At 50.3% G+C, this 115,343-nt stretch carries 94 protein-coding genes and 4 tRNA genes (2 of these 98 running past the window's edge); 67 read left to right on the top strand and 31 right to left on the bottom strand.

The window, feature by feature from the left end; all coding sequences use genetic code 11:
• The 3 genes from ACJJIF_RS05415 to ACJJIF_RS05405 all read left to right on the top strand — a co-directional run.
• Nucleotides 1-1,240, top strand: the 3' portion of a protein-coding gene (locus ACJJIF_RS05415; protein WP_444931224.1) for an efflux RND transporter periplasmic adaptor subunit. The gene continues 122 nt to the left of window position 1, outside the view; the window shows 1,240 of its 1,362 coding nt (coding positions 123-1,362); its start codon lies off the left edge, out of view; its stop codon occupies nt 1,238-1,240.
• On the top strand, nt 1,237-4,362 hold the full coding sequence (locus ACJJIF_RS05410; RefSeq protein WP_444931223.1) for an efflux RND transporter permease subunit: 3,126 nt from the start codon (nt 1,237-1,239) through the stop codon (nt 4,360-4,362). The genes ACJJIF_RS05415 and ACJJIF_RS05410 overlap by 4 nt, the downstream gene beginning before the upstream one ends.
• A gap of 374 nt (nt 4,363-4,736) precedes the next feature.
• The gene (locus ACJJIF_RS05405) at nt 4,737-5,135 is read left to right on the top strand and encodes a DUF3224 domain-containing protein (protein ID WP_444931222.1); all 399 of its coding nucleotides are present in this window, start codon (nt 4,737-4,739) and stop codon (nt 5,133-5,135) included.
• Nucleotides 5,136-5,297: 162 nt separating this feature from the next.
• On the opposite strand, the gene ACJJIF_RS05400 is transcribed toward ACJJIF_RS05405, so the two are convergent.
• Complete coding sequence (locus tag ACJJIF_RS05400) at nt 5,298-5,939, bottom strand: hypothetical protein (protein ID WP_444931221.1); 642 nt, start codon at nt 5,937-5,939, stop codon at nt 5,298-5,300.
• Nucleotides 5,940-6,989: 1,050 nt separating this feature from the next.
• Here ACJJIF_RS05400 and ACJJIF_RS05395 point away from each other — a divergent pair.
• From ACJJIF_RS05395 to ACJJIF_RS05380, 4 genes are all read left to right on the top strand, one after another.
• Entirely contained in the window at nt 6,990-7,994 is a 1,005-nt protein-coding gene (locus tag ACJJIF_RS05395; protein WP_444931220.1) for a hypothetical protein, read from the top strand.
• 653 nt (nt 7,995-8,647) lie between these two features.
• Nucleotides 8,648-8,785, top strand: coding sequence for a hypothetical protein (locus ACJJIF_RS05390; protein ID WP_444931219.1), 138 nt, complete (start codon nt 8,648-8,650; stop codon nt 8,783-8,785).
• Between the two features lie 7 nt (nt 8,786-8,792).
• Entirely contained in the window at nt 8,793-9,044 is a 252-nt protein-coding gene (locus tag ACJJIF_RS05385; protein WP_444931218.1) for a hypothetical protein, read from the top strand.
• 529 nt (nt 9,045-9,573) lie between these two features.
• Complete coding sequence (locus ACJJIF_RS05380) at nt 9,574-10,344, top strand: hypothetical protein (protein WP_444931217.1); 771 nt, start codon at nt 9,574-9,576, stop codon at nt 10,342-10,344.
• Between the two features lie 191 nt (nt 10,345-10,535).
• On the opposite strand, the gene ACJJIF_RS05375 is transcribed toward ACJJIF_RS05380, so the two are convergent.
• Nucleotides 10,536-11,480: an alpha/beta fold hydrolase gene (locus ACJJIF_RS05375; RefSeq protein ID WP_444931216.1), complete on the bottom strand. Its 945-nt coding sequence runs from the start codon at nt 11,478-11,480 to the stop codon at nt 10,536-10,538.
• Between the two features lie 169 nt (nt 11,481-11,649).
• On the opposite strand from ACJJIF_RS05375, the gene ACJJIF_RS05370 reads away from it, so the two are divergent.
• Complete coding sequence (locus ACJJIF_RS05370; protein WP_444931215.1) at nt 11,650-12,441, top strand: nucleotidyltransferase domain-containing protein; 792 nt, start codon at nt 11,650-11,652, stop codon at nt 12,439-12,441.
• Nucleotides 12,442-12,802: 361 nt separating this feature from the next.
• Here the strand turns inward: ACJJIF_RS05370 and ACJJIF_RS05365 are convergent, their stop codons facing one another.
• Nucleotides 12,803-13,012: a helix-turn-helix domain-containing protein gene (locus ACJJIF_RS05365; protein ID WP_444931214.1), complete on the bottom strand. Its 210-nt coding sequence runs from the start codon at nt 13,010-13,012 to the stop codon at nt 12,803-12,805.
• Between the two features lies 1 nt (nt 13,013).
• Nucleotides 13,014-13,523 carry a hypothetical protein gene (locus tag ACJJIF_RS05360; protein WP_444931213.1) on the bottom strand — a complete coding sequence of 170 codons (510 nt, stop codon included), beginning with the start codon at nt 13,521-13,523 and terminating at the stop codon, nt 13,014-13,016.
• Between the two features lie 1,708 nt (nt 13,524-15,231).
• On the opposite strand from ACJJIF_RS05360, the gene ACJJIF_RS05355 reads away from it, so the two are divergent.
• The 6 genes from ACJJIF_RS05355 (at nt 15,232) to ACJJIF_RS05330 (ending at nt 23,696) form a co-directional block, all read left to right on the top strand.
• The gene (locus ACJJIF_RS05355) at nt 15,232-16,683 is read left to right on the top strand and encodes a flavin monoamine oxidase family protein (protein WP_444931212.1); all 1,452 of its coding nucleotides are present in this window, start codon (nt 15,232-15,234) and stop codon (nt 16,681-16,683) included.
• Between the two features lie 344 nt (nt 16,684-17,027).
• Nucleotides 17,028-20,063, top strand: a complete 3,036-nt coding sequence (gene vioB, locus ACJJIF_RS05350; protein WP_444931211.1) for an iminophenyl-pyruvate dimer synthase VioB — start codon at nt 17,028-17,030, stop codon at nt 20,061-20,063.
• Between the two features lie 2 nt (nt 20,064-20,065).
• A complete protein-coding gene (gene vioC / locus ACJJIF_RS05345) occupies nt 20,066-21,355 on the top strand; it encodes an NADP-dependent violacein biosynthesis oxygenase VioC (RefSeq protein WP_444931210.1) in 1,290 nt (429 codons plus the stop codon).
• Complete coding sequence (locus ACJJIF_RS05340) at nt 21,355-22,491, top strand: FAD-dependent monooxygenase (protein WP_444931209.1); 1,137 nt, start codon at nt 21,355-21,357, stop codon at nt 22,489-22,491. Before vioC ends, ACJJIF_RS05340 begins: the two co-directional genes overlap by 1 nt.
• The gene (vioE, locus tag ACJJIF_RS05335; protein WP_444931208.1) at nt 22,491-23,081 is read left to right on the top strand and encodes a violacein biosynthesis enzyme VioE; all 591 of its coding nucleotides are present in this window, start codon (nt 22,491-22,493) and stop codon (nt 23,079-23,081) included. Before ACJJIF_RS05340 ends, vioE begins: the two co-directional genes overlap by 1 nt.
• 420 nt (nt 23,082-23,501) lie before the next feature.
• Nucleotides 23,502-23,696, top strand: a complete 195-nt coding sequence (locus ACJJIF_RS05330) for a hypothetical protein (protein ID WP_444931207.1) — start codon at nt 23,502-23,504, stop codon at nt 23,694-23,696.
• Between the two features lie 130 nt (nt 23,697-23,826).
• Here the strand turns inward: ACJJIF_RS05330 and ACJJIF_RS05325 are convergent, their stop codons facing one another.
• Nucleotides 23,827-24,315: an Lrp/AsnC family transcriptional regulator gene (locus ACJJIF_RS05325; RefSeq protein WP_108732808.1), complete on the bottom strand. Its 489-nt coding sequence runs from the start codon at nt 24,313-24,315 to the stop codon at nt 23,827-23,829.
• Nucleotides 24,316-24,943: 628 nt separating this feature from the next.
• Between ACJJIF_RS05325 and ACJJIF_RS05320 the strand changes: the two genes are divergently transcribed.
• Nucleotides 24,944-28,456 (top strand): indolepyruvate ferredoxin oxidoreductase family protein, encoded by a 3,513-nt coding sequence (locus tag ACJJIF_RS05320; RefSeq protein ID WP_444931206.1) that lies wholly within the window; start codon nt 24,944-24,946, stop codon nt 28,454-28,456.
• 25 nt (nt 28,457-28,481) lie between these two features.
• Here the strand turns inward: ACJJIF_RS05320 and ACJJIF_RS05315 are convergent, their stop codons facing one another.
• Together ACJJIF_RS05315 and ACJJIF_RS05310 are read right to left on the bottom strand one after the other, a co-directional pair.
• The gene (locus tag ACJJIF_RS05315; protein ID WP_444931205.1) at nt 28,482-29,159 is read right to left on the bottom strand and encodes a ChrR family anti-sigma-E factor; all 678 of its coding nucleotides are present in this window, start codon (nt 29,157-29,159) and stop codon (nt 28,482-28,484) included.
• Nucleotides 29,160-29,166: 7 nt separating this feature from the next.
• The gene (locus tag ACJJIF_RS05310; protein WP_444931204.1) at nt 29,167-29,742 is read right to left on the bottom strand and encodes a sigma-70 family RNA polymerase sigma factor; all 576 of its coding nucleotides are present in this window, start codon (nt 29,740-29,742) and stop codon (nt 29,167-29,169) included.
• A 242-nt stretch (nt 29,743-29,984) separates the two neighbouring features.
• On the opposite strand from ACJJIF_RS05310, the gene ACJJIF_RS05305 reads away from it, so the two are divergent.
• From ACJJIF_RS05305 to ACJJIF_RS05265, 9 genes are all read left to right on the top strand, one after another.
• Nucleotides 29,985-30,446 carry a nuclear transport factor 2 family protein gene (locus ACJJIF_RS05305; protein WP_444931203.1) on the top strand — a complete coding sequence of 154 codons (462 nt, stop codon included), beginning with the start codon at nt 29,985-29,987 and terminating at the stop codon, nt 30,444-30,446.
• Complete coding sequence (locus tag ACJJIF_RS05300; protein ID WP_444931202.1) at nt 30,447-31,226, top strand: SDR family NAD(P)-dependent oxidoreductase; 780 nt, start codon at nt 30,447-30,449, stop codon at nt 31,224-31,226.
• Nucleotides 31,226-32,476, top strand: coding sequence for an NAD(P)/FAD-dependent oxidoreductase (locus tag ACJJIF_RS05295; RefSeq protein WP_444931201.1), 1,251 nt, complete (start codon nt 31,226-31,228; stop codon nt 32,474-32,476). Before ACJJIF_RS05300 ends, ACJJIF_RS05295 begins: the two co-directional genes overlap by 1 nt.
• Before the next feature lie 9 nt (nt 32,477-32,485).
• Nucleotides 32,486-33,268: a DUF1365 domain-containing protein gene (locus ACJJIF_RS05290; RefSeq protein WP_444931200.1), complete on the top strand. Its 783-nt coding sequence runs from the start codon at nt 32,486-32,488 to the stop codon at nt 33,266-33,268.
• A 2-nt stretch (nt 33,269-33,270) separates the two neighbouring features.
• On the top strand, nt 33,271-34,539 hold the full coding sequence (locus tag ACJJIF_RS05285; protein ID WP_444931199.1) for a class I SAM-dependent methyltransferase: 1,269 nt from the start codon (nt 33,271-33,273) through the stop codon (nt 34,537-34,539).
• Between the two features lie 13 nt (nt 34,540-34,552).
• Nucleotides 34,553-35,056: a DUF2878 domain-containing protein gene (locus tag ACJJIF_RS05280; protein WP_444931198.1), complete on the top strand. Its 504-nt coding sequence runs from the start codon at nt 34,553-34,555 to the stop codon at nt 35,054-35,056.
• A 452-nt stretch (nt 35,057-35,508) separates the two neighbouring features.
• Complete coding sequence (locus ACJJIF_RS05275) at nt 35,509-35,949, top strand: glycine zipper family protein (RefSeq protein ID WP_444931197.1); 441 nt, start codon at nt 35,509-35,511, stop codon at nt 35,947-35,949.
• 280 nt (nt 35,950-36,229) lie between these two features.
• Entirely contained in the window at nt 36,230-37,249 is a 1,020-nt protein-coding gene (gene ahr / locus ACJJIF_RS05270; RefSeq protein ID WP_444931196.1) for an NADPH-dependent aldehyde reductase Ahr, read from the top strand.
• A 198-nt stretch (nt 37,250-37,447) separates the two neighbouring features.
• Nucleotides 37,448-38,509: an FAD-dependent oxidoreductase gene (locus ACJJIF_RS05265; RefSeq protein ID WP_444931195.1), complete on the top strand. Its 1,062-nt coding sequence runs from the start codon at nt 37,448-37,450 to the stop codon at nt 38,507-38,509.
• 81 nt (nt 38,510-38,590) lie between these two features.
• On the opposite strand, the gene ACJJIF_RS05260 is transcribed toward ACJJIF_RS05265, so the two are convergent.
• From ACJJIF_RS05260 to trhP, 8 genes are all read right to left on the bottom strand, one after another.
• The gene (locus ACJJIF_RS05260) at nt 38,591-38,908 is read right to left on the bottom strand and encodes a heavy metal-binding domain-containing protein (RefSeq protein WP_444931194.1); all 318 of its coding nucleotides are present in this window, start codon (nt 38,906-38,908) and stop codon (nt 38,591-38,593) included.
• Nucleotides 38,909-39,216: 308 nt separating this feature from the next.
• Nucleotides 39,217-39,873, bottom strand: a complete 657-nt coding sequence (locus ACJJIF_RS05255) for a hypothetical protein (RefSeq protein WP_444931193.1) — start codon at nt 39,871-39,873, stop codon at nt 39,217-39,219.
• Between the two features lie 304 nt (nt 39,874-40,177).
• Nucleotides 40,178-40,660 (bottom strand): hypothetical protein, encoded by a 483-nt coding sequence (locus ACJJIF_RS05250; RefSeq protein ID WP_444931192.1) that lies wholly within the window; start codon nt 40,658-40,660, stop codon nt 40,178-40,180.
• Between the two features lie 184 nt (nt 40,661-40,844).
• Nucleotides 40,845-41,753 carry an alpha/beta fold hydrolase gene (locus ACJJIF_RS05245; protein WP_444931191.1) on the bottom strand — a complete coding sequence of 303 codons (909 nt, stop codon included), beginning with the start codon at nt 41,751-41,753 and terminating at the stop codon, nt 40,845-40,847.
• Nucleotides 41,754-41,842: 89 nt separating this feature from the next.
• Nucleotides 41,843-44,278, bottom strand: coding sequence for an ABC transporter permease (locus ACJJIF_RS05240; protein ID WP_444931190.1), 2,436 nt, complete (start codon nt 44,276-44,278; stop codon nt 41,843-41,845).
• The gene (locus tag ACJJIF_RS05235; RefSeq protein WP_444931189.1) at nt 44,275-44,991 is read right to left on the bottom strand and encodes an ABC transporter ATP-binding protein; all 717 of its coding nucleotides are present in this window, start codon (nt 44,989-44,991) and stop codon (nt 44,275-44,277) included. The genes ACJJIF_RS05240 and ACJJIF_RS05235 overlap by 4 nt, the downstream gene beginning before the upstream one ends.
• A gap of 29 nt (nt 44,992-45,020) precedes the next feature.
• The gene (locus ACJJIF_RS05230; protein WP_444931188.1) at nt 45,021-46,271 is read right to left on the bottom strand and encodes an efflux RND transporter periplasmic adaptor subunit; all 1,251 of its coding nucleotides are present in this window, start codon (nt 46,269-46,271) and stop codon (nt 45,021-45,023) included.
• Between the two features lie 489 nt (nt 46,272-46,760).
• Nucleotides 46,761-48,092, bottom strand: a complete 1,332-nt coding sequence (trhP, locus tag ACJJIF_RS05225) for a prephenate-dependent tRNA uridine(34) hydroxylase TrhP (protein ID WP_444931187.1) — start codon at nt 48,090-48,092, stop codon at nt 46,761-46,763.
• Between the two features lie 452 nt (nt 48,093-48,544).
• Here trhP and ACJJIF_RS05220 point away from each other — a divergent pair, with 452 nt between their 5' ends.
• Complete coding sequence (locus ACJJIF_RS05220) at nt 48,545-50,029, top strand: bifunctional 2-methylcitrate dehydratase/aconitate hydratase (protein ID WP_444931186.1); 1,485 nt, start codon at nt 48,545-48,547, stop codon at nt 50,027-50,029.
• A 108-nt stretch (nt 50,030-50,137) separates the two neighbouring features.
• Here the strand turns inward: ACJJIF_RS05220 and ACJJIF_RS05215 are convergent, their stop codons facing one another.
• On the bottom strand, nt 50,138-51,076 hold the full coding sequence (locus ACJJIF_RS05215) for a porin (RefSeq protein WP_444931185.1): 939 nt from the start codon (nt 51,074-51,076) through the stop codon (nt 50,138-50,140).
• A 279-nt stretch (nt 51,077-51,355) separates the two neighbouring features.
• Here ACJJIF_RS05215 and ACJJIF_RS05210 point away from each other — a divergent pair, with 279 nt between their 5' ends.
• The 10 genes from ACJJIF_RS05210 (at nt 51,356) to pgsA (ending at nt 63,584) form a co-directional block, all read left to right on the top strand.
• On the top strand, nt 51,356-53,953 hold the full coding sequence (locus tag ACJJIF_RS05210; RefSeq protein WP_444931184.1) for a DNA internalization-related competence protein ComEC/Rec2: 2,598 nt from the start codon (nt 51,356-51,358) through the stop codon (nt 53,951-53,953).
• A 74-nt stretch (nt 53,954-54,027) separates the two neighbouring features.
• Nucleotides 54,028-54,651, top strand: coding sequence for a MotA/TolQ/ExbB proton channel family protein (locus tag ACJJIF_RS05205; protein ID WP_444931183.1), 624 nt, complete (start codon nt 54,028-54,030; stop codon nt 54,649-54,651).
• 15 nt (nt 54,652-54,666) lie between these two features.
• On the top strand, nt 54,667-55,086 hold the full coding sequence (locus ACJJIF_RS05200; protein WP_444931182.1) for an ExbD/TolR family protein: 420 nt from the start codon (nt 54,667-54,669) through the stop codon (nt 55,084-55,086).
• Nucleotides 55,087-55,170: 84 nt separating this feature from the next.
• The gene (gene msbA / locus ACJJIF_RS05195) at nt 55,171-57,000 is read left to right on the top strand and encodes a lipid A export permease/ATP-binding protein MsbA (protein ID WP_444931181.1); all 1,830 of its coding nucleotides are present in this window, start codon (nt 55,171-55,173) and stop codon (nt 56,998-57,000) included.
• Between the two features lie 9 nt (nt 57,001-57,009).
• Nucleotides 57,010-58,044, top strand: coding sequence for a tetraacyldisaccharide 4'-kinase (lpxK, locus tag ACJJIF_RS05190; RefSeq protein ID WP_444931180.1), 1,035 nt, complete (start codon nt 57,010-57,012; stop codon nt 58,042-58,044).
• Nucleotides 58,034-58,801 carry a 3-deoxy-manno-octulosonate cytidylyltransferase gene (gene kdsB / locus ACJJIF_RS05185; RefSeq protein ID WP_444931179.1) on the top strand — a complete coding sequence of 256 codons (768 nt, stop codon included), beginning with the start codon at nt 58,034-58,036 and terminating at the stop codon, nt 58,799-58,801. Before lpxK ends, kdsB begins: the two co-directional genes overlap by 11 nt.
• 11 nt (nt 58,802-58,812) lie before the next feature.
• Nucleotides 58,813-59,829, top strand: coding sequence for a UDP-N-acetylmuramate dehydrogenase (gene murB, locus ACJJIF_RS05180; protein ID WP_444931178.1), 1,017 nt, complete (start codon nt 58,813-58,815; stop codon nt 59,827-59,829).
• 576 nt (nt 59,830-60,405) lie between these two features.
• A complete protein-coding gene (locus tag ACJJIF_RS05175; protein ID WP_444931177.1) occupies nt 60,406-61,059 on the top strand; it encodes a response regulator in 654 nt (217 codons plus the stop codon).
• 45 nt (nt 61,060-61,104) lie between these two features.
• A complete protein-coding gene (uvrC, locus tag ACJJIF_RS05170; protein WP_444931176.1) occupies nt 61,105-62,919 on the top strand; it encodes an excinuclease ABC subunit UvrC in 1,815 nt (604 codons plus the stop codon).
• Between the two features lie 101 nt (nt 62,920-63,020).
• Nucleotides 63,021-63,584: a CDP-diacylglycerol--glycerol-3-phosphate 3-phosphatidyltransferase gene (pgsA, locus tag ACJJIF_RS05165; protein ID WP_444931175.1), complete on the top strand. Its 564-nt coding sequence runs from the start codon at nt 63,021-63,023 to the stop codon at nt 63,582-63,584.
• Nucleotides 63,585-63,698: 114 nt separating this feature from the next.
• Here the strand turns inward: pgsA and ACJJIF_RS05160 are convergent, their stop codons facing one another.
• Nucleotides 63,699-64,184 (bottom strand): LEA/WHy family protein, encoded by a 486-nt coding sequence (locus ACJJIF_RS05160; RefSeq protein ID WP_444931174.1) that lies wholly within the window; start codon nt 64,182-64,184, stop codon nt 63,699-63,701.
• 890 nt (nt 64,185-65,074) lie between these two features.
• Between ACJJIF_RS05160 and ACJJIF_RS05155 the strand changes: the two genes are divergently transcribed.
• Both ACJJIF_RS05155 and ACJJIF_RS05150 read left to right on the top strand, forming a co-directional pair.
• On the top strand, nt 65,075-65,518 hold the full coding sequence (locus ACJJIF_RS05155) for a hypothetical protein (RefSeq protein ID WP_444931173.1): 444 nt from the start codon (nt 65,075-65,077) through the stop codon (nt 65,516-65,518).
• Between the two features lie 427 nt (nt 65,519-65,945).
• Nucleotides 65,946-66,101 carry a hypothetical protein gene (locus ACJJIF_RS05150; protein ID WP_444931172.1) on the top strand — a complete coding sequence of 52 codons (156 nt, stop codon included), beginning with the start codon at nt 65,946-65,948 and terminating at the stop codon, nt 66,099-66,101.
• Between the two features lie 460 nt (nt 66,102-66,561).
• On the opposite strand, the gene ACJJIF_RS05145 is transcribed toward ACJJIF_RS05150, so the two are convergent.
• The 8 genes from ACJJIF_RS05145 to ACJJIF_RS05110 form a co-directional block, all read right to left on the bottom strand.
• Complete coding sequence (locus ACJJIF_RS05145; protein WP_444931171.1) at nt 66,562-67,014, bottom strand: RidA family protein; 453 nt, start codon at nt 67,012-67,014, stop codon at nt 66,562-66,564.
• A gap of 286 nt (nt 67,015-67,300) precedes the next feature.
• Nucleotides 67,301-67,963, bottom strand: a complete 663-nt coding sequence (locus tag ACJJIF_RS05140) for a DNA-processing protein DprA (protein ID WP_444931170.1) — start codon at nt 67,961-67,963, stop codon at nt 67,301-67,303.
• A 500-nt stretch (nt 67,964-68,463) separates the two neighbouring features.
• Nucleotides 68,464-68,550 (bottom strand) — tRNA-Leu (locus ACJJIF_RS05135).
• A 91-nt stretch (nt 68,551-68,641) separates the two neighbouring features.
• Nucleotides 68,642-68,715, bottom strand: a tRNA-Cys gene (locus ACJJIF_RS05130).
• A gap of 480 nt (nt 68,716-69,195) precedes the next feature.
• Entirely contained in the window at nt 69,196-70,422 is a 1,227-nt protein-coding gene (locus ACJJIF_RS05125; protein ID WP_444931169.1) for a hypothetical protein, read from the bottom strand.
• A gap of 364 nt (nt 70,423-70,786) precedes the next feature.
• Entirely contained in the window at nt 70,787-72,664 is a 1,878-nt protein-coding gene (locus ACJJIF_RS05120) for a S8 family peptidase (protein ID WP_444931168.1), read from the bottom strand.
• Between the two features lie 84 nt (nt 72,665-72,748).
• Nucleotides 72,749-72,982, bottom strand: coding sequence for a hypothetical protein (locus tag ACJJIF_RS05115; RefSeq protein WP_444931167.1), 234 nt, complete (start codon nt 72,980-72,982; stop codon nt 72,749-72,751).
• An 82-nt stretch (nt 72,983-73,064) separates the two neighbouring features.
• On the bottom strand, nt 73,065-73,934 hold the full coding sequence (locus ACJJIF_RS05110; RefSeq protein ID WP_444931166.1) for a hypothetical protein: 870 nt from the start codon (nt 73,932-73,934) through the stop codon (nt 73,065-73,067).
• Nucleotides 73,935-74,664: 730 nt separating this feature from the next.
• Between ACJJIF_RS05110 and ACJJIF_RS05105 the strand changes: the two genes are divergently transcribed.
• A tRNA-Pro gene (locus ACJJIF_RS05105) sits at nt 74,665-74,741 on the top strand.
• A gap of 621 nt (nt 74,742-75,362) precedes the next feature.
• Here ACJJIF_RS05105 and ACJJIF_RS05100 read toward each other — a convergent pair.
• Both ACJJIF_RS05100 and ACJJIF_RS05095 read right to left on the bottom strand, forming a co-directional pair.
• Nucleotides 75,363-75,439, bottom strand: a tRNA-Pro gene (locus tag ACJJIF_RS05100).
• Between the two features lie 69 nt (nt 75,440-75,508).
• Nucleotides 75,509-76,357: an acyl-CoA thioesterase gene (locus tag ACJJIF_RS05095; RefSeq protein ID WP_444931165.1), complete on the bottom strand. Its 849-nt coding sequence runs from the start codon at nt 76,355-76,357 to the stop codon at nt 75,509-75,511.
• Between the two features lie 347 nt (nt 76,358-76,704).
• Between ACJJIF_RS05095 and ACJJIF_RS05090 the strand changes: the two genes are divergently transcribed.
• The 5 genes from ACJJIF_RS05090 (at nt 76,705) to ACJJIF_RS05070 (ending at nt 83,971) form a co-directional block, all read left to right on the top strand.
• On the top strand, nt 76,705-77,385 hold the full coding sequence (locus ACJJIF_RS05090; protein WP_444931164.1) for a hypothetical protein: 681 nt from the start codon (nt 76,705-76,707) through the stop codon (nt 77,383-77,385).
• Nucleotides 77,386-77,688: 303 nt separating this feature from the next.
• Nucleotides 77,689-78,375, top strand: coding sequence for a TetR/AcrR family transcriptional regulator (locus ACJJIF_RS05085; protein ID WP_444931163.1), 687 nt, complete (start codon nt 77,689-77,691; stop codon nt 78,373-78,375).
• On the top strand, nt 78,368-78,922 hold the full coding sequence (locus ACJJIF_RS05080; protein WP_444931162.1) for a DUF1285 domain-containing protein: 555 nt from the start codon (nt 78,368-78,370) through the stop codon (nt 78,920-78,922). Before ACJJIF_RS05085 ends, ACJJIF_RS05080 begins: the two co-directional genes overlap by 8 nt.
• 550 nt (nt 78,923-79,472) lie before the next feature.
• Nucleotides 79,473-81,128, top strand: a complete 1,656-nt coding sequence (locus tag ACJJIF_RS05075) for a beta-helix domain-containing protein (RefSeq protein ID WP_444931161.1) — start codon at nt 79,473-79,475, stop codon at nt 81,126-81,128.
• 119 nt (nt 81,129-81,247) lie between these two features.
• Entirely contained in the window at nt 81,248-83,971 is a 2,724-nt protein-coding gene (locus ACJJIF_RS05070; RefSeq protein ID WP_444931160.1) for a TonB-dependent receptor domain-containing protein, read from the top strand.
• Nucleotides 83,972-84,070: 99 nt separating this feature from the next.
• Here the strand turns inward: ACJJIF_RS05070 and ACJJIF_RS05065 are convergent, their stop codons facing one another.
• Nucleotides 84,071-85,708, bottom strand: coding sequence for an electron transfer flavoprotein-ubiquinone oxidoreductase (locus ACJJIF_RS05065; protein ID WP_444931159.1), 1,638 nt, complete (start codon nt 85,706-85,708; stop codon nt 84,071-84,073).
• Nucleotides 85,709-86,061: 353 nt separating this feature from the next.
• Here ACJJIF_RS05065 and ACJJIF_RS05060 point away from each other — a divergent pair, with 353 nt between their 5' ends.
• From ACJJIF_RS05060 to ACJJIF_RS04985, 16 genes are all read left to right on the top strand, one after another.
• Nucleotides 86,062-86,811: an electron transfer flavoprotein subunit beta/FixA family protein gene (locus tag ACJJIF_RS05060; protein ID WP_444931158.1), complete on the top strand. Its 750-nt coding sequence runs from the start codon at nt 86,062-86,064 to the stop codon at nt 86,809-86,811.
• Nucleotides 86,811-87,740, top strand: coding sequence for an electron transfer flavoprotein subunit alpha/FixB family protein (locus ACJJIF_RS05055; protein ID WP_444931157.1), 930 nt, complete (start codon nt 86,811-86,813; stop codon nt 87,738-87,740). Before ACJJIF_RS05060 ends, ACJJIF_RS05055 begins: the two co-directional genes overlap by 1 nt.
• A 219-nt stretch (nt 87,741-87,959) precedes the next feature.
• Nucleotides 87,960-88,655, top strand: a complete 696-nt coding sequence (locus ACJJIF_RS05050) for a type II secretion system protein N (protein ID WP_444931156.1) — start codon at nt 87,960-87,962, stop codon at nt 88,653-88,655.
• 56 nt (nt 88,656-88,711) lie between these two features.
• Nucleotides 88,712-90,709 carry a type II secretion system secretin GspD gene (gene gspD, locus ACJJIF_RS05045; protein WP_444931155.1) on the top strand — a complete coding sequence of 666 codons (1,998 nt, stop codon included), beginning with the start codon at nt 88,712-88,714 and terminating at the stop codon, nt 90,707-90,709.
• Nucleotides 90,706-92,202: a type II secretion system ATPase GspE gene (gspE, locus tag ACJJIF_RS05040; protein WP_444931154.1), complete on the top strand. Its 1,497-nt coding sequence runs from the start codon at nt 90,706-90,708 to the stop codon at nt 92,200-92,202. Before gspD ends, gspE begins: the two co-directional genes overlap by 4 nt.
• Before the next feature lie 2 nt (nt 92,203-92,204).
• Entirely contained in the window at nt 92,205-93,422 is a 1,218-nt protein-coding gene (gene gspF, locus ACJJIF_RS05035; protein WP_444931153.1) for a type II secretion system inner membrane protein GspF, read from the top strand.
• A gap of 266 nt (nt 93,423-93,688) precedes the next feature.
• Nucleotides 93,689-94,117, top strand: a complete 429-nt coding sequence (gene gspG, locus ACJJIF_RS05030; protein WP_444931152.1) for a type II secretion system major pseudopilin GspG — start codon at nt 93,689-93,691, stop codon at nt 94,115-94,117.
• A 19-nt stretch (nt 94,118-94,136) separates the two neighbouring features.
• The gene (gspH, locus tag ACJJIF_RS05025) at nt 94,137-94,703 is read left to right on the top strand and encodes a type II secretion system minor pseudopilin GspH (protein WP_444931151.1); all 567 of its coding nucleotides are present in this window, start codon (nt 94,137-94,139) and stop codon (nt 94,701-94,703) included.
• Nucleotides 94,693-95,064 carry a type II secretion system minor pseudopilin GspI gene (gspI, locus tag ACJJIF_RS05020; protein WP_444931150.1) on the top strand — a complete coding sequence of 124 codons (372 nt, stop codon included), beginning with the start codon at nt 94,693-94,695 and terminating at the stop codon, nt 95,062-95,064. Before gspH ends, gspI begins: the two co-directional genes overlap by 11 nt.
• Nucleotides 95,065-95,069: 5 nt before the next feature.
• On the top strand, nt 95,070-95,795 hold the full coding sequence (locus ACJJIF_RS05015) for a type II secretion system protein GspJ (protein WP_444931149.1): 726 nt from the start codon (nt 95,070-95,072) through the stop codon (nt 95,793-95,795).
• A gap of 18 nt (nt 95,796-95,813) precedes the next feature.
• On the top strand, nt 95,814-96,791 hold the full coding sequence (gene gspK, locus ACJJIF_RS05010) for a type II secretion system minor pseudopilin GspK (protein WP_444931148.1): 978 nt from the start codon (nt 95,814-95,816) through the stop codon (nt 96,789-96,791).
• A gap of 20 nt (nt 96,792-96,811) precedes the next feature.
• Nucleotides 96,812-98,152, top strand: coding sequence for a type II secretion system protein GspL (gene gspL / locus ACJJIF_RS05005; RefSeq protein ID WP_444931147.1), 1,341 nt, complete (start codon nt 96,812-96,814; stop codon nt 98,150-98,152).
• A gap of 57 nt (nt 98,153-98,209) precedes the next feature.
• Nucleotides 98,210-98,698 (top strand): type II secretion system protein M, encoded by a 489-nt coding sequence (locus tag ACJJIF_RS05000; protein ID WP_444931146.1) that lies wholly within the window; start codon nt 98,210-98,212, stop codon nt 98,696-98,698.
• 197 nt (nt 98,699-98,895) lie between these two features.
• Nucleotides 98,896-99,168: an acetyltransferase gene (locus ACJJIF_RS04995; RefSeq protein ID WP_444931145.1), complete on the top strand. Its 273-nt coding sequence runs from the start codon at nt 98,896-98,898 to the stop codon at nt 99,166-99,168.
• Nucleotides 99,169-99,277: 109 nt separating this feature from the next.
• On the top strand, nt 99,278-99,481 hold the full coding sequence (locus ACJJIF_RS04990; RefSeq protein WP_444931144.1) for a DUF2788 domain-containing protein: 204 nt from the start codon (nt 99,278-99,280) through the stop codon (nt 99,479-99,481).
• Between the two features lie 46 nt (nt 99,482-99,527).
• Nucleotides 99,528-101,741: a hybrid sensor histidine kinase/response regulator gene (locus tag ACJJIF_RS04985; protein ID WP_444931143.1), complete on the top strand. Its 2,214-nt coding sequence runs from the start codon at nt 99,528-99,530 to the stop codon at nt 101,739-101,741.
• Nucleotides 101,742-101,802: 61 nt separating this feature from the next.
• Here ACJJIF_RS04985 and ACJJIF_RS04980 read toward each other — a convergent pair whose 3' ends face one another.
• Nucleotides 101,803-104,940 (bottom strand): TonB-dependent receptor, encoded by a 3,138-nt coding sequence (locus tag ACJJIF_RS04980; protein WP_444931142.1) that lies wholly within the window; start codon nt 104,938-104,940, stop codon nt 101,803-101,805.
• A 377-nt stretch (nt 104,941-105,317) separates the two neighbouring features.
• Between ACJJIF_RS04980 and ACJJIF_RS04975 the strand changes: the two genes are divergently transcribed.
• Nucleotides 105,318-106,085 (top strand): S1/P1 nuclease, encoded by a 768-nt coding sequence (locus tag ACJJIF_RS04975; RefSeq protein ID WP_444931141.1) that lies wholly within the window; start codon nt 105,318-105,320, stop codon nt 106,083-106,085.
• Nucleotides 106,086-106,750: 665 nt separating this feature from the next.
• The gene (locus ACJJIF_RS04970) at nt 106,751-107,320 is read left to right on the top strand and encodes a hypothetical protein (protein ID WP_444931140.1); all 570 of its coding nucleotides are present in this window, start codon (nt 106,751-106,753) and stop codon (nt 107,318-107,320) included.
• 95 nt (nt 107,321-107,415) lie between these two features.
• Here ACJJIF_RS04970 and ACJJIF_RS04965 read toward each other — a convergent pair whose 3' ends face one another.
• Entirely contained in the window at nt 107,416-108,324 is a 909-nt protein-coding gene (locus tag ACJJIF_RS04965; RefSeq protein ID WP_444931139.1) for an aldo/keto reductase, read from the bottom strand.
• 498 nt (nt 108,325-108,822) lie between these two features.
• Between ACJJIF_RS04965 and ACJJIF_RS04960 the strand changes: the two genes are divergently transcribed.
• From ACJJIF_RS04960 to ACJJIF_RS04935, 6 genes are all read left to right on the top strand, one after another.
• Nucleotides 108,823-109,209, top strand: coding sequence for a c-type cytochrome (locus tag ACJJIF_RS04960; protein WP_444931138.1), 387 nt, complete (start codon nt 108,823-108,825; stop codon nt 109,207-109,209).
• A gap of 5 nt (nt 109,210-109,214) precedes the next feature.
• Nucleotides 109,215-110,609, top strand: coding sequence for an FAD-linked oxidoreductase, L-gulonolactone oxidase family (locus ACJJIF_RS04955; protein WP_444931137.1), 1,395 nt, complete (start codon nt 109,215-109,217; stop codon nt 110,607-110,609).
• Nucleotides 110,610-110,655: 46 nt separating this feature from the next.
• Complete coding sequence (locus ACJJIF_RS04950) at nt 110,656-111,945, top strand: DSD1 family PLP-dependent enzyme (RefSeq protein WP_444931136.1); 1,290 nt, start codon at nt 110,656-110,658, stop codon at nt 111,943-111,945.
• Nucleotides 111,946-112,032: 87 nt separating this feature from the next.
• Nucleotides 112,033-112,458: a hypothetical protein gene (locus ACJJIF_RS04945; RefSeq protein WP_444931135.1), complete on the top strand. Its 426-nt coding sequence runs from the start codon at nt 112,033-112,035 to the stop codon at nt 112,456-112,458.
• A 419-nt stretch (nt 112,459-112,877) separates the two neighbouring features.
• Nucleotides 112,878-113,438 (top strand): DUF2726 domain-containing protein, encoded by a 561-nt coding sequence (locus ACJJIF_RS04940; RefSeq protein WP_444931134.1) that lies wholly within the window; start codon nt 112,878-112,880, stop codon nt 113,436-113,438.
• Nucleotides 113,431-114,258 carry a DUF4437 domain-containing protein gene (locus tag ACJJIF_RS04935; RefSeq protein WP_444931133.1) on the top strand — a complete coding sequence of 276 codons (828 nt, stop codon included), beginning with the start codon at nt 113,431-113,433 and terminating at the stop codon, nt 114,256-114,258. Before ACJJIF_RS04940 ends, ACJJIF_RS04935 begins: the two co-directional genes overlap by 8 nt.
• Before the next feature lie 534 nt (nt 114,259-114,792).
• On the opposite strand, the gene ACJJIF_RS04930 is transcribed toward ACJJIF_RS04935, so the two are convergent.
• Nucleotides 114,793-115,343, bottom strand: partial view of a hypothetical protein gene (locus tag ACJJIF_RS04930; RefSeq protein ID WP_444931132.1) — the 3' portion only. 220 nt of this gene lie beyond the right edge of the window; 551 of the gene's 771 nt are visible here — the last part of the coding sequence; its start codon lies off the right edge, out of view — the gene reads right to left on this strand; its stop codon occupies nt 114,793-114,795.

The raw sequence follows: 115,343 nt of genomic DNA, 5'->3' as shown, positions 1-115,343 counted from the left end.
TGCTATCGCAGCCCCAATAACTGCGGTGAATACGATAGAAGTACAGGAGCTGCCATTGCGAGCCCAGGCCATTGCTTATGGGGAGGTAAAGCCCAGCACCTTTCTTGAGGCTAATGCAGAGGTCAGCGGTAGGGTGGTGTATATGGCACCCGAATTGGAGCGGGGCAATATCATCTCCGCCGGCACACGGGTCCTGAAAATTGATGACACCAGCTACCAGCTTGCCCTGGCTCAGGCGGAAAGTGATTTGGCGGTGAACCGTGCCAACCTGCAAGAGTTGGATGTGGAGGAGGCCAACAGCAAACGCTCTCTGGAAATTGCGGAGAGCACCCTTAAATTGGGTGAGAAAGAATTCGCTCGCAAGCAAAAGTTGGTCGTCAAGGGGACTGTTTCCCGCTCTACCGTAGATACCGAAGAGCAGAATATGCTGCGCTTGCGCCAGGAAGTGCAGAACCAGAGCAGTCAACTGTCCCTTTTCCCAACTCGCCGCAAAGTGATTGAGGCCCAGATTGCTCGCTCTGAGGCTCAGGTGCGGGACAGCAAATATAACCTGGAGCGCACCCGGGTAACCCTGCCATTTGATACTCGCATTGGCCAGGTCCATGTAGAGGAAAACCAATATGTTGCCGGTAATGCCCGCTTGTTTGATGCCAGTGGCCTCGCCCAAGTAGAAATTGCCGCAGAACTGCCCATGGTGCATGTGGCTCCACTATTGCGCAATCTCAGGCCGGGTATTGCTTCCACTCCAAGCCCCGATGACCTACCCAAAATGCTGCTGGGCCTGGAAGCTCGGATCACTCTGGTGGGCGGCCCGGGAGACAATAAGTGGCGGGGGCGGGTAGTGCGCCTAGGGGGGACCCTGGATAGTACCAGTCGAACGCTCTCCGTTGTTGTCGCGGTAGATGATCCCTATGGCGAAGTGCTGAGCGGGGAAAAACCACCGCTATTTCGCGGTATGTATGCCCGCGTAGAGTTGTTGGCTCCCGCCGCACCGGTGCTCGCCATTCCCCGCCGCGCTCTGCACGAAGGTAGAGTCTATCTGGTTGAAAATGGTCGATTGCGCGTACGCCCGGTAGACATCGATTACCACCAGGGGGATACCACGGTGATTCGTGGGGGGCTGAATCCCGGTGAGCAGGTGATTGTGACGGACGTTATACCGGCGATTGACGGCATGCCGGTCACCGTGGTCGCTGGTGAGCAAGCTGTTACAGCGAGTACTAGAGGTACCCAGCAGTGATTCGTTATTTTGCCGCTCACCCAACGGCGGCCAATTTATTGATGGTCGCGCTGATGCTAAGTGGACTTTTTGTTCTGCCGGGTATGAAGCGTGAAACTATGCCGGAAGTCGATAAGTTCGAGGTTCAGGTATCGGTCCCCTATGCCGGCGCTGCCGCAGCGGAAGTAGAGGACAGTATTTGCCTTCCCTTGGAAGAGGCCACCGATGGAATCAGCTTTATCGATGAGCGATTGTGCGAGGCGCAAGATAACCTGGGCCTGATGACCCTAAAAATGCAAGAAGCCGGTGATATGGACCAGTTTGTTGCCGATGTGGAGTCTGCGGTAGACAGCATCGACTCGCTGCCAGCCGAAAGTGAGCGCCCGGTGATCGAAGAGCTGGGCCGCACTCAGAGCGTGGTTAGTATCGCCATCAGTGCCGATCTGCCTTTGCCCCAGTTGAATCAGTTGGCCGAGCATTACCGCCGTGAATTGCTTCGCGACCCCGCTATCCCCATCGTGCGCATATCCGGTTTTTCTGACCACCAACTCCAAATTGAAATCTCCGATTACAACCTGCGTCAGTACGGGCTCAGCGTGATGGATCTGGCCAATATCATTGACCAGCAGGCGATCGATATGCCCGCCGGCAAGGTTTCCACCCCGGATCGGGAATACCAGGTGCGCTTCGCCGAAGAGCGCCGCACGGTGGCGGAGCTGGAAAATCTTGTCGTTATTAAAGGCGCTGATGGCGCCGAAGTTCGACTGGGAGATATCGCAAAAATTTATGATGATTTCGAGCTGGCTGAAGACAAGATTATTTTTGATGGACATCGCGCAGCGCTTCTCAATGTTGAGAAAAATAGCGTAGATGATAGCTTGCGTGTGCTCGAAGCTGTGCGCGTATTTGTCGAGCGTAAAAATGCAAACTTGCCTGAGGGCATGAAGCTGATTTTAACCCAGGACAGTGCCTCTATAGTTGCCGATCGCCTGCAAATGATCATCGCCAATGCCTGGCAGGGACTGGTTTTGGTCGCCCTGGCTCTCTACCTGTTTTTCAGCGGCCGCTATGTCTTTTGGGTGGTAATGGGCTTACCAGTTTCATTTCTGGGTTCATTCGCGCTGATCACAGCTATGGGGGTGTCGATTAATATGATCAGTCTGGTGGGCTTGCTGATTGCCATTGGCATCTTGATGGATGATGCCATTGTGCTGTCGGAAAGTATCGCCAGTGAACACCGCGCGGGCAGTTCGCCACTGGAAGCGGTGATTAATGGCACCAAGCGGGTGGCCCGTGGTGTGTTGTCCTCTTTCGCAACGACGGTAATGGTGTTCGGAGGGCTGATCTTTATTAAGGGGGACATGGGGCAGATTCTTAAGGTACTGCCAGTTGTTTTAATCTCGGTGTTGATTATTAGCCTGGTGGAGGCCTTTCTAATTCTGCCGGCACACTTGCGCCATGCCCTTGAGCACAAAAATCGCATACCTGCCTGGAAGCAGGCTTTTGCCAAGCGCTTTGAGGGCTGGCGAGAAAATATGGGGCGTACAGCAGATTGGGCGGTGAAATATCGCTATGCCTTTGTCGGCGGAGTATTTGGCCTATTTCTTGTCACTGTAAGTCTGATGACTGCGGGGATTGTCAAGTTTCAAGGGTTTCCCACCTTGGAGGGTGACTTATTACAAGCCCGGATCTTGATGCCCCAGGGAACCTCTCTGGGGGATATGGAAAAGTTAGTCGATGGGCAACTGGCAGCCCTAGACCGGGTGGCTTTAGCGCTTTCTGAAAATGAAAGCGCCCCCCTGGTGAATCACACCAGTGTTACTTTTGGCATCAATGGGGACGCTTTTGAAACGGGTCCTCATGTGGCAACCATCAATGTCGATCTGCTCGCAGCCGAAGGCCGCAATACCAGCATGGATAAATTTCGCCATGCCTGGCGCGAAGCCGCCGGCGATACCCCTGGGGCAATCGCCATTCTTTACAAAGAGCCGACTCTAGGCCCTGCTGGCCGTGCTATTCACCTGCGTCTTACCGGGATGGAGCTAAGCCAATTAAAGGCGGCGTCTATCCGCCTGCAGAATTGGTTGCGCGGATACGATGGTGTTGTGAATGTGGTGGACGACCTGCGTCCTGGCAAGCCGCAGCTTACTGTCAGAATGCGTGAAGGTGCCTATGCCTCCGGGTTGGATGCCCGCAGTGTCGCCAATCAGTTGCGAGCGGCTTACCAGGGTGTGGAGATAGATGAAATTCAATATCGGGGTGAAACCTATGAAATTCAGGTGCGCATGGATGCAGACTCCCGCAGTGCGCTCAGCCGTTTCGATGAGTTGGTTATTATCCACCCGAGCACCAAACAGCGCGTTCCGCTAATTGCTGTTGCGGATATCGCAATGAATCGAGAGTACGCCCGTATCCAGCGTATTGATGGCGAGCGGGTAGTCAGTGTGTATGCGGATGTTTTCACCGAGAAAGCGAACGCTGGCCAGGTGCTCGGTGACACCCAGGAAAAATTCCTGCCCGAACTGGCCGATGAATTCCCTGGCTTGCGTGTAGATATGCAAGGTGAGATGAAGAACAGTGAAGTTACTGGTAAATCCCTTGGGGGGGCTCTATCGATCGGGGCTATTGGTATCTACCTGCTTTTATCCCTGCAGTTTCGCAGCTATGTAGAGCCGCTGATTGTACTGGTGGCTATACCCCTGGCACTGATCGGCGTGATTTGGGGGCACTTGGTGATGGGGCAGAGCATGTCTATGCCCAGTATGATGGGCTTTGTCTCCCTCGCGGGAATTGTGGTGAATGACTCTATTTTACTGGTGGAGTTTGTGAAGCGGCGGGTACGTGAAGGGATGGATGTTCACAGTGCGGCAAGCCAAGCCAGCCGTGATCGCTTCCGCGCAATTTTTCTGACCTCGTTGACCACCGTTGCCGGTCTATTGCCCCTGCTATTTGAAAGCAGCCTACAGGCACAGGTGCTAGTACCACTAGTGACCAGTATTGTATTTGGCATCATCAGTTCAACCATACTGATTCTTCTGGTCTTGCCGGCACTCTACGGAATACTGGAGGACTTTGGCTTTAGCGAGCCCCAGGAGGAGGGTAAGACTGGGATGTCCCTGCAAAGGGTAGTTGTAGCAGGGTAGTTAGCCAGAATCGTTTCCGCGCCTGATTGAAAGAAAGCCGTATAAGACACTCTGCGGCTTTCTTGTTTGTAATTTCCCCGACAATATTATTCAGAGGCACCCTAGAGTTCTAGTAGTGATAAGAACTCTTCGGGTGGAAGTTATTTGACTTGATAGGATGAAAAATGAACTTTTCGACTGCCAATTGATCAGTTGGTGCCTGCACTTTGGGCAAGTGTCTGCCTACTTCTCAATTTCCTTCTCATACTGTTTCTATATACAGTGGAATCGGTTAATTTACACAAAGCGGTCACCAACCAAGGTATTGCTACCACTGGCAGCAATATGAGACCGCAAAATTGTCAATGCCTTAACCTTGTCTACACGGAGTTGGAATGAAAGTTTCAGGAAAGTTTGATGTTACTGTAAAGCCTATGGATACCTACGCTAAAGGAAGTGAGGGAACAAATTTAGGGCGGATGTCGATCAATAAAATTTTCCATGGCGATCTTTCAGCAGACAGCAAAGGTGAAATGCTAACCGTTATGACTCCAGTAAAAGGGTCTGCGGGATATGTGGCAATAGAGCAGGTAGTAGGTGCTTTGGACGGCAAGAGAGGCTCCTTTGTATTACAGCACTTTGGCACCATGGAAAAGGGAAAAGATCACCTTATGTTAGAAGTTGTGCCTGATTCTGCTACAGGCGAACTAACGGGGCTGTCTGGAAAAATGTCTATCCACCAAGAGGATGGGCTCCACTACTATGACTTTGATTACACGCTTGATGCAGAGTGACGAGCTTGTCTACTTGTGAAGCTTTTGCTTCACTGAGTCCTTCCCGCTGTTCAAAAAATATCCAATTTGGCAATAGACTCTATTGAAGGGATTCCCAAATCTAAAGGGAGGCAATGAAGTTGGTGAGAGGTTAACTTCATTGCCAGTCCAAATGCTAAAAGGTTAGGCCATAACCCCAAGCTTAGCGCCTTTATTTTTAATTTTGACCCACTTACTTAACAGGTTTACAGGAGAAGTATAGGCCTCGTAGATTATTGCTTGGCCCCAAGGGGTTACTGCGCCTTGCATGGGTTTGGAGTAAGAAAACGCATTCATTACCCAAGCACTTTTGGTAACACAGTCCCCAGAGGTGGGAAATTGTGATGTGCGAGTTGGCTTGTGGTTGTAAACGAGGTTCTTTGCTTTCAATAGCTGCTGTGCCCGATTAATCACCGTTGCTATTTCGGTATCGGAAGCTGGGTGAGCATAGATGGTAATATCGTTAGCCTTACTGGGGTAGAACATGACATCATTAATTTTTCCTAATGTCTGACCAGTAGCTGAATTTTTAGCCCAAGTTTGCCAGCTTTTATCACAGATCTCATCCCAGCTTTGCAAGCCTGCTGCATTAACGACAAAGGGAGAGACATGGCCTCCACCCATGGTTTTGTACATATTTTGGGGGTTGGTGAGGGTTTTCCCTGCTTGTATCATTACTCCGACACAGCGTAAATTGTCTGCGCTGGTGCTAAGGGCAGCACTTAAGTCTGCTATCATATCATTGCAGCTGGTTGCGGTGGTTCTTGCTCTCGATAAATTAGGCATAGTACTTTCCTCTCTTGCCTTTTATTAATATATTTTTATTTTTTTACTTTTAAATTGGCTAATCGCTTGGGCACGGGTGGGCCTGCCAAATAATATTTTGGATCTAAAGTGTTTGTTATTTTAGGTTCACGGGTACACAAAACAGCCTCTCTGCTGCTTGAAGTGTAATTGTTCAGTGAGTCTTAGTTATTCAACTGATATGGCATACTTATATACTCTGCATTCAACTCTGAAAGCACTAAATGGTAGAAATTATTCGTGTAGCGGCTGAGCTGTTCGAGCTTCCCCTGTTAGCCGTCAATTAGGGGGTAAGTTGATTTTTGACTTGGGAAGTGTGTGATTAGGTTGAACATATCTACCTCTATAAACTTCTATAAAAATCGAGCGACACTAAAGCTTGCCGGACCAAAAGGTCTCAAATGAATATACTGCAAGCCGTCAAGAAAACAGTTTTTTGTTTTTGTTGTCCGATAATAACTAGTAGGCGGCACGAAAATCAATAGGTACGTTAGTTTTATTTAATAATTGAATTTATTTGAAAAAGGTGGGTCAAAAGATGGCTTCCCCGGCTGTGTTGGTTAAATTTTAACGATTAATAGGTTGTTTGTTTTTGCTCCGAGTGGAGTAGGGTTTGTTGGTCCATATAAAGAGCCGCGACCAGTTACGTCTAACCTTTGTCGTCTTCACGGTCCGCAGAGATGTTGCGGAGTAAGCTTAAGGTTCCTTGGAGAGCCCCGCCGGGGGGAATAAGGCGGAGCTTGCCATAACTTATTTCCTGGGTTTCGTTGCGTGGCTGAGGAAGCTCGGTGGTATTTTTATTCTGCGCAATATTGTAGCTTTAAGAAACCTCCTTGTTTTGTCGCCAGTGCGGCTCTGGAGAAGGTAGAGGTCCATGATACTGAGATCCACATTTATTTATGGGGCAAATTTATCTTCAGTTAAATATATGCCTATTGGTGTTAAGACGTTGATTGTTACTGTGAAATAAAACTATATGGATAAATTCTTGGTGTGGGAAAATAGAATGGGTAGTTTGGGTAAGAGGTGGTGATGCAGTCACAAGATATGCAAGAAGTAATTCTATCGGCTGTTAGAGATTTTGCTAAATCTATAGCTGCAGGTGACAGAATCTATGCCGATATGTCATCGGTTATTGATGCTACATCCTCTTTGCCTTTAGCACACTTTGATCACTGGGAGCGATTAATTCGAGATGAATTTTCAAGGGCTTTAAATCGAACCGATCAGACGCAGAGATGGTTCTGGAAGGGGGCAGAAAATCCACTTTTATTAACTTGGTTAGACTTAATCAGCTGGGATGGTTATAAGCGAGAAAAAACCTTGCGATCTATCTCTGGTCCGGCCCCAAATGCATTCTTCTTCTCCTTAGCTATTCGTAGGCTGAATGATTGGGTTCCCAGGGTTAGAGAGGCTGCCAGGGAAGCATTGCCAAAAATTGCTGAAGCAACAGGCCCCACCTCTGTAGTTGAGTCTTTATGTGTTGCCCTATCGAACTGGAATTCCTGGGGACGTATTGAAGATGCTGACAGGCAGGTCATTTTAAAAATTATCTCTTTAGCGGGGGTTGCTAAAGCCTTTAAACAAAAATTAATAGCTTCTACCGCAGGCCCAATGTCATCGTTGCTCTCACAACTTGGTAGGACGCCAGCACTAGATGGATCGCTTGAGGAAATCGCAGAAAGTGCTATCCAGCCTTCAGTCAGAGCTAAGGCCTATCGCTGCCTATTTGAGGGGCGGATGGTTTGGCTGAAAGGTAGGGAGTGGGTTTGGACTGACATTCGCTATTGCGAGGGGCGTGTACAGGCGGTGGTTGCCGAAAGAAAACTGGATCTATCAGTGCCGAGCTTTGCTTTGATTAAAAAAACAGCTAAAGATCGCTCGCCTATTGTTAGGCGGGTATCAGCTGAATTCTTGATCCGAAACCTTGGCACGCTCGGTGAAGAAGCTCGAGAATTGGCCGAATACTTTGCTGCGGATAAATCGAGCTCTGTCGCGGAGAGGGGCGAGTTTGCACTAAGGCAGTTGGGTCAATGATCGGCTATAGCTCTTCTTGAAGCTATCAGATCAAATAGTGGAGTAGTCTTCAATCGAGCAAGGTAGACTCAGTGCTCTATTGGGAGTAGCTGATAGAGTATTTAGGCTATGGGTAATTTGACAATGAGAGTAAGTTAATTAGTGGATGGAATACTTTTTATTGGCTTGTAGGGCAGCGATAAAGCCAATTTTTCTCAAAAATTATAAAACGCCTATCCTGTAGTGGCGCACTTGGCCTGCTAAGTCAGTACTTTCTGGAGCTAACCTCAAGCTTGTAAGTCAAGCGGATGTCGAGGCGACAGTTGAGAATTTAAATAATAACTCGAAAAAAATACTGCTTTATAAAATTCCTAGATAGGTAGCGCGGGAAGATAGGGCTTCTGTAGCAGCCTAAAAGGTGGTGCACTTTAGAGTTGAATGTAGGAAAGAATACAGGTGCAATTTTTGGCATAAAAAAGTATACGGTTGTGACTGGGGTCACAGGGCGGGCTAAAGGTGCGTTATAAGAAACTTGTGGAAGGCTGTATAAGAGGTATCCAGCTGAAGTGAATACCGACTGGTCATAAGCCACTTTCTTTAAGGCGGTTTGCTGTACAAAATAAAGTCAGTCTTACAGCAGCGCAAAACGCCTATTATTTGCTCGAGGAGCTTGGTTGGATCAAGGTGCAGCCGAAGTCTGGGTTCTTTGCCACTATCTCGCCGAAAAGCAACCAGCCCCCGGTGATGCCAGTTTTTACTTGCAGAACAATAGAGCCGGAAAATCCTCGCTGTTGGCCATTGTTGCCGGATAGGGGCCCATTGGAAATCGCCTCTTTAGGCCAGCAGTTACTGCCACAGGAGGCTCTGGAAAGAAGTGCGCGACGGGCGATTTGGGATACTGGAGCTCATGCACACAGCTATCCAGCGCCCTTGGGCGAGTTGGCACTACGGAATGCCTTGAGTGCACATTTTTTCCGTTATGATTTTCACTTCTCTGCAAATGAGTTGGTAGTGACCAATGGCTGCGGTTCGCACCGCACTGGCGGTAACGACCAAGCCAGTAGTGATTAGCTCACCATGTTTTAAGGGCCCGCTCAATCTCCAAGGCACTGAGTGCAGGTTCGCGTCCACCAGGAAGATACCAAAAACAATACAAGTATTACCGTTTTATCGACAGTCTTGAGCTGAATATACCTACTCAATTAACCGTGGCCAATTTTATCGGCAGTAATCAGTACTTTCACCACTTACAGGGGCTCAGACAGAAATTAGTCCACCAGCTCGCAGCCTATCGAGCCCCGGATCAGTGACTCACAGGGGGAGGGCGATTTGGTTAAAGGTTCCAGGGATGAATAGTCGGCGACTCTCTTGCGCTGCGCATAAGGGAAATATAGATATCCTTGTTGGTGTGAGCGAGTTGCTGAGCTAACAGTGCTGTGTCGATAAATTTTGATTCATAGAGTACGTCGAGTGAATTAAATAGCTGCAAATTGGTAATATAGTACCAATACTTTCATGTTGTTACATTACTTTTAATCATTTTATTTCTTCTGCTAGAATCCGCGTCCCTTTTAGGATGATCGTTCACGGAGAACATATAATGAAAACTTTTGCTACTTTAACCGCAGCAATTGCGATTACTAGCATAATTCCAGCTCAAGCAGAGCAGACTTTTGAACTACCTAAGTTCAGTCAGTGTTCCGCAGCTGCTTCAGCAAGTAATACCAACGATCGCGAAGTTTATCGTATCTTCTCAGACTTCTACTATGAGATAGAAGATCCGAGAGAATATGCCATTACCGCAGTACAAAACTGGGCTACAAGCTATGCAGAAGACTGCATGGATGAGACGACTCAGATCAGCCTGGATATGGTTCAGTGCGACACTTTTATTCCCGGCGCGGCGATTTGCAGAGTAGAAAGTGATGAGGGTGATTATGTTATTGTGAAAGACTATGTTGATTCAACCAACGTAGTGCTCTCCCAGCATGATCAGCAGACCTGGCCAGAAGTATACGCCTCAAAAGATCAAGAGACCCTTTGGATGGCCAGACCTGAGTTGTGCTATAGCGAGCTACTGGAAGGCGGTGGTGATTCTCAGGCATACTATTTAGATGCGTATAATTATCGCTATTTTGGTGATTATCGCTATGTATTGGCCAAAAGCAGTCGCGACTTGGTGCAGACCCTAGAGAGTCAAAACAGTCAATGTGAATATGACACTTCGGGTATTGAAGCTTACAAAATGCAGTGTTCAGAGACCTCTCAGGGTACCCAAGTATGTGCTTCAGGGAGCACTGGCGCTGGTTACTTTGTATTCGTAAGCGATGATAACCACGGTATGCACGTTATTTTTAATCGTTGGGATTAAGCCCCCTGCAGGCTCCCCGGCTGCAACCATACCCTCATAAAGGGGGATTAGTAGTGAGAGTCTTTCCTTTTACCTTAAATGCAGCTTAGCTATTTATTGTAAACCGATTTGCTATCACTGGAATTTCCGGCGGAGAAAAAGCGGCAACTGTTACTTTCAGTTGCCGCTTTTTCCAGCTGATTAGTATGTATTCATTCAGAGTTGATACAGAATTTTTGATGTATGCTTTCTTTCACTAACTGACAAAAGCGTGCGGGCTCTTCTCTTGGTAACATATGGTTTGCTGAGTCTACTTCCAGCAAGTGAGAATTTGGAATCAGTGTGGCGGCTGAGTAAGCTACAATCTTAAACATTTGGTGAGTCTCACTACCACAGACCACGGAAGTGGGAATCAAAATTTTTGATAGTTTATTAGCGTTAATGGCTGGTTGTTCAGTTTGATTTAGCTGAGGGGAAAGCGTGTGTGCATTATCCAATTGCTGTATACGATATTTGAGTGATTGCTGAGAAAAGTAGTCGGCCCGTTTTCCTAAGCTATCGATCAATTTTTTTACTGCGATATCTAGCTGATTGTCAGCGACAGCTTTATAAACGTCAGTAAATATTACTTTAGCTTTGCTGTGATATTTTTCTCGAGCTTCGCTGTTTAAGTATCCTGGACCTTCCGGTTCATAGAGGTATAGACTTTTGAACAAGTGAGGAGCTTTTATCGCCGCACTTAAGCTCACATCGGCACCATAGGACCAGCCTACAAGATGGACAGGACCTATGGCCAGTCCTTCTATCAGTTCTACTAAATCATGTGCATGGGTATCAATCCTAAAAGGGTCTTTTGATAAATATCCCGGGTTGCCAAAATGTCTTTGAGTGAAAGCGGTGACTTTAAATTCCCTTGATAGTATTTTGCAGTGATCTTCCCACATGCGAGCGTCGGCCAGCGCGCCATGCACAAATAGAATGGGATCGCCCAGGCCTTCCTGGTAAAAGTGTATAGAGTGATCATTTATGGTAATTGAAGCTTTTTTATTTCCGCTCATATAATCGGCCTTATCTATGCCTTTTCCAGCTCTTATCATAGCGGACTGACGCTCTATATTTAATTGAGATTGCCGTCTATTAGGACCTTTGGCGGTCAAGTTCCCGAGTTGTTACCTGCTGGCCTTATTAACAATTAGGTGATTCCCTTTCCAGGAAAGAGGAGATAGCCTGTATCCAACGACTATTCCACTTGCAGGCATAATTTGAGTATTTAGAGGTTACTTGGGGTATAGTGGGGTTGTTGCGAAATTCTTCGGATAGATGTATATGGAATCACTGATAAAAGACCGCTTAAAGACACTTGCCGCTGAGCGAAAGATAGAAATTATCTATGCCTGTGAATCTGGTAGTCGCGCCTGGGGATTTGAATCTCCTGATAGTGATTGGGATGTCAGATTTATCTATAAGTGTAATATTCAGCGATACCTTACTATAGGTTCCCCCAGAGATGTAGTGGAAGTCCCGTTTGATAAAAAACTGGGGGATGAACTGGACTTAGTTGGTTGGGATATTAAAAAAACTTTAACCCTACTGAGAGCCAGCAACCCAACGTTAATTGAATGGTTGTTTTCGCCGAAAGTTTATTTTGTCAATGAGGAAGTTTTGACTTCATTGCAAAATTTGGCCTTAGAGTGTTGGCAGCCGCGAGCATTGGCTCATCACTATGTCAGTATGGGGTTTAATAATTATTCCAGGTTTATTCAGGAGGGTGATAGCGGCCATAAAGAGATCAAGGTTAAGAAGCTGCTTTACGTTCTGCGCTCACTTCTCAATGCGCTGTACATTAAGGAGTTTATGCAAATTCCCCCAGTGGACTTTAGCCGCATGTACAGTGAGTTATTGCCCGCCTCAGAGAATGAGTGGCTTCTGGAAGTCCTTTCTAATTTAATTGAGAAAAAGAAAAGCCTAGAGGAGGGGGATTTGATAGCTGTTGATGACAAGCTAGGTGACTGGATTCACTCAAATCTGGATAGAAAAAAGGCTAGCACGATAGAAGAGAGGCCTAAGTTGGACATTTCGAACTTTGACGGACTCTTCTGTAAACTACTGGGAGTATAGTTCTAAAAATCGGGGGGACAGGAAAAGCCTGGCCGTAGGTGAATGGGGAATCAGCACCTCCCCCCAGTTTTTAAAAAGGAAATAGCGGCTAAAGTGACTGTCTCTGCAGCCCTAAACAATATATATTGGCTGCCGGCTTGGTGTTTCTGGGGCAAGAATAAGAAGCTAGTGAGTTGAGCGCCCTAGGCCCTACTGATGAACCAAGTGTGATGAGAGGGTTAGCATTTTGTGATTTTCCGCTATGGGTTGACAAATCTGGAGTGTGAGTCTTAGAGCTGATGGCGCCAAATAGTACGAATTTTGGCCGCCCTATGCTTTGAACTGGCTGTAGATCAGAAGGGGTATTGACTCCGCGACAGACTTATTCCTCCTGCTTAAACTCTAGGATATCACCAGGTTGACACTCAAGTGCCTCACATATTGCTGATAGGGTGTCAAACCTGACTCCTTTTACCTTGCCGCGTTTTAGCAGTGACAAGTTGGCCTCAGTGATTCCTATTTGTGCCGCTAGCGATTTGGAGCTGACTTTACGCTTAGCCAGCATTACATCTAAAGTAACAATGATAGCCATGCTAAATAAACTCTTTATTTTCTTGCTCAATCTTTCTCGCAGTGCGCAAAATATAAAATATGCTCACCAATATAAAAAGAGTAAAGATTCTGCCTACGTCCAGCCCAATAAACAAGGTCAGCTCGTTACTTTGTAGGTAGGATACGTAGCTCACCCAGGCGGATTCCATCATGCGTAGTGGAATAAGCGCAGCATAAAGCCACATTAACCATAGATAGCAGCGGTCACTACCCTCGCCAAAGTAGTTTCCTTTTGCATACTCACCAAAAAGACGCCACAGCAAATAGGCAAATAACCCAAAAACGATAAAAATAGGCGCTTGCCCAAGAAGTAGCATGGATCTGTATTGGTCACCCTGACTCCATATCCCCATAAATAGGTGGTTGCTACTGCTAAAGAGGTTCTGATCAAAGAGAATAAAGTGGATCATTAAGCTGCTTATGGTGAATAAGCTAATTGCTAGGACGCCCCAGCGTAGGCGGGCACTCAACACTTGAATCTTTGGCTTCACGGGCCTGTTCCTATTAAATCTTTTGACATTATATAGTGATGCTTTATTAATGTAAAATAATGTTAAATTATTGCTTAGTGATAATTTTTTTATTTTGCAATGATTCCAGAGGCAATACTGACGCCCCTCAAGGTGGCAGCTGTATAAGGCTGCCAGCGAATTTCATCCCGGTGCTTCCCTCCTTTTATTCCCTACTGATTTGAGGTGATAGGAGAAGAATGCAGGCGTTTAAGCCGCGTTGATCAATTTAGTGTGCCACTAGAAGCCCGGAGCTTTTCCCTCTAATTGCAGATAGGGGAGGCTTAGTGAGCACACCAATCGGCTGGCGGTTTTTAGCTAAGATGGAAGTGAGTTTCTAAAATGTGACCTGTCTACTTTTATTTATGAATAACCGGTTATTGCTCAAGGTCATTGAAAATAATGATGTTATGTCTAAGTTTATCGTTAATTAGTATGAGGAGGAGTCATTTTTACTTCCGTTCGCTAACTTTAAATACCCCTCTGGTGTTTTGATTTTAGGTGTGGGAGTTAATTTAGGATGCTTTGCTCACCGCTCACCGCTCACCGCTCACCGCTCACCGCTCACCGCTCACCGCTCACCGCTCACCGCTCACCGCCCAATCCTTGATCGCTAAGTTCGCACCAGGCTAGTTTGTGAGATTTTGGTTTTTCCGTGCCTCTCTATATTTCTGGGTGGATAGTGGGGTTTTGCAATTAATAGCTATCGATCCAGGAAGCATTTTAGGTGGTTGAGCGGGTGCCATTGCAACCCCTCCAGAAGCAATATTAAGTATAGAAAACTTGTCTTTTTCAGTGTTTTATTTTTGATGTTGAGTGTGGGTGGGGGAGATTACGTGAAATTGTCACTCCACTCCTTCTAGGTGGTTGTGGTGATTTCTGCCCGGGCTTATTGATTGCACTTGGTACTTTTAGGCTTAGAGTTGACCCGAAATAGGGCGCGTAAAAAATTGAGTCAAAATCATCCTTTATCAAAAATCATGATTAAAAAGATTGCTGTTTGACAGGTAAAATTACTTGCTGGTGAGTAAGGCGCTTTAGGTTTGGCTGCGCAGCGGAGTGGGGGATATTGTTGTAATGCCAAGTAATGGGGCTGTTAGGAATTATCCGCCCGATGTTAGGTTTGCTGGTGGTGTTGGCAGTTTTCGTTGGGGTATACTTCGCCCCGTTGTCTTTTTCCAGTAGTGCAGGTAGATCGGAAAAATACTCGTAATTGAAGGGCGGAATTGGTGCGTTAAGTTTATTTGGTGCAAAGTGATTGTTTGGAGATGTGAGCCATGGATTGGTAGCTCGGATTTTTTAATACTAAATTACTATTAGTTGGATATTAAGGTTAGGGGTGTATTCCCTGATGTCTGACGCTTATGCTTCCTGCAGGCACTTTTTAATAAGTCTGGACCCTTGTGGCGGCTTTGTGTGCAGCTCCTGTATATCTTGAGATTTTTCTGGTTTTTAGTGATTGTGGGTATTTTATAAAAATAAATTTCGTAGCAGTCCTTATGATTTTATCGCTATGTCTTACAGCCGGTCAGCTTACATTTTAAGTTAAATGTAGGTGCTTGGGTTGGGTTGATTTAAGTCGGTGAGAGGTTGCAGGTACTCCCTATGCGGGGTATGGCTTTCAAGTTGTTTTTTGTTATTTTTGTGATAGGGCAGAAGAATATGCTTCTGTGCCGCAAGGTGTTTTATTGTGCGGCTTGCTCAGGAAAGGGGCATTTTTGGCTTAATAAAATTTAATTTATTTGGTCAAAAACAAAGATTTTTTTGTGTTTTGCTCAAGATTATCTTGATTGTTAATTGGTTAATTGGTATCAATAATTGTAATTACGCTAAGGAAAGGCAAAAAATGTTGGCTAGATATGAGAGTGTGAAAATTGTAGGGGCCGGTATATCTGGCATCGTTTGTGCTCTAACGCTTGCTAAGTCAAAAATAGGGAAAAATTTTTCAATTAAGGTGTTTGAAAATACGGATCGCCCGGGTGGCAGAGCGCATGCAGTTAAGGTTCAAAACTCATTTGTGGATCTTGGGGCTGGACGTTTTTCCTCTAATCTTCACCATAATGTCAAGAAAGAAATAATGAACTTTGGCTTATCCTACGAGCCTTTCCCATTTACAAAATTATGGCAGTCCCATGAATTTCACAAGAGCTTGAAAGGTGTTCTAAGGGAGCTTAAGCCACTCCTTGTTGAGCATGAGAATGATTCTTTTTTAGATTTTTTGACCTTTTATATTGGCGGCGAACGTGCAGAAAAAATGATTGATGCACTCGGCTATGATTCACTTTCACTGCCTAACATTACACCTCGGATAGCTTTCGACATAATTGAAAAGCACCCTGAAACCCAGGGTTTCTCGGACAATTCTGGCGATGCGTGGTATAACTTGGAAGAGGGCTTTTCGTCTCTAACTGAAGCACTTTATAAGCAGGCGATAGAATACGGGGTTGAATTCTATTTTAATCATAGACTGATGTCAGTTGACCTCGATTCAACAAGTCCATCATTTACCTTTCTAAAAGATGGTGAGAAGAAAGTGCGGGTTAGTGGGGATTACAATGTCTTGGCTTTGCCTCCTACAGTAATGAGTAGATTGGATTGTGGCTTCCCGCAAGACTGGAGTGATTGTACGTATGGGGCAATTCCTTTATTTAAAGGTTTTTTATTTTACGATTCACCATGGTGGGAAGAACTCGGTCTGACCGATCATGTAATGATTACAAGCAATCAGTTGCGAAAACTCTATTTTAAGGGTGATAAGTATATATTTTTCTATACTGATGGCGATTGTGCAAATTTCTGGAAAGATTCCTCAGAAAGAGGATCGGAGTATTATCTGAAAACGGTTAAAGAATTGATTTTAGATGCGCTCCCTTCACCTTTAAATGAGCTGCCAGATCCAGTGGATCATACTTGTAAATATTGGCAGCATGGCGTTGAATTTGCAAATGAGTATGGCCCTCAGCACCCACTTAGCCTGGTCTCTAAATGCTCCAGAATTATATCTACCTCTGATGCCTATACGCCTCACTGTGGCTGGATGGAGGGTGGAATAATGGCTGGAAGGAATGCAGCAGAAATCATTCTATCCAGGGTTGCCCTGAAGCAGCAAGAGAGTGACGAGAAAGTTGCATGTCAGGCTTAAAATCTGTATGAAAATATAAAATGTCGAAACTTTTGTGAGTTGGTGGTATAAATGAGGTCGACAAGATAGCATTCTTGTACCATATGCAGAAATAGGGAAGGCCAAGTATTCATTTTGATACTGGTGGCATTTATGGATGAAAGTCTGCGTTGGGGTTCCTCGGGTTAACACTTAAGTCGAGAAATTTCCGTTAGCTAACGCCTTATAATCCATTAGTTTAATTTTTTGCTTTACTGGCTCGGATGGTCTCAAGTATGCAGCAATTTATAAGTTAAAAATTTTAATGTTTGGGCATGGATAGTTTGGAAGGGTGTATGCAATTTCTTGTGAGTGGAGGTTTATAGGTGAGCGTTCTAGATTTTCCCAGAATCCATTTCAAGGGGATTGCGCGTGTAAACGTTCCAACAGCGAATCGCAATGTAAACAATACACTAGATATTGCCTCCAACACTGCATTTAAAGATGGCAGCCCTTTTGATTTGGATTTGCCGCCTAGTGTTTACCATGAGTATTTAAGGGGCTTAGAGCCCCGATTTAATACTGAGGGTGAGCGAGATCAAAATGGTATTTTCAATCTGGCTGCCGGTTATAACATGAGGGGGAATAACCATTTTAGCTGGGAAAACACTTTTATTACCGCTGTTCAAGATGGGCCGGGAAGATATATTACAGATGATTCTCTCATTGGTAAAAAGGTAGACCTTTGGGGGCATTATAATGAGTACCTAAGAACAACTTTTAATCGTGCCAGATGGGTTGATAACGATCCGACACGTCGTGATTCAGCAATGATTTATGCTGGCCAGCTAACTATTTCTGATCCAGTAGAGACAGCTAATACAGAACATATCTTATCAGCAGATATAAATTGCCCCCACGGGGTAAGATGGATGAATAGGGGCTATATAGATACCCCGCCCCAGCATTTCCTGAATTCAGAAATGAGTGAGGCGAGGCTGTTTCAGTTCTCAGTAAAAAAAGACAGCAGTGAGTTTGTTTTTAACCAATTTGGGCTGGATTCAGAGTTTTTAGAGCTGTTAAAGCAAAAGTTACAACTTCCAAATGTACTGGGACTGAGTATCCAGTATTGCGTGTCTAATTTGTCACCTCCAGCCCGACCAAATATCCCAGTATTTTGTGACTTGCATGGTACTATTGGTTTGTGGTATCGAGAGGATATGGCCACCTGTCCCACGGGTAGAGTGTTTTATCCTGATGATAAACATCGATTTTCTCCTATTGCCATAAGTTTCCGGCCCGGCTGGGTGAGCCTGAATACGGCGATTAGTTTTCCCCATGAAAGATACTTAGAGGGCTTGCCTGTAGCTGGTGGGATGCCACCCAAGTTGAGTGATAAAGTTGACTTGGGCGACCTCTACTTAAAATCTCTGAGTGGCCGGGTGATAGCTATCGTAAAATCGAGTATCTATCAAGCCAACACTAAAAATTCTGGATTGATAGATGTTCCTCTGTTAGAGAGTGAGAGTAAATACTTATCTGAACCACTTAGGCTTTGTACGCAAGATCATGACTGGTATGAAAATGACTGGTATGTTCAGGCTGAGCAGCATATCGCAGCGATAGAGTCCCCTCACCGGTACGCAGGTGATAGCAGTAGTAAATTAATTGATATACGAAGCTATTATAGAGGGGAGCCCAAGCAAATAGACTCTCTTGCTACTCATATTCAAACGCCAGATAAGCTTATATGTAAAGCCTATATTCAGACTGACGTAACTGGCTGGGGCGCACTAAAAGTTGAAAGTTTGGCACCGGGGAGTGGCAAGGTTTTTCTGGGTGAGCGCTATGGCTCAGTACAGGTAAGGGTTTTAGGTGATGATTGGGCGCTGCTTGATGTTCCTACAGAGGAAGTGGATTATGAGTTTTTATACAAAAATGTAATGGCTTACTATGAATTGTTTTATCCATTTATGGGTGAGGCCGTTTTTAGTATGGCGGATAAGTGCAAATGTGAAACCTATGCGCGCTTAATGTGGCAAATGTGTGATCCAAAGAATCGTGATAAAAGCTACTACATGCCTAGTACGCGAGAAATGTCAGAAGCACAGTCTCATCTATTTTTAAAGTATTTATGTAATGTTGAAAGGTTGGCATTACCAAATAGTTCCGAACCCGTAAAGGCTGAAAAGGAACCTGAGAATAAAATTAAAAATAAAGAACAGTTAATAGCAGCGCTTCGCGATGCTGTTGACCTTGAATTATCCATAATGCAGCAGTACTTATATAGCGCATATTCTTTGCCAAATTATGCTGTGGGAGATGAATATGTAAAGTTGGGCCGCTGGACAAATGAGCAGCTACATTTAACTAATGGTTCTAAGGATCGTCGCCATAATTCCGGTTGGCGAGGGTGTTTGCTGGAAGTGGCACATGAAGAAATGATCCATTATTTGGTAGTAAACAACCTGCTCATGTCACTTGGAGAGAAGTTTTATCCTGGGAAGGTCCTGGTTGGCGAGGAGGCAAAAGCCAAGTTTGGGCTGGAGGTTGACTTCTCTTTCGAGCCATTCTCAGAGCATGTCGTTGCCAAGTTTGTACGTTTTGAATGGCCGGCTTATCTGCCGGCGGTAGGGAAAACAATTGCTGGTTTTTATGCGGAAATCCGACAGGCGATTGAGGAATTGCCGGATCTTTTCCCCAGAGATAAGGTTAATCTTGGTGGTGAACATCACCTATTTTTAAATGAAATTATAAATCGCGCTTATCCCGCATACCAATTTGAAGTGTACGATCGTGAAACGGCATTATTTGCTATTAATTTTGTTACTGAGCAGGGAGAGGGGGTTAGTACTGAGTCACCTCATTTCGAGGTAAGTCATTTCAATAGACTAAGATCCATTTTGAAAGATATGGTGAATAGTGAAATGCCTTTTGAGCCATCTTACACTTCACTAAAAAATCCTGTGCTTGATCCACGTGAAGGTTGTAATTTGGTTTGTGATATTGAAGCGCGCTCGATAATGCAGTTTTATGAGGGCTGCTATGCATTGATGTTTCAGATGATTGCGCAACATTTTTCTATTACGCCGCTAGGAAGTCTACGCCGGTCCAGATTGATGAATGCCGCGATAGATATCATGACTGGAGTATTGCGACCACTTTCTGTTCAGCTGATGAGCCTGCCTTCAGGAATTCCTGGACGTACTGCAGGTCCACCTATTCCAAAGCCAGCTGTAACTGAAGCGTCCATTGACATTGCTGAGGGGTGTATCGCGATATCTGAAGAGTGTAAAAAACTGCATGAAATGGCCAGGGATATTACTACAGGGATTTCTCTGCAAACACAAATTGAATTATTGCAATTCTTTCAGGAGCAAATGCAACATATTGCTGAAGGGAAAGTTTCAAGGGAAGGTTGAAAGTGAAGAAGATAATAGTTGTTGGTGGTGGTCTAGCAGGTAGCTTATTGGCTATTTATCTGGCAAAGCAGGGGTATGATGTCCATATTATTGAGAAGCGGAGCAACCCACTATTAAGTACAGATGATTACATCGACCAGGTGAGTTCTAGAGCGATTGGAGTCAGTATGACAGTAAGGGGGATTAAAGCTGTCCTCTCAGCTGGGATACCCTTTGAAGAACTGAAGGCTTGCGGTGTTGAAATTTCCGGGATGACCTTTTATGTAAAAGGCAAGCCCAAGCTAAGAGACCTGTCTACTCAAGATAAACTTAAACCTTTGTCACTTAGCCGTAGTGCATTTCAAGTGTTGCTGAATAAATATGCGGAGCGTGCGGGGGTTACATACCACTACAACCAACAGTGTGTAGATGTCGATCTGGACAATTGCAGTTTAGTGGCTAAGGATGAGCAAGATCAATTTTCTCATCATAAAGGGGATCTTCTAATTGGTGCGGATGGCGCACGCTCATGTATTCGTGATGCAATGATGTCCCGTTCGCGACGATTTGAGTTTAACCAATCATTCTTTAGGCATGGATATAAAACACTTGTGATCCCTGATGGGAAAACAGTAGGTCTTGCCCCAGATATATTGTATTTCTTTGGCATGGATTCGGGTGGCGTGTTTGCGAGTCGCGCTGCGACTATTCCAGATGGCAGTATCAGTATCGCGGTCTGCCTCCCTTACTCGGGACAAATCAGTTTGCATAGTGATGATAAAGCGGCAATGAAAAGCTTCTTTGATCATTATTATCCTATGATACCTGCTAGTGTACGCGAGGATATGCTCGAACAGTTTATGGTAAAACCAAGTAATGACCTTATTAATGTACGCTCATCGACGTTCCACTATAAAGACAAGGCATTACTAATAGGCGATTCAGCCCATGCTACAGCGCCCTTTCTTGGTCAGGGAATGAATATGGCATTAGAGGATGTTTATATTCTTTCGTGCTTGCTTGAAGAGCATGGCAGTGATTTTGGTAAGGTTTTATCAATGTTTACTGATAAGCGTAAAGCTGAAGCTGATGCAATGCAGGACATGGCCATCACCAATTATGATGTATTAAGTTGCTCTAATCCGATATTTTTTATGCGCGCACGTTATACACGATATATGGGGCAAAAGTTTCCTTCAGTGTACCCGCCGGATATGGCGGAAAAGCTCTACTTCACTTCTATGTCTTATAGTGAGCTTAGAGATGTTCAGGAAAAACAAAATGTTTGGTACAAAATAGGGCGGGTCAATTAATGAAAATTTTGGTAATCGGTGCAGGTCCAGCGGGTCTGATGTTTGCAAGCCAGATTAAGAAGCTACACCCTGAGTGGGATTTACGTATAGTAGAAAAAAACCATGTGGATGATAATGTTGTAGGGTGGGGGGTAGTGCTTCCCGGGCATGCTCAAAAACATCCTGCAAACCCTTTAACATATACTCCAGCGGATAAAACCGTGGGGGAGCAGTATCTTAATGAATTTAAGCTCACTCATAATAATAAGAGTGTGCGTAAAGATACAAATGTGACTTTGTGTGGCGCTGAACGTAAGGCTTTAGTGCGAGAGTTGCGTCAATTATGTGCTGGTTTGGACATTCCAATTGAATATGAAAAGTCGATTGAGGAAGAGTCTGATCTGGATACAGCTGCCTATGACTTGGTTGTTATGTCTACAGGGATTAGTCATACCTCAGCCTACTATAGAGAGGCCTTGAAGCCCAAGGTAAAATACGGTAGTAACCGCTATATGTGGTATGGGACATCCCAAGTATTTGATGCTATGAATTTAATCTTTAAGAAGCACGATAAAGGTGTTTTCGTAGCTCATTCGTACAAGTATTCAAATGATATGAGTACTTTTGTCGTAGAGTGCAGCGAGGAAACTTATCAAAAGGTGGGGCTAGACAAGCTTTCAGAGGGGGAGGCAGAAGATTTTGTCGCGACTCTATTTAAAGAGGAGCTTGAAGGACATTCGGTGCAAACTCAGAGCGGATTGAAGTGGCGTAATTTCATGAAAATAAGCCATGAAAAATCCTATGATGGAAATATAGCTTTGGTCGGTGATGCGCTACAGTCGGGACACTTTTCTATTGGCCATGGTACGACGATGGCCGTGGTAGGCGCACAGATTTTGGTAAAAGCCGTACATGACCACAGTGAGGATGTTGCTCTGGCTATGGAGGAATTTAACAATAATGTGATGCCAGTCATGCAATTGTTTGATAAGCATGCCACTGCTAGTCAGGATTGGTTTGAGACTGTTGAAAACAAGATGGACTTATCTGTTGAAGAAATCGCACACAGTTTTTCTGAGCGTAGAGGCCATCTTCCCCCACTGCCAGCGGCATTGGCTCAAGTGCTAGGTCGCGCTCTTGATCGTGGTGTAAATTAATGACACTAAAGAAAGATCAGAAGAAGCCCCCAAAGCTGCCGGCACAGTGGAGTAGTAGTTACATTTCGTACTGGCAACCAATGCAGGCTACAGATCATATTACATCTGGATATTGCTGGTTTGACTACGAGCGCAATGTGTGCCGTATTGATGGGCTTTTTAATCCGTGGTCAGAAACTGAAACGGGACATAGGCTGTGGATGTCTGAGGTTATGCAGCCCAACAGTTGCGAGTCTTTTAAAGCTAAAATTGCCTATGCTCGTGAGCATATGGATAGGACAAGCCAATTCGAAGCAGTAGTACTGGATGACGAGGTTGATCCTTGTCATAACCTTATTTTAATGCAGGATGTCCTTGAAGAATGTGACGCCCGCTTTGTGGGTAGGCAGGAGGTGTTGGGGCAAGATGCTGAAGCATGGACCTTTGAGCGGCCAGAAGGTAAGGGGCCAGCAACGTACTATTTTGCTTCGGGCACCAATCAATTGTTGCGTATGGTTACTGGTGACCCTAACACTATGGCGTCTATAAGAGATTTTCCTAACTTCAATACTCGTAAAATTGATCCAGAAGTTTTTAAGTCGACAGAGTAGCGTGTAGAAGTCAGGCAGTTTAGCTTGATGGTTTTGGAGCTTTAGTAATTTTTCTGTTGTATCTAATGATTCAAGCTGGGTGCGTGCTTTTTTATCGGTGATTTATCCTGATCTGTCTAAAGTATTGATGGAAAGGTGTTCTGGATAAAATTGCTTTGCACTCGGCTGAATTCAACGGCTTACTTTTGCATGATGCAGGAAATATTATCAAAAGTAGATTGCTATGTGGTGCCCCAAACCCTCTCTCTGAGAAGTTTACTTCTTTTCACCGAATCTATTCCGTGACCATTGCAGGTGTTTCCCCACTGTCAGGTAGCAGAACTTTTACAGCAGCGGTATCTCTCTAGTTGCTCGGTCATTGTTTAAATGGTCTATTTGAGTCGGATCAGATTGCCCGAGCAATGTATCAAAAAGGGCTGGATGTTGAATATATCTTGGCTAAAGATGAGGGGGCATGGATTTTCAAAAAATATCAACAGAATGGCTTTTTTAATAAAAATGGAAGTTTTCTTCGCTGAGCATTTAGGCGGTGAAGTTGGTCCCGGGGTGTCGGAGAAGTTTGTCAAGCACTTGGAAGGGCTTGAAGTTGATATCTCAACACTATCCGAGAAATAATGTTTAATCGGTAAAAAGAGTGCGGGTTACTTAAACAGGGCCAACGGAAAGGCCGCAGTAGCCCGCACTTTTTGCAGTTATTGAAAGTCAAATAAGTATACGCCCGCATTAGCGCAGGCGTTAAAAGGAGCTAGCCTTGGCTCTCCAATAACTGATCCAGCGGCAATTCTGTACGGTAACGCACCTGCTTCAAAGAGAAGCTGCTTTTAATATGATCGATGCCGGGAAGTTCGGTCAGCTTCTTGTCCAGGAATTCCTGATAGGCCTGCAAATTAGGTACGACAACCCGCAGCAGATAGTCAAAATCACCGGTCATCAGGTAGCATTCCATCACCTCCGGCCATTGGCCGATCACCGACTCGAAATCCTGTAATTCCTTCTTTACCTGATGGTTCAGGGTAACCTGAATAAATACACTTACCGGCAAGCCAACTTTTTCCGGCTCCAACAGGGTGACGGCGCGTTTGATAAAGCCTTGTTCATTTAGGTTTTTAACCCGTCGTGAGCAGGGTGAGGGGGAGAGGCAGACTTTTTCTGCGAGCTCAATATTGGGAATGGTGGCATCCTGTTGCAGGATTTCCAGAATTTTTTTGTCGATGGCATCCAGTAAATAGGCCATAGTTATATTCCGTATCTCATCTCTCTGAACGTACGCCGGGATCACCGGCTGCTAAACATCAACTTGCCGGTGAAACTAAGCTTCCCAGCGTTTCCCGGTCAGTTGTGCGCATTGTGTACATGGTTTTTTTTGGTTTGTTATGGCAGCCATTTCCTATACTGCACATCTTTTGTGAGACCTTCTCAGTTTTTATTAACTTCCCGCTAGTGGGTACTTTGCCCAACCTGCTGATGCCGGCCAGAAACTGATATCCCCTGATCAATTTCTGGTCTTTCCTCTAAGTGACTGAACCCTTGGCGCAAATTTAGTCACACTGACAGCGAAGCCCAGGCGTTAGCACTATAAGAGGGCATGCCCTTTCTGTTGTATCCCCCAAAATACTTCATTTTGAGTGATTTGTTGCCAGTAGCAGGTCATCTTTAGCGAGTTATGGCGGCATTATGCCTGAGTCAGCCCAATTTTGGTATGACCTGCTCTGCTGGGCAGTGTTAATTTTAGCGCTACTAAACAACTCTGCTGTGTTTCGCTGTAACTAGGGAGATGCCGTGAAGCTTTTCGCGACATGTTACTGGCGAGGGAGCTTGAGTGATAAAAGCAATAAACTAATAAAGATAAATAGGTGGTACCCATGGCAATGGTCGAAGGCGATCAGGAATTGGGCTTTGATAGCGAGTATTCACTGAAAGCGGCTTTTACCCGTGAATCCGGTCGTGTATTCCTGACCGGAATTGATGCCCTGGTTCGTTTACCCATAATGCAAAAGCGCATGGATGAATTGGCGGGCCTCAATACAGCGGGTTTTATCTCCGGTTATCGCGGTTCCCCTCTGGGGGGATATGATCAAGCCCTGTGGCGGCACAAGAAGCTGTTGGCTGAGCGGGACATTCATTTCGAGCCGGGTATTAACGAGGACTTGGGGGCGACCAATATTTGGGGCACCCAGTTGCTGGATCACTACCGCCAGCAGGCGACTAAAGACGGTGTCTTTGCTATCTGGTACGGCAAGGGCCACGGTGTAGATCGCACCGCAGATGTATTCCGTCAAGCCAATATCCAGGGCACCGCAAAACTGGGTGGTGTTTTGGCACTGTGTGGCGACGACCACACCGCAGAGTCCTCCATGTTTTCCCACAATACCGACCAGATCTTTGAGTCGGTGATGATGCCGCTTATTTTCCCGGCCTCTATTGACGAGTACCTAACTCTGGGGCTCGCCGGCATCGCGTTGTCCCGCTTTTCCGGCCTTTGGGTTGGTTTCAAGGCGATTACCGAAACCGTAGAGGCCGGTGCCTCCCTGATTGTGCCGGAGCTGCCCCAATTTACGATTCCCGCTGATTTTCCAATTCCGCCCCACGGGTTGAACTACGATCCCCACCTGAACTGGCCTGCCGAGCGTCTTGAGTATGAGCGCCGTATGCTCGAGGAGCGCTTGCCCGCAGCCAGGGCATTCGCCTATGCCAATCGCCTGGATAAAACCACCCATAGTGCGGAGCAAAAACGCTTCGGTATTGTGACGGTCGGCAAGGCCCACGGTGATCTGCTGGAAGCCCTAAAGCTGCTCAATTTGTCGGAGGCGGATCTCAATTCGGCGGGTATCTCTATTTACAAAGTGGCGATGTCCTGGCCGCTGGAGCCCCGGGGCATCAGTGAGTTCGCTAAAGGTATGGAGCGTCTGCTGGTTGTAGAGGAAAAGCGGCCCCTGGTAGAGGATCAGTTGAAGAACCTGCTCTACGGCTGGGTGGACAGCTATCGGCCGAAGGTAGTGGGCAAGAAAGATCTGGATGGCAACGACTTGCTGCCGGCAATTTGGGGCTTTGGCCCGGATCAGGTGGCCAAAGCCATTGCCCGCTGGCTGGCGGATACTGAACTGGCGGCACAGCTGATCCCCTTGGCAGAAAAACTGGGGGGTAATGTTGCTGCAAAGGCTCAAGGCTTACTGGCTCGCGAACCAATTTTCTGTGCGGGCTGTCCCCACAATAGCTCTACCAAACTGCCTGAAGGCAGTTTGGGCAGTGCCGGTATCGGCTGCCATATTATGGCTCTGGGCAAGGGCCTGCGCACCGATACCTATTCCCATATGGGAGGCGAGGGCGCCCAGTGGGTGGGATTGCATCGCTTCTCCAGTGCAGAGCATATTTTCCAGAATATGGGTGATGGAACCTACAATCACTCGGGTCTGCTGGCCATTCGTCAAGCTGTGGCGAGCCAGGTCAATATCACTTACAAGATTCTTTTGAACGATGCGGTGGCCATGACCGGTGGTCAGCCCGCCGATGGTGAAGTCAATGCCCCCTCGCTGGCCGCACAATTATTGGCCGAGGGCGTTGGCACCGTCGTTCTTTTGACTGAAAACCCGGATCACTGGCGTGAACATCGCAACCAATTACCCGCTGCGATAGAAGTTTTACCTCGCTCTGAGCTGGACGCTGTACAGCGCCGTTTGCGGGAAACTGCCGGCGTTACTGCAATTATCTACGAGCAGGTCTGTGCAGCCGAAAAGCGCCGTCGCCGCAAGAAAAAGCAGATGGTCGATCCGTCTCAGCGGCTGCTGATTAATCACCGGGTCTGCGAAGGTTGTGGTGACTGTAGTGTGCAGTCCAGCTGTATTGCCGTAGAACCACTGGAAACGCCATTCGGGCGCAAGCGCCAAGTCAACCAGTCCAGCTGTAACAAAGATATGCGCTGTGCCGATGGCTTCTGTCCGAGCTTTGTGACTGTGGAGGGGGGAGAGCTGAAAAAACCGCCGGTACACTCTCTGGCAGATGCTCTGGATGTGGCGATTGCCGGCTTGCCCGCAGCGCCGCTAGCACCTCTGGCCGAGCCTCTCAGCATCTTGGTGGCAGGTATTGGTGGCAGTGGCGTACTTACTGTGGCGGCACTGCTGGGTATGGCGGCACACTTGGAGGAGAAGGGCAGTACCACTTTGTACTTTACCGGTCTCTCACAGAAAAATGGCGCCGTAGTTGCTCATGTGAAAGTGGGGGGAAACCCCGAGGCGATTACCACCGCGCGTATTCGCGATGGTGCGGCACAGTTGTTGCTGGGCTGCGATATGGTCACGGCTGCTAGCCAGCGGACCAAGTTTGCCAGCGGTGAAATGCGTGCCTTGGTAAATACCGCTGAAGTTCCGGTGGCGGCCTTTGTTCGCGATAACGAGCTGGCATTCCCCGCCGACGCAACCGAGCAGAGTATTGAGTCCCTGTGTGCAGAGTATTTTGCCTTTGATGCGAACAAATATGCCCAGGCACTGTTTGGCGATACCGTAGCCAGTAATTTGATGGTTATGGGATTCGCCTGCCAGAAAGGGCTGTTGCCCATTGGTGAAGCGGCTCTGGAGCGGGCTATCGAACTCAATGGCGTGGCGGTAGAAAACAACTTGCGCGCTTTCCGCGCGGGCCGTTTACTGGCGGAAAACCCTAAAGCGATCGAGCAACTGGCAGTGCCGGCCAAACCGGTGAAATTGGTGGAGCCCGAGGAATCGCTTGAGCAATTGATAGAGCGACTGGCGGCAGAGCTTCGCGATTATCAAAGCTCGGCCTATGCTGCGGAGTTTACCCGCCATATAGAGGCGCTGCGCACCGCAGAGGCCTCGCTGCCCGGCAGTCGCGGTGAACTCAGCCGAGTGGCCGCGCGCAGTCTTTATAAGGCGATGGCCTATAAAGATGAATATGAAGTGGCACGCCTCTATAGCGGTGAAGATTTCCAGCGGCAGCTGAGCGAAACATTCAGCGGTGACTACACCCTGAAATTCCATATGGCGCCGCCGCTCCTGGCTAGGCCCGATAGCAGTGGGCGAGTGCGCAAGATACAGTTTGGCCCCTGGATAGGTAAGCTGATGCCGCTGTTGGCCCGGGGTAAGGTATTGCGCGGTACCGCTCTGGATATTTTTGGCTACACCCAGGAGCGCCGTGCCGAGCGGCGCTGGGCCCAACAGGTAGCTAAGGCTATCGATGGGGTGGCCGCGCATCTGTCGGGTGAAAACCTGTCTGCGGCCCAAGAGCTACTCGAAATCCCCCTTCGGGTTCGCGGCTATGGCCATGTGCGCGAAGAGAAGTTTGCGGCGGTCAATGATCGTTGGGGCGAGTTGTCCGCACTATTTGTGGATGGGGAGCAGGAGCCGACTTCTCTGGCGGCGTCTTAGGCAGCGCAATTCTCTCTAATCGGTGTCAGCCCGGTTGAAACGGGATAAGGCGGTTTAGCAGCCAGCCGCTGACACCGGTGATTGCCACCGGTGCCTGCACCGCTGAGAAGCACAGGCATTCCTGATCCTCGGTGACTGTCGGGCGGTGTACGTCGCCGGGCTCTCGCAGCAAAAAGTCACCGCGACGATAGATACCATCGTTATCGGAGAAGCTGCCCTGCAAAACCAGGGTGAGTTCATAGCCTCGGTGATCGTGCTCTGCGACTTTTCCTCCGCAACTGAGGCGGTGAAAGCTCACCTCATATTGGTCCTGCCCGGTTTTAAGCCGGCACACTTTTAGCGCCGGGGTGATGCTCTTCCACTTGATCGGGGGGTTCTTTTCTATCAGTTTATTTACGATCGGCGGTACATCGGTCAGCAGGGGGTCTGTGGCTCTGGAACTTTCAAGGATCACTTCTTGTATGGGAGCTATTGCCGCTGTCTGATTGATACGCCCGATCAGCTGGTGAAAAACTTCATCGTTTACCGCTTGTGGTGCACAGGATTCTAGAATGGAGCCGCCGAGGGTGTTTAGGGCGCGATATTGAACGCGGCACTCGGCGCACATTTGTATATGGGCAGAAACGATTAGGCTGGCGCCTTTGGGCAGGTTACCGGCGGTGTACTCAAGGAGTAAATGCTTATCCGGGTGATGGTGAATCATACGAAACCTACTTGGCCAACTTCGCTTGTAATTTCTTGAGCGCTAAGCGTACGCGAGATTTTACTGTGCCCAGTGGCAAATTCAGTTCCCTGGATATCTCGCTGTGGAACTTTCCTTCCATGTACGCCTTTTCCAGAACGTGGCTCTGTTCTGCCGGCAGGCTGTGCAGGCATTCCGCGACCTCCTTTTCGTTGCGTCTTCTCTGTAAAAATATCATGGGCTGGTGTTCGGGGGTTTCATCCCAAATATCCATGGCTTCAATGATATCTGTATTCTGCTGACGTCCATTGCGACGCAACATATCGATGCGAGTGTTGCGCATAATGGTGAATATCCAGGTACTGGCAGAGGCCTTGCTGGCGTCAAAACTGGGTGCTTTACGCCAGACCTTGAACAGGGTTTCCTGTACCAGTTCATCGGCGGTTTCAGCATTAATTGCCTGGGTGGAATGATTGTTGTGGAACCCCTTAATCAGCGGTGCAAAATGGCGAAAGAGTTGCTCGAAGGCTTGGCGATCGCGCTGTTTGCCGACTCGTGTCAGCAGGGCGGTCCAATCCTGGTCCTCTTGCTGTGGCAATTTCACCGGGCCTATTTCGCTATTGGGTTAGGGGCTATGGTAGCGATCTTTCTGTCGCTGTCGATACTCAATCAATCATGCTATCGCTATAAAGCCTGTTGCGGCACATCCTTGTACCGCACCCTGCAACAGGCTGTTGGGCTGAGACTTCCCAGTTGTCTGTTAATTACTTACGCAGGCCGGACATAACTGGATCTCTCTGGCCTACCTTTGGTGGGCGGTGATCCACTCAATGGGCGGTGGCGTATATGTCTGCAATATTAATAAAAAGGGACCCGGAGATGAGCGCGTTGATCGATGAGCTTAAGGAATATTATAAAGACTTCCTAATGCAGGAAACGGGCAGCCTTGGCGCACTTTACCGCGAAAATATTATTTTTTGTGACCCCCTGCATCGGATAGAGGGACTGCCGGCTTTAAAAAGCTACTTTGCCTCTATGAATAAGGGGCTCACCCAGTGTCGTTTTCAATTTGACGATCAATCGGTCATAGGCGAGGGCAGTGCCTGCTTATCGTGGATTATGCACTACCGACACCAGTCACTCAAAGGCGGGCGCTCTTTACAACTCCGTGGCTGTAGCCTGTTGCGCTATACCGATAAGATCCATTATCACGAGGACTTTTACGACATGGGTGCCATGATTTACGAACAGGTGCCGCTACTGGGGTCCTGTATCGGGTTTATTAAATCGAGGATGGAGCGCAACTAAGTGACGCAGGGGATTCGCGACAAAACACTCTGGATTACTGGCGCCAGTTCAGGCATTGGGCGGGCACTGGTATTGCGCTTAGTACAGCAGAATAATTTTGTAATTGTCAGCGGTCGCAGACTGGATGCACTGGTAGAGTTACAAAAAATAGCTCCCCATCGCCTCAGAACCCTCAATTGTGACCTCAGTGATGATGCGGTAATGCCGGGGGTGGCTCGGCAATTAGCGAATTTCACCGATCACCTGGATATGGTCATCGCCTGTGCGGGTACTTGTGAGTATGACGATGAGCTTCAACTGGATGTGGCCATGTATCGGCGGGTTTTCGATGGCAACTTTTTTGCCTTGATCAACACCTTACATTGTGCGCTGCCGCTATTGGCTGAGAGTCGTTCACCCGTGTTTGCGGCTCTTGGCAGTCTCTCCGCTGTGGTACCTTTTCCCCGCGCTGAGGCCTATGGTAGTTCCAAAGCGGCGCTGGCTTATTTTTTGGAATCGGTGCGTGCAGATAGCAGCCTTACGCCACTGCGGGTTGTAAATATTCGCCCGGGATTTGTCGATACGCGCCTCACCCAGTGCAATGATTTTGCGATGCCTTTTTTGATGACCCCCGATCAGGCTGCCGAGTGTATTGAAAATGGACTCTGTGGATCAGGGCATACAATTGATTTTCCCAGGCGTCTCAGCTGGCCTCTGCGGTTTCTGGGGCTGTTTCGCTCTATCTGGTTCCGTTTCTGCGCCCCAAAAATGACAAGAGTCCGCTCGCTAAGGAAGGATTAATGCGAATCGCTATTGTGGGTAGCGGCATTGCCGGTCTTACCGCCGCTTATCTTTTAAACCGAAAATACGATATCACCCTATTTGAAGCACAGGCACGCCTGGGAGGGCATACGGCTACCGTTGATATCGAAAATGACGGGCGTCGATTAGCCGTGGATACCGGCTTTATTGTTTACAATGACTGGACCTATCCAAATTTTATTCGTTTGCTCAAGGAGCTTGGTGTTCAGTCTCAGCCCACCGCCATGGGTTTTAGCGTGCGCTGTGATAGGGAGGGGTTTGAGTACGCGGGCAATAACCTCAACAGTTTATTTGCGCAGCGCGCCAATATTGTCAGTACGGGGCACTGGCGTATGCTGTGGGATATCGTGCGCTTTAACCGCAATGCTCTTCGCGACTGGCGGGAGGGGCGCTTGAGTGAGACATTGACTCTTGGTGAATATTTACCCGCAAACGGCTATTCGGCAGAATTTGCCGATCGCTATTTGGTGCCTATGGGGTCTGCCATCTGGTCTGCCAGCGTGGCGCAAATGCTGGACTTTTCCGTGAGTTTTTTTGTCCGCTTCTTTTTTAATCACGGCCTGCTCAATCTTGTGCGCCGTCCACAGTGGCGAGTGATTAAAGGGGGATCTTGTGAATATATTGCCCCTTTAACGCGATCTTTTACCGACAAAATACGCCTGTCCACTCCGATTGACGCGGTGCGGCGTTGCCGGATGGGAGTGATAGTTCGCACCGCAACCGGGGAGGATTTGACGTTTGATGCTATCGTATTTGCCTGCCACTCAGACCAGGCCCTCCAGTGTTTGATAGATCCGAGCGATAGAGAACGGCAGCTGTTGGAAGCCATCCCCTATGCGACCAATTCGGTTGTGCTGCATACCGATACCGCTTTGCTACCTCGCTACCGTCGCAGTTGGTCGAGTTGGAATTATCAATTGTGCGGTGGGCGGGATGCATTACCTGTATTGACCTACAACATGAATATACTACAGGGGCTGGATACCGAGAAAACCTACTGTGTCACTTTGAACGCCGAAGAGCGTATCGACCCCAGGTTGGTGCTCGGCCGCTTTGAATACGCCCACCCACAGTTCTCTGTGGCGGGGACCTGTGCGCAGCAGCAGTGGGAGCGTATTAATGGGGTTAACCGCACCTGGTTTTGTGGTGCCTATTGGGCCAATGGCTTTCATGAAGACGGTGTAACGAGCGCGCTGCGGGTGGCTCAGGGACTGGGGGTTGATTGGTAGGAAGGCGTCATGGAAAGTGCGATCTATACCGGTTGGTTGGAGCACCGGCGCTTTGCGCCCAGGCCGCATCAGTTTCGCTATCAGGTTTTTATGATGTATGTCGACCTGGCCGAGGTGGAAGCCATTTGTCAGCTCTCGCCGGCTTGGTCTTGCCGGCGATGGGCGCTCGCACGATTTTGCCGCAGTGATTTTTTTGGTGATCAATCGCTCAGCCTCGATAGGGCGGTTCGCCAGCGGGTGGAGGCGGTGGCGGGTGAGCGGCCTGGGGGACCTATTCGTTTGCTGGCCAATTGGCGCTACTTTGGCTATAGCATGAACCCCATCAGTATTTACTACTGTTTTGATACTGAAGGCCAGGATGTGGAGTGGTTATTGCTGGATGTGCACAACACCCCCTGGAAAGAACGCCACGGCTATGTTTTGGACTGTCGCAGTAATTCCAAACTGCAAAAAGCAACTTTTGTGAAGACACTTCACGTCTCGCCCTTTATGCCGATGGCCCAAGGGTACCGCTGGCGAGGGACAAAACCCGGGGAAAAACTGACCGCTTATCTGCAAAATTTTGACTCGAATATGGTCGATAGTGGTGACATTCGTCCAATATTCGACGCAACTCTGAGCTTGCGGCGCAGTGAAATCAGCGGCCGATCGCTCAATACTATATTGATTCAATATCCGGTGATGACCGTAAAAGTGATCACTGCCATTTATTGGCAGGCGCTGAAATTATGGCTCAAGGGTATCCCGGTATTTGCACACCCGCGCGACAACACTGAGGCAGGAGATAAATAACTATGAAAGGAGTTCAGGGCGCTGGACAGGCTTCGTCGTCAAAATTTGAGGGATCGGCGCACTCCTGGCTCGTTCGCCTGGCCCGCAAGCTGGTCTTGGCAAAGCTCAAAGGGATTGAACGTGGCCATCTCCTAATAGAGGAGGGCGAGCAGTTGTTTCGTTTTGGCCAGCCAGTGGCGGAAGCTGAGATTTCTGCGCATATTTGTGTACATGATCCGTCGAGTTATTTACAGGTACTGGTAAACGGCACTATTGGCTCTGGAGAAGCCTTTATGCAGGGGGCCTGGACCTCCCCCAATACTGTAGATCTGATCCGCCTGATGGTGGATAACATGGCACTGGTTGAAGGAATCGATAGTCGTTGGAGCTATTTGCCCCGCCTGGGTTTGCGCTGGTTACACCAATTGCATGGGAACAGCCGCAAGGGCTCGCGCAGGAATATCGCTGCCCACTATGACCTGGGCAATGAATTTTTCCGGCTGTTTTTGGATAGGACCATGTTGTATTCCTCTGCGGTCTACCCCTCTGAAGATGCAACCTTGTTTGAAGCTTCAAATCATAAATTGGAGTTGATATGCCGCAAGCTTCAATTAAAGTCCTCAGACCACCTCCTTGAGATTGGCACCGGCTGGGGGGGGATGGCCATTTATGCGGCTAAATACTATGGCTGTAGGGTAACCACTACCACTATTTCCCGGAAGCAATACGACTACGCCCGGCAGTGGGTACAGCGTGAGGGTCTGGAGGAACGAATAACCCTACTATTACAGGATTACCGCGACCTGCAAGGCGAGTACGACAAAATTGTATCGATTGAGATGGTAGAGGCCGTGGGACACGAATTCCACAAGATCTTCTTTGCCGCTTGCAGTGGACTGCTCAAAGAGGATGGTCTGATGGTGATGCAGGCCATCACTATTCGCGATCAGCGCTACCACGAGTATCGCAAAGAGGTCGATTTTATTCAGCAATATATTTTTCCCGGCGGTTGCCTGCCATCTAACCAAGTGATTGCAGACCATATCGCCGATTCAACAGATATGCAGATTGTGGGGCTGGAAGATATTACAGCTCATTACGCTCGAACCTTAAATGACTGGAGAAGCAAATTTCTTGCGCAAATTATCAAGGTGCGGGAGTTGGGGTTCGATGAGTGTTTTATTCGAATGTGGGAGTTTTATTTGTGCTATTGCGAGGGGGGATTTTTACAGCGAGTGATCGGTAGCGCCCAATTTGTATTCGCCAAACCACGGTATCTCGGCAGATTTTGATATGTGGCGCCTTGTGGCTAACGCCTTACTTTTCGATATTGCCTGGCCAATATGTGTTATCGTGGCCAAGGTATGGCTGGTTGTCCCCTTTACCCTGTTGAACTTATTTATACATTTACGCTATATCGCCAATTTGCCCAGAGAGCCTATTTGGTTAGCTGGGGTTTTTGTCTTTGGTGTATCTATAGATTCTGTATTGTTTAATTTGGGGGTGATGGAAAATAAGAGTGGCTCCCTGTGGCCTCCATTTTGGTTGATCTGTCTCTGGTTAAATTTCGCGATGACTCTACGCTACAGCTTGGTCTTGTTGCAAAAACAACTGTGGTTGGCGGCAATCCTGGGAGGGTTTTTCGGGCCATTTAGCTACTTTACTGGGACGTTTCTCAATGGCAGCGTGGAGTTACACAAACCCCTGTGGCAGTCTCTCGGAGTGCTGAGCGTAATTTGGGCTTGCATCCTGCCATTATTTGCCTATTTGGCCAGGAGGATTTGCGTAAGAGAGGTGAACGATACTTGAATCTATGGCGATATCGTCTATTGCCAATATTACCTTTAGTAGGAGGTTGCAAAGTAGCTGCTTTCGACTACAACCAGAAATTGGCTTGATTGCAGAGAGGCTCCTTTGAGCGGAGTAGCAATATCCTCATTAATTGTGCCTTACTTGAGATCACCCAAACCAAGCGCAAAGCGAAAGTGTGCGGACTCGTTACCCGCACTGTTGTGGATGTGGCTGAGCCACTTATTCGCTAAAGAGTTAAACCTCACTTAGCGAATAGAAAGCCGATGGTTAAAAATTTTTAAAAGCATAGAGAACCTCTTTGATCCCAGCGTACATTCACAGCCCTTGTCCCGACTACAGGTGTTTCACTAGCCGCTACAACCCTATTAATTCCTGCCTGGAAAGTCATGTTTTTTAGACGCCGAACTGGCGCAAAAGACCACTAGCAGCTAAACCTAAAGAAGAAAAACATGACAAGCTTACCAGCTTGTGATGAAAGTGATATGGGGTGTCTGATGAAAACGGTTATTTTTGCAACTGCTGGAATGGTAGTGGTGTTGCTCTCTGGCTGCGCTGCTCAGCCAGAGCAGGTCCCCGGTGCCGGTGGAATTGTTATCGACACCTGGGGTGTGAATATGAATCAATATCAAGTTGATCTTGCGGAATGTAAGGGCATCGCTTATTCCACTTATAGTGATCAAGGGCGGCGAGGTGCGGCCGGTGCCGCAGGCGGAGCTGTGATTGGCGGCGCACTGGGAGCGATCGTTGGTGATAGTAGCCGAGCCGCATTAGCCGGCGCTGGTGCCGGTGCTCTGGTCGGAGGTCTATCGGGTGGGAGTAGCGCAAGTGCAGAGGCGACCTACATTATCAAAAACTGCCTGAGTGGTCGCGGATATCGAGTGTTAAATTGACCTTCTTTAAAAAACTGTGGTCCAACTTTCCATTAGTCCATTGCTATTTGACAACCTCACAGGACTTGGTATTGGCCGGGGATATCCCCCGGCTTTTTTTTATATTTGAATTTCAATAGTGATATTTTTCTATATTAGTGGTGAACCCATTAAATTGTTGTGCTAGGTAGTAGGGTTTTTGAGCAGTTGACAACCAAAATTATATGGATGCGATTAACTCCTAGCTAAATGGCGTCTAAACTTTTCAAGCCAGCTTTAATTTTCTTTTTGGGAGCATGCCATGTCCATTGTTTCAACTATCAATGCCTATGCTGTATTAGAGGCTGGTGGTCCTTTTAAGAGCTATCAACTGGAGTTGGGCGAGCTCGGTGCTACTGAGGTTGAGCTGGAAATCATGTACTGTGGTATTTGCCACAGTGACTTGAGCATGATCGAAAATGAATGGGGTAATGGGCAATACCCAATGATTGCCGGTCACGAAATTATCGGCCGAATCACTGCGGTGGGGGAACAGGTCACTCACCTTAAAAAAGAAACGGTTGTCGGGTTGGGGTGGAACTCCGGTTACTGTAAGACTTGCCATACTTGCCGGACCGGCGACTTCAACCTTTGTAAAGAGGCAAAGTTTACCATACTGACTAATGGTGGTTTTGCCGATAAAGTTAGAGCGGATGTAAGTAGCTTGGTGGTTATCCCCGATGGCGTAGACCCGGTATCAGCGGGCCCCCTCTTATGTGCCGGTATTACCGTATTCAATCCACTAGTTCAATTTGATGTAAAACCCACTGACAAAGTGGCGGTGATCGGCATCGGTGGGCTGGGTCATCTGGCATTGAAGTTTTTCAATGCTTGGGGATGTGAAGTTACCGCATTTACCTCCAGTGAAGAAAAGCGCAAAGAGGCCTTATCCCTGGGGGCCCACAAGACACTCAACTCCCGCGATCCGCTTGATATCGAAGCGGCTACAACGAATTTTGATTTTATTTTATCCACGGTAAATGCCAACCTTGATTGGGATTTATATATTCAGACCCTAAAGCCCAGGGGGCGCCTTCACTTTGTTGGAACTGTACCCAATCCGATACAATTTACTCTTTTTCCTTTGATTTTTTTCCAGCGTTCAATCTCAGCATCACCTGCCGGTAGTCCAGGTACTATGGAGACAATGTTAGAGTTTGCCGCACACCACCAGATTCGTCCCGAAGTTGAGATTTTCCCCATGAGCCAGATTGAGGCGGCATTTGAGCACTTGAGGTCCGGTAAGGCTAGGTATCGGATTGTTTTGTCGCGGGAGGGGTAGGATTGTAGTGGTTAACTCTTTTAGGCCGCCTAATTTTGAGTGATATCAGGAAGCGACTGTAGAAGCATAAAGGGCTCTCCTACACCCTTGAATGAGGTTTTGCTATCTACGCCTCTATCAATTGTTTTGACTGATTGGTCACCCTGAGACTTCCACTTGTACTATTGTAAAGGCAAGGGCAGTTAGGCGGGGTGGCTTGTGAAGGTGCTGATTGTTGGGGCTGGGCCTACGGGCCTTACGGCAGCGGTTGAGCTAGCTCGACGAGGCCTATTGCCCAGAATTGTGGATCGCCGGGATCGGGCTTCTACCCTGAGCCGGGCCGTGGGGGTTACTTCCCGTAGCCTTGAGCTGCTTTCACACTCTGGTGTTTCGGAAAAGCTAATCGCCGAGGGTATTGCTGTGGAGGGGGCGTGTATTTACCTAAACACGCATTTGGCGCTCGAATTCCCCCTGCACTCTGATCGGAGCTACTTTCCCACTGTTCTTGGCTTACCCCAGGATAGAACTGAGGCACTTATGGCTGAGGTGCTGTTTGGGATGGGGGGCGAAGTTGAGTATCAAAAAGAGCTTAAATCCCTCACAGAGGATGAGAGTGGGGTAGTGGCTCAGTTTGATGATGGAGAGGAGAACCGTTTCGATCTTATTATTGGTGCCGATGGTATTCGCAGTACTGTTCGTGAGGCGGCAGGCATTAATTATCCTGGATTTGATTTAGACGAAGTCTGGTCTATAGCGGATGTAGATACTGGGGATTGGCCCCCTAAAAGAAAATTCACGCTGGTCAAAATGGATTCTGGAGTGATTGCTGTTGCGGTGCCCTTGGGTGAGGGACGCCACCGCCTGGTGGCCAGCTGTGATAATGCCATTAGTGCATTTCCTATGGCGCTGGATATTAAGAGAGTACGCCGGAAGGGAACCTTTAAGATTTCGGTGCGCCAGGCGGAGACTTACTCGAAGGGCAGGGTATATCTAGCTGGAGATGCGGCCCATTGCCACTCGCCGGTTGGCGGGCGCGGTATGAACTTGGGAATTGCCGATGCTACTGAGCTGGCACAGCGAATTGTAGAGGGGCGACTCCCTGGATATTCTGAATTGCGCTATCGAGAAGATAAAAAGGTTATTGAGGTAACTGAGAGTGGCCGAAAAATAATCACAGGGCAATCCCTTAAGGCGAGGTTTGAATTCAGGGCGCTGATAGCTGCCGCCAACTCAATTCCGGCGGTACGGAGAAAGTTGGGGCAGTTTGCGGTGGAGCTTTAGAAGTCGTAAAGTCGATGGTAATTGCTAGATTTAATAAGGCCAATAGAGTCGAGCCAGCTAAAAGGGGGGGGAATTTAAAGCTTACTTTTTTAACTTTACAGCGGTACCAAAAACCAGTATTTCAGAAGATCCTTCCATAATTGCACTGGTGGTAAAGCGAATGCCCACCACAGCGTCTGCTCCTTTTTGCTGAGCGCTCTCCCCCAGCCGTTGAAAGGCTTTATTTCTTGCTTCGGTCAGCATTTCTGTGTAGCCACGGATCTCTCCGCCGACAATACTTTTGATTCCTGCCATTACATCACGGCCGATATGCTTGGACTGCACTATATTTCCAGTAACAATATCCAATACTTCTGATATTTCTCTGCCAGGTACAGTTTCCGTGGTTGAATAGATCATATGGCTTCCTTGAGTGTCATTTTTTATAATATTCTACAGGTTATTGAGCTGTTGTCTCTAGGAGCCTAAGTAATCTTCTCTGTTTTTGGAGGCGCATTGTTAACCATCCCTCTAGTGGTTTTATATGGAGGGTTACTGATTGGTTTTAAAGGGACTGCGGATCAGGATGACGATATATTGCTATTATACGCCCAGCCCATCCTGGGGCGGGGCGTAATGGTCAAGATAATTGTATGGTAGGCAGCTGCTTAGAGTTTGGTGGCTACTCTGTGAATCATACAGTTTATCGTTAAACGACCTCCACTGTTTTATTCATTGGAAAGAAGCTTCCAGTTTGCCGCTTGAAGATGCACACCTAGTGTATCTCGGTCATAGGCTACAGATAGGTGATCTGGTCCTACCGGGAAGACGGAGATATCTCCGGCTCCAGTATTTTGGTCTAGATTTCTCACCATCGTCGTATTAATTTCCGGATTGTTATAGCGATTTGGATCTCTAGGCATTTTTTCTGCGGCATAGCGTGAAGTACCCAATACCATGCCATAAACCTGCCTTGTGTAGATCTGGTGAGAAATAGAACCCTGTGCAGAGGCTTCAAAATCAAAAAGTTTAGTACTTTGTGGTTTTGTGCTTACATCTTTTGCCCAGCCCACATTTGAAAGCAGGGTGCCGTAATAGTTGATGGGTTCCTCCACTGCGATTTTTACTCTGGGTATTTCCATCACATATTTTGCCACAGACGCGGCACCGCCCTGTACGGGGTCCTCAGTGCTGTCATGCCTTTCAGGAAGGATGATAATAATTCCACCGTTGCTGTTGTGGTAGAAAACCTGAGCATCGGGTAATTTGGCATCATCAGACACCTGGCTTAATGCATCGTTATTAACTGCCGTCCGATAAGTTTTGAATGCAGTTAAAACGGCCTGTATCTTATCTGAGTCTGTGAGATCGCTTACCTTATTCATAATGTACACCTGTACTATTAAGGGGGAAAGGGCAGCATAGCTTGTAAATTTGCCTGTTTAATCGTCAATCATTTCATGGTAAAGATATATTGCGCGTCTATTTTTTATGGGGCCGCTGTAGAGGTGTGAGGGTAATTAAGAGGGGGGAAGGGCTAATAAATATGAAATATTTCCTCGTTGTTTGGGTTGAGATTTTGGCGGGCTTTAAATAAGAAGGGGCTGAGTGTCGGTAGGCGGAGCCCCTGTTATTTGATCTATGCTGAATATGTAATCTTTATATCTAATAATAGTCTTTAGGCGGCTCTTAATTCTTACCTTCCGGGGCTTTGTTGAGAGATTTCTCCATGGCTTTCGATTCTGCCAGTGTGCGAACTGACCAGTCTATTCGCTGTTGATCAGAAACTATATCGGGGTCAACCTTATACAGATTCCAGTTTCCCGATTTGTCTTTAACAAACTGAGTGCCGTACCACTGTGGCTGATCGAGGTTCATCATTAGTCGATCCCAGCTGGCGGCTTTAAGCCAGTTAGCTTCACTTTTATCTTTGGCGAGGATTGCTGCAATAGTGGCAAGAGCATGAGCGAGCCTTATATCTTCAGAGTTGTTGCCATGCTGGAAGATAAGTGCTGAATGATAGTAATCCTTTGCAGACCTAATTCGGCCGTTCGCTAGCATTTTTAAGACCTCTTCGCGTCGATCCTTGTCTTGCTGATCAAGAGAGCTCCAGTTGATTTCACTATGGGGTATATTGCGCGCGCTTTGGTCTTGGCTGAACAGCTCTGCCAATTGGCGGTTTTCCTGTGAATCTATATTGCTGTGGGATTGGCGAGTCTTGATTGTATCAGTGGCGAGAGACTGGTGAGCGGAAAAGCTAAGAAGAAAAACTAGATGTGTAATCGGGATATATTTCATGTTCAGTTCGGGATGCTGGCCTTGATAGGTTTGTTAGTTGCCTTGAGTGATATAATCGCTATAGCGAAATGGAAGCAAGAGGGAGGGGATTATTCTGTTGTACCTTACTGAATTTCAGGTATGCACTCACCACACAGCCCGGCGCCTCCCATTGCGGATAGTGCCCAATTTTTTCCAATTCAACAATATTTGCCGGCCTGTCTACCAGCTGGCGAAATCGATCTACCATATGCTTTCCTGAAACTGGGTCTAATGAACCATTGATTAGCTGTAAGGGACCGGGATATTGCTTTAGGGCTTCTATCCAGCGCCGACGGTGCTGGCGCCTATCTCGCATATAGGTAATCAGCTTGTAAAGCAGTTGGTTGCCATCTTTGTACTGGAGTACCTGCCATAGGTCTCGCAGATCTCTCTTGGAGGGCTGTGTCTCTGGCCCGAAAATGGCAATAAAGTTGCGGCAGAATTGTCGATAGCTTATGAGTTTATTGATCAAAAAACCAATGGGAGAGAGCAGGAGCTTTTGTATGAGGCGTGCTTGGTGAGTTTCTGGAAATAAGCCACCATTTAGTAGGCATACGGAGAGATACCCTGTCGCGCTACTGGCATTGCCTCTGGCGATTAATTCTTGAGCAACTGTATCGCCATAGTCGTGGGCTAAAAGGTGTACTCTGTTGATATTGAGATGTCGCAGGAGTGCTTCGTGTAAATCAGCTTGCCCATGGATACTGTAGCTGTGATGTTTAGGCTTGTCGGAATAGCCAAAGCCCAGCATGTCCATGGCGATACAGCGAAAGTGTTCTGTTAGCAGGGGCCATATCTTTTGCCAGTCATAACTACTTGTTGGAAAACCGTGAATCAAAAATAAAGTCGGTTTTTGTCGACAGTTTGGGTCGCTGTCGACATAAAAAAGTTGGTGGCCTTGATATTCAAAAATATCTCCCTTTGTTAACCACTGCTCAGGCCGCATTGGCTCTTCCATTTCTTCTTGTTGTATTTACAGTAAAGATCGCACGATGTGTGTTGAACCTCAAGTAGTGGTTGTCAGGTGGAGTGTGCCTACCCTGTGCCGCGCAGGGCGTAAATTGCGGGCTTGTTAATAATTTTCCATACAGACAGCAGGGTGACCGAAGCGGTTAGGCCAATAATAAGCAGCGGTGGCAGTAGCCAGCCCAAGAGACTGGTTTCAATACTGAATGCGCTTTGCTCTAGCCATAATGTAAGGGGAGCTACTATCAAAGTAGCTATGGCGATACCGATAACAACGGGTGCCAGACTATCGATTAAAGTGTGATAGAAAATCGTCACCGGGCGGGCACCGATTGCCATGCGCACGCCAAGCTCAGTGCGTCGCAGTTGCACGCTGTAACTGAGTACCCCAAAGATGCCGATGGCAGCAAGACTGAGTGCGAGTAGCGTGAGGGCGCTGGTTACCCAAACTGAAACCCGGTCGTTACTGAGAAGTAAGTCTCGCGCCTGCTCCAGGGTGAATAGCTCGGATACTTTGTACTGCTTGTTTACCTGGGCGAACTCCCGGTTCAATTCTATAGTGCTGAGTGGCTGATAAGGTTTGTGCCTGAGCAGTAATAGGGGATAGCTCACATTAATGCCGCGTACAAATAGGCGGGCGGGCTCCTGCTTGCCGGGCAGGCTTGCGTTGCGCACTACGCCGACCACTTGGTAGGGCATATTACCGCGCCAGTAGTAGCGTTTGTCTAATACTTCGCCATTGGGCTCCAGCTGCTGGGCCAGGGTTTCGTTGACGAGCATCATGCGATTATTATCGGAAAATTCAGCCGCACTGATATGGCGGCCGGCCACCAGTGGCATACGCAGAATGGCAAGATAGTTTTCATCGACCACAGTGGTCTTGGCCATCACCGGGTTTTGTCGGCTGGCGTCGTGGCTGAGGGACGTGGTCCAGAGAGGTCGACTGATAGAGATAGGGGTGTTTAAGCTTAAACTGGCATTTTGTACCTTGGGGTGCTCCAGCAATCTCTGCCTGATGGCCTTCAGATAACTCTCCTGCTCGGCAGTAGGGGCGCTCCTCAGATTGCCAATATTCAGAGTCATCACCTGAACATTGTCCAGAGGAAAACCAAACGGTTGGTTAATCAGACGGTTGGCTTGCAGAAATATTTGTAAGCTGGCGACGATAAGCAGGCTGGTCATCGTTACTTGGCTGCTGATAAGGGCTTTGCGGATCAGTGGTGAAATTTGTACACCAGCGCCCTTGCCGCTACTCTGCAACATTTGGTTCAGTGCACGGTAATTAATCTGGTGGCTGACGATGGTTGATAGGAATACGGCGAGTAGTAAGGCACACAGCAGTGCAAAAATCAGCGTCTGCCAGTTCAAGGTGAGCTCTTGAATTCGGGGAATTTGTTCCGTCGCTATCACTTTTAATACTTCTGTCGATATCAGAGCCAACAGTATGGAAACTAATGCAGCCCCCAGCATTAGTAGGCCGATCTCACACAGCAGCGCTAAAAAGATATGTTTCTTGTGTGCGCCCAGTGCGACCTGTATCGCCATATTGCGCTGTTGTTTGGCTGCGCGAGATAGGATCAGGTTGGTGACATTTACGCAGGCGATCAGCAGGAGCACTAGTGTGCCGCCCATTACCATTAGGGTTCGCGTAGTACTGTCGCCAAGAATTTTGCTGGCGAAAGGGGTGAGCCGGTATTCAACGGATCTTTCGACCGAAGAGGATCTGCCCGCTAGGGCAGCTTGATACTGGCTATCCATTAAGCTACTCAACTCGCGCCCGGCACTGGCGGGGTCAATGCCGGGCTTCAGCTTGCCTATAAGCATGCGGAAAGGCAGGAAGCCTCTCCAATTATTTCTACGCTCGGCCTGAGTATCGTTAAAATCCCAGGGAAGCCAGACAGCGGTGTGTCGGCCCTGTTTATAGATTTGGGGTTCGATAAAGTTCTTGGCGGTGACGCCGACAATGCGAAACTCCACTTCGCCAAATTGTAGGCTTTGCTCTAAGACATTGGGGTTGCGCTGGAATATCTGTTCCCAGGTTTGATAGCTGATCAGTGCCACGGGAACCCGGCTGTCGAGCCCTTCATCGGTATTGAATTGTCTGCCCAAGGCCAGGGGTGCTCCAGCCAGCTGGAGATATTCTGGAGAGACATAGGAAACATTAACCCGTGGTGATCCCGCCAGGTTGCGGATCACATCTTCCCAGAAGTAAACCAGAGCGCTGGACTCGAAGAAACTGTCGTTTTTATAAGTTTCTACCAGAGCCGGGTATTGGCTGTTATTTTCCAGTCGCAGCTGCTTGTTCTGGTAGAGGTTACCATTCACAACATATAGCCGGTCTTCATCCGGGTAGGGTAGGGGCGCAGCCAGCAGCTGGTAGTTGAGGTTAAATAGAGTAACCAGGGCGCCGAGGGTAATACCCAGGGTCAGAATAGTTGTGGTGGCGTAGCTCCGTGCCCGGTTGAGGGACTGAAGGGCAATGGATAGGTCCTTTGCGGTGATCATGGGGCCATCTCATATGGCGCTTTTAGCGGCTGCGATGTTGAGATTTTGCCATCCAGTAGGTGCAATTGGCGGCTGGCCATATCTGCATAGCGGGGGTCATGGGTCACCATGCACAGGGTGGTCCCTTCACCGTTGAGCTGTTGCAACATATCCATTACTGCATCGCCATTGTGAGAATCCAGGTTGCCGGTGGGCTCGTCCACCAGCAGTAGGGATGGATTGCCAACTAGCGCCCGAGCTATGGCAATTCGCTGCTGTTGGCCACCGGATAACTGGTTAGGTTTGTGAGAGGCCCTGTGACTCATTCCTACCTTCTCCAGGCAGTGTTTTACTTTTTTGCCGGCTTCAGGACTGGGAATTGGATTGCGGCGGTATCGCAGGGGCAGGGCGATATTGTCGTAGACAGAGAGCTCATCAATCAGATTAAAGGACTGGAAGATAAAGCCTACTTTTTCGTTGCGAATAGTCGCTGCCTCACTCAGCGACAATTGAGCGACTTCAATGCCCTCAATCTGATAGCTGCCGCTGGTGGGGAGGTCTAGCAGGCCGAGAATGGAGAGAAGTGTGGATTTACCGCAACCCGAGGGGCCGCAAATAGAAACGAATTCGCCCTGGTAAATACTCAGGTCAACGCCCCGCAGAGCGTGAGTTTCCATTTCTGCGGTGCTGAACACCTTAGTGATCCCGGCCATATGAAGAATTGGCTTGGACATAGCGAACTCCCTGTTCTCGCTTTCAGGCTTTAGTCGATAATCTGGATATGCTCGACTTCATTAAATGTGGCCATATCGGAGAGGACAATGCGGTCCGTTTCACTGACGCCCTGGGTAATTTGAATATATCGGCCGGATTCCTCGCCGAAGCTGATCGGTTGGAGTGCCGCTTCCTCCCCATTTTCATTGATCAGGAAGAGGGTGGTCTCGCTGTGTCTTTGCACGTTGATGGGCCGTTCTACGAACAGTGTGTCCTTCATGGTGGCGGTGAAGATGCGGGCATCGATATTGAGCTGTGGCCTTGCAGACTCCGGGGCGCCAGTGCTGAAAGCAATTTCCACTTCGATATTGCCATCTCGCACTTCGGGGGTAATACGGGTGACCACGCCCTCAACCTGTTCCCGGCGGGTGTCAATTTCAGCAGGTTGGCCAACTTGCAGCTGCTCGGCTTTGGATTGTGGCACTTGAACTAGGGCGAGTAGATCTGTCTCGCTGCCGATCAGCGCCAGCTCCTGTCCGGGATCGACACCTTGCCCCAGCTCTACCGGTAGCCGCTGTAGTATGCCGTCCAGGCCGGCGCGTACAGTCAGGCGATCGGCCCGCTGTCGGATGCTTTGCAGCTGGGTTTGAGCTTGATTGATTTGCTCGCGCTGGATTAACTCTGATTCTACCGCGACCTTGTGCAGGTGGTTGATGCGCTGTTTTTGCAGATCCACACGCTTTTTCATCTGCTCTTGGCGTAGAACGGTGGTCTGGTAAGTGAGCTGGGAAACCACGCCACTTTTTACCAGTTCGTCTTCGGCTTCGCGACGCAGTTTGATGACTTGGTAGTTGGAGTTCAATTCGGCGAGTATGGCCTCTTCAGCGAGGACATCCCGCTGGTTGTTGAGAATAAGCCGGCGCAGATTGGCCTCCTCTTGCTCCAGGGACGTCTCAGCTGCATCCAGTTCTCGCATTAACTCTGGATTACTCAGCTGCATAATGACGCTGTCACTTCGCACTTCCGCCCCGGGACGCAACAGGATTTTTTCAACATTTGCAGCGGTTAGGGCGGTAATCAGAGTCTGCTTGTCTGAGCGCAGCATACCGTAGCCATCCACTACCACCTGTAGATCTCCCCGTTGGACGGTGCCCAGCAGCAGCTGTTCCCGCTCAACTTTATAGGCGCTGCTAGGGGGCAGGAGGAGGGCGCTGGTGAATGCCACAATAGCAAGAGCAGCACCGCCCAGTATTAAGGGATGCTTAATCAGGGGGCGTTTCCTGGTTTTAATAATATCCATATTGAGGTATTTCCTTGGTGAGACAAAAGCTACACGATTTTCTTATGGTGAAACTTTGGTATAGGCGTTTCTTAGTGGGGGGGAAATTAAAAAGATCAAAATGAGGTGTATCCCGATCGGCATTTTTAGGGCAGTGGGTTTTGATTTTGTAACTAGTACCGTCGAACATATTTTTATTTTTATTTTTATGATCAAATACTAAAGGTTGTATATGCTGTTTAGGAGAGGCTGAAAATGCAGCAAAATAGGCGCAAGAGCCAGTTGCTTGCGATGAATGGTGGGGGAATACAGGACGGTTTGAAGTTTGTAAGAAAGCTAGTTAGCGGTGGAACCAGGCGATTGGTCGATAATTTTAGGGTAGCGTCTCACCGGTTAAATTGTATAGATAAGGGGGTATTGGTTAAGCCGGCAGGCTTCTAAACCAATACCCCTGTTGCCGATTGCATTTGCAAAAAAAAAGGGCTTGATAGGCCCAATGCAGGCCGCTGATTACCCCAGGGCTTTGACTAATAGCGCCTGTTGCAGTTGATCGTCATCAACACCCTCTGGTCGGGGTATCTGCACAATGTGCCCAGAGCCCGGTGCTACGTCGACAGCTTTGCCTTCTGTGTTTTGCATCTGTTCCAGGGGGAAAAACAAGCTGCCGCTTGGAGTCATCAACTCCAATTGATCACCGCGTTCAAAGCGATTTTTAACATCAATGGTCAAATACTGAGGATTGCCGTCGATAAGCTCACCCACAAATTGCTGGCCCGGTGTTGAAACCAATCCCTTTTCGTATTGCTGGTATTCTGCCGGTGGATGACGACGGTAAAAACCTTCTGTGTAGCCCCTGTTTGAGAGGGTTTCCAGTTCATCCATCATCTTCATATCAAAATCTCTACCTGCTGCGGCATCGTCTATGGCGCGACGATAGATCTGAGCTGTGCGAGCTACATAGTAGTGAGACTTGGTGCGGCCCTCGATTTTTAAGGAGTGAACGCCCATCTCAGTCAGGCGCTTGACATGTTGTACGGCCCGCAAATCTTTGGAGTTCATGATATAGGTGCCGTGCTCATCTTCGTAGGCCGGCATGTACTCACCCGGGCGACCCTCCTCCTGTAGCAAAAAGGCCTGGGATGTATTATCGCTGGCAACGGTGGGCTCCTGAGTTTGCACATGGATCAATTCACCCACTTCATTCTCTTTGGCTTCGTGGGCTTGGTACTGCCAGCGGCAGGAGTTAGTGCAGGCTCCCTGATTGGCATCTCTATGGGTCATATAGCCAGATAGTAAGCAGCGTCCAGAGTAGGCGATACAGAGTGCCCCGTGGACGAAGACCTCCAGTTCCATCTCGGGGACTTTCTGGCGAATTTCTTCAATTTCATCCAGGGACAGCTCCCGCGACAGTATCACCCGAGATAATCCCTGGCGGTGCCAGAACTTTACGGTTGCGTAGTTGACGGCATTAGCTTGCACGGACAGGTGAACAGGCAGTTCCGGCCAGCGTTCCCTGACCATCATAATCAGGCCCGGGTCGGACATAATCAGGGCGTCAGGGCCCATTTCAACAATTTCTTCCAGATCCCGCAGGTAGCTGCGCACTTTATCGTTGTGGGCGGCGATATTGGAGGCGATGTAAAACTGCTTTCCCTGCCGGTGCGCCTCTTCTATACCTTGGCGCAGGGTTTCAATATTTTTGAATTCATTATTGCGCACGCGCAGACTGTAACGGGGCTGACCGGCATAAACGGCATCGGCACCATAGGCAAAAGCGTAGCGCATATTTTTTAGGGTCCCTGCGGGGGACAGTAACTCAGGTTTAAACACGGAAAAACTCATAGTGGTGTGGACTGTCGCGGCCGCATATTACCGGCATAGAAAACACCTGCCAATGGTGTAGAGAGGCAGTTTAAAAGGGTATTTATTTTTTCTGTTTTTTTAATGATTTCAGGGTGTTTAGTTGGGTAACTATTGATGTATATCAATTGGTGCTGGTGGGGTGCTGGTAATCTACCGAGGGCGAGTACCTTTGCATTTCCGGTGGCCGGCTTACTTTAATTTTCTATAATCATTGCCTGTGAATTTTTAGGCGCTCTCAGTGATAGATTGAATCGATAGTCGCGCATTGGGCGGCAGATATACGGTTTCAGTATGCCCCGCTTTATTATTCTGTGAATTATTGCTCTTGTTTGGTCGCAATACCTATTTATCCGCCTTTTTCAGATGATTTAGGGAGAGAGGCTAGGCTCCTTAGTATCTAACCTTGTAAATAGCTGCCTGGCGTTTCGATTATGCCCATCCTTTCACCGCAGAAAGACTCCTCAAGGTATGACCAGGTAATACAGGATATTGCTGATTATGTTCTTCATTATCAGGTCCATTCTGAAGGTGCTCTGGAGACGGCGCGCTATTGTTTGATGGACTCTCTGGGGTGTGCGGTTTTGGCCCTGGGCTTCCCCGCGTGTAGCAAGCTGCTGGGCCCCTGGGTTCTTGGAACTCAGGTTCCCTGTGGAGCGCGTGTGCCGGGGACTCAGTTTTGTGTGGAACCGGTAAAAGCGGCTTGGGATATCGGCGCAACCATTCGCTGGCTTGATTACAACGATACTTGGCTCGCTGCGGAGTGGGGGCATCCATCCGACAATCTGGGAGCTATTTTGGCGGTATGCGATTACCTATCTCAGAGGAAATTGGCACTGGGTGACAAGCCGCTAACTGTGCGGATGGTATTGGACGCGATGGTTAAAGCTTATGAGATTCAAGGGGTCTTGGCGCTGCAAAATAGCTTCAACAGGGTAGGGCTCGACCATGTGTTATTGGTCCGGGTGGCTTCTGCGGCCGTCGCCACTTGGTTGCAAGGGGGTAACCGGGATAGGGTGATGGCGGCTGTCTCATTGGCTTGGGCAGACGGCGGTGCATTGAGGGCGTACCGGCATGCGCCCAATACGGGGTCGCGTAAATCCTGGGCTGCCGGTGATGCCAGCGCCAGAGGGGTACAGCTTGCAGATATGGCATTGCGCGGTGAGATGGGGGTGCCCACTGTGCTTACCGCGAAGCAGTGGGGTTTCTATGATGTTTTATTTAGCCAGACCTGTGCAGACCAGAGGGTAAAGGGAAAGCAGGATCAGAAATTTCACTTCCCTCGCGATTACGGTTCTTATGTTATTGAGAATATTCTTTTCAAAATATCCTTTCCTGCGGAATTTCATAGCCAGACCGCCTGTGAGGCAGCAATTCTCTTAAGTCCCCAAGTACAAGGGCGCTGTGCAGAAATTGATAGGGTTGTTGTAACTACCCATGAGTCTGCGATTCGCATCATTGCCAAAACGGGCCATCTGGAGAATGCCGCAGATCGGGATCACTGCCTTCAGTATATTGTTGCGGTGGCTCTTCTGTATGAAGGCTTAGCGGTTGAATTTTATGAAAATGATTTTCATCGGAACCACCCGGAAATAGATCGGTTGCGTGAAAAAATTGAAGTGATAGAGGATAAATACTATTCCGCCGAATACCTGGACCCAGAGAAGCGCTCGATCGCCAATGCGGTTCAGGTCTTTTTTAAAGACGGCAGCGCGACAAATAAGATGGAAATCAAATACCCACTTGGACACAGGCGTCGCCGCAGTGAGGGGATACCGCTGTTGCTAGAGAAATTTAGAGCAAACCTGTACTCGCGTTTTCCACCCGATCGTGTAGAGGCGCTCTTCAATATCTTTCGGGAGCAACAGAAGCTGGAGGAAATGCCGGTAAACCGTTTAATGGATTTGCTGGTAATTTAAGGTGTCGCAATAAAAAAGGGCGGCCAGTGGCCGCCCTTTCCCAAGCTCAGTCATCCCCATACGACGAAATCGCATTTCCCAATTTGAACCGCCGCCTATCAGGAATTATTAGAACTTGTATTCAGCACCGATACCGGCGTAGCTGCGATCGTAGCCGTCGTCAGCAGTTTCGTCGGTGTAGAAGCCGAATACTTTAGCGGCGCTGTTGAATTTGTAATCAGCGCCCAGGCTGTAAGTCTCACCGCCTTCTGCCTTGATGTCAGACTGGCCGTACTGGGCTTTCAGGGTCCACTGGTCCAGCTTGTAGGCAACAGAACCCACCCAGCCGTCTACGGAATCACTGCCGTCGGCGTCTTGCTCTTCAAACAGAGCGCCCACCTGCACAGCACCGATATTGTACTGGGCAACAAAGCGGTGAACGTCAACGTCCTGACCTTCAACGTCCTGGTCCATAGCGTAGGCCAGGTAAACGCCGTTGTTGTCATAGGCGACAGACATAGATACGCCGTTATTGCGTTCTTCACCGGTTTCCTCGTTAATAACTTCTTCTTTGTTGCTGATATAAGCAGCGGAAGCTTTGAAGCCATTGAAAGAGGGGGTAGTGTACTGAAGCGCGTCTTCTTCGCGGTTATCGCTGTTGGTGATCAGGCTCTTGATATCGCCTTCTAAATCGTTGAACAGGTCAACTTTCTTCTGGGCAACTTTCAGAGGGGTGTCGAATTTACCCGCGATGACTTGGCCGAAGCCGCCTTCCAGGCCTGCGTAGATGTTGCGCTGGGAGAAAGTGTCGTCAGCGTCGCCATCCATATCTACTTCGTATTCCATACGGTAGATACCTTTGATGCCGTCAGTCAGGGCGATTTCACCCTTTACGCCCAGGCGGGAAGCGTTGCTCTGAACGTCAGTGACGGAATCGTCACCTTCATCCGCAGACTGGAAAGTGACGTTGGCTTTGCCGTAAAAGTCGAGTACTTCGCCTTCATCTTGGGCGTTGGCCAGAGCGGGTACCATGGCAACGATGGCCAGAGAGAGAGCGGTCTTATTCATAATCGTCTCGCACAGTTTTGGTTTTGGGTTGAAAGGTGCCTTCCGTATCATCCTCGTTGGCGCCCTTTCGATTTGGTGCGGATTTTGCTTTTTGAATATTACAAACATGTTAAAAATGGCATTTTTCTTAAAAATATGTGACTAGCCAGTGCTAGGAATGGCAGGTTAGTTAGTTGCAGTGGGACTTTGGCTGCCTAAAGTGGTTGTTTTCCATCGGGCCTAAGCCTTTGGTTTTACTTGATAATCGATCAAAAACGAGTGCAGGGAGCGGCGCTGTCGATGGGGGTGTGGATTTGCTCGCTTTTTCGACGACTGTGTAAGCGGGTTTGCACTGTCGGTTCTCTCGGGCCCAGCGTATATCTCTGGGTCTACTCGCTCTCTATTATTGCGGTGGGCTGTCTGGCCCACTTACCTGCTTGGGGTGCGCTGGGGCTGCTCTACTTCTCTCTGATAGTGCTGGTTTGGTGGGGTAGGCCTTATCGGCGCCTCTTGTTTCTGGTTTTGACGTCTTTTGCCGGGGCGGCCTGGGCCCTTTATGTCAATGAAGCCGCCTTGGAACGTCGCCTGCCTCTTCACGCACATGGCGCAGATTTTGTACTGCGGTTGGATTTGGTTTCGCTGCCAGAGATCACTGAAGGGGGCGGGTTTGGCGCGGATTCTAACTCCCAAACGGTGCGCTTTCGGGCTCGGGTTATAGATATTGTCTCCAGCTTTTTGCTTGCGGGGGCCCCTCAAGGTGGGGCTGAGGCGGGAGGGTTAGTTTCCGGCAGTCTTCTCAATCTAACCTGGTATCGAGTAGATGATGAGACTTTGGCGCGCTTGCGGGGCGGCTCCCGGTGGATACTGCCAGTGCGATTGAAAAGCCCCAGGGGGAGTGTTAATCCGCATACCTTTGACTATGAGGGTTGGCTCCTGCGTGAGGGAATCAGCGCCACTGGCTATATTCGCCCCGGGGATTATTCCCCCCAATGGCTGGGGCAGGGGAGTGGCATTGTCGGGTTGCGGGATGAATTGCGCTTTCGCATCGGTCAGTTACCGCTACAGCGGCCGGAGCTGATTATTGCTCTTCTGCTGGGGGATCGCAGTCAGTTGAATGATGCCGATACGGATCTCTTCCGGCGGACCGGTACAGGCCATTTAATCGCTATTTCCGGGCTACATGTGGGCATGGTGGCCGGCGCTATTATGCTGTTTGCTACCTTGCTGGCAAAAGGGATTGGGCTCTTCTCAGGTGTCAGTCGCTTTGATATTGCGGTCGCACTCGCGCTGCTGGGCAGCTTGGGATATGCCCTGATAGCGGGTGCTCCACTATCGGCGCAACGGGCGGTTGCAATGACTTGGGTATTGTTGCTGGCGTGGCACTGGCGGCGAAGGCTGGGGGCGGGTTTTGCCTATGCTTTGGCCTTGGCGATAGTGCTCACCTTGCAGCCTCTGGCTTTTTATAGTGCCGGTTTTTGGTTGTCCTTTGTCGCGGTTGGAAGCTTACTGCTGGGGTTTAGTGGGCGGACAGCCCTGTCTAGAGCGCCGCTGCGGGAGCAGCAGGCTGAATCTCCCGATGAAACGCCCCCCAGACTGCGCCGCTTTTCTCTAGCGCCATTTTGGCAGCTGCTGCGCAGCCAGTGGCTGGTTGGGGTCGGTTTATTTGTCCCGTCGATCTTATATTTTTCAGGCTTTAGTTTTTCTGGTGTATTAGTCAATCTGATTGCAATTCCCTGGGTGGGCCTGTCTATTTTGCCGTCAATTATGCTGGGTGCGGTATTTAGTGATACCCAGTTGGGTGTTTGCCTGTTGCAATTTGCCGGTTGGCAACTGGAACTGCTAATGGCGACACTCAATGCGGTCGATCAATTTCTGCCCGCTTTTCAGCACTTCGCGGTTCCCACCAGTGCACTGGTTATTGCGATTGCCGGGCTCGGTGCGGTCTTGCTTCTGCTGCCCAGGGGGCTGCCCGGGCGCCAATTGGGCTGGTTGTTCCTGCTTCCCCTTGCCCAGCCCTGGCTGGCCGAATTATCGCCTGCCGAGGAGCGCTTGAATTTTTCAGTCCTGGATGTGGGGCAGGGCTTATCGCTGGTTATCGATAGCGGGAGGGCGCGCATTGTGTACGATAGCGGGCCCTCTATTCCCCAAGGGTGGAGTGCAGGGAGTTCGATTGTTGCCCCCTATTTACTGGCGACTGGAGGGCGCGAGGTCGATGCACTAATTGTCAGCCATGGCGATAGGGATCACGCGGGCGGTGTGGAAGGTTTACTCAAAATGATCGCGGCTAAGAAACTCTATGTACCGGGTGCCTTAGCTGGTCGCTTGCCGAAATCGCTTGCTACTATCAGTGAGCAGTGTCGAGCCGGCAAGGTAGATCAACTGGGCGATATCACTCTCCGTGGGCTGTGGCCGCCAATACCGCTTAGTGGTGAAGCGATACTGGATGGAGAGGAGAACGATCACAGCTGCGTCATTTTGGTGGAGTGGCAGGGCGTGCGTTTATTGCTCACAGGGGATATTGGCCGGGCAGTTGAGCAGCGCTTGTCTAAATTGTATCCGCAGTTTCCTGCGGTTGATGTCCTGGTGGCACCTCATCACGGTTCCCGCTCCTCATCATCCCCCGCACTACTGGCGTGGGCCAAACCAAAGCGGGTTGTGTTCAGTTCCGGTTTTCGCCATCACTTTGGTCATCCGCACCCGGATGTGGTCAAACGGTACCGGTATTCGGGGGTTAGTGTCTTTAACACTGCGGATAGTGGGGCGATCGAGTTTTTCTGGCGATTTGGTGATCGGGAGCCGCGAATTTCACAGGCCCGCTTGGTACCACGGTTTTGGTATACGAGTCACAACAGGGGCTATAGAAGTGCCGGAGGACTTAGCCGCCGGGACCAGCTGTGATAAAGTGCTGCTCTGCACTCTGGGTGCAGTAATAATTTTCCAAAAATTCCCTCTGGTTTTCTGGGGCTAAGAAAGTGTTAGAGATAATAAAATCCGGTGGCTGGTTGATGCTGCCAATCCTGCTTTGTTCTGTAGCGGTTATTGCAATTTGCATTGAGCGTTTCTGGACTTTGAACCCTCAGCGTATCGCACCGCGCACCCTGTTGGGGGATGTATGGGGCTGGCTGAAGAAAAACCAGGCCAATGCGGAAAAATTGAAGGAGTTGCGCGACTCCAGCCCGCTGGGAAGAATTTTTGCTGCGGGTTTATCCAACTCCCGCCACGGCCGCGAGGTTATGAAAGACAGCATTGAGGAGACCGCCAGCCAGGTGGTTCACGAGTTGGAGCGTTTCCTGGGAGCACTCGGTACCATTGCCGCCGTAGCACCGCTTATTGGTCTGCTGGGTACCGTGATCGGTATGATTCAGGTGTTTACCGCAATCATGCTGGAGGGTACCGGCAACGCGGGTGTTCTGGCCGGCGGTATCAGTCAGGCATTGATTACCACTGCCGCAGGCTTGACCGTTGCGATACCGGCACTGATGGCGCACAGATACTTCCAGCGTCGCGTTGATACGATTGTTGTGGCAATGGAGCAGGAAGCCGTCAAGCTCGTAGATGCTCTGCATAGCGATCGCAAAATCGAAGATGCGGCCTGAGTGGGGTAGCAAGCGATGCAATTCCGCCGCCAAGCCAAAGAGCAGGAAGGGATCAACCTAACACCGCTGATTGATGTGGTATTTCTGCTGTTGATTTTCTTTATGGTGTCTACAACCTTCACCAAGGAAAGTCATCTGAAGCTGAATTTGCCTGAAGCCGCAGGCCCCCAGGCCGTAGATCAGCCCAAGTCTGTAGAGATTTTGATCAGCGCCGATGGCTCTTACTCCGTAGATGGTCAAGCCTTGATCAACAAGAAAATCAACACCCTCAAATCTGCGCTGTCGGAAGTTTCCGCAGGCGAGTACAATCGCCCGCTTGTGATAACCGCCGACGCCACCGCTCATCACCAAGCCGTGGTTCGGGCAATGGATGCCGCTGGACAGCTGGGCTTTGTCAACCTAAGCATTACTACACGGCAGCCGGAAGAAAACTAGCGCGGAACCCTTCGGGGGAGCTGACTTGCCTTCGGTTTCTGTGCGCACTCGCCCCAGTTGGGGCGAGTCCATTCATTGGTCTGTATGAAGAAAGTAAAAGCGCCCCCCAGCAAACCGCAAAATGGGGCGGAAACTTACCGTCGTTTGCTCACTTATGCCCGCCCGCACCTGGCAATTTTCGGGGTTGCGGTATTGGGTTTCTTCCTGTTCTCGATAATGGGTGTCAGCCTGATTGCTGTGACCGAGTTGTTGCTCGATGCAGTGGGGGCCGGTATCCAGGAGAGTCGCGGGTTCCTCTCAAGGTTTGTGGCATCCCACTACCCAGATGGAGTTATGCCCCAGGATACCGCTCGCTGGCTGGTGCCGCTTGCGATGTTGCTGATTATTGTTCTCAGGGCAATCGGTAACTTTGTCGGTGGTTATGGTTTGGCCTATGTGGGCCGCGCAGTGATTCACGAGTTGCGAACCCAGCTATTTGAGAGAATTGGCCAGCTTCCCAGCTCCTATTTTGACCGCTTTACCGGCGCTTACCTGATCTCCAAAGTCTCCTACAACGTTGAGCAGGTCACCAACTCCATCACCAAGGCGGTGAAGGTACTCTTCCGTGAGTCATTTACGGTTATCGGTCTCTTGACCTATCTGTTATTGGTCAATTGGAAGCTGACTCTAACCTTCTTCCTGTTTGCTCCCTTGATCGCGTTTATTGTGCGCATTGTGGGCAAGCGTTTCCGCAAATTGAGCCACCGTATCCAAAACTCCATGGGGGATGTTACCCATGTCACCCAGGAGGCGATTAACGGCTATCAGGTGGTGCGTATGTACGGGGGGCAGGATTACGAGAAGTCCCGTTTCCTCTCTGCCAGCGATAATAACCGCCGGCAGTTTATGAAGTTGGTAGTGGCAAATAATGCCAGCGTTTCGGTTATTCAAATTCTCGTGGGGCTATCTACCGCAACCATCGTTTGGCTGGCGCTGGCACCGGGCATGGTTGAGTCCATGACTGCGGGTGTTTTTGCTGCTTATATTGGCGCGGCTGCATCCCTGGCTAAGCCGGTGCGCAGCCTCTCCGAAATATTTGCCGATATCCAGAAAGGTATTGCCGCTGCCGAGAGTATCTTTGAGGTTATGGATGCGCCGAGAGAGCCCCAGGGCGGTAAAGCGGAGTTGCCCAAGCCGGTGAAAGGCACCGTCGCGTTTGAGGCGCTTGAGTTTAGTTACGACCCGGCCGCGCCAAAAGTGCTTTCCGATATCAGTTTCTCTGTCAGCCCGGGTGAAACGGTGGCCCTGGTGGGGGCATCGGGCTCCGGTAAGAGTACCCTGGTTAGTCTGCTCGCGCGATTTTACGAGCCGACGGGGGGGCGTATCCTGATTGATGGCGAGGATATTGCCAAAGTCCCACTAAAAGAGTTGCGCCGCCATATCAGTATGGTCTCGCAAAATATCGTACTGTTTAACGACAGCGTGTATCGCAATATTGCCTACGGTGAGTTGGAAAACGCGCCACGGGAAAATGTTCTGCGCGCTATAGAGCAGGCCCATGCGGCCCAGTTTATCCAGGAGTTGCCCCAGGGGCAGGATACGATACTGGGGGATAATGCGCAGATGCTCTCCGGGGGTCAGCGGCAGCGTTTATCTATTGCTCGCGCCCTGCTGAAGGATGCCCCCATACTGATCTTGGATGAGGCCACCTCCGCACTGGATAATGAGTCGGAGCGCCACATTCAGGCTGCGCTGACAGAAGTCATGAAAAACCGCACTACGTTTGTCATTGCCCATCGCCTGAGTACGATTGAGAAGGCCGATCGCATTTTGGTGATGGAGAAAGGCCGAATTGTAGAGAGTGGAAATCACGCAGAGCTGCTTGCCCAAGGTGGGCGCTACGCATCTCTGTTACAGCAGCAAACAATGGGATAGGGCAGTTGAATGTCACTGGAAGACTGGTTTAACAAGCGCTGGTACCCGGAAACCGGTAAAAGCCGCTCGCTCTCCCTGCTCACCCCGCTGGAACTACTCTACGGTGGGGTCAGTAAGCGACGCCGGGTTATGAATTCGCGCACACCACCGGAACCCCTCTCTGTACCGGTTATTGTGGTTGGCAATATTACCGTCGGCGGTGCAGGCAAGACACCCGTGGTGGCGGAATTGGCCCGCTGGTTGAAAGAGCGCGGCCGCAATCCGGGTATTATCAGTCGTGGCTACGGTGGTCGCGCGGAAAAATACCCCTATCAGGTGACCGCTCAATCCCACCCGCTGGAGTCCGGTGACGAGCCGCTGATGCTCCACCTGATTACCGGCGTGCCGGTGATGGTCTCCCCCAATCGCACCGAAGCCGCACAAGCGCTGATCGATTACCACCAATGCGATGTCATTTTATCGGACGATGGCTTACAGCATTACAGTCTCTGGCGCAGCTATGAAATTTGTGTAGTCGATGGCCATCGCGGTTTGGGCAACGGCCACATGTTGCCCAGGGGACCGCTGAGGGAGCCGGCGACTCGCCTGCACAGTGTCGATATGTTGGTGAGCAATGGAGAGCCTGAGGCGCGGGTCAAGGATCAGTGCCACGGGCTGTTAGAGTTCGAAATGACACTGGAGCCTTCCTGCTGGCACCAGTTTAGTCTCGATCAAACATCCACATTACGTCTTCCCTCTGGGCCCGAAGTGGGGCCTTGCCACGGGGTTGCGGCGATCGGCAACCCCAAGCGGTTTTTCCACTCGCTAAAAGCGCTGGGCTTCGAGGTGACAGAGCAACCCTTTGATGACCACCATCAATTCAGCTCCCAAGAGTTGCATTTCGATGGGGAAACCCCGGTGATTATGACGATGAAAGATGCGGTGAAGTGCCGCGAATTTTGGCAGAGTCATTGGTGGGCCCTCGAAGTGCGGGCCAAACTGCCGGATCTTTTTTACCAAAAAGTGCACAAGCACCTGCAACAGTTTTGTGAAAATGAACAGTAATTCTTCTTTTGATGTCATTATCCCCGCGCGCTTCGGTTCCAGCCGGCTGCCAGGTAAACCCTTGGCGGATATCGCGGGCAAGCCAATGGTGCAGCATGTTTATTTGCGCGCTCGTGAAAGTGCTGCTGAAAGGGTGGTTATCGCCACTGATGATATGCGAGTCGCAGAAGTGGCGCACGGCTTTGGCGCTGAAGTATGTATGACATCGGCGGAGCATGCATCGGGTACCGATCGCTTGCAGGAAGTGGCCCAAAATCTAGGCCTTGCAGACGACCGTATCCTGGTGAATGTGCAGGGTGACGAGCCCTTGATACCCGCTGAGGTGATCAACCAGGTAGCCGAAAACCTGGCCGCGAGCGAGCGCGCCGGAGTGGCAACGCTGGCGGAGCCGATTCACTCCGTGGAGGATTTTCAGAACCCCAATATCGTTAAGGTGGTGACAACTGAATCCGGCTTGGCCCGGTATTTTTCCCGGGCGCCAATTCCCTGGCCTCGAGATGCCTTCGCGCTGGATAGCAGTGAACTCCCCAAGGGGCTGGAGCCCCGTCGCCATATTGGTATCTATGCTTATCGCGTTGCACTGCTGCGCCAGTTTGTCTCCTGGCCTATGGCCCCACTGGAGCAATTCGAAGCTTTGGAGCAGCTGCGTTTTCTGTATCACGATCAGGAAATTCATGTAGCGGATGCCTGCGCAGTAGTACCTGGAGGTGTGGATACTGAGCAAGACCTTCAGCGTATGCGCGAGACACTGGCCTGATGTAAAGCCCCATGATTGAAGCGAATATCGATTTACAGCCCCACAATACCCTGGCGATTCCGGCAAATACCGCATTTTTTGCCCGAGTAGAAACGTTGGATGAATTGCGCGAGGCCCTGAGCTTTGCGCAGCAGAAACGCCTGCCTATTCTGCCGCTGGGTGGGGGCAGTAATATTGTGCTGACAGGGGATTTCCCCGGGCTCGCTATTCAAGTTGGATTGCGCGGATTGACCATTGCCCCCAGTGGCCGTGGCGGCACTATTGAAGCGGCGGCCGGGGAGGGGTGGCACCGCTTGGTAATGTCCTCAGTTGAGCGGGGCATGGGAGGCCTGGAGAACCTCGCACTTATTCCCGGTAATGTGGGGGCTGCCCCGATCCAAAATATCGGAGCCTACGGTGTAGAGCTGTGTGACCGTTTTTGCAGCTTGCAGGCTATGGAAATTTCCACCGGCGAACTACATCAGTTTTCCGCATCAGATTGCGAATTTGCTTACCGGGATAGTGTGTTTAAAGGGCGCTTGCAAGACCAATATATTATCACCCAGGTTAACCTCCGCCTCGCAGAAAATTGGCAGCCCAAAGTTTCCTATCCCGCGCTGCAGCAATTTATTGAGCAGCAGGGCTGGGACTGTAACTCCCTGACGCCGGTACAAATTGCCGGTGCGGTAACCGATGTTCGCAATAGTAAACTGCCGCTGCCCGATCAAATCCCCAATGCCGGGAGCTTCTTTAAAAATCCTGTTGTAAATGCAGATATTTACCAAAGTCTTAAAGCGCAACACCCGGATTTGGTGGCCTATGCCAGCGGTGCAAGCTGGAAACTGGCAGCGGGCTGGCTGATTGATCGTGCCGGTTGGCGCGGCAGGCGGCATGAGGCCGTGGGTGTTCATCACCAGCAAGCGCTGGTCCTGGTCAACCCCGGTCGCGGCAGTGGTGATGCGGTGACAGGACTGGCCCGAGCCATAGCCTCAGATGTGCAGGATAAGTTTGGCGTTACTTTGGAGCCTGAACCACGCTATTACCCGTGAATTATTGTGTGCCGGGTTTAAATGGGCGCCAACACAAGGTTTTGCTGTTTTTGTACGGAGTGCCAAATAAGGGCTGCTTAGAAGCGTGATAGAGTCGGTCAGGGGCCCTGCGAATCCCGCAGGTTGGCCCCTGAAGGCCCTTATAGGTATTGTGGAGTTATGCAAAGGTTCGTCAGATATTGAGGATTACTTTGTTATAACAAATTTAATTTTTATTTATTTTTATATTTTGATTTCTTCCATAAAGATTTTCTGCGATAAAACGATTCTTCTGTCGCAAATTTTGCGGAACTGCTCATCTTGGGCAAAGAAAAAACAAGTTCTACGTTATTACGCTATAATTAAATGCTATAAAGGCAGAAAAATTCTGTGGTCAAATGTCTGATTGGTAGAATTTGAAACGGTTCTTGTGCTTTGCACTAGCGTTTTTGTCTGGTATGTTGCGGCTGGGTTCCGGGGGGACCTACACGGGGTAGTTTCACCGTGAGCTAAAAGAGGAACGCAGTTTTACAGAGCTCGCGCGTTGGGGATGTATACGCGGCGCAGCCACTGCACTTATCCGTAGTTGGGGATAGCTTGATCAAAGTCTTAGTGGTGGATGATCACGATCTTGTGCGAATGGGTATTTCGCGCATGCTGGGTGATGTTGATGATATAGAGGTCGCTGGAGAGGCAAATTGCGGTGAAGAGGCCTTGGAGTTTGTTCGCCGGTCTCATGTCGATGTTATTCTGATGGATGTAAAAATGCCGGGTATGGGCGGCCTGGAGGCGACAAGAAAACTACTCCAGCGGTGCCAACAGGCAAAGGTGATTGCCGTTAGTGCTCTCGATGATGATCTGTTTCCGGGTCGCTTGATGCAGGCTGGGGCCATGGGGTATGTCACCAAAGGGGCGGACTTGGAAGAAATGCTCCGCGCGATACGCACCGTTGTTTCAGGTGGTGTGTTTATCAGCAATTCCATGGCGACCAAAATGGCTATGCGCAGCGTCAGCGGCCAAGATGAACAGCAGTCTCCGTTTGAAAAGCTTTCTAAAAGGGAGCTACAGACTGCGGACATGATCGTCAATGGTGCCAAGGTTGCAGAGATCGCAAAATCCCTTTCGGTCAGCCCTAAAACGGTAAACAGTTACCGCTATAGAATTTTTGAGAAACTGGATATTAACAGCGATGTAGAGTTGACAATTCTCGCCGTTAAGCATCAGATTCTTGATCCAGAAGCTGCGCTTTAATTGAAAAGTGGCTGATCTTTCCAAAGTATTGAGACCGGTTGCCAGATGTTTGACAGCAAGCGTTTCCTCGCGACGGTAACTCGCAAGCCCGGCGTCTACCAAATGTTTGATGCCGAAAATAAAATTCTCTACGTAGGGAAGGCTAAGAACCTCCGCAATCGACTGTCGAGTTATTTTCGCAGCTCTGGGCTCACCACAAAAACAATGGCGCTGGTACAGCGTATAGACAATATTGAAGTCACGGTAACGCGCAGTGAAACCGAAGCTTTGGTACTTGAGCAAAGCCTGATCAAGTCTCAGCGCCCCCCTTACAACGTGATGTTAAAGGATGATAAAGGGTACCCCTATATCTTTCTTTCCAGCAGTGACACCTTTCCCCGCATAGCACTTCATCGCGGTGCCAAGCGCAAGAAGGGCCGTTACTTTGGCCCCTTTCCGAATGCATCCTCGGTTCGCGACAGCCTGAATTTTCTACAAAAAATATTTCGAATCCGCTCTTGTGAAGACAGTGTTTTCCGCAACCGCTCAAGGCCCTGCCTCCAGTACCAGATAGAGCGTTGCACCGCACCCTGTGTCGACTTTATCTCCCCGGAAGACTATCGCCAGGATGTGCGCCACGCAGAAATGTTTCTCACCGGCAAGAGCGATAAGATTATCCGGGAATTGGCCGATCAAATGGATAATGCATCCCGGGCGTTGGAGTTTGAAAAAGCGGCGAGGCTGCGGGATCAAATTTCTGCGCTGCGCCGTTTGCAGGCAGATCAAGTGGTGGAGGGCGCGAGTGGGGATGTCGATGTATTGGGAATTGCCAGCGAAGGCGGTAATTGCTGTGTGCATGTGCTGTTTGTCAGGCAGGGGCGAATCCTGGGTAGTCGCAGCTATTTCCCCAGTGAGCGCTTAGGACTGGCGTCGGCGGAATTACTTTCCGCATTTGTCCCGCAGTTTTACCTGGGCAGCCCGCGAGAAATCCCCCGGGAGATATTGCTCTCTGAGGCCTTGCAGGATATCGAGCCGCTGCAACAGGCGCTCAGTGAGCAGTGTGGCCGCGAAGTGGCCATCACCCATAAGTTGCGAGGTAAACGGGCAACCTGGGTTGAGATGGCGCAGCAAGCTGCACAACAAAATTTGAGTAGTCGCACAGCGGCTCAACAAAAGCTGTACAGCCGCTTTGAAAAGCTTCAGGAAGTGCTCGAACTGGAACAGCTTCCCGAGAGGTTGGAGTGCTTTGACATTAGCCACTCCTCCGGCGAGGCGACGGTTGCATCCTGTGTCGTATTTGACACCGGTGGCCCGGTGAAGTCGGACTATCGTCGATTCAATATCGAAGGCATCCAAGCGGGCGATGATTACGCTGCCATGGGGCAGGCACTCAAACGGCGCTACACCCGCCTTTCAGGTGGAGAGGGTAAGTTTCCCAACATCCTACTGATCGATGGGGGGAAGGGCCAGGTAACACAGGCGGTGGAAGCGCTGAATGAGCTGGGTGTTGTCGGTGTGCAAATTATCGGCGTTGCCAAAGGGACTACTCGCAAGGCTGGTTTTGAAACCTTACATGTGGTTTCCAGTAACAAAGAGCTTGTACTCTCCGCCGACTCATCCGCCTTGCACTTAATTCAACAGGTGCGAGATGAAGCGCACCGCTTCGCTATTGCTGGGCACCGGGCAAAGCGGGATAAGAAGCGAAGGGAATCCCCGCTGGAAGGTATTGCTGGAGTGGGGCCGGCTCGCAGAAGAGCGTTGCTGCGACACTTCGGGGGTTTGCAAGAGATAAAGCGTGCAACAGTAACGGAAATGGCCAGCGTGGATGGTATCAGCCGCAAGCTGGCTCAAGATATATACTCGGCACTACATCACGAGTAGGACAAGTAGCGACTGGTGAATAAATGACCAGTTTTTTTCAAAGCGTTTCATTTTGCGCGATGGCTTGATAACGTACGCCCTCCGCAAGAATAGAGAAAAGTATGACAATCGCCAATCAACTAACACTGTTACGGGTTGCATTGATCCCATTTTTTGTTTTGGTTTTCTATTTACCCTACAAGTGGAGTTACATTGCCTCTGCTGCAATTTTTGCCGTTGCCGCAATAACCGATTGGCTGGATGGGTATCTCGCCAGAAAATTAAACCAGAGTACCGCCCTGGGTGCCTTCCTTGATCCAGTGGCCGATAAGCTAATGGTGGCCACTGCACTGGTCTTGCTGGTGGGGCTGCATGACAGTGCGCTATTTGCGATTGCAGCGGCGGTGATTATTTGCCGCGAAATAGCTGTTTCCGGATTGCGGGAGTGGATGGCAGAGCTGGGGCAGCGCAGCAGTGTTGCCGTATCCTACGTCGGGAAAGTGAAAACCACCGCACAAATGGCTGCAATTCTGGTTCTGCTGGCCTTTGATGTTAGAGAGTTTCCAGTAATGGAAACTATAGGTTATCTGCTGCTCTATATTGCCGCAGGCCTCACCCTATGGACCATGGTGATGTATTTGCGTGCCGCTTGGCCGGCGCTGATAGCCGACAGCCAGGATAAATAAGGGGGCAACGGAGCTCTCGATAAACGGGGGCGCCCCCATCCCGTCTTCCCCGGCACCCGCAAAGTGGTAGCCGGGGACACTAAACAGCACCGGCAAAGCTGCCGGTGCCTCTGCTTAATGATAGGAAGGCTGATACTGGTTCAGCTGGATCTCACCACTGCGGCGCACCGTGATAGCGGGCGCTATTGACCTATCCAGGCCGATTTTTGCCTGCAGCTCATAGGGCACAGATTGCTGCCCCCCGTTGATCAACTTAGCTATAGCAAATAGCGACCCCATCCAGCTGGCCGTGGCGTCCACTGAGATATCCTCCTGACCAAAAGGCGCGATTGGTGATAGGCGATTTGAGGTTCCCGTTAACACCTTATGCCCGGCGAGATTGAGTTTATAGTAGAGACCAGAAAGAGCGAGCTCCTGATTGTTGGGGTTGAAAATACGCAAGTGGATTCTAAAGCGCAGGTCGCTGCCGCTGACGGGGGGAAGCGGTTCCAGGCCGATAATCTCAACTTCAGGTTGCTCAAAGTTAGGCGATAAAGCGGCGCAGCCGCCTATAAGTAAAGCGCATAGCGTGAGTAAGCTTAATCGTAAAAACTGGATCACTGGTTATCCTTGATATCTCTCTTTGGGGTGGCTTGGTGGTCCATACAGGACTGCCACCATAGCGTCTTTTCTTCTGCTTAGTCGTTGAGCGACTGCTCCATTTACTTCATTCTGTGACCCTGATGGATCAAAAAAAGCCCTCTCATCGGCCTTTCAGTAATAGAGGTAGAGCCTGAAAAAGTGGCTCATTCGTTTGACAGCAGCGGTAGTGATATTGTTCGCCGGCTGGAAATGGTTTTTTCTCCTGGTTGTTGAAAAAGTGATGCGTCGGGTTGAGTCGGACCAGATTGCAGCGCTGCCGTTCGAAGCTGGCGCCCCACACAAAACCTTGTTGATCAGAGATCTTCACGGGGATAGCTTTCTCTGGGGTCGAAGCTTAAGGGACCGAGCTGGCTATGGTCATTTGGGCACATTCTTGGGGAGTCATTTTAAAACTCTATAGGGCCCGCTTAACTTACTCTTCAAAACCCTTTTTCTCATAATTGATTCCCTATTTTGCTATTGCCAATATGCAACTTTTTAGAGGTTTTCAACTTGGAGTGTTCTGGGTTTTTGGTGGTGTAATTTTCACTTGGAATATCTTCAGCTATTTGTTGGCTGTTTGGGGTGGGGAAGGTGGCGTTTATCTGGTTGGGTGCTTAGCCTGGTCTATTTTTTTTGAGTGGGGGTATCCAGAGGTGCTGCATAACTCATAGGGATGTAGATATCATCCGGGACTAATTTTTGATGTGTAACAATACCTTTGACTTTTATTTGGTCGGAGAGGTTGAGTCAGAGTGATGTTTTTCAGGGTGGTGGTGAACATAATGATTATCATATAAATACTGGGCTAAATGGTATATGTATTTGTGCGGTTTATTTTGCGGGCAAACAAATGGAGAGGAAGGGATATGGATTTGGGTGACGTGGTGGCTGTGGTTAATCGTGAGCGCGTTGGCGTATTATGTTTAAGTCAAGGTGGATGGGAAGGTTGGTTACAATGTGAGATTTGGGCTTACCTAAATGCCGAAAAAAATCCAGCTGAATCTGTAGAGAGGGAGGTCCGTTATCCGGGTGCAGATATGTATTGCGATTTGGTTGCAAATGGCAACCTCTGGATCGAGCTTAAGGCTTTTGGTGCTTTCCGGGAGGGGGATGAGAAAAGATTTATGGATAGTATCGCAAAAGATGTATGGAAAATTGATCAAAGACCAGAAGGAACCAAGGGGCTTGTACTGGTTGTGGTTCCCAAAGCAATTGGGGAAGATTTAGTAAAGGGGTTCTATGAGCGGGGGTGGACTGGGTTTAATCGGCAAGATGAAGAATATGTAAGTTTATTCTATTTGGCTTGCTGACCTTGTAATTTAATTGGAGTCGTTTTTTTCGCTGCGAGTGATCTATATTCTATGGGGTATTGGTAGGCAGGAGGCAATCTTATCTTGGGTTGTAATAAGTTGGTCTTCCTGCACTGCAATATAAAGGGTGTCTTTAATTTTTACATTTAGGTGGGTTGAATGTAGTAATACAGCTCAAATTCATGCGGGTAGATTTACTATGCTGCTACAATAATGGCTCGCGTCTTCGCCTGGATTTTGCTGAGCGGACGCCGGATAACACCCCTTTATGTGGACAAGTAATACAGATCAATATACTTTCAGCGGAATCTTACGCACTGAGGATCGGGGCTGCTGAGCTGCGTTTAATGCATCCTGGTAATCAGAAGCTTGATCTCTACAAAAGGCTTTAATTATGGCTTCAGTGAATCAGTCACATACAGGGAGAATGAAAGAAATTCAAGGCAAGCTTAAGAAGCGCTCTGAGGAGATTTTCAAGAATGGCCCTGATTTTGATGAGCCTCAGTCTACGGGCGACCCTTCTCGGATTTTTGAGGAAGATGAACAGGGTAATGATACTGAAGATCCAGAACAATCCCCTTGAGCTTCTGTAGGGGGGCGTATTAAATTAGGTCGAGCTTTTAATGCTGATGGTAATCGAGGCGGAGGTTATTCATTTGTAACCCTAGATCGCAAAGAAAATGGTTTGGCAAAAATATATATTTCCACTGCTCAACTTCTATTCAGTGGCGGGCTAATTCAGATTTTTCAAGATATTGCCTCAAAAATACAATCCGATCAGCTGTAAGCAAGCTGAAAAACGGGTGGGCGGTAGTTTCTAGCTGCCGGCCCCCGCGCTACACATCGTGCGGGTCTGCAATAGGTGTATTCAGGTTTGATCTGACAGTTACCGGTTTTGCAGAGGGTGCTCTGTCAGATCAGATTTGGTTTGCAGAATTTCCCTTTCAGATCTTTTTGTTCTCTTCAAAGCGTTATGGCCAAGTCTATCTGTGGTGGCACACTACAGTAGTCGGCTATTTGCTACCTCTCATATCAACCAGTAGTTATTTGGCGGCGATACAGTCAATCTCAATTTGAGCATTTAGCGCTAGGGATTCCGCAGCAAAAGTAGTTCTCGCAGGGTAGGGGTAGGCGAAAGCCTCACGATAGATGCTGTTGAATTCTGGGAAGTTTTTGATGTCTGTTAAAATGACCGTGCACTTAACAACGTCTTTCATTTGGTAGTCGTAACGCGCTAAAGTCTGCTTTATATTCTCTAGAGTTTGTTTTGTCTCTGCGGAGAATCCGCCTTGAACTAACTTGTTCGTCTTCGGTGAAATGCCTATTTGTCCTGACAGAATCAATTGGTTTCCAATTTTTACAGCCTCTGAAAATGGCAGTTTTGAAGTTGTACCTGCTGGATTCAAAAACTCAATGCGCTGAGGCTCCTCGGCGTGGCCAGTATTGGCAAGGCAAAGAGCAAAGAGGGCGGGGAGAGCTGCTTTGCTGCGTGGCATTTTTATCATCATGGAAGTATATGGTTGTAAAGTGGTGGTAAATTAAGCCGTACTTGATAGGTTCCTGTCCGGCTGATTTTTGTTCTAATCGGGCGCGCTTTTAGGTGTTGCTGGCCTCTAGAAAGCGGTTTTAGCTGTAGCTCTCAAGCCGCAGTTTTCTTTTAAGGAGTATAACCTGCTACAAGGTGCCAGTTGAGCAAAAGCTTTTGCTGCGAGCGAGCCGCAAGGGTTTTGCCCATAATTTACTCATTGTAGCGTTCCTCTGTCTCCCTCTGGCAGTAAGACGTTATAGCCCTAAGAGGCTGTAGTCGGCCTTGGTTCTCAGGGGTGTGGCTTTATCATTACTGATAAGGTCGAGCGGGCCCTGGCAATTTAATGCTAGCGAGTTTTTAGGGGTATGAGGAGCAACGGCAAATAGCTTATGGCGCGCCTGTAGGCAAAAATCAGCATGTTTCATCGCTCCGCTTGATGTGGTCGATTCTACAATGATTGAGGATTGAGAAAGTCCTACCTGTATTCGGTTTCTGGCGATAAAGAAGTATTTCTGAGGGGGAACACCTTCGGGGTGTTCGGATACCCAGAGGCCGCCCGCCTCAAGTATTCGCATGGCCAGCTTATAGTTGCTTGGAGGGTTGGCGGTGTGTAGGCCGTGGGCAAGTACGGCGATAGTGTCGCCGCCGGCCGCCAAGGCACCCTCATGAGCTGCCGTATCAATTCCCAGGGCGAGCCCGCTGACTATGACATGCCCACGTGAAGCAACATACCCTGCGATTCTTTGCGCAATTTCCAGGCCGTTTTTAGAAGCGTCACGTGAGCCGACAATAGCTATACCTGCCCGGCTAAGCAGATCCGTATTACCTCGGGCGTACAGTATGGCCGGTGGGTTGGGGCAGTCTTCCAGGCCTGCGGGATACTCGGGGTCGGTGCGTCGGATTTCAACTATATCCATTGTCGATTGCTTTACCTGCGGATAAAACTAAAGCCATATCAGTGCTAGCTTTTGAGGCCACTCCAGCTGCATTCAGTGAGCCGTTTCTGGTAGTTGCATCACCTGGTGGCGCAACCGCTGCCCAGTATAATGTGGACGCCAATTTCATCATACAGCAAAAGACTGTATGTCCATATAGTGTTTTGACGGACTGTCTCTGCGCTGTAAAAATAAGAAGGGGGCTCGGCTCGGGTAAGCGGGGCTAAAGACAGCAGCCGGCATTGGGTGGCCAGCCCTTTGAAAGTAAGCTGCGCAACTTGGATGTTGGCCTGAAAAAAATATTAGTCTGCCGTCAGTAGCGGTGCTACGGCATCATGGTGACGCTAGTTGCATGTGCTTGAGGGGGCTATTTTCTTCGGTTAAGAAAAATATTTGCTAATGAGATTTATATTTTTTTGAGGGTAGCTTGTGCATGAAGGCTGCACAATAAGGTGTGTATTTTTTGATTTCAAAGGATCGTGTGGTGCCCGGGGCCGGACTTGAACCGGCACGGCCGTGAAGCCGGGAGATTTTAAGTCTCCTGTGTCTACCAATTCCACCACCCGGGCAGATCCTTTGCGAGAGAGGGGCGGTATTGAATATCTGCCCTTCATTCTCACTTTCATTGCCTTTAACAGGATATTGCAATGAAAAGGAAAATGGAGGCTAGGGTCGGAATCGAACCGGCGTACACGGAGTTGCAGTCCGCTGCATGACCACTCTGCCACCTAGCCTTTTTTGTCCGCCTTGGGCGGGCAATTAACGCTGCGAATTCTATCGGATAAATCTGAAAAATCCTAGCGTTTTCTTATACTTACGTGCGCTTTGCTGTGTAAGTGGGCGCCATTTTAGGGGCTCCTGAGGATTAGTCAAGCATTGTTTTCATTAAAGTTGCAAACAATTGAAAAAAAGTAGGAAAAGTTACCTTTTGAGGGTGGGGGAGAACTGTAATAACTTTTGGCTCTGTCACTAGAGAGCCTATTCCTATTTGTTCTAAATTAATTTTCAGGTGTGCTGGCAATCTGTGATCTGTGTTCGATACTGTCCTTATCTGGCTAACACATCTCTCCCCCCCAAAAATGTGTTTAGTAATGCTGGTAGGGTGGCTTACATGGCGGCCACCTGAAAGTAAGGATGAAATCCTCTAAGTTTCACTCCTAATGGTCTTGGCCCTGACGCTCTCCCCCCCCGTCGTCAGGGCTTTTTTTTGCCTGCTATTTACTGGGGGCTTGCGGTTGATCGGTCAGGTTTTCAATTGCTAATGCAGCTACAGGCCTGCCCGCTGCTTTTTCAGAGAGCAATCTAAAGCGTTTCAGTGTGACCTCCCCCCGTGTACGAGCCAGCTCCCGAGCGACATCATCTATGCTGGCTTTGCCGTTACTAGCCTCGCGAATTTCTCTGTCTAGCTGTTGCATTACACCGGCGGCGCGCGCAGTAATGGGGCCGGATGAGCGTTTTACTAGCAGAGACGGGGCCTTTTTGCCCCAATTCACCAGTTTATCCATGGCTTCCTGATAGCGGGTTTCACTGATGCCACCCGTCCGCCTAAGAATCTCCAATGAGTAGAATTCAGCCAGGCCCTCCACAATCCAATCGCTCTCGTCGTCGCCGTGAATCCCTGTGCCCACATGAACTAACTCATGGATCATGCTGCTGGTGCGGTTGCCGCTGATCAGCGGTCGATCGGCGTGCATATACAGGGAGCGGGTTCCAGACAGGCCGCCGCGCCACATGGGGTCATCGGCGGTCACGATCAGTAAGTGATCGGGAAAGAGCGGGAAGATTTTTTTTAGTTCCGGCAAGTTCCAGTTGAGAAAGGCCAGGGTGTCCTGCCGGCGAAGGTTTTCATCTTTAGGGCCGGCGACACGGGTTTCGGTGCCGGCGATCAAATCCTGTCGACTGCCTATTTTACCTACAATCATCCAGCCTTTAGGCCTTACAAATTTACGCTTGGGGTCAGATAGCTGGTATAGATTGTCTTCGGTTTTGGGGTAGGGGAGGGCCGCATACCATTCATCGGGCAGTAGCAGCTTAAGTTGCGCGGTAGAGCGGCCGCGACTGGTTGCCGATACTGGCGCAATCAGTTTATCACTGCGGAGAATGGCCCAATCTTTAGTGATGCGTGAGTCAAAGCCGCCATTGCTGCGTTGGTGGTTGATGACAAAGTGGTATTTGAGGGTGGGGTTTTTTCCCTCCGGCCGCCAGTTCGCCTTATCTCCCTCTATCTCCAGAGGGGAGCTGCTTTGCAGGTCCCGATAGCGGCCAGAGCTTAGGTTCAGCACCAATTTACTTGGCATATCTTCACCGCTGAGGGCTATTTCTACCTGGGCCAGTTGTGAATCTGGAGAGATTTCTGCGGTGTAAAGGATCTCATAGGCTCGAACGGCGGGAGATAGAAGGGTGAGCAATAGGGATAGGATCAGTAATCTTTTGAGCATCATTTATTCGGCAGGAGTTCTAAGGATCAGTCACTTTGACAAGACCTAAGCCTACAGGTGCCCTTGTGTCGCCTTCAAGCAAACCGGTCACAAGCTGCGCATCCCGCCGTTGGAGCTGCTCAGCCAGTACCATTAGGCGCGCAGAGGGCTATTTCTCCCTAATAAAAAGAATACACTTATAAAGTCATTATCAAGTGAGGTTGCCTATATTGGCACTTCCCGTATAGATAACCAAGACGGGGAAATGAAAAAGCCCTTCACTTTTGAGCCTTTGTGCGGGGTGGCTTGGGGGGGTTGCTTTTTAAGGAGTGCCGCAGCGCTGCTGCGGCGTTTATGAGTATTTTTAGAGGTTAAGGGCAGGGAATAGTTACCAGTATCCCATAGCGCGAGGATCAACGAATTGCATGCCGTAAGTCCTCGCCGCAAACCCATCTGGGAAATTACCGGTCACCGGTTGCTGTAGGTTGGCGGCCGCTAAATCTGCTGGGTAATAGCCTCTAGGCACGAACTGTCCCTGCCAGTGTGGGGCGGCATAAGGAGAAAAGCCCTGCAAGGCGTTCATTGGGCCCTGTGCCGTTGCCGTATGGATGCCTCCGGCTCTCGCCTGCTCTTTAGCGGACTCAAAGGCCGAGCCGATGCCAAACAGTTTGGGCACACCAGCCCCTACCTTTTCTGCACCGAGAGGCATGGGGGCGGCCAGTGAGCGGATAAGTTGGAATAGGCCTGTAACTCGCGATATATCTTTCTGCTGAAAAGTAGATTTAAACAGCGGGTGGTGGGCAAGCAGCAAGGCGGCCATACCAGTGATATGTGGGGCGGCCATCGATGTGCCCGATTGCACATCAAAGCCTTTATCTGGAACTGATGAGACTATGCCGACACCGGGGGCGGCAACGGAAATTTCCGGCCCAAAAGCACTGAATGTTGGCATAAACAGGCCATCAGTTGAGGCGGTAGAGGGGATGACAGTTTGAGCCTCCCAGGAGTCTTTGGGAAATTCGTTGAGCATCCCGAGCGCGCTCACCGCCATGGCATTGGGGGATCTGGCTGGATATTGAACCGCGCCCCCGTTATTACCCGCAGCGACGATACAGGCGATACCGTGCTGGGTGGCCTCTTCGATTTGCTGCTCAACCGCTTCGGAGGAATCTGAACTGCCGAGGCTCATATTTACCACATCGACGCCGAGCTCAATACAGTGGGTGAGGGCGTCGATCAAGCTGCTAAATTGTCCACCGGGAAAAACTTTGAATACGTAAATCTCGGCTTCTGGAGCGAAACCGCGAATAGCCTCTGAGCCTGAAGGCTGACCGGTGATAATACCTGCACAGTGGGTGCCGTGGCCGACGATATCTTCTGCCCAACTCTTGGTGTCGTAGTTGTTGGTAACATCAATGCCATTTTTCAGGTGGCCCAGTATCGGGTGCTGGTTGTCTGCGCCCGAATCAATGATCGCAATTTTGATGCCCTTGCCGGTATATTCATCGGGCAGTTGATCCAGTCCCATATATCGCTGTCCCCAGCCGTAGGAAGTATCGTTGGGGAAGTTGGGGATCGCCTCGCTGAGGGGTTGGAGCTTCACCAGGTTAACACCGGAAAGGGAGAGTGAAGGGCAGCGAATATATTTGTTCCAAAAATCTTTGGATGGACGGATCAGCAGTGATCTCACTTGGGCGCTGCCACTTTGCGCAAAAATATTGAGTGCGACCTCTCCTTTATTATTGGTGACGCCCTCCTGGGGAAAACCGGCGCTTTCAACAATTATCTGTGCGTCGCGTATGGGTTCACCTTTTGCGCCAATAACGCGAAAGTAGACCTGCTGGGCTTGGATATGATACTCGCGCAGTAGCCCCGGTTGTTGGGCAAATACAGCGGAAAAGGTCGGGGAGTAGCCTGCCTGTCCGTAGGAGAGCAAGGAGTCCAGTTCGACGGCGACATTCGGCGGGGCAGTCTGGTAGAGAGCGGCAGCAGCATCCACATCCATGCGGACTTTGTAGATATTGGTTGCCTCATCCGCCGAGGAGAGGGTTTTTAGTTTTCTACTGGGGTGTATTTCCCGAAGTACTTCGCAGCCTGCCTGTCTCGCAATTGTAGAGATTACAGAGTGCATTGAGCTGGCACTCATTGGCTGTACGCCCATGGATTTAGCCATCAGGCTGCGACGAGGCGAAATCAGTAATTCGACTTTCTCTGCAACCTCAACTGAAGCTTCTCCTGCGGTCTTTTCTTGACGGGATTTAGTCATATTCATAATCCTTCGCTGTCAGAGCGGTACTGGTTTGGCGCCCGTGCAAAATGCCTGAAAGAGGTGAATGAGCGGTCTCCAACCTTAATTGAGTGGGTGAATAGGTTGGTCTGGGTCGATAATTACCTTGCCCCCCAACTTTTTTCTCAGGTCGTTGACTGCATCGGGCGTGGCCACTAGCGTGACGTTGCTTTTGCGCAAAGTGATGTCTTTGACATCGGGGCAATTGGAGGCCTCTTTCACTAACTCCTCTAACTCCGGGGTGCTCGCCGCTGCTTTCCGATTGGGGACTGCGACATATTGTTCAAACTTTTTCATTGTTTCTCACTGTAGCTGCGCTGTTTGCGCAGGGGCGAAAGCACCCCCAGGCAAGGGGGCGAGGCCCCTTGCCGAGAACCTTTTAGTGTAAGTAGGCCTGCTGCTGTAAAGCGGAATTGGGTTGTGGCATTGCCTGGTAGGGCAGCGGCTGCCCAATAGCGCTCATATTCTGGAAGGGAAGCTGGGTGGTCTGTGGCATGGCTTGGAGCGGCATTACCGGGTTCAAAGGTGCGAATCCCTGAGGGGGAGCCATCCCCAACTGCTCAGGTACAACCGGAGCCACCGGATTGACTGGCTGACCGAAATATCCCTGGGGGACGAGATGAGGTGCGAATTGTGGTGCGGCTTGGAAGGGGAGTAAGTGAGCAGCCATACGTGCCGCATTGTTGAGAAGTTGTCCCTGGGGGCCGCCAATATAGTTGCCAATAACCGGTGCGGCGCGGCTTACCAGCTCACCGAGGAGACCTTGCGGTGCCAGTTGAGGTGCCGCCTGTAAGGGGAGGAGTTGCCCCAGCTGGGTGGCCGCATTGATCCACTGGGTTTGAGGGGTGTTGAGGTAGTTGGCGAGCATCGGAGCTGCGCGATTTATCAGCTCAGTGAGGTAACCCTGGGGGGTAAATTGATGCGCGAGTTGCGGCGGCATTTGCGGGGCGAGCTGCTGGGGCATATGGGGGGCAAACTGTTGTGGGAGTTGCTGTGTTGCCTGGAAAGGCAGCAACTGCCCTAAGCCACCGAGTGCATTGATCAGTTCCCCTTGAGGGCCACCTACAATGCCGCCAACAAGCGGCGCTGCGCGACTGACAAAATCCCCCACCACCCCTTGCGGTGCCAACTGTTGCAGCGGCAAGTGAGGTTGGGGCGGTGCGAGCCCGAAGACCGGATTGACTGTGGGCGCAGCATAGTTTTGTGGTTGTCCAAAGATCCCTTGGGCATATGTATAGGGTAGGTACATAAAGGTACTCCTAGAGTGGGCCTTTAACGGTAGGGATAGCTACTGTTTAGGCCATTTCATGATTTCCAGATAAGAATATTGAAGCCTGGTAGGGCTCCGCATTTAGGAACAGCCTGCTGAGAGTAAATCGGTAATGGACTTTCGGATGGTTGCATCTTGTGGCGGACATTCGGCCGGTTGCTCTGAGTATAGAGAAGCTTTTCAGGGGGACAGGGAAAGTCTGGCCGTTTTTAGAGCGGGCAATAAAAGGTTAATAGAAGCACGCGTGCAGTCACTAAAAGCTACAAACGGCTTGTGGATTCTCCTGCGCCCACCTAGTAAAAATCAGAGTTTCAGTAACTAGTGCGCCAATAGCGAATTGATATGTAACAGATATTTTTAATAGCCCTTTGAGGGGTGGGGCGGCCAGAGCAGTCTCCCTGCTGTGCTTTTCGAGTTCTGGCTTGTCAAAAACACCTGAGCAAGGTCTATCGGCTCCTCGATATTATTTTCCCGTGATTTCTTACAGCGCATTTCCCGCTGCTTCTAAATGCTCTTTTACTTCAAGAGCCGGGCGTAAAGGTGGCTTGCACTTCTTCCGAGTTTCGACCCACTTCTACAGGCTGAAACCCTAGGGGTAATAGGGTTGTGGGAGTTTTTGTGTGCATTGTGGTTGCAAAAGATACAGTGAAGATGTTCGCGCCAAAAAATACTTGATCTTTGAAAAACGGATGCGTACTATTCGCGTCCTCGGTGAGTAGCGCAGCCTGGTAGCGCACTTCGTTCGGGACGAAGGGGTCGGAGGTTCGAATCCTCTCTCACCGACCATATATAGAAAAAGCCCGCAAAAGCGGGCTTTTTTGTGTCTGAAATTTCACTTTTCACTAGTGGCTGGGATGGCTGTCCCCTTGGGGTTTAGGCGCTCAGTCGGCAGATCTGACTCCCAGGTTTTCTAGGACATTCAGCCCTTTCAGCTCCAACTCTTCGGCGAACCCCTTGAGCTGTTCGCCGCAATAAAGGTTGGTGTAGCGGCCAAATTGGGTCTTGAAGATTAATTTTGACGCGGCATCTTCATTGCTGAACCCGATGCTTTTACTCCCATCCGCAGATCATTTTGAATAAAAGAATTCCAGCGCCGCCCACCCTGTTGCCCATAGTGAACATGGGCTTCTTTATATTGATGCTGAGGCTTAAGAAGTCTGCATGATTAAAGCTTGGGGGTTGGGTAGGGTTGGGGTTTTAAAAGCTTCGATCGATAAGATTCCAGCGGGGTATCAACTGAAGCCTGAATCGAACGGCTAGGGGTATCTCACAGTAGGGCGGATAGGCCAAATTCAAGGCGCCCCATACCAGGCACCACCCGAACCGATTCTTGAGGGTGCTAACTTAAGGTAGTCAAAGCTGGTATTCAGGCATAAAAAAACCCGCTGTAAGCGGGTTTCTTAAATTTGGTCGGTGAGAGAGGATTCGAACCTCCGACCCCTTCGTCCCGAACGAAGTGCGCTACCAGGCTGCGCTACTCACCGATTTTTGCTTCGCTTCACCGCGAAGAGGGCGGCACTATAGCAGCGTTTTTTCTGCTGTAAACCCTTGATTTAACTTTTAATTTGCCGAATCAGCCCCTCTTGGCAGGTGGAGGCAACCAAAACCCCGTCACGGGTGAAAATTTGACCGCGGGTAAAACCTCTGGCACCCATAGCCGACGGGCTGTCGGTCACATATAAAAGCCACTGATCCAGGCGGAAATCCCGGTGGAACCACATGGCGTGATCAACACTTGCGGGCATCAACTTGGGATCAAACAGAGAGATATCGTGAGGCTGTAGAGAGGTGCCTAACAGCCCCATATCCGATGCGTAGCAAAGTGCGGCGCGGTGCTCCATCGGGTCGTCGGACATTTCGCCCTCTGCCCGCAGCCAGAACATGCATTGGGCTTCACGGGTTTCGGCGCCAAAGTAGCTCTGCGGATCGACTGGGCGAAAATCGATCATATAGCGCCGCTGGTCGTACTGCGGGCTCACCAGCCCGGCTTCCAGTGCCAGCTCCTGAGTATTTTTCAGGGTCTCGGGTTTGGGGATTTCGGCGACGGACATGTCAACTTGGTGGTCAAATCCGGGTTCCTTTATCTGGAAGGAGGCGGACATCGTAAATATGGCGCGGCCACGCTGCTTGGCAACGACGCGGCGAGTAGTGAAGCTGCCGCCGTCGCGGATAGGGTCTACTTCGTAGATCACGGGCAGCTCGCTGGAGCCGGGGCGGAGGAAGTAGGAGTGCAAAGAGTGGGGTAGGCGGTGCTCAACGGTGCGAGTTGCAGCCATCAGGGCCTGGCCCAAAACTTGCCCTCCAAAAAGTACCTTTCGATAGTTTTCAACATGATGACGGCTGCGGAAGAGGTTTTTATCCAGCTCTTCGACATCCAATAACTTACCTAATTTTTCCAACATAGAGGGGTTTGCCCGTTACCTATTCCACTTAACTCGATTTACAGAGAAAGAACTTTACGCCCTTAATCGAAAGAATAATAACAGTAAAACTCTGTGACCCCATTTATATTTTGAACGATAGAGCCATTTTGGTCACAGGCGTCAGTTTTTCCCGGTTTCCGCCTATCTAACCTGTAAAACCTACCATTTTTCACAGTTAACTTGAGTTTCTGGGTCATTGACTATTTCCGGGTGTCGAACTTTGTTCTACTAATGTGGTATAAAGCGCCAACCGAACTTGAGATGGTTGAGCTAGTGCGTTGAGCTATCTCACAAAAATTGAATAAGAAAAATAGGAGATGGCACCGGTGCCGCAAAGTAATATTGATATTCGTCCGCCGCTCAGTTTTGGCAAGGTCGTCAGTAGGCATCGCACCGCAAAAGCGGTGGCAGGGGGCGTGGGTTCCGCTGCTTATTATGGAGTGTGGGGGGCACAGACTGCGACTGGAGCGACTTTAACCGGGCTGGCCACCGGCGCCGCAGCGGCCACTTCAGCGACGGGCGTTGGTCTGGTGGTTGCGGGAACGGCACTTTCCGTCGGTTATGCGGGTTTGGCGGCTCGATCTGCCTATAAGACCCACCACCACCTGAAAGCTTTGAAAAAAATCTATGAGAATCGAAAGTCGTATGACTGCACTTGCAAGAGTTCAATAGCGCACGACTATGTTTCTGGTCAAATACTCCCCTATATCATTGAGCAGAAAAGCAAAAAACTGCATCGCAAGGTGGTCGAGGCCACACCGGGCGTCTCCACTGCCGAATATATGCGCAAGGCGGTGAAGAATCTGTACAAGCGCTCGCAGGGAACTCTGGGTGAGAAGCGCACCTTCGCTGCGGAGTGGTTGGCGCAGCACTTAATCTCTCATGATTGCGAACTGGCCAATGCGATTGTTGCTGAACTCTATTCGCAAGAGGAGATGCTCTGGATTCGCACTCAGGATAACGATGTCGTAGCCCCGCTACTGGAGTTGAAACTCAAATCTGTGTGATCGGCACCCGCTTTTTCCGCTGTAACTCTCAATAAAGGTCATTTCAAGGTAAGGGGTAATGGAGTACCCGCCTTCTCCTGTAGTTTAGGCTCGCCAAACGTCATCACATGCTAAACTCTGGGGTTATTTTTCTGCCCAAATTATGCTCATTTTAAATAAAAAATAAGCAAAATAGACTAAAATTTTCAATATTAGGCGGTCTAATTTCCCGATTCACTTTTCCAACCGACTTTAATTGCCTATCATTCATGAATGAATAGTCAATTTCAGTCCCCATTTTTAAGGGCAAAGAAGGTCGGAAGTATGGATAAGGCAAAAGAGAAGGTTCAGCGGTTCCGCGCGCGGGAGCAGCGTATCCTGGATGCGGCTCTGGAGCTTCTGTTGGAGCATGGTGAAGAGAAGGTCACGGTGGAGCAGATCGCCGAGCGTGTCGATATCGGCAAGGGCACCATCTACAAGCACTTCATTTCCAAAACAGAAATCTACATGCGCTTACTCATGGACTATGAAAAGTCCCTCGCCGAGCGCCTTAAGGTTGCCGTAGCCTCAGCAGAGAAGGGCGATATTACTGCGCCGGCCCGAGCTTACTTTGAGTCCCGCATGGCCGATCCGGGTAAAGACAGACTCTTCCAGCGTCTGGAGGAGAAGATTATCGCATTGAACCTGGCTCCTGAAATGATTGCGGAGTTGCATAATATTCGCAATTCCAATGCGACCTCTCTCAATCGGGTTTTTGAGCGCCGTATGGAAGAGGGGATGTTGAAGAATGTTCCCGCTTATTTCTATTACTCAACTTATTGGGCCCTGGTGCAGGGTGCAGTAGAGCTCTACCACTCCAAGTCCTTCGCCAATGTAATCGAGGATCGCGAGGGATTGATGGAGTTTATTATGGATGTGGGGGTGCATATCGGGGATATGTCTTCTCGCAAAGCGCCAGAGGGAAGCCAAACCAGCCACCACAGCGACTCGGCAGGGCCCGCCCTTGGCTGAGCCCCTGTTTCAGCAGCTGCAAAAGTTACAGGCCGAGTTTCCTGGAGTTCCACCGGTTGAGCGGTGGAACCCAGAACTTTGCGGGGATATGGATATGGTCATCAAGTCCGATGGCCGTTGGCTCCACGAGGGAACAGAAATCCGTCGCCAACCCTTGGTAAAGCTGTTTGCCAGTATTCTGAAGCGCGAGGGGGATGAGTATTTCCTGGTTACCCCGGCAGAAAAACTCCGCATCACCGTGGAGGATGTCCCATTTGTGGTGACTCAGGTAGCCCGTGCTCCCAAGGAGTCCCATCAGCAACTGCTATTCACCACAAGTGTGGGGGATGTTGTCGAGCTGAAGGAGGACAGGCAGTGGCTGTTGAGAGACTTTGGCGCTCCGCCACAGCCAATCCCTTACCTTGAGGTTCGCGCTGGATTGCAGGCGCGCGTCTCTCGGGATGTCTTTTACCAGTTGGTAGATTGGGCGCTGGAAGAGGGGAGCTATACGGATAAGCTTTTTGTTCAAAGCGAAGGTCAAAACTTCTTGCTGGGCTCTTGTAACTAATATCCCTTTCCTGCTGCTAGAACCCTTCGGTCCCGGCCATTTTAGAATGAGCTGGGGCTTTTATGGCTGAATCCGCTATTGTTTTTCTGGAGGTAGCTAACTATTCCTCAGTTTTGAGTTTGCGCCGAGCACACCGCTTTCAACTCATCCAGGCTAAATTGATTAAATCGTCTCTTGGGGTTAATCGTGCCTGCCGGTAGGGTTGAGTACTTATTTGTATCCCTATCTATCACTACCACTTGCCTTTCAATTCTTATTTTTGCATTTCACTATTGTTAAAAAAATGGCATTTGAAACAACCTGGAAATATAAGTGTATTTTCCCTGAAAAAAATCAAATATTAATTTGATAATTTGCGGAAATATTTAAATAGGTAACGAAACCGCAATACTGCATTTCTAAACTCCCTTTCGTCCAAATCTTCATGAAGAAAAAGCAATTTCATCTTTCTATTTTCTGGATCGTATTCACTTTTATTTGTGTTTTCAAAAGTAAGGGTGGTGCGATTGAGGTCGTTAAATTTTGGCTTGGGATTCCTATAGGGGGGAATATGAAGCGAGTGCAGAATAGGCTTTTACTGGCAGCCACCATTGCAGTATTGCTGGCAGGCTGCGAAGGGGGTGGTGTGAGTATCGAGCCGGAAACCGTCGATAACTCGGTCGATAATTCAGTAACTAACGCGGGTGGAGGCGGCTCTGATGAAAACCCGTGCGCCATTATAGAAAACTCTAACGTGCAGGGTGAATATAGTAGTGGTAACTGCTACTACACGACCGATTTTGTGTCTGCGGCAAATCCATTAACTGAAGATTTGTATCTAACTGCGCTGGATAATGACGGGGCGCATATCTTCAGTGGGAGTCTGTTTGTTGGCGAAAGTTATTCCAGTGATTCCGATCTGGCCGCCGCAGGTATTACTGAGGGCGGTGATGGCGTTAAGTTGGAGATTCAAGCCGGTGCCACTATCGCTTTTAAAGATAACTCGGCATTTATGGTTGTAAATCGTGGGTCGCAGGTCTTTGCGCGCGGTACAGAAACATCACCAATCACCTTTACCTCCGAAACTGATGTTCTCGGCACTGTAGGTCCTGAGGATGTTTCGCAGTGGGGAGGTATGGTAATTAATGGTTTTGGTGTAACCAATAAATGCCAATACACAGGCTCTATTGATGGTGCAGATTTGGCCCTTGCCGGTGAGTGTCACGTAGCTGCTGAAGGTTCCACCGATGATAATACCTCCTACTACGGCGGTGACAATAATGCGGATAGCTCCGGGGAACTTTTGTATGTTGTGGTTAAACATACTGGTGCAGAAGTTGCCAGTGGCGATGAGTTGAATGGGATCGCTTTTGATGCCGTAGGCAGTGGAACAACAATTCGCAATCTTCAAACTTATTCCACCTATGATGACGGTATCGAGTTCTTCGGTGGTGCGGTTGATGTAGAAAACTATGTTGCGCTATACGTTCGCGATGACTCTATTGATATTGATGAAGGTTATCGGGGAAGTATTACCAATGCCCTGGTAATTCAAAGTGAGACCGATGGCAATCACTGTATTGAGGCCGATGGTATCGGCTCTTACAGTGATGGGGCTGACTACGCTTCCCTGATTAGCCAGGGGCTAAACAGTCGCCCGGTAATTGACGGTCTGACTTGTATTATTTCCGCTCAGGAAGAGGGGACACATGATCCCGGCGCTGGCTGGCGTCTGCGTGAGGGGATTTACCCGATGATCACCAACTCCATAATCGTAGCCTCTTTCTTTGCCGATGAAACTGGGGTAGCCGCTGATAATTACTGCCTGCGCATGGAGAGTTCTCAAACCCGTAGCGAGGCATCCTCGGGTACAGAGGTGGCCCTGACTTCCAATATTTTTGCTTGTGAAGATCGCACCAAAACAGACGATGGCAGTTTCGACGTAGAGACTTGGGTCGTCGATAGCGGCAACCAATTCGCCAGCATTTCCGGTGAGGTCAACCCAATCTCCAATGCCGATACTGACTTTGTTTTGCTGGGGGGTTCTCCTGCCATCTTTACCGTTGATGCCGCAGCCCAAATGGTTGACGGCGCTGCACCTACCGTTTCTGCCGAGCTGGGGCGCGCCTATCTGGGCGCGCTTGAGCAGGGCGGCACCGACTGGACTCAGGGTTGGACTTATGGCCTCCACCAGGGTGATCGCGCTCAGCCGCTCTGGTTTGAGTAATAGGTTGAGGTAGCGGTTGGGGATACTGCTCCCAGTCAAGTAGGGCGCCGCCTTCGCTGATGGAGTCGGCGCCCTATTTGATTTTAGACCGCGATTCTTTGGAATAAAAAGAGGCCTGAATGATGGCTAAATACGCAAGGTTTCAAAGGGCGCCGCTGGTTTTGGCGATAGTTGCGGGCTCTATATTTTCACCTGTGGTGTCTGCACAAGACGCGGAATTCATTGAACCGGCTACACCTGAGGTTGAAGAGGTTATTGTCCTGGGGCGGCTGCAAGGCTCTGCTGAAGTCCTAATCCGTGAGCGCCTGGAGGAAGAGGTAATTACCGATATCCTGGGGGCTGAGATGATCGGTCGGGTGGGGGACTCTACAGTTGCTGCAGCGCTGCGGCGGGTGTCCGGGCTATCTCTGGTGGGCGATAAATTTATTTATGTGAGGGGGTTGGGGGAGCGCTATTCAAGTACAACCCTTAATGGCGCGACTGTGCCATCCCCGGATCTCACTAGAAATGTTATTCCACTGGATTTGTTTCCCACTTCCGTTGTGGACTCCCTGGCTGTACAAAAGAGTTACTCCGTCGATCAGTCAGCTTCGTTTGGTGGTGGCAATGTCGATATTCGCACCAAGGGAATACCCGATGAGCTGACTTACTCTATTGAGATTGGTACGGGCACCAACAGCGAGGTCAGCGGTGATGTGCTCAGCTATAGCGGCGGTGATGATGACATTTGGGGTACCGATGATGGTACCAGGGCGATGCCCGGTGAGATAGCTGCGGCCCTGCAACGCTTCAAGGGCAACCTTACGGTTGCGGGTATACGGGATACCCTGGTTGCTGAGGGCAATGTGTATTCCAGTGAACAAGAGGCACTAGAGGCGGCCCAAGTGTTAAATAGGCAGTTGGCCTTGGGTTTGAATCGCGATATTTCAATCACCGAGGCGTCTACTGATCCCGATCAAGACTACAAGGCCGGCGTGGGGAATCGCTTCTATTTTGGCGATGATTGGGCGTTGGGTTTCCTGGCTGGGGGCTCCTACAAGAGTCAGTGGCGGGAGAGTGAGCGCACTATCCGTGATTACGGTAATCCACAAGAGCAGATCGATCGCCGAAACGGGTCTACTTACTCTGTAGATATCAGTGGAAACTTAAATCTCGGTATTCGCTTCGCGGATGAGCATGCGGTTGAGAGTACCAGTTTGTACCTGAGAAATACGGACGATGAGACCTCAATCCGGGACTACTTTGACTCAAATCGCCTGTTATCTGATGGGGCCGGATCGAGAAATTATGAGCTGAAGTACGAAGAGCGGGAGCTGGAGCTTCATCAGATAAAGGGGAGTCACGCTCTTGGTCCGGAAACAAAAGGGCTGCTTCCCATCCGCTTTCTAAGTTGGGTGCCTGAGGCGTTGGTGCTTGATTGGTTCTATTCCGATGCGACAGCAATTACGGATATTCCCAATCAGGTCGAGGTGATTGCCAGCACGGAAACGGACCCTGAAACCGGTGAGGTTATCAGTTCAGTGGTGGATATTGCCTCGCGGAGCGCCAGCTTCCGCTTTACCGAATTGGAAGATGAGGTGCGCAACTACGGTTGGTCCGCAACGCTGCCGATTGAATTTTCCTCCTCTTCGCTGGAGCTGAGCGCTGGATTTGCACGGATCGAAAAGGGGCGCTCCTACAAGCAAACTGAATTCGGGCTGGATATTTTTAGTGTGGCTGATAGTGCCATCCTTGATGATCCTCTGAGCGAGGTATTTAGTGATAGCAATATTACTAATGATGACAATAATTTTGTTTTTGCCAAGTCGGGCAGTAACAAGCAAAGTTATTTGGCTGCCACTTCGACCGATGCGGTCTACGGTAAGTTCGATTGGACGCTTGAGGAAACCTGGCGTATTTCCGCCGGGGCCCGCTGGGAGGACTACAGTCAGGCTGCTTTAGAGTGGAACCCCTATAGCTTCTCGCAGAGCGAGCCGCAGATTACCAATGACCCCGAAGCGCTGGCCGAGGCGGTATATGCGGATGACGACATTTATCCCTCGCTATCCCTCACCTATATGGGGGCGCTCTGGGCGGAAACCTTCCAGTTGAGATTCGGTGCATCTAAGACCGCCGTGCGGCCGGACCTGCGTGAAATTACCGATGCTATTTATATTGACCCGCATACCGGCGATCAGATTAGGGGAAATTCCAATGTTCGACCATCGGAGATCGATAACTACGATCTGCGTGCAGAGTGGTTTTTTGATAGCGGCGATAGTTTGACTATTTCGGTTTTCTACAAGGATATTATCAAGCCGATTGAGTTCTTCGAGGCCGCCTCAAGTGATGACAATATTGCGCGAGAGATTATTAATGCTGAGTCCGGTGAGATTATCGGTGTTGAGCTGGAGGGGATGAAGAGCCTCGGTTTTATTGCGGAGCCGATGAACAGTTTCTTTTTGCAGGGCAATGTTACGCTGCAAGACTCGGAGATTGTTGCCGGTAATGAGGCGGATGCCCCTACAAATGCGGTCCGCGAGATGACAGGGGCATCCGATTATGTTGTCAATATGCTGTTAGGGTTTGATAGCCCTGACGGAAATCATTCTGCCAGCCTGGTTTACAACGTATTTGGTGAGCGCCTGTACAAAGCGGGGCGCGATCCGCATCCGGATTCCTTTGAGCAGCCATTCCACTCTCTGGATTTGACTTATGCCTGGTACCCAACAGATGAGGTAACGGTGAAAGCCAAGGTGCAAAACCTACTGGATGGGGCGGTTGAAATTAAGCAGCAGGGCGTTACTGTTTTTGAGGAGGAAGTTGGGCAGACCTTTGCACTGAGTGCCCAGTACAAGTTCTAGCGTGATTGCCCGGCTGTGCTCTATGTCAAATTCGAGCAAGGGGGCTTCTCGATCAATAAAAAATGGCGCCTGAGGCGCCATTTTTTTGGATCAACCAAATTACATATTTGGATAGTTGGGGCCGCCGGCACCTTCGGGGGTTACCCAGACAATATTCTGGGTTGGGTCCTTAATATCACAGGTCTTACAGTGTACGCAGTTCTGTGCGTTGATCTGGAAGCGCTTGCCGTTGGTGTCTTCAATTACCTCATAAACACCGGCAGGGCAGTAGCGCTGCGCGGGCTCATCGTAAATCGGCAGGTTGTGATTCAGCGGAACCTCCGGGTCCTTCAGGGTCAGGTGGCAAGGCTGATCTTCTTCGTGGTTCGTGTTGGAAATAAACACAGAAGACAGCTTGTCAAAGCTGAGAACACCGTCGGGCTTCGGATAGTCAATTTTTGCGCAGTCTGCCGCAGGTTTGAGCTGGGCGTGGTCCGCTTTGGTATCGCGCAGGGTCCAGGGCAGCTTGCCTTTGAAGATATTGATATCCACGAAGGCATAAGCGGAACCGAGGATATTGCCCCACTTGTGTTGCGCGGGACCGAAGTTACGCTGCATGTGGAGCTCTTTCCAGGCCCAGCTGTCGCGGTACTTGGTGGTGTAGTCGGTCAGCTCTTCACTGTTGCGCTCGGCGGCAAGGGCCTCAACTACGGATTCAGCGGCGATCATGCCGGACTTCATTGCAGTGTGGTTGCCTTTGATTTTGGCGAAGTTCAGGGTACCGGCGTTGTCGCCGATCAGCAGGCCGCCGGGGAAGGTCATCTTCGGCTGGGATTGCAGGCCGCCCTTAATAATGGCGCGGGCGCCGTAGGCAACGCGCTCGCCACCTTCCAGGTATTGCTTGATCACCGGGTGGTGCTTGTAGCGCTGGAACTCATCGAAGGGGCTCACGTGCGGGTTGCTGTAGGCCAGATCGGTAATTAGGCCGACAACCACTTGGTTGTCCTCCAGGTGGTAAAGGAAGCCACCGCCGTGGGTGGAGCTTTGCTCCAAAGGCCAGCCGGCAGTGTGAACAACCAGGCCCTGCTGGTGTTTGTCGGCGGGGACCTTCCAGATCTCTTTAATACCGATGCCGTAGTGCTGTGGGTCGGCATCTTCATCCAGCTTGAAGCGCTCGATCAGCTGCTTGCCCAGATGGCCGCGACAGCCCTCGGCGAACAGGGTGTACTTGGCGTGCAGCTCCATACCCGGCATATAGGAGTCTTTTTGCTCCCCATTCATGCCGATACCCATATCGCCGGTAGCGATGCCTTTTACGGAGCCGTCTTCGTTGTACAGAACTTCAGCAGCGGCGAAGCCCGGGAAGATTTCCACCCCCAGGTTTTCCGCTTGTTCCGCCAGCCAGCGGCACAGGTTGCCGAGACTGATAATGTAGTTGCCCTCGTTGTGCATGGTGCTGGGCACAAGCATATTGGGAACTTTGATTGAGTTCTCTTCGCTGCGCAGGACGTAGATGTCGTCGCCTTTAACCTCGGTGTTGAGCGGGGCGCCGCGCTCTTTCCAGTCGGGGAAGAGTTCATTTAGGGCGGTGGGCTCAAATACAGCGCCGGACAGGATATGAGCTCCCACTTCAGAGCCCTTCTCTACGACACACACAGAGACGTCTTCATTGAGCTGACGAATACGGCAGGCTGCTGCCAGTCCAGCGGGGCCGGCACCCACGATCACTACATCGTATTCCATTGATTCGCGTTCCACGGCACTCTCCTCAGCAGTTGTATTCAACTTTTCGCGGCCAATCCGGCCTTATCATTTATATTGCCGGCGGATTATATAGGCGTTTAATCAACCCTACCAATTGCATGACTATTCATTTGCTATGGCAAATACGCTGTATTTCAATGGCTTAATGGGGGTGGATCGGTGGTTCTTATTCCCGGAAATAGATTTTGTGAATGGCAGAAGGGTCTTCCATTTGGCTATTGATTTTGCGTTATAGAACCGCCACCATACACGCCGTTCAAACACTTGTTTGACCAGAACACCGTATCCGTTCGCGACGTGAATTATCAGTCGCGGCTGTTAAAAAGCATATTTGAGACGGGATTTCCATGAAAGTTCTTGTAGCTGTGAAACGCGTTGTTGACTACAACGTCAAGGTTCGCCCCAAGGCGGACGGCTCTGACGTTGATACAGCCAACGTCAAAATGTCTATCAACCCCTTCTGCGAAATCGCAGTAGAAGAGGCGGTGCGCTTGAAGGAAAAAGGCGTTGTCAGCGAGATAGTCGCCGTTTCCATGGGCTCCAAGCAATGCCAAGAGCAAATCCGCACTGCGCTGGCTCTGGGTGCCGATCGCGGCATCCTGGTTGAAACCGATGCTGAGCTTCAGCCTCTGGCAGTAGCTAAGTGCTTGAAAGCGATTGTTGATAAAGAAGAGCCAAAAATGGTCATTCTGGGCAAGCAGTCCATCGATGGCGACAACAACCAGACTGGCCAGATGCTGGGCGCATTGACCGGCATGGGGCAGGGCACCTTTGCTTCTGAGGTTGCTGTAGAGGACGACGCTGTTAAGGTGACTCGTGAGATCGACGGCGGCTTGCAGACTGTTGAGCTGAAACTGCCGGCTATCGTTACCACTGACCTGCGTTTGAATGAGCCGCGCTACGCGTCTCTGCCCAACATCATGAAGGCTAAGAGAAAGCCTCTGGATACCACTACCCCGGACGAGCTGGGTGTAGATATCACTCCCCGCACCAAGACCTTGAAAGTTGAGCCGCCGGCTGAGCGCCAAGCGGGCATCAAGGTTGCCGACGTTGCGGAACTGGTAGAGAAACTGAAAAACGAGGCGAAGGTAATCTGATGAGCATTCTGGTTATTGCTGAACACGACAACGCCGAACTGAAGGGCGCTACGCTCAACACTATCGCTGCGGCTAAAGCTATCGGTGGCGATGTTGCCGTACTGGTAGCCGGATCTGGTTGCGCTTCTGTAGCGGAAGCTGCCGCTAAGGTAGAGGGCGTTTCCAAAGTACTGCTGGCAGACAACGCTGCTTACGAGCACCAGTTGGCTGAGAACGTTGCCAAATTGGTAGCGGACCTGGGCAAAGACTACGGTCACATCCTGGCCCCGGCCACCACCACCGGTAAGAACATGCTGCCGCGCGCCGCTGCGCTGCTGGATGTCCAGCCTATCTCCGACATCGTTGCGGTTGAAAGTGCAGACACCTTCAAGCGTCCGATCTATGCCGGTAACGTAATTGCCACCGTACAGAGCTCCGACGCCATCAAGGTGATCTCTGTGCGTACTACTGCCTTCGACGCAGTGGCCGCTGAAGGTGGAAGTGCCGCAGTTGAGTCTGTAGATATCGCAGATGACGCTGGTGTTTCCTCTTTTGTTGGCGAAGAGCTGGCTGTATCCGACCGTCCCGAACTGACTGCGGCAAGCGTCGTGATCTCCGGTGGTCGCGGTATGCAGAACGGCGACAACTTCGAAATGCTGTACAAGCTGGCCGATAAGCTGGGTGCTGCCGTTGGTGCTTCCCGCGCCGCAGTGGACGCAGGTTTCGTACCCAACGACATGCAGGTTGGTCAAACTGGTAAGATCGTTGCTCCCGACCTGTACATCGCTGTGGGTATCTCCGGTGCCATCCAGCACTTGGCGGGTATGAAGGACTCCAAAGTGATCGTAGCCATCAACAAAGACGAAGAAGCTCCGATCTTCTCTGTTGCTGATTACGGCCTGGTAGCTGACCTGTTTGAAGCGGTTCCCGAGCTTGAAACCAAGCTGTAATCGCTGATTACAGTACTGGTTAGTATTAGAAAAGGCGGCGTAATGTCGCCTTTTCTTGTTTTTTGATGACGGTTTGCGGAACTAGTGTACAGTTTCAGGGACGAAAAGGAGGTTTACAGTGTTTAACTCGAAAGAGCGTTGCCTTTCCTGAGCTGAGGCAAGAGAATAGGCGTCAAAAACCAATAACCTCAAAAACTGAACTTGTATGTGGGTATGTACATGTCCCCTCTAGCACGAGCCGTCGGCTCTCTCGGCAGTAAGTTTGCCGAAGGAGAGTCCAGTAAAGGCCTTTCCCGTGGCACTATGGCAGCACTGGCTGTTGGCCTGTTGTGGGCGTCCGGTAATTTATTTGCTTATGGCTCTTTGCTAATCCCCAGTGATCCACAGGAATCTCTGTTGGCAGAGCGTAAAAACCCCCGAGGGGCTCCCTCTCCGCAAGCTGCCAGTCTTCCCAGCACCCCATTTTTTGGTCGCGCTGAACCGAAAAAGGCTGCATCAGTGCCTGATGTCGACCTCGAAAACATTCCTCTGACTCAGTTGAATATTGTTTTATCTGGGGTTTTTGACAGCTCCAATAAAACCAAAGCCAGTGCCCTGGTGTCTGAGAAAGGTAAACCTTCCAAGCGTTTATACGTAGGCGATCAGCTACCCGGTGGTGCTGAGCTCTACGCTGTTGAGGTGGACCATGTGGTCCTTCGCCGCAATGGCAAGATGGAAAAGCTCACATACCCAGAAGTGGATGGAAGACCAAACGTACCCTTGAAAGGTGTCAGTAGTTCCAGGCAGAGAACCACGAGTTCCAGCTCCTCCAGAAGAACTGCTCAACGAGGTGAACAGCAGCAGGACATTCGCGAGAGAATGGAGCAGCTGCGTGAATTGGCTCGCGAGCGCCGTGCTCAGCGTCAGCCTAAATAAAACTATCTACCTAGATTGTTTTGATTTTTTGAACACTTACTAGAGCCAGATAAATAATGATGAAGATGTTTTATCGACGGTTGCTTGCGGTCGGGTTGAGTTTTTTAATTTGTACTGCAGCGCTGGCTCAGGGCCCGGAGCGGGTAACTCTCTCCCTCGACAATGCAGATATTCGGGATCTGATTAATTGGGCCGCTGATTTCACTGGCAAAAACATTATTGTCCACCCAAATGTTAAAGGTAAGGTCACCGTCGTAGCGGGTGACCCCATGACACACAATGAAGCCTTCGATGTGTTTATGTCTGTACTCCAGGTTAACGGGTTTAGCCTGGTGGAGCAGGGCGGCACCTGGAAGGTGGTTCCGGATGCACTGGCCAAGCAGCAGGCGATACCTGTTGCCGATGAGAGCACTCGCGCCCCGGCAGAATCCCTGGTTGTACGCACGGTCAGGGTTGAAAATATTTCCGCTTCGCAGCTGATTGCCATGCTGCGCCCGCTGATTCCGCAAACTGGGCATTTGGCTGCCTATGCGGATACCAATACCCTGATTATTGCCGATCGCGCGGCCAATATTGATCAGATTATTCGCCTGGTTAAGCAGCTCGACCGAGCTGGCGCTATCGATATTGAAGTGGTACCACTGATGTTTGCTTCCGCCAAGGAAGTTCAACAGGTGCTCAACGATCTGCTGCAAACCAGCGGCAACAAAGCGGGCAAAGAAGTTCAGCCTCTGCGTATCTCTGTCGATGAGCGCTCCAATAGTATTCTTCTAACCGGAGACCCGGTCACCCGCCAACAGATCAAGACCGTTATCGGCCGCCTTGATGCGCCGCTGGATGGGGATGGCAACACCGCTGTTGTATATATTCAGTACTCCGATGCCGCAGATCTCAAGCCGATCCTCGAAGGCATGAGCGGTAGCATCCAGAACACCGAGAAAGACCAGCAGGCTGCAAATGTTGAAGTCAGCATTCAGGTTAACGAGTCCCTCAACGCTCTGGTTCTGACTGCACCTCCCGCACTCCTGGAGACTATGAAGGGAGTGATTGCCCGCTTGGATGTGCGCAGAGCGCAGGTTCTGATTGAGGCAATTATCGTAGAGGTAACAGAGGGTACGGGCAGTGAGCTGGGTATCAGCTGGATCGCCGGTGCCGGTGGTAATGCGGTTGCCGGTTGGAACAATTCTGGCTCTTACGATGACGACGATGAGTTCAACCCGTTCTCCCTGCCAGTAACCGATCTGCTCGGTGCCGGCTCCCTGAACCTAGGCTATCTCAGTGGCGATGATATTCGCGCGGCTATTAATGCGGTAGCGTCTGAGAGCAACACCAATATCCTGTCTACGCCGACCATTATGGCGCTGGATAATGAAGAGGCTGAGATTCTGGTTGGCCAGAACGTGCCCTTTATCACCGGTGAGCAATTACTGTCTGGTAGTAATGATGACCCCTTCACCACAATTCAGCGTGAGGATGTGGGTACCACCCTTAAAGTGACTCCCCGTGTTAACAACAACAACTCGGTGACACTGGAAATTGAACAGACAGTTGAGAATGTCCTCTCTTCGGCTACGGCATTGGCGGAAGGTGCATCTGACATTGTGACCAGTAAGCGCGAAATCCGCACGAAAGTGTTGATTGATGATGGTGCGATTCTGGTGCTGGGCGGTTTGATGGAGGATCAGGTGAGTGAAACTGTATCCAAAGTGCCCCTGCTTGGCGATATCCCCGGTATTGGCCGCCTGTTCAGAAATACTGAAAAGAGTGTTAGCAAGACCAACCTGATGGTGTTCCTGCGCCCGAAAATCCTCAGCTCCCAAGTGGCCGGTTACGAGGAGACGCGCAAGCGCTACATGGATATGCAACAGAAGCAAATGTTCCTGAAAGATCGCACCAGCCTGATTTGGGATTGGCACAGCGGAGATGTACTGCCCGATATGGTGCCGCCAACTGGCAGCTATAACGAGAGCCCCACCTCTGTAGATGACGCTGTAGTTGAATCCCTGGAAGAGGAAATGGATGTCGAGGTGCTGGAGGTCGAAGAAGCTAAATGACGGCTGATACAGGAATAGGGACTCCAACCATTCGCCGCCTTCCCTACGCTTTTGCAAAGCGTCATAAGGTTCTGCTAACGGAACAGGAAGGCAAACCTCTCTGCCAATATGTGGCGCCGCTGAGCCCTTCAGCGGTGGCCGAAGTGCAGCGCATCAGTGGCGGTGCCATCTCTTTGGAGGCCGTAGAGGAAGGTGTTTTTCAGGGCGCCTTGCAGCGCCTGTATGAAAACAGAGAGGGGGGTAACCTCTCTGAGGTTGAGGGACTCGGTGAAGATCTGGATCTGGCAGCGGTCGCCGACTCGCTGCCCGAGACTGAAGACTTGCTGGAGCAGGAAGACGATGCCCCCATCGTCAAGTTGATCAACGCAATTTTCGCGGAGTCCCTCAAGCAGGGCGCCTCGGATATTCATATTGAAACCTTTGAGAAGCGCCTGGTTGTGCGCTTCCGGGTGGACGGCGTGCTCCGCGAAGTGCTGCAACCCCGGCGCGCTTTAGCGCCACTGCTGGTATCCCGTATCAAGGTAATGGCCAAGCTGGATATCGCCGAGAAACGCGTTCCCCAGGACGGCCGCATCTCCCTGTTGATGGCTGGTCGCGAGGTGGACGTCCGTGTTTCCACTATGCCGTCATCGGCGGGGGAGCGGGTTGTGATGCGTCTGCTGGATAAGCAGGCGGGCAAAATGGACCTGAGCAAGCTGGGTATGGCGGATCGCGACTTGCGCGTGATGACAGACCTGTTGGCACACCCCCACGGCATTATTCTGGTAACCGGACCAACCGGTTCCGGTAAAACCACCACTTTGTATGCGGGCCTCGGCAGTATCAATAACCGTGAGAAGAACATTCTGACGGTAGAGGACCCGGTGGAATACAACCTGGAAGGTGTGGGGCAGACCCAGGTAAATACCAAGGCCGATATGACTTTCGCCCGAGGTCTCCGCGCGATTCTGCGCCAGGACCCGGATGTGGTGATGGTCGGTGAGATTCGCGACCTGGAAACCATGCAGATTGCGATCCAGGCGAGTTTGACCGGGCACTTGGTGCTCTCGACGCTGCACACCAATACCGCTTTGGGTTCGGTAACCCGTTTGGTGGATATGGGCATTGAGCCCTTCCTGCTGTCATCCAGCTTGATTGGGGTTCTGGCCCAGCGCCTGGTGCGGGTTCTGTGCCCCGAGTGTAAGCAACCCCACGTCGCCGATAGCGGCGAGCGTGAAGTGCTCGGCGTCGGGCCCGATGAAGAGACCGTTATCTATCGACCCGCTGGCTGTAAGGAATGCAATCACAGCGGCTATGTCGGCCGTATCGGTATCTATGAGTTGGTGCCGCTCAATGAGGTAATGCGCCAATTGATCCACGATCGCGCTTCAGAAAGTAAGCTGGTTGCCGAAGCCCGAAAACTCGGCCCCAGTATCCGCGACGATGGTCTTGAAAAAGTACTCGCGGGTAGGACCTCCCTCGAGGAAGTACTACGAGTTACGCAGGAGTCCTGATTGTGGCAGCTTTTGAGTATACAGCGCTGGCGGCATCCGGGCGCAAGAGTCGCGGTACGCTCGAGGCGGATAGCGCTCGCTCTGCCAGGCAGCAACTGCGCGCCAAGGGCATGGTACCGCTGGAAGTCAGTGCGGCCACTGAAAAAGAAGAGAAGGGCGGGGCCAGTTTTCTGTCAGGAAGCCCGGGGCTCAGTGTTAAAAACCTGGCCTTGCTAACCCGGCAGATGTCCACCCTGTTGCGAGCGGGTATTCCCCTGGAGGAAACTCTGGGGGCCATTGCCAACCAAACTCGCAACCAAAAAATCAAACGGGTGGTACTGGCAGTACGGGGCAAGATTCTGGAAGGGCACAGCTTTGCGCTGGCCCTGGGCAGCTTCCCCCGGGCATTCCCCAAACTCTACCGCGCCACGGTGGAAGCGGGGGAGCACTCCGGCCACCTGGATGCGGTTCTGGACCGCCTCGGTGACTACACCGAAGGGCAGCAACAGTTTCGACAGAAGGTCCAGCTCGCACTGATCTACCCTGTCGTTTTGGTATTTATCTGTGTGCTGGTGGTAACCGGTTTGATGGTGTACGTGGTGCCCGATGTGATCGAGGTATTCACCGGCACCGGGCAGGTCCTGCCGCTGGCCACCCGAATCCTGGTATCCATGAGTGACTTTATCGCTGCCTGGGGCTGGCTGGTGCCACCGGCAATCGGAGCGCTTATTTTTGGCATTGTAATGATGCTGCGGCGCCCGGCAATTCGATATCGTTTCCACCACCGTTTGCTGGAGCTGCCACTTATTGGCTGGATGATGCGCGGTACCCAGAGTGCCCGCTATGTGGGTACCCTGGCGATTCTCACCGGCAGTAGTGTGCCACTGGTTCAGGCCATGGGTATCGCCGGCGGGGTGATGACCAATACTTTCCTTAAAGATCGCCTCGATGCCGCGCAAAAAAGCGTGCGCGAGGGCGGCAGTCTGCGCAAAGCACTGGAAGATGTGGGTTATTTCCCGCCGATGATGATCTATATGATCGCCAGTGGCGAGTCCTCGGGCACGCTCGATGAAATGCTACAGCGCGCGGCGGATTCGCAAGAGCAGGATCTACAGGGTGCGGTCACGGCCTTTGTCAGTATCTTTGAGCCCCTGATGCTACTGATTATGGCGGCTATCGTACTCTTCATCGTAATGGCTATTATGATGCCGATTCTCAGCATGAACGAATTGGTTGTTTAACGCTCAAAGAGGTGTCAGTCGAAGAGCGATTGTGTCGCTGTTTTAGGTGGTCGATATGAAACCTTTATACAGCAGTGCCGGCTATACACTGCTTGAGGTGTTAAAGATTCTCGTTGGGCTGGGGGCTGTAATTTTGCTGGGCATATTACTGCTTTAGGCTGGGGAATCGTGTAATTTAGTGTTTTGGTGACTTTTAAATAATTGGGGTCACGAAGGGTATCGCGACCCTTGGGGTTCCCAGAGTTAGAGTGAATTAGGAGAGAAAAATGAAAACCCTGCGTAAAAGTGGCGGCTTTACCCTGATTGAAATTATGGTGGTAATCGTAATTCTCGGGGTCCTCGGTGCATTGGTTGTACCTAATGTCCTCGGTAAAACCGGGGAAGCGCGAATGAAAGCGGCCAGGGTTGACCTGAAAGCTATTGAGACCGCATTGGATCTCTACCGCATGGATAACTTTGTCTACCCCAGCTCCGATCAGGGCCTGATGGCACTGGTCTCCCGTCCCTCCGGCTTCCCCGAAGCTAAAAACTGGACCGAACCCTACCTGAAGAAAGCGCCGAAAGATCCCTGGGGCTACGAGTACCAATACATCAGCCCAGGCAGTGCCGGTGACTACGACCTGTTCACCTTAGGTGCCGACGGCAAAGCAGGTGGTGAAGGCGAAGCCGCTGATATCTACGTTACTGACCTGTAACACCTGAACCTTGTATTCAATGTACAGCATCGGTCGAAGCCGTGGTTTTACACTGATTGAGCTCTTGGTAGTGATCGTCATCATCGCCTCGCTGGCGGGGATGGCGACGCTGTCGATGGGGAATTCTGCTGGGCGCATGTGGCAAAAAGAGGCCCAGCGCCTGTCGGCCCTGATGCAGTTGGTGGCGGACCGAGCCCTGATCGACAAGATGCACTACGGTGTTGTTTTTAAGCAGGGCGCCTATAGCGTGGTGCATTTTGAACAGGAAACCATGAGCTGGCTGCCGCTGGATACCGTGATGTCCGGCAGGCGCGCTGCGCGCTTTGCCAACCATGAGTTGCCGGAAATTATCCGCCTTGAGGTTATTACAGAGGCGGAGTTGCCCGCCGCTGAGTCCACCGAGTTCGGCGAAGAGAACGATGAAGATCGGCTGGTTCCGCAATTTGTCGCCCTCTCTAGTGGCGAGGTGCTGCCGGTGGAAGTTGTCATGTACCTCGTTGAGAATGGCGATGATGTTAGAGGTGCGACTATTTCCTATACCAGCCTAAATGGATTGCAGCTAGAGTGGCAGACCGATGAATTTTAAGGGGACTCAGCGCGGTTTTACCTTGGTTGAGGTGCTGATCGCTCTGGTTATTTTTGGGGTTATTGCCGCCAGTGTCCTACAGGCAATGCAGCGCAGTGTGCGCCAGCAGCGGGTGATGGAAGATCGCCTCGCCGCAAACTGGGTGGCTCAACAAGTGCTTTCCCAAGTGCGGGTACAAAACCCTTGGCCCCCTGTGGGCGAACAAAAAGACCAGGTGTCATTGGGACAGCGGGAGTGGGAAGTCAGCGCGCGTGTGGAGGCCACCACTAATGAGCGGCTGCGCCATATCATTATTGAGGTCAGTCACTTGGATGCAGAGTTTCCAACCCTCACCCTGGATGCCTGGGCTGCGGAGGAGTGATGAATATGTCGACACGCCTTCCCAGTCAGTCGGGTTTTACCCTCGTTGAAGTTCTTATCGTTTTAGTTCTGGTCGCCATTATCAGTGTCGGCTCCTTTTCCCTGCTGGGGCTCTTTTTTGACACCGAAGAGATGGTCGATCAGCGTGCGGAGCAACTGCGCCGCTTTTCCATGGCGATGTACCGCATCGATAACGATTTTCGCCAAGTTACGGCCCGCGCCATCAAAAATGCTTACAGCGGCTATGAACCGGCGCTGCGCGGTGATGAGGATGAACTGGAATTCACCCGCCTCGGCGCGGCAAACCTGACCGGTGAACCCAGGGGGGAATTGTTGCGTCTGAGTTACGCGATCGGTTATGCCGAGGATCTGGAGAGTGACTCCCTTGTCAGCAATACTGGAGAGGATGAGGATATCGGCGGCTTGCTGTTGCGCAGTCGCTGGCAGATCCTGGACCGCTCTCCAGATTCAGAATCTATCGCCGAGCCCCTACTTACGGGGGTCGAAAGCCTGAGTTTTCAATACCTGGACCCGGACAGCGATGCCTGGGTTGCCCAGTGGCCGCCAGTTAGTTCCACCACTTCCACAACCAGTGCTGACACCCGTCTTCCTGAAGCCATAGAGCTTGTGCTTGTCACCCGGCAGTACGGGGAGATTCGCCGCGTCTTCCAGTTACCGGTAGAGGAAGGCACCTCTTCTGACGATAACGGCGACGACGATGACGATACCTAAGCAATGAAGAGTAGAAATATGCCAGCGTTGCTGGGGCGTCAAAGAGGGGTGGCTCTAATTGTTGTACTGCTGGTGATGGTGATCGCCATCGCGGCGGTATCCCACGCTATATTGCGCGATCAAATTGCGATTTCCCGCAGCGGTGCACTGCTGGCCAATACACAGCTCGCCGAGTTTGTCGAAGCTGCGGAGGCCTGGACGCGGGTATCTCTATTAGAGGATTTTGAGGACGATCAGGAAAATAGTGAAGTTGTAGACCACGCCCTGGAGAACTGGGCCTTCCCGGTGCTGCAATTCAACCCTGATAACGGCAAGATTCGCATGAATATCAAAGACTTACATTCATGCTTTAACGTCAATAATCTGTCTGATAGCAGCGCTACCGACCAATTTACAATCTTTCAGCGCCTGGTAAGTAATGTTACTGGCAAGTCTGACCTGGCAAATTCAGTTGCAGATTGGGTGGATGACGGCGATACCCCGCGAACATCGGGTACCGAGGACGACGGCTACCTGGGTAGGGAGCTCGCCCACAGAACGCCGGATATTATGATCACCGATATCTCTGAATTGGCATCGGTGATAGATATGGAGACTGAGGACTGGCAGAAACTGGTGCCTTTTCTCTGCGCTCTGCCGGAGACGGGCACCCTGGTAAATATCAATACGGCTCCGGAGGAGCTGATCGAAGCGATCGAGCCGGCGGCGAGCGTTTCCAAGCTGGTACAGTTTCGTGAGTCCGGCGGCTATATCAGTGACTCGAGTGAATACGCGGATTACGACATCGTCAATACGGGACCTTTTACTTTCCAAAGCCAGCACTTTCTGGCGCGTATTGCGGTCCAACTCGGAGATGGCGGTGAATACCGACAGTACTGGGAGTCCGCCCTGGTTCGGGATAGCACAGATGGCCAGGTTCGGGTGCGCCAGCGCCAGCGCCGGGCATTTTCTGGTCAAATGATGCAGGAGCTACTCGACTACGAAAGCACTGAATAGAGCGAATAGTTAGAAATTGTATGTTTAAAAAGAAAAGCATTAACGAGATTGAAGCCCCTGCTGCACCGCCACAGTCGTCTTTGCAGTTGTTGCGGTTGAGCGAAACCTCCGACCTGACTCTGCACCTGCATCAGTGGCAAGAGGGTAACTGGCAACAGGTGGCCCTGGATGTAGAGTTTGCTCGGGCATTTAATCCGGAATTTGTCGCTCCCGAAGAGGAGCCGGAATACCCGCAACCCCATCTCCCTGACGGCGCCAGGGCGCTGCTGATCGTGCCGGGTAATTGGGTGTGGAGCGGCCTCGAAACCATACCCAAGGCCGCTCGCCGCCAGGCCAGTGCCATTGGCTATATGGTTGAGGAGCACCTGGCTCAGGACGTCGAGGATCTGCACTTTGTATGTCGGCCCCGCTCCGGCGATCTCTGTAGCGTTTACGCCATTGATCTAGAAAAAATAGAGGCGCTTCACTCCCAGCTTGAACGCCTCCAGTGGCCCCTGGCCGCTGTGGTGCCGGAATACGAACTGCTCGACTTGGTTGAGGGTGATATCCGTCTGTGGCTGGATGGTGCCCAGGCCCATATCTGGAAAGGTGTGGGGCAGGGCCTGACCGTGAACCGCGACTTCCTACAGCCGTTATTGGGCTCACTGCTGGTGGACAGCGGTGATAATGACACGGAAGAAGATACCGAAAGTGACGAATCGACCGATAGTAAGCAGGTAGTGTTACTGGGAGCCGATGAGCGGGATGGGCTGATTGTCGCTGAACTGGAGTCCCAGTTTGGCGAAGGTTTACAGCTGAACCCGCAGCGGGCCGAGAGCGTATTTATCGAGCGGTTTAAGTCCGGGGCCCTGACAAATCTGTTAAGCGGAAATTACCAGTTATCCGGTAGCAAGAGTGCGGCGGTGTGGTGGATGCGCCCGGCCAAGGTGGCCGCCGCGTGTTTTGTTGCCCAATTACTGTTTTTCGTAGGGGCTGGAGCCTTTTACCAGTGGCAGGGCAATCAGGCGGAAGAGCAGGCTCGGGCGATGTTTTCTGAGCTGTTCCCCAATACGCGGCCATCTGCGCAGATGCGCCGGCAGCTTGAGGGTTTTCTGAAAGGTGCGGGAAGTCAGGGCGGTGCTTTTTCTACCCAGATGCAGCAGTTGAGTAAGATTTGGATAGCTCACAAAGGGGGCGCACTAAAATTGCAGTCCCTGCGTTTTGATGGCCAGCGTGGGGAGATGGTATTGCAGCTTCAGGCGGAAAACCTGTCTGATCTCGATGCATTTGTCAGCAAGCTGTCCGGCGGTGGAATTAAAGCGGACCTATTGGGTGCGAATGAATTGAAAAAGGGCGTTTCAGGCCGTATCCGCTTACGTTAAAGCCAGCGGTTTACATAAAGCAGCCAAGCGTGAGAAGAGATTGGTGGTAGCAACATAATGAAAGAACAGATCGAGCAATGGCGCCAAAAGTGGCAGGCACTTCCGCCCAGTGATCAGAGAGCCCTGGGCTTGCTGGGCATCTTCGGGGCGGTGATTTTTATTATTTATGGTTTGTACGCCCCGGCAAAAGGCTTTTTTGATGAGGCCCGCCTGCGCGCGGAAGAAAACCGTGAGCTGGTGAACTGGATGGAGAGCCAGCGTCCAACTCTGGAGCGAATTAAACCCGCCGGTGGCGGTTCTAGTGCTGCCTCAGGTACTTTGTTGCAACGCGTCACCAGTGTTGCCAAACAAAATCAGATTGTGATTAAGCGTTTTGAGCCCGAAGGTGACAATCGCATTCGCCTGTGGATTGAGGAAGTCCGCTATCAAGACTTACAGCCCTGGCTGAACCGCTTAATGGGAGATAAATTGGCGGTGCGCACGATCAACCTGGATGCCCTGGCTGAAGAGGGCATGGTCTCCGCCCGTTTGACGATTGAGGGCTAGTAAGTTCTCTCCCTGGCTGGCCCGAATACAGATTTTGGGTCAGCCCGCCATTCCATCACCGCTCCATCACCGCAGTCCCATCAATCCGAATATACTCACCGCCCCCTGTGTACCGCCCCGGAGAAAAGGGAAGGTTTTAGGCGTAAGTGTCATCTTTAGCCCTATACTGGATTAGCAGCGAGGAAAAAGGTGCCACTATGCTTTTCAAAGATATATCCACCAAGCATTTGGTCGAAGTGGCTGATATCGTCACACTTTCCAATCCTTATGAGCTTACCGTGGTCGGTCGATACCTTTGGGGAGAGGAGATACAGGACCCCGAGGTCTTCGATAAAACGGACTTATGCTTTTTATCGGGTGAACAGCTACCCAGGTGCTGGCATGATAGCCGCTACCGGGAGAAAGAGGTCCGCAGGCTCCGCTGCGGTACTCACGCCGCAGAAGATGGCGATTACTATCAGGGAGCCTGAATCTATAGTCACACCAAATAGTACGGTGGCCGACTAGATTCTGCCAATGACTTACCAGCTGTCCACAAGCACTGTACAATGCGCGCCAGTTTTTTGAGCGAATGCACGCATGACATTTCAGCAGTTTGAAGAATATTCCCTGTGGTTGGGAATCGGTGCACTAATTCTATTTATGGTGTTTATTGTTTGGAATCTGGCAAAGGACTCCGAGGCCGGACGATTTGGAACCTTTATCTTGTTCCTTGCCCTGGGTCTCGGGCTACTGGGGTTTCTTATAAAGACCGTTATGGTTGAAGTACTAGGGATAGGCTAGGGGGCTTCAATGGCACCGGATACCCAGTCTCCCAGGGAAGGTCACAATGTCCATATTTGATCGCCCTGAGCTTAAGGTACAAAAAGACAGACGTATTTGCCGCACAACGGATATGCGCATCGCCAAGTATACCCGGCGCGGCATGATGCTCTCCCTTTTTGCGTTTTTGATCGCCGCCTCCATCGGGGACATGCGCCTCGAAGCCCCGCGCCTATTATTGACAATGGGCATCGGCCTGGTGGTGTTGACCCTGATTCGGGGTTACTACGTTTTTCGCTTCGACCACCTGTATAGCTCCGGGCCGAACCGCTGGCGCAACCGCTACTTTCTGTTCTCGATTATCGGTTCAGTCTGGTGGGGGGGCACTTTATTTTATTTTGTCTACTTAATGGGGTTTGCGCCTGAGACCCACTTCCTGTGGATCTACTCCGTTATCTTTTGCTCCAGTGTTACCACCGTATTCTCTCCCTACCACCGCTTTCTGACCTGGTTCACCGCCACCTCGCTATTGCCCGCAGCGCTAATGGCGCTGTTTTCCGGTGTGATTTTGGGGACTATCTACGGGACCTTAACCCTCGCCTTTATCTGGTTGACGGCACACCAGGGGCGCCGCGAGTCGGAAAATTATTGGGAGCGCCTGTCGGCGATGCAGGAGTTGCAACAGCGGGCCAGCAGTCTGGCAGCCGCGCGCAAACATTCGGAAGCGGCTGTCGAGTTGACCAATGATTTTATTGCCAATATCGGCCAGGAGTTCCGCAGCCAACTGTCCGACTCCCTCGGTGCCCTGGCACTGCTGGAAGCGGAGCCCCTGAGTGATCGCCAGCGCGAGTGGGTGGAACTGGCCAAGGTTGCCAGCAGCCAACAGCTCAAGCTGGTTGATAATGTCGGCCTGTTTACCCGTGTGGCACGCAAGGATATCCGTTTGCGCCAGGGGCCCTTCAACCTGGTTAAAACGGTGGAAAAATCCTTTAAGTTCGCAGCGCGAGCGGCGCACGGCCAGGAGCTGGAGTTCAACTTCCAGATTGATGACAATCTCCCGGTGATGGTAACGGGAGATAACCGCAAGACGGCCCAGTTAATCCGCAATCTGGTGGACTCCGCTACCGGTATTGCTCAGCGCGGCGAACTCTGGGGTGAGGTGTCATACAACCCGATCACGACGGTAGAGGGGCAACTGTCCATTACTCTGATGGATGATGGTTGCGGTGAAATATTGCCGGATGAAAGCGAGCTGTTCGGCGCTTTCTCCCGTATGGACACCAACCAGGTCACTACAGGCCTGGGCCTGTCGATTGCCAAGGGCTTGGCCGAAGCGATGGGCGGCTATTTACAGCTGCACTCCACACCGGATGGCAATCGCTACCAGGTAGTGATCAAGTGTTCTACCGAGCCAAATCAGAGAACCTACCTCACCCCGGACCGCAGACTACAGGATTCAGAAGTTCTGCTGATCCACCAAAAAGGTCTGTTTATTTCCGGGTTGGTACAGGTACTGCGCTCTTTTGGGATGGAGGTTAAATCGATCCGCTGGTGCGAGGGCTGTGAGAGCGAAGTCCAGCAGTTGCTGGGCCAGGCGATAGAGCGCAAGCAGCTGGTAATGATGGCGCCGGCCATGGGGGACTCAACGCTTTTCGACTCCATGACCTCTTTCTTTGAAGCTTTCCAAGGGGTGAGCGATAAAGAGAGTCGCCTGGTCTGTCTCGGTGGTTTTGGACAAAAAAGTGAGTTCGACCGCTTACAGCAGCTTCTGCCATCGGCCCAATATTTGGGCCGCCCGGTAACGCATAAAGAGCTGCATGACTCACTGGTGGGTTTGCTGTTTGGCTGCGTGAAAAGAAGCTGCCGCAGGGTGATTACCGGTAGCGCGGATCAGCCGCGTCACTACTCACTGCTGTTAGTGGAGGAGTCGAGGCCCCACCAGTGGGTGACTGAGGAGATGCTTCAGGCGCTTGGCTATCAGGTGGATATTGCAGTGGATGCAGATGATGCGCAGGTTCGCTTGTCTGAAGGTCACTACGATCTGGTACTGGTGGACTGCCAGCAAAATACGGATCACAGCGCACAGATTATCGAGATGCTGCGCCGCTGGGAGGCCGAGCACCGACCGGATGATCGCCTGCCCATTGTTGCTGTAACGAGTACCACAGAAGAGCAGTTTGAGGGACGCTGTCTGGCGGCGGGCATGGATGACTATCTGACAAAACCGCTGAGTAAAGACCTGTTGCGAGAAACACTCGCGCGCTGGTTGGGAAGCACTTAAAAATTGAGTCGAAAAAAGCCGCAAGAAATTGCGGCTTTTTTGTTTCTTGATCAGGGGAATTTTAGAACTCGTAGCGAATCCCCATGCGGGCACTCCACAGGGAGGCATCGGCAACCCGGGTTTGTCCCGCCGGATCGAGGAACTCCTCGAACACATAGCGCCCCTGGTCATCGATACTGGCGGTTACCGCAGACTGGTAGCGGGGGAATCCACCTTCGTACATAACCCCCCACTCGTCATTGAGCAGGTTGCCCAGGTTTTCGATCACAAAATAGGCATTAACCCGGTCTTCTGTCCGCCAGCCGGGCAGCTGCTGGTCAATACGCAAATCGAACTTGGCCCACCAATCACTGTTGAGGGAATTGCGCTCCACAGTACCGCTGTCCAGGTCCTCAGAGTTGACCCAGGCAAAAAAGGCATCGGTGTCAAAATCATCGGCAAAGACAACCTTGGTATCGTCGCTGCCTGTGGGGACATAGAGCAGGCCGCGCCCCCAACCGGCATCGCCGAAGATCTGGTTGGCAAATGTGTAGCTGTAGGGGACGCCCTCGTTGGCTGCGCCAAACAGCGTGAAGCGGGTCTCGTAACCGGCAAAGAATTCCTGGGCGTAATCTAATTTCAATGTGAAGCGGTGGGGAACCACATAGTTTGATGGCGCAGTGCCTGGGTCCTGTGCATCAGCGGTAGCGATGGTGGTGTAATTGGAGTAGGCCACTGAGCTGGTCATGGGATTGACATCTTCAGCTTCAGTAAAGGCGTAACCAACGGCAACACTCAGGCCAAAATCAAAAGATTTACTGAGGCCGAGAGAGAGCACACTGGAGTAACCGGAATCGCCATTTACATTGGTCAACATAAAGTCTTCACTGCGACCATTGCTACTGCCGTAAATTGAACGGCCATCGGCAGTGGTGCCCATTTGCTCAAGGGCGATATCCTGAATAATTGCCGCATCCCGATAGTCGCTGTATAGATAGTCTATGGAGGCCAAGTAGCCGGATTCAAACTCATAGCTGCCACCGAGGGCATACTTCCAGATAGATGGCAGCTCAAAGTCTGGGTCCATCAGATTGACCCCACCCACAGAGCCATCACTATTGGCAACCCTATCGTAGAGGTCCTGGGGGACTGCATAGATGGGATTGCCGCTATCGGTCCAACTCATATCGAAGAGAGAGGTACCGCTTCTATCCTGGGCTTCGATTTGTAAGACGCCATTATTGGAGTAGTTGTTGGAGATCCACACATTGGGATTGCCACCGGAGTAGAGGCCAATACCACCGTGTAGCTCCAGGTTATCGCTAAGATTCCAGCTGAGTCCCAGGCGCGGCTGTAAGAGGTCCAGGCCGTCCATATTGTGCTGGTTAGAGAAACCGTAGGTAGACAAAAAGTCTGCATTGGCTACCGGCTTGTCATCACTGTTGTAGCGGTCGTAGCGCAGTCCGGCAACCACAGTCAGGTCCAGGTTGGCGAAGGTATATTCGTCCTGGGCGTAGAGCGTGTCGATGCTGTAGCTGAATTCCGTGGCAGCATCCAAAATATTGTTGCTGCCCGCCGCATTTTCGTAAGTGATTCGGTTGCTAATGCCCGCTTCAAAATCCTCAATGCTATCAAAGCGGTATTCGCCGGCAGCTTCCTGAATAAACAGGTTGTAGACTTCAAAATTCTCGTGTTCATAGCCCGCAGTGATATTGTGTTCACCCAGCAATAATTTACCGGCGAGCTTTAGCGTCAGGTTGTCGTAGCTCAGTTTATTGGCGTGGCGGGAGTCGTCTGCGCCCAGGTAGACGGTTGCACGGGAATCGCTGCCATCGCCGTCGTGATCGTGATATGTGGTGATTTGCACTTCACCAAAATCGGTTCCACCCAGAGAGTTCTGGCGGTTGTCCAGCTCGGAGTAGCCAATTTTTATCTCTGTAGAGAATATGTCACTCCAGTCGGAGAAAAGCTGTGCGACGTAAGCGTTTAACTCGGCACCGCGCTCGTAGTAGTGATTGGAGAGTTCCAGTTCATCGGGATCGCCATCGGCCTCGGCGATAGAGAAACCATCGTTATAGTTGTAAGTGAAGGCGGCGCGGTGATTGTCGGAGATATTCCAATCGAGTTTTACCAGCAACTTTTCGTCTTCTTCTGGCAGGCTGCTGGGTAGACCGCCCGGATTGTAGTCATAGACCTCGTTGGAGATGCGGATGATCTCCGCGAGTTGCTCCTGGGAAACCCCCTGGACCTGGGTGGCAGAGCTGCTCCCTGCGGGGCCTCGATCGAAAGTGGCAACACCCTCCAGTTTCTCATAGGCGGCAAAGAAGAACAGCTTGTCTTCAATAATAGCTCCACCCAAAGTGGCGTTGTAACGCTTTTCGTCAAAGCTAGCTACATCGATATCATCGCCCTCCAGGGAATCGCCACGGAAACCATCATCGGTATAATCGTAGAAAAATGAACCGTGCCATTCATTGGTGCCGGACTTGGTAACGGCATTGATATTACAGGCACTGAAGCCCCCATACTGAACATCGAAGGGGGCCAGCTCTACGGCGACGTGATCGATTGCATCGTATGAGAATGGCATTCTCTCAGTGGGGTAGCCATTACTGTTGAGGCCGAAGTTGTCATTCATACGCACGCCGTCAACTGTGAGGCTGTTGAAGCGCGGGTTGGCACCGGCACACTGGATAGCATCAACATTGGCTTCATCGACATACACGCGCGGGTCGAGACGCAGTACGTCTTTGATATCCCGGTTTACGGAGGGCGCGCTGCTGAGGTCGTCGCTGTTAAAGTGGGAAGATGGACCTAGCGCTAGTCGGGATGTGCTGAGTGCCTGCCCGAGAACGGTCACTTCTTCCAGATTGCTGGCGCCGAGGGTTAGGTTTAAGGGGAGAGTATCACCCACGGAGAGGTAGATATCCTCAATTACACGCTGACCTTCGTCGGATTCGATTGTAATAGTGTAGGGGCCACCCACTCGCAGGCCACTCAGATTAAATTGGCCAGCATTGCTAACGTCTACGGTGCGACGGCTATTGGAGGGGGTGTGAACCACTGTTACAGTCGCACTGTCAATGGCCTGGCCATTGCTGCCCGAAATAGAACCGCGAATGCCAGCTGCCGTTTCCTGAGCCTGGGATATCGGTACCATACTGGCAACAGAAATAATCGCCGCAGACAGTAATGCGCGCGGGAACAGAGAAGGTTTCATAGCTTTTTCCTGGTCAAAAAAATTGTCAACTCACATGGCCCAAATCATTGCCGAGTTCTGCTCTTACCGAGTTCTGTTCTTGCAAATTAGGTTCCAAGGAAGCCGCGCCCCGATTGAGGGTTGCTCTGCAAGCCGAAGGCATCACAGGGCTATTCAGGGGCTCCCCGGTTCCCATTAATGTGGTTTTTTATTTTTATGGGGGTGCTGGATAAGAGCGGAGGCGATTATGTCGTGCGTGTGTAAATGAATTATTACAACCGCGAACTTGTCACATAGTGGCGTTAAAGTAGGCGGAAAATTTATCCTGGGGGACTGACCTGATGAGTGTACGATTGATCCTTACCCGTATAGCCGTTGCACTATTAGGATTCACAGCTATGGCACAAGCGCACGCTTGGGGTGACGATGGCCACCGGGTAGTGGGGGAGATTGCCTGGCATTATCTGAGCCCTGAAGCGGCGGACGAAATTGAGCTGTTACTCGAAGAGGCTGGCGAGCGGCATCTCGCGGAATCTACAACTTGGGCTGATCGGATAAGAGTAGATGAAACTTATAGCTGGGCGGCACCGTTACACTATATAAATCTATCCCGCGATTGGCGCACCTATATTGAGCCCCGGGATTGTCCAGAGGCCGGGTGTATATTAAAGGCGATTCAAACTTATCGGGAAGTATTGGCGGATCGCACTCGTAGCAAAATGGAGCGTGCAGAAGCACTGATGTTTATTGCCCACTTTGTTGGTGATCTTCACCAGCCGCTACATACTGGACTTTTTTCGGATAGGGGTGGCAACGATGTACAGGTGCAGTTTTATGGGGTTGAAACGAACCTGCACGCACTTTGGGATATTCATCTGGTCTCCCGGCTGGTTTTAGATTGGCAAGACTATGCCCGGAAACAAACTGAAAAAATCAGCGTGGCTGAAAGGCAGCTCTGGCAATCCACATCGGCTGTAGTTTGGGCTCAGGAATCTCATAAGCTGGCTCACACTCTGGCTTACACCACAGAAACCCAATTGGGGGAAAAATATTTTCTGCGCTGCCAGGAATCGATTGAAATGCGTTTGCGGCAGGGTGGGGTTCGCTTGGCTGCCGTATTGAATCGCGCTCTGGCGAGTCCAGCGATTGATATCGCGAACAAGTAACTTTTGGGGACTTTGTTAGGCAATTTTCTTGCTGTGGTGAGCTTTATAAATGAGTAGCTCCAGGCACAGCTCCTATTTTTATATCTTTACTGTGATTGCCGGTAACTTGGTTGTGGTCTGCCTAATTGTCTTGAATGGTGGCTATCTTAAGCTTTTTAGGAAAAAAACCGGTAAAATTTGCAATTATTGTCTTTTTAGGGGTGGCCTTAGCCCGGGGCCATCGCTGTTATTAACAGCTGAATAACTCTCGCTAGATTGATGTGAACCTCTGCGTTACTCATCAGTACTTCTTTGGGGCTTTTGCCTAAGCCTATTCGACTTAAGTCGCCTTTCTCGTTGACACGATAGTTTCAATTTGATATCAAATATTTTCGAGTTGTACAGAGAGTCTACCCATTTATCCCTGGGCCTGTGAAAAAAATAATGATGCAGGGGCTGAGGCGAATTGGGGAGGTCCTTAAATTGTCAAAAATAAACATAAACACTGACGTAGTTTACTCGTAGTTGTTATAGAGGATGTGGCGATGAGCGGAAAAGGTTTTAACCCCAGGGCGTGCCAGGGGCACTTTGCGGGCATTTGTTTTGTATCCAGTTTGCGATCCTATGGTTCATTTTTTTCCCGGTTTTACTCGCAGTGGCAGAGTAACGGTGGCGTGGAGAGCTCAATGGGCAGAACCTGGAATGGGCACACTGCGCTAATGGCCGGCAAGGATGGTGTTGTCGATACCATCGTCGGCTGGGACCCCAATAGTTCCTGGGATGCGTTTAAAGGTTCCGCCTTTGGGCGCCACTATCAAATGGCACCTATCACTGGCTGCTGGCGTGATGATACAGGAATGAATGCCGATCCTACTACGCAATATTATGGCCTGCAAATCGATCAGGCTGAATACACCCGTTTCAGAAGGTTCCTGCGCGAAGAGCTTCGCGGGACCCAGGGTTTCGGTAGTCATCTCGCTAATAGCGGAGTCTCTTTTCGCTATGCATTTGCCCCTGGAAAGTGGATGGCGAGCGAAAGTTCTCTGGAAGGTAAGGCCAAAGGTGGAGACTTAAAGATTATATCGAATTGTGCCGATGCTGCATTTCATGTATTTGCGAGTTTCCTCTATGAATGGGATCAGAAAAATTTGATCACTGAAATGGCATCCTTTATCAATGCGGGGGATGAAAAAAATAGAAATCTGTCCCAGGGGCGTTTGATGCGTTGGTTGAGCCAAATGGAACAGCAGAATTAGGGACTGATTCAATAGGTGAGCGGTGCGGGGTTTGATGGTATTACGCCAGCTGAAACCCCGCTACAAACAGCTGCGCTGATAGGGTTCAGCTGAGCCTATGGCACCTCACGGCCTCTAGAGGCCGTCCAAATTTTATACCACTGTTCGTTGTTCAAATTAAACTTCAGGCTTTCAATGGCCGATTCAATCCGTTTAATATTTCCCGAGCCCACAATTGCCAGAGGCTTGGAGGGAAAACGCCTTACCCATGCATAGATAACTTGATCAATACTGTTTGCGCCAATTTCCTCTTTGACCATTTCCAAAGTAGTGCGCAGGCGCAGGATTTGAGCGTCTGAACCACTGAAAATTTTTCCGCCAGCCAAGCAAGACCAAGCCATAGGGCGGATTCTATATTGTTGCAATTGGTCCAGGGTCCCGTCTTCGGCCACATTAAAATTTATAGGATTGATTTCTACCTGATTTGTCACCAGTGAGGAGCTTAAGCGGGATTGTAGAAGTTCAAATTGCCGGGGAGTAAAATTGGAGACGCCAAGGTGTTTTACCTTGCCGGCTTTTTGTAGTTCTAGGAATACACTGGCGACTTCATCCGCATCCATTAAGGCATCAGGCCGGTGGAGAAGCAAGACCTCTATATGCTCGATACCCAGACGGGCTAGAGAGTTATCGACAGAATGCCGAATATGCTGCGCACTGGAATCATAGTGCTTGACGCTTCTGTTTGGATACTTTTCAGAAAGTAATTTGATATTGCATTTGGTGACAACTTCAATGCGGCTGCGGATAGATTTATCCAGCTTTAATGCCTCACCGAACAGCTGTTCGCAGCTGTAGTCGCCGTAGATATCCGCATGATCAACAGTGCTAATCTCCCTCTCTAAATGTTGTTTAAGCAGTGTCAGGCGCTGCTGAGGGGTTAAATCCCACTCGCTCACACGCCAATAGCCTTGAATTAACTCTGACAACTCCGGCCCACCGGGGGATACTAATACTCTCTCAACCATTAACGACCTACCTGATCGAAAAGTGCTAGGGTATGCCTGTTCTTATTGATTCTCAATGTTTAAAGCCCGCTGTAGGGTAAATTGTTTTCAGGTGTCAGCGATTGTCTTTATTTGGCGGCTCCCTGGCAGGGATATAGCCCTGATTCTTTTAATATATTTTAAAGTTTTTAGCGAAAGCACGTGGCGTTTTATAGCTTGGGTTGCAGCTTGCAAGGTGTAACCGGTTTACATTAAAGCTGAAAAAGCCAAACCCGTTTTTATATCGACTCTATTCCCGCTGAAGTAAAGACTGGTGGTTGCAGCGGGAAATTGTTGGGCTGCCGCTGTGGAAATGGTACGCAAATAAATTGCGCTAAAAATTTTATTCAGGCAAAACAGTTCCGATAGTTGTTTTAGAGGCCAGCATGATTAACAATAGTGCCAGCGATATGTACACAAGCTGAACATTGGCAAAAGCCAAAAAGATATAAACAACAATAATGTAGTAGGTGTACGCATATGGAACTGCTTGCCTTGCGCCGGAGCATTAAGCTCTTGTCTCTGTTTTTGGTATTAAATGTCATTCAAGGGTGCTCCGAGTCTCCGCAGGAGATGGAAAAGAAGCGGGCACTGTTGATCGAAAGGGCGCTTACCCTATCACCCGCTGACCCGGAAATCGCTGAAATATATACTCGCAGTTGCCGCAGTTGCCACAGTACTGGTGCCACCACCGCGCCTCTCACCGGGGATTTGGCCAGTTGGAAACCCCGTATGAATAAGGGGGTGGAGGTGCTGGTGGAGAATGCGATCAATGGTTTCCAGGGAATGCCGCCCCTGGGCCTTTGCTTTGAATGCTCTCCCGAGCAGTTCGAGCAGTTAATCGTCTTTATGGCTACTGCGGAGTAGGGGCTATGGGATGCAATCGCCGTCAGTTTATTAATGCCATCGCAGCAGGCTCCGCATCGCTGGCCGCTGCGCCTATCTCATCAGTGGCCCGCACGTTGTTGCAGACGGCAGCACCGCCAGCCAAGAAGAAGGGGCTGCGCTGGCGCAATTGGTCTGGTTCGCAGGAGTGCTCACCTGACCACCGTTTGGCCCCCAAGGATATTCCCGCCTTGCAGACGGCGATTGCGGAAGCGCAAGGCTCCGTCAGAGCCGTAGGCGCAGGTCATTCCTTTACTGCGCTGGTCCCCACTGATGACACAATAATCTCACTGGGGCGTATTACCGGTGTCGCCGACTACGATACCGATAGGGTGCAGGCAATAATCTACGCTGGCACCCGGGTCGCAGATATCGGCCAGCCGCTTGAGGATATTGGCCAGGCACTGATTAACCAACCGGATATCGATGAGCAAACTTTAGGTGGTTGCCTGGCAACCGCGACCCACGGTACGGGTGCCGGCTTGGGGTGTATGTCCAGCTATGCAACGGGCATGGAGTTGGTGACCGCAAGTGGCGATACACTTTGGTGTGATAGTGAGCAAAACCCTGAAGTGTTTGCCGCAGCGCAGGTATCCCTCGGCAGTCTGGGACTGGTGACTAAAGTGCGCATGCAGAATCAGCCCAGCTATCGCCTGCGCCGAGAGTCCTGGGTGGCGCCTCTCGAAGAGGTACTGGATCAGGCGCCGGCCCTGGCAGAGGCCAACCGCAATTTTGAGTTCTACTACATTCCATTTTCCGGGATGTGCATGGCGGATTCCCACCAGCCAACCACTGAGGCAATCTTCTCTACAGCGCGGGAAGATACCAATGAGGCGGTGATGACCCTGAAATCTGTGCGGGATTGGCTGGGTTGGTCGCCAAAGCTCCGCCAATTTGCCCTGCAAAGCGCGATGGAAGATATCGAGCGGGAAGTCGTGGTTGAATCTTCCTGGCGGAACTACGCCAGTGAGCGAAATGTGCGCTTCAATGAAATGGAATACCACTTGCCCCGCGAGGCCGGCTTAAAAGCTTTTGCGGAAATACGCCGCACGATTGAGGATAATAATCTGGATGTGTTCTTCCCCATCGAAGTGCGCTTCGTCAAGGGGGACAATATCTGGCTGAGCCCTTTCTTTCAGCAGGACTCAGTATCCATCGCTATACACCGCTACTTTGAAGAAGACCACCAGCCGCTGTTTCAGGCCATTGAACCCATTATGCGAAAGCATGGTGGTCGCCCGCATTGGGGTAAATTAAACAGGCTGCAAGGGCAAGACTTTGCTGAACTATACCCACAGTGGCGGGAGTTCCTGGCTGTTCGCCGGGAGCTGGACCCCAATGGGAAGTTTTTAAATCCCTATCTAAAAACGCTTTTTACTTGAGCAGGTTGGTATTGCTCCACGGTGGACCCTCAGAGAGGAAGGCACAATGGATATCAAGCGCCGCAAGTTAATACTGGGCGGGCTAGCGCTGGGAGCAGTGGCCGGTGTCACTGCACTGCGTCCCAAAGCGAAGGGGCAGGGCGGGCACAGTGATTACTTTGCCAGTGTTGCAAAAGCCCTGGATAGTGCCGGCTTTTCCGGTCCGACCCTAGTCGTCGACCGGGAAAATCTGCAAAAAAACGCCGATATCTTAACTGGCCATCTCAGCGGCCACTACGACTACCGGGTAGTGGCTAAATCATTGCCCTCACTCAACTTACTGGACGTTATATCTAAGCGTACAAACACTAACCGCATCATGGTGTTCCAGTTGCCATTTCTCCAGCAACTGGTCAATTCTTATCCCGCTAGCGATATTTTACTGGGCAAACCCCTGCCTATTGCTGCGGCTAAAGCTTTCTATGCCGCTCCACGGGTGGGGCACTTCGACCCCTCGCAGCAGTTGCAGTGGTTGGTCGACAGCCCCCGCCGCCTCACTCAATATGCCAGCTTGGCACAGTCTCTCACGCAAACTCTGCGTATCAATATTGAGATAGATGTGGGCCTGCACCGGGGTGGGGTTGCGAATGCGGAAGACCTTGCGGCAATGCTTAATCTTATCCAGCGGCAGCCCCAGCTAGAGTTTGCCGGCTTTATGGGCTACGACGCTCACGCCGCAAAGATGCCGGGTATTCTCGGCGGACCTGAAAAGGCGATCACCCGGGGGCTGGATATTTATCGGAGCAGGGTGGAACAAGCCAAAGCTCAGTTGGGAGAGGTATACCCTAAAGTCGTGACGATGAACGCAGCGGGAAGTCCTACTTACCAGCTATATAAGCCCCACGCCGGGAGTGCGCCCTGTAGTGAAATTGCAGCGGGCTCCTGCCTGGTTAAGCCGGCGGGCTTTGATATCCCTACCTTATCCGATCATAGACCAGCCGCCTACATCGCGAGCCCGGTACTGAAGAAGCTATCGCAAACACAGATACCTGGCATCGAAGGGCTCACCGCTCCCTTTAGTTGGTTAAACCCAAATCGTGAACAAAGTTTCTTTATCTCCGGCGGTTACTGGAAAGCGGAACCTGAATCACCAGCGGGACTGTCGATTAACCCCATTTATGGCCGCTCCAGTAACCAGGAAATGCTGAACGGCTCCCGCAAGGTGACTTTGAACGAAGATGACTGGGTTTTCCTCAGGCCCACACAGAGCGAGTCGGTGTTCCTGCAATTTGGTGATATCGCTGTTTACAGCAAAGGGGAGATTGTGGACCTATGGCCGGTATTGGCTAACACGTGATAACTCGGTGCCCTGGGGCAGTTGCAGCATCGACTAAATAATATGTCAGCCTTTGTGGCCGGCGAATAATAAGGCTAGGAGATATCGATGATTTTTGAAATAGTTTTGGTGTTAAACACAATTTGGTTTCTGATGGGGTTTAATGTCTTCTCTTTGCGAAATCATATTTTTGCTAAATTGCTGGTGCCGAGAGAGCAGAGAGATACCCCGGTGTTTGCGATTTTGGCAGAATCGGGAAAATTTCTGGGCGGTTTTAATCTCTCACTGGCCTTCCTTAATGTTTTAATACTGATCAGTCCCTCGGTTTTTGCTACAGATTTACAGCGAGCTACACTGCTATTAGCTTTTGCCGTTACTCACGGAACACAGTTTATCTATAATCTCCCTGTGGCCTTGAAGAATCGCAGTGGTGAAGGGCCGTGGCGGGTGAAGGGCGTAATGCGTTTTATCTTTGTTACTGACTTTATCATGATGCTACTAAACTTAATGGCTGCGCTTTGGTTCTATCAATAGCTAGGGAGCCTCTGAATAACTCCGTAATGCCTCTGTGGGTTTTGAAGGCTGTAGAGTTAGGTGCAGCTCGCCGTGAATGGCCATAGCTTTTGCAAGAACTGCAACACAGCAGCTGTGGCCTCAAGGCCCGCCCTTCGGGGCTTGCAGAGCGAATCACATTCCGTGTTGCGACTTCTTGAAAGGTCTAGACATTCCTGTGAAGCCGCGCCTTGATTGTGAACCGCTCTGCATGCCAGAGGTTCCCTGGGGTAAGAGTAGCGGCTGAGCGCCTGATTGTAATCGGGTATTATAGATAGTGGCTTTTGAGTGGTATAATTTGTATGTTTTATGTGTTTTATCGGCCTCACTTTTAGTGGTGTGGCTTGAATAAACTTAAAGATTGAGTGTAAAAACAGCAAAACTACTCGGTAATATAAAAGATGGATATTCTGATAACTGCGATAATTGCTTTTATAGCGGGTATTGTTGTAGCGGGTGCAAAGAAACCGAAAAAAACTGTATCGAAAAAACCAGTGCAGCAACCTCAGCCGGCACAAACATATGAAAAGCCTAAACCGAAGCCACTGGATGATCAATTCTTAGAGGCGTCACAAAGATGTCTGTATAGCAAGCAAAACCTGTTGAATAACTCAGAAAAAAATATTTACTGGGTTTTAGTTAAGTTTTTGAGTAAGAATTACTGTATAAACCCACAAGCATCACTAGGCGAAATACTTACTTGTGAGAATAAATTTGGTTATAGGGCGATCAATAGCAAGCGCAGTGATTTCGTTATAACGAATAAACAATTCCAACCGTTAGCGGTAATTGAGTATCAGGGTGCCGGGCACTTTCAGGGGAATTATCAGAAAAGGGACTTGACTAAGCGCAATGCCTTAAAGAGGGCAAGAGTGGCTTTTGTTCAGATTTCAGAGACTTCTGAAGAGCATATAAAGCAAACACTTGAGGAGTGTGGATTTACAATGAATTATCATGCCTAGTAAAACGGTCAGATATATTTCGATCACTAAGTTGGTGGCGTTTGCTTTGGTGGTTGGTATTTTGCCACTGCCATTGCTGGCGGTGGAGCACTCAGTGATAAGTACGGATAAAATTCAGTGGGGGTTGCTTAACCCTCTCAGAGGAGATGCCAGTCCTAGAGCGGCAGATCTATGGGGCGATCGCACAAAAGATATGGCTGCTGGCATGTTGGTGAAATTTCATAAAGGATTCTCTTCACCACCACATATTCACAATATTGCTTACCGGGGTGTAGTGATCAAAGGGTTAATACATAATGATGATCCTACAGCGAAAAATATGTGGTTGCCAGTCGGCTCGTTTTGGACTCAACCAGCCGGTGAGATTCATATCACCGCAGCAAAAGGCAAGGAAAGTCTCATTTACTTGGAGATTGATAGTGGTCCCTACCTTGTTCTTCCCGCCAAAAAGTCTTTCGATAGTGGAGAGCGTCCAATCAACGTGGATGAGAGCAATCTGGTTTGGCTCGATGCCAAAGATGCGAGTTGGTTAGGCCACAGCAAAGCACAAATAGCGTACCTATGGGGCAATCCAAGTCTTGCTCATGGTAGTTTTGTTAAGTTGTTGCCCGGTTTTAAGGGGGCGATTGAAAGTGGCAATGAATTGAAGGCTGTGGTGGTTAAGGGTAAAGCAACTTATCAGTGGGAGGATGATAAAGCTAAAACTGTATTGTCTCCGGGTAGCTTTTTTAGTTCTGAAGTAAAGGGTGAGCATAATCTTGCGGTTGATACGGAGATGATTCTCTATATCAATTCAAATGGCAGGTACAAGGTTGAGTGATTGACTTTGCCATAATAAGCTCGGCGATTTTCTGTTTTCTGTTTTCTGTTTTCTGTTTTCTGTATCGTTGAGGTGGATGTTTGTCGATGTTTAGGGGGTTTGGATAGAAGGTATTGATGGCTGTAAGATGATAAAAAGGGTCACTTTTACTGTTGTTTTATTTGTTCTGGTTTCGTGCAGTATGGCGAGAAGTGATTATGTGAGAATAACTGAGATGAGTGGTACTGCAAGTGGGGGCGAAGCGATACAATTCTGTTCCGATTTCAAGCTTACCAAGAGTCAGGCGCAGCAGTATTTTTCTCGGGCACAAATTGTATCTGTAAGAGAAATTCATGATGAATACGATGTGCTTCCCTGCTATGTATACGGTAGCGGCGAGTGGATGGGGGCGGTGTGTGAATGGGGGATAAGGGCCGGCGGTACCGGTTATGTGAGCTGTGAGGGCCAAACGCTCTTAATGGGGTGTAAGAACTGCTTGCCTAATTAGCTTATGTAAGTTTTTCTTTGTATTAGACAGCAGCCCCGGCTATTACGTTAAGATTTTTCTTGATGGCGCTCTTGGTATTTCTGGAACCAGGAATCTGCGGCATCCCTCCCAAGAAGCATAGAGGCAATTTCATATAGTCCATATACATCAGTTCCAATAGGCTGCTTTAGGGCGAGTGAAAGAAGAGATGAAATCTCTACCTCTTTGCGAAGCCATATCCCTATAGTTTCAAAACCATTGGGCCAGAATGCGAGTGACGATCCCCCTTGTGTTAGCTCATATGAATAGCTTGCTAGGAAGTCTACGATGCATCGTCGAGAGAGCGGGGTATCATCATTCCACCATTCGTCAAGATACCTGGAGACATCGAGCTCGGCACAAAAAAGAGAGGAAAGGCAGCTCATAGCACTATGAGCATCTTTCCGGCGCTCGGATTGCCACCACTGGTTCAAGAATAAATTGACAGCATTGCGTTCAGGTTCTGGCCATAACTGCCAATCGGCATAAACAAGCTTGCCCGCGATAGTTTCACAATCCATAGCTTTAGCATTGGTGGCAATTAGTTCAAGCATTCTGGGGAGAAAGTGCTTGAAGTCTT

It is taken from the genome of Microbulbifer regidiadema (SeqCode) (assembly GCF_052467605.1).
This window is presented reverse-complemented; position numbering and strand designations above follow the sequence as displayed.

What these genes read in the sequence shown, in the direction of transcription:
- gspD (WP_444931155.1), top strand. Translation starts at nt 88,712, where the DNA reads ATGATGAAGATGTTTTATCGACGGTTGCTTGCGGTCGGGTTGAGTTTT.
- ACJJIF_RS04960 (WP_444931138.1), top strand. Translation starts at nt 108,823, where the DNA reads ATGGAACTGCTTGCCTTGCGCCGGAGCATTAAGCTCTTGTCTCTGTTT.
- ACJJIF_RS05200 (WP_444931182.1), top strand. Translation starts at nt 54,667, where the DNA reads ATGCAATTCCGCCGCCAAGCCAAAGAGCAGGAAGGGATCAACCTAACA.
- ACJJIF_RS04970 (WP_444931140.1), top strand. Translation starts at nt 106,751, where the DNA reads ATGGGCAGAACCTGGAATGGGCACACTGCGCTAATGGCCGGCAAGGAT.
- ACJJIF_RS05315 (WP_444931205.1), bottom strand. Translation starts at nt 29,159, where the DNA reads ATGATTCACCATCACCCGGATAAGCATTTACTCCTTGAGTACACCGCC.
- ACJJIF_RS05305 (WP_444931203.1), top strand. Translation starts at nt 29,985, where the DNA reads ATGTCTGCAATATTAATAAAAAGGGACCCGGAGATGAGCGCGTTGATC.
- ACJJIF_RS04980 (WP_444931142.1), bottom strand. Translation starts at nt 104,940, where the DNA reads ATGAAACCTTCTCTGTTCCCGCGCGCATTACTGTCTGCGGCGATTATT.
- ACJJIF_RS05275 (WP_444931197.1), top strand. Translation starts at nt 35,509, where the DNA reads ATGACAAGCTTACCAGCTTGTGATGAAAGTGATATGGGGTGTCTGATG.
- ACJJIF_RS05055 (WP_444931157.1), top strand. Translation starts at nt 86,811, where the DNA reads ATGAGCATTCTGGTTATTGCTGAACACGACAACGCCGAACTGAAGGGC.
- ACJJIF_RS05210 (WP_444931184.1), top strand. Translation starts at nt 51,356, where the DNA reads ATGGGGGTGTGGATTTGCTCGCTTTTTCGACGACTGTGTAAGCGGGTT.
- ACJJIF_RS05400 (WP_444931221.1), bottom strand. Translation starts at nt 5,939, where the DNA reads ATGCCTAATTTATCGAGAGCAAGAACCACCGCAACCAGCTGCAATGAT.
- ACJJIF_RS05285 (WP_444931199.1), top strand. Translation starts at nt 33,271, where the DNA reads ATGAAAGGAGTTCAGGGCGCTGGACAGGCTTCGTCGTCAAAATTTGAG.
- ACJJIF_RS05325 (WP_108732808.1), bottom strand. Translation starts at nt 24,315, where the DNA reads ATGGCCTATTTACTGGATGCCATCGACAAAAAAATTCTGGAAATCCTG.
- ACJJIF_RS05230 (WP_444931188.1), bottom strand. Translation starts at nt 46,271, where the DNA reads ATGGATATTATTAAAACCAGGAAACGCCCCCTGATTAAGCATCCCTTA.
- ACJJIF_RS04940 (WP_444931134.1), top strand. Translation starts at nt 112,878, where the DNA reads ATGGATATTCTGATAACTGCGATAATTGCTTTTATAGCGGGTATTGTT.
- ACJJIF_RS05215 (WP_444931185.1), bottom strand. Translation starts at nt 51,076, where the DNA reads ATGAATAAGACCGCTCTCTCTCTGGCCATCGTTGCCATGGTACCCGCT.
- ACJJIF_RS05365 (WP_444931214.1), bottom strand. Translation starts at nt 13,012, where the DNA reads ATGGCTATCATTGTTACTTTAGATGTAATGCTGGCTAAGCGTAAAGTC.
- ACJJIF_RS04990 (WP_444931144.1), top strand. Translation starts at nt 99,278, where the DNA reads ATGACATTTCAGCAGTTTGAAGAATATTCCCTGTGGTTGGGAATCGGT.
- ACJJIF_RS04955 (WP_444931137.1), top strand. Translation starts at nt 109,215, where the DNA reads ATGGGATGCAATCGCCGTCAGTTTATTAATGCCATCGCAGCAGGCTCC.
- ACJJIF_RS05150 (WP_444931172.1), top strand. Translation starts at nt 65,946, where the DNA reads ATGAAAGAAATTCAAGGCAAGCTTAAGAAGCGCTCTGAGGAGATTTTC.
- ACJJIF_RS05245 (WP_444931191.1), bottom strand. Translation starts at nt 41,753, where the DNA reads ATGCGGCCTGAGCAGTGGTTAACAAAGGGAGATATTTTTGAATATCAA.
- gspH (WP_444931151.1), top strand. Translation starts at nt 94,137, where the DNA reads ATGTACAGCATCGGTCGAAGCCGTGGTTTTACACTGATTGAGCTCTTG.
- ACJJIF_RS05220 (WP_444931186.1), top strand. Translation starts at nt 48,545, where the DNA reads ATGCCCATCCTTTCACCGCAGAAAGACTCCTCAAGGTATGACCAGGTA.
- ACJJIF_RS05240 (WP_444931190.1), bottom strand. Translation starts at nt 44,278, where the DNA reads ATGATCACCGCAAAGGACCTATCCATTGCCCTTCAGTCCCTCAACCGG.
- ACJJIF_RS05380 (WP_444931217.1), top strand. Translation starts at nt 9,574, where the DNA reads ATGAAAACTTTTGCTACTTTAACCGCAGCAATTGCGATTACTAGCATA.
- ACJJIF_RS04995 (WP_444931145.1), top strand. Translation starts at nt 98,896, where the DNA reads ATGCTTTTCAAAGATATATCCACCAAGCATTTGGTCGAAGTGGCTGAT.
- ACJJIF_RS05405 (WP_444931222.1), top strand. Translation starts at nt 4,737, where the DNA reads ATGAAAGTTTCAGGAAAGTTTGATGTTACTGTAAAGCCTATGGATACC.
- ACJJIF_RS05295 (WP_444931201.1), top strand. Translation starts at nt 31,226, where the DNA reads ATGCGAATCGCTATTGTGGGTAGCGGCATTGCCGGTCTTACCGCCGCT.
- gspL (WP_444931147.1), top strand. Translation starts at nt 96,812, where the DNA reads ATGTTTAAAAAGAAAAGCATTAACGAGATTGAAGCCCCTGCTGCACCG.
- ACJJIF_RS04965 (WP_444931139.1), bottom strand. Translation starts at nt 108,324, where the DNA reads ATGGTTGAGAGAGTATTAGTATCCCCCGGTGGGCCGGAGTTGTCAGAG.
- ACJJIF_RS05070 (WP_444931160.1), top strand. Translation starts at nt 81,248, where the DNA reads ATGATGGCTAAATACGCAAGGTTTCAAAGGGCGCCGCTGGTTTTGGCG.
- ACJJIF_RS05340 (WP_444931209.1), top strand. Translation starts at nt 21,355, where the DNA reads ATGAAAATTTTGGTAATCGGTGCAGGTCCAGCGGGTCTGATGTTTGCA.
- murB (WP_444931178.1), top strand. Translation starts at nt 58,813, where the DNA reads ATGATTGAAGCGAATATCGATTTACAGCCCCACAATACCCTGGCGATT.
- ACJJIF_RS05000 (WP_444931146.1), top strand. Translation starts at nt 98,210, where the DNA reads ATGAAAGAACAGATCGAGCAATGGCGCCAAAAGTGGCAGGCACTTCCG.
- gspI (WP_444931150.1), top strand. Translation starts at nt 94,693, where the DNA reads ATGAATTTTAAGGGGACTCAGCGCGGTTTTACCTTGGTTGAGGTGCTG.
- pgsA (WP_444931175.1), top strand. Translation starts at nt 63,021, where the DNA reads ATGACAATCGCCAATCAACTAACACTGTTACGGGTTGCATTGATCCCA.
- ACJJIF_RS05235 (WP_444931189.1), bottom strand. Translation starts at nt 44,991, where the DNA reads ATGTCCAAGCCAATTCTTCATATGGCCGGGATCACTAAGGTGTTCAGC.
- ACJJIF_RS05145 (WP_444931171.1), bottom strand. Translation starts at nt 67,014, where the DNA reads ATGCCACGCAGCAAAGCAGCTCTCCCCGCCCTCTTTGCTCTTTGCCTT.
- ACJJIF_RS05155 (WP_444931173.1), top strand. Translation starts at nt 65,075, where the DNA reads ATGGATTTGGGTGACGTGGTGGCTGTGGTTAATCGTGAGCGCGTTGGC.
- ahr (WP_444931196.1), top strand. Translation starts at nt 36,230, where the DNA reads ATGTCCATTGTTTCAACTATCAATGCCTATGCTGTATTAGAGGCTGGT.
- ACJJIF_RS05395 (WP_444931220.1), top strand. Translation starts at nt 6,990, where the DNA reads ATGCAGTCACAAGATATGCAAGAAGTAATTCTATCGGCTGTTAGAGAT.
- ACJJIF_RS04985 (WP_444931143.1), top strand. Translation starts at nt 99,528, where the DNA reads ATGTCCATATTTGATCGCCCTGAGCTTAAGGTACAAAAAGACAGACGT.
- uvrC (WP_444931176.1), top strand. Translation starts at nt 61,105, where the DNA reads ATGTTTGACAGCAAGCGTTTCCTCGCGACGGTAACTCGCAAGCCCGGC.
- ACJJIF_RS04950 (WP_444931136.1), top strand. Translation starts at nt 110,656, where the DNA reads ATGGATATCAAGCGCCGCAAGTTAATACTGGGCGGGCTAGCGCTGGGA.
- ACJJIF_RS05260 (WP_444931194.1), bottom strand. Translation starts at nt 38,908, where the DNA reads ATGATCTATTCAACCACGGAAACTGTACCTGGCAGAGAAATATCAGAA.
- ACJJIF_RS05050 (WP_444931156.1), top strand. Translation starts at nt 87,960, where the DNA reads ATGTCCCCTCTAGCACGAGCCGTCGGCTCTCTCGGCAGTAAGTTTGCC.
- ACJJIF_RS05290 (WP_444931200.1), top strand. Translation starts at nt 32,486, where the DNA reads ATGGAAAGTGCGATCTATACCGGTTGGTTGGAGCACCGGCGCTTTGCG.
- ACJJIF_RS05320 (WP_444931206.1), top strand. Translation starts at nt 24,944, where the DNA reads ATGGCAATGGTCGAAGGCGATCAGGAATTGGGCTTTGATAGCGAGTAT.
- vioE (WP_444931208.1), top strand. Translation starts at nt 22,491, where the DNA reads ATGACACTAAAGAAAGATCAGAAGAAGCCCCCAAAGCTGCCGGCACAG.
- ACJJIF_RS05060 (WP_444931158.1), top strand. Translation starts at nt 86,062, where the DNA reads ATGAAAGTTCTTGTAGCTGTGAAACGCGTTGTTGACTACAACGTCAAG.
- gspK (WP_444931148.1), top strand. Translation starts at nt 95,814, where the DNA reads ATGCCAGCGTTGCTGGGGCGTCAAAGAGGGGTGGCTCTAATTGTTGTA.
- gspG (WP_444931152.1), top strand. Translation starts at nt 93,689, where the DNA reads ATGAAAACCCTGCGTAAAAGTGGCGGCTTTACCCTGATTGAAATTATG.
- ACJJIF_RS04945 (WP_444931135.1), top strand. Translation starts at nt 112,033, where the DNA reads ATGATTTTTGAAATAGTTTTGGTGTTAAACACAATTTGGTTTCTGATG.
- ACJJIF_RS05110 (WP_444931166.1), bottom strand. Translation starts at nt 73,934, where the DNA reads ATGTACCTACCCTATACATATGCCCAAGGGATCTTTGGACAACCACAA.
- ACJJIF_RS05370 (WP_444931215.1), top strand. Translation starts at nt 11,650, where the DNA reads ATGGAATCACTGATAAAAGACCGCTTAAAGACACTTGCCGCTGAGCGA.
- ACJJIF_RS05140 (WP_444931170.1), bottom strand. Translation starts at nt 67,963, where the DNA reads ATGGATATAGTTGAAATCCGACGCACCGACCCCGAGTATCCCGCAGGC.
- ACJJIF_RS05115 (WP_444931167.1), bottom strand. Translation starts at nt 72,982, where the DNA reads ATGAAAAAGTTTGAACAATATGTCGCAGTCCCCAATCGGAAAGCAGCG.
- ACJJIF_RS05330 (WP_444931207.1), top strand. Translation starts at nt 23,502, where the DNA reads ATGTTGAATATATCTTGGCTAAAGATGAGGGGGCATGGATTTTCAAAA.
- gspE (WP_444931154.1), top strand. Translation starts at nt 90,706, where the DNA reads ATGACGGCTGATACAGGAATAGGGACTCCAACCATTCGCCGCCTTCCC.
- ACJJIF_RS05125 (WP_444931169.1), bottom strand. Translation starts at nt 70,422, where the DNA reads ATGATGCTCAAAAGATTACTGATCCTATCCCTATTGCTCACCCTTCTA.
- ACJJIF_RS05015 (WP_444931149.1), top strand. Translation starts at nt 95,070, where the DNA reads ATGTCGACACGCCTTCCCAGTCAGTCGGGTTTTACCCTCGTTGAAGTT.
- ACJJIF_RS05095 (WP_444931165.1), bottom strand. Translation starts at nt 76,357, where the DNA reads ATGTTGGAAAAATTAGGTAAGTTATTGGATGTCGAAGAGCTGGATAAA.
- ACJJIF_RS05255 (WP_444931193.1), bottom strand. Translation starts at nt 39,873, where the DNA reads ATGAATAAGGTAAGCGATCTCACAGACTCAGATAAGATACAGGCCGTT.
- ACJJIF_RS04975 (WP_444931141.1), top strand. Translation starts at nt 105,318, where the DNA reads ATGGCACAAGCGCACGCTTGGGGTGACGATGGCCACCGGGTAGTGGGG.
- ACJJIF_RS05085 (WP_444931163.1), top strand. Translation starts at nt 77,689, where the DNA reads ATGGATAAGGCAAAAGAGAAGGTTCAGCGGTTCCGCGCGCGGGAGCAG.
- ACJJIF_RS05120 (WP_444931168.1), bottom strand. Translation starts at nt 72,664, where the DNA reads ATGACTAAATCCCGTCAAGAAAAGACCGCAGGAGAAGCTTCAGTTGAG.
- ACJJIF_RS04935 (WP_444931133.1), top strand. Translation starts at nt 113,431, where the DNA reads ATGCCTAGTAAAACGGTCAGATATATTTCGATCACTAAGTTGGTGGCG.
- trhP (WP_444931187.1), bottom strand. Translation starts at nt 48,092, where the DNA reads ATGAGTTTTTCCGTGTTTAAACCTGAGTTACTGTCCCCCGCAGGGACC.
- kdsB (WP_444931179.1), top strand. Translation starts at nt 58,034, where the DNA reads ATGAACAGTAATTCTTCTTTTGATGTCATTATCCCCGCGCGCTTCGGT.
- msbA (WP_444931181.1), top strand. Translation starts at nt 55,171, where the DNA reads ATGAAGAAAGTAAAAGCGCCCCCCAGCAAACCGCAAAATGGGGCGGAA.
- ACJJIF_RS05075 (WP_444931161.1), top strand. Translation starts at nt 79,473, where the DNA reads ATGAAGCGAGTGCAGAATAGGCTTTTACTGGCAGCCACCATTGCAGTA.
- lpxK (WP_444931180.1), top strand. Translation starts at nt 57,010, where the DNA reads ATGTCACTGGAAGACTGGTTTAACAAGCGCTGGTACCCGGAAACCGGT.